A 115343-nucleotide genomic window follows, 5' to 3' on the forward strand; every position below is an offset into this window, starting at 1 on the left:
TGTATCGATCAATTACGTTAAAAGCAATTAGACTAGGATTGGATTTAAATGATGAGAAGACCCTTCTTGATCTTTTAAAAAAAACCACGATTACTTTTGAACCGGGTGATCCAGTTCAAAAGGTCTTTGTTGACGGTAAAGAAGTTACAAATGATATTCGTAATCCTCAGGTAACTAGCAATGTTTCAGCAGTTTCAGCACTTGGATCAATTCGTTTCGAATTAGTTAAAAGACAACAGGATTTGGCAAAAGATGGTGGAATCGTTATGGATGGTAGAGACATTGGCACGACGGTTCTACCAAAGGCAGATGTAAAGGTCTTTTTAATTGCCAGTGTTACGGAGCGAGCTGAGCGGAGATATAAAGAGGATCAAGCAAAGGGAATTTCGGTTAGTCTCAATAAACTTAAAAAAGATATTGAGGAACGGGATTATAAGGATTCCCATCGAAAGATATCCCCATTAAAGAAAGCATCTGATGCTTTTGAAATTGATACCACTTCAATGTCGATTGATGACGTGGTTGCGGCAATTTCGCAATTAATCGAAAATAAAATTCAACAACTTTCAAATAATAAAGCCGATTAACTGGTATTTTATTTCCAACTAAGATAAAATAGCAATTAGAGTTGTTGCAAGGAGGAAATGTTTGATGAGTGAAAACGATACTAATGCAAACAAAGATTTATTAGCCGCTCTCGATAATATTAAGCAGGTAAACGTTGGTGATGTTGTTAATGGTGAAATTTTGGCCATTGATGATGACCAGCAATTAGTCGTGGGAATCGAAGGCGCTGGTGTTGAAGGAGTTATTCCAAGGAAAGAAATTTCCGCACAAAGGGAAGATAACCCAACTTCAAACTACAAAGTTGGAGACAAAGTTAAGGTTGTTGTTGTATCTCGAATTGGTGATGATAAGGAAGGTGGAAGTTACCTTCTTTCAATCAGAAGACTTGAGGCTCTCAAGGTTTGGGATGACATCAAGGAAAAAGCTGATAAGGGTGACACCATCAAAGTTACTGTTACTCGTGCGGTAAAAGGTGGTTTAGTGGTAAATGCTGACGGAGTTCGTGGATTTATTCCAGCTTCCATGATTACTGATCACTTTGTTGATGATTTAAATCAATTTAAAGGTCAAGAACTCGAAGTTAAGATTATTGAAGTTGTCCCTGAAGAGAATCGTTTGATTTTATCACATAGAGCGATTGCTGAAGCAGAACGTAAAGAAGCTCGTGATAGAATTATGAGCACACTAAAACCCGGAGATGTTGTTGAAGGGAAAGTTGCTCGTTTGACTAACTTTGGTGCCTTTGTCGATCTTGGTGGGATTGATGGACTTGTTCACGTTTCAGAAATTTCTTATGAACATGTTAACAAACCAAGTGATGTTTTGAAGGTTGGCGAAGAGGTTAAGGTTAAAGTTCTTTCAGTTGATCCTGATCGTAATCGTATTTCATTATCAATTAAACAAACTCAACCAGGTCCTTGGAGTGACATTGAAGAAAAAGCTCCTAAGGGAAGTGTCCTTGATGGAAAAGTTAAGCGCTTAGTTGATTTTGGTGCTTTTGTTGAAGTTTTCCCTGGTGTTGAAGGATTAGTTCACATTTCACAAATTTCACATAAGCATATTGACAAGCCGAGTGATGTTTTGAAGTCTGGCGAAGACGTTAAAGTTAAAGTCCTTGACGTTCAACCTGAAGAACATCGATTAGCATTGTCAATGAAAGCTCTCGAAAAAGACCCCAGAGATGATCAAAAAACTCCAAAGAAAAATGTGAGTGATAATTCAACTAATAATGCTCCTGAAGAAGAGAATGGTTTTACGTTAGGTGACATTGTTGGAAATGAATTAAATGATGATGACAATGAGTAATTAGAAAATTATCCTTCATATTTATGAAGGATTTTTTTTATTCTCAAAAATAAGAGGTGATATAAAATGACAAAACCTACTGTAGCAATTGTTGGAAGACCAAACGTTGGTAAATCAACAATTTTTAATCGAATTGCTGGTGAACGAATTTCAATTGTTGAAGATACTCCTGGAGTGACCCGTGATCGTATTTATGCTCATGGGAGTTGGCTTGGTCACAATTTTAATTTGATCGACACTGGTGGAATTGAAGTTGCTGATGAACCATTTATTAAGCAAATTACTGATCAAGCAGAAATTGCGATTGATGAAGCTGATGTAATTATATTTATGGTAAATGGTAAGCAGGGGATGACTGACGCTGATGAACGAGTGGCCCAATTATTGTATCGATCTGATACACCAGTTGTATTGGCGGTTAATAAAATTGACAATCCCGAAAGTCGGGCCGACATTTATGATTTCTATGCTTTGGGGTTTGGTGACCCATATCCCATTTCGGGCTCTCACGGACTTGGTTTAGGGGATTTGTTAGATGCTGTTGTTAAGAATTTCCCAGAAAATGCTAACGAAGCTGACGATGATAGTATTAAATTTAGTGTGATTGGCCGACCAAATGTTGGCAAGTCATCACTTGTCAATGCTATTTTAGGAGAGAATCGGGTGATCGTATCAAATGTAGCTGGCACTACTCGCGATGCGATTGACACTAAGTTTGAAAATGATGGTCAAGAGTACACCATTGTTGATACCGCAGGAATTCGGAAACGTGGTAAGGTTTATGAAAAGACCGAGAAATACAGCGTAATGCGAGCTATGAGAGCAATTGATGGAAGTGATGTGACATTAATGGTTCTCAATGCAGAAGAAGGCATTAGAGAGCAAGACAAGCGGGTTGCTGGATATGCGCACGAGGCTGGCAAGGGTGTCATCATTGTCGTTAATAAATGGGACGCTTTAAAAAAAGATAATCACTCGCAACAACAATTTGAAGCTGATATTCGTGAGCAATTTCAGTATTTGGCTTACGCACCCATTATTTTTGTATCCGCAACGACCAAACAACATGTTAGTCAGTTACCATCTTTGATTAAACGAGTTAACGAAAACCATCAACGTCGAATCCAGTCGTCAACCTTAAATGATGTTATCATGGATTCAATCGCAATTACTCCAACACCAACCAGAAATGGGAAGCGACTTCGGATTTACTATGCTACCCAGGTTGCTGTTGGACCGCCAACGATTGTCTTGTTTGTAAATGATCCAGAACTACTTCATTTTTCGTACAAACGTTATTTGGAAAATCAAATTAGAAAAAATTTTGACTTTGCTGGGACACCAATTCACTTGATAGCAAGGCGTCGAAAGTAATGACTAATGGTAACAACCTTCTAATCATAATTATATTAAAATTTTTTTAGTAAATGTTAATTATACTTCCATTATTTGTTGCAATGACACCATTCTTATGCTAAATTAAGACTAGAAATGATGTAGTCGTACATCATTTCCCCTGGCTTAATCTTTAACTTATTGGGTGTTTTTTACATAAAAAACATCTATTCAGGAGGTGAATACACATGGCCAACAAAGCAGAATTAGTTAATGATGTCGCAAAGGCAACTGGTTTAACTAAGAAAGATGCCACCGCAGCTTTGGATGCAGTTTTTGACTCAATCCAAGACAAGTTGACTCACGGTGAAAAGGTACAATTGATCGGTTTTGGTAATTTCGAAGTACGTAATCGTGCCGCTCGTAAGGGACGTAACCCCCAAACTGGTGCAGAAATTCAAATCCCTGCAAGTAAAGTACCTGCCTTTAAACCTGGTAAGGCTTTAAAGGAAGCTGTTAAATAGTTTTATTTAATGGTTTAACCAGTGCGCTTATGCGTACTGGTTTTTTTATTAGTAGGAGGACATGTGTAATGACTTATTCAGAGCAAGCCTTAGACGCCCTAAAAAAGGGTGATATGAGTCAATTTAACGATGACATCAAAAAAGCCAAGGTAAATGATAGTGATGATATGATTTATTCGCTAGCAGAAGAACTTTATTCATTAGGTTTTTTAAACGAATCGATTGATATATATAAAGATCTTTTAAAAAAATATCCTGAGGAAGACGAGTTAAGAACAAGTATTGCGGATATTTTGATTTCTGAAGGCAAGATTGATAAAGCGCTTAATTATTTAAGTGAGATTAAACCTGATTCACCAAATTATGTTAATGCTTTGATGGTTGAAGCTGATCTTTATCAAACTCAGGAAATGTATAACGTTAGTGAACAAAAGTTACTTGAAGCTGAAAAAATTGATCCAGACGAAAACGTAATTAAATTTGCCCTGGCTGAATTGTATTTTTCTACCGGACAATTTGATAAAGCCATTCCTATATACTTGGGAATAATTAAACAAGGTGTTTTGAACATTTCTTCAGTTAATTTGGTTGAAAGGTTAGGGGTGGCATACGCTAATGCAGGTCATTTTGAACAGGCTATTGGATACCTTGAACAGATTAAGCCCACTGATATGACGCCAGACGTCAAATTTGAAACGGGTTTTACTTACTTACAGTTGAAGAACTACGCTAAAGCGATTGAGATGTTCAAGCAGTTGCGAGAAGAGGATCCTCAGTATGCCTCACTGTATCCTTACTTAGGGGAAGCATACATTCAAATGAATGAACCTGAAAATGCTTTAAAGGTTTATCAGGAGGGTATGAGCGTTGATCAGTATAATGTCAATATGTACATTAAAGCCGCAGACGTTGCTGCTAAACTTTCAAAAGAAGATCTAGCCCTGAAGTATCTTAATAAGGGACATCAGGTTGATCCGGATAACATGGAATTAGTTATTAAGTTATCTAATTTGTACGTTAAGCAGGGCGAATATCAAAAAAATGTTGATTTTTTGAGCCCATACGTAAAAGAAGAAGAAACCGATCCACAAATTTACTGGAATTTGGCGGTGTCTTATGCTCATCTTGAAAAGTATGATGATGCTCAAAAGTACTATGAGCGAGCTCTTCCGTACTTTGATGATAATCCTGATTTCTTACGTGAGGCGATTTTATTGTTCAGAGAGAATGGTCAAATTAAGGAAACCATTAAATTGTTAAAACATTATGTGAAACTTGTCCCGACTGATGATGAAATGGCATACATGCTTGAGGATTTAGAAGATTACGAGTAACAAAATAAGGATCAGAGTTGGATTTGATACTCTGATCCTTATTTTTGTGCTAATTTTTGATAATAGATTAGTGACGCTGGATCCATTCTTAAATCCTGTGCAAGAGTTTTGTCACTATCATTTGGATGTTGATTGAGGTAGTTAACGACGAATGCTTGGTATAGTGATTTGGGATTAAGATTCATTGCTAGGTATTCACTATCTGGCTTTAAGTATTTGTGAAGACCTGCAGATGTAATATGGCAGTTGGAAGCGATTCTTTGCTTTAAAAAGAGGTCCTTTGAATGATGACGAATTTGAAGCGGGGTAACAAATTTTTGAAAATTAGATAAAAAGGATTTTTCTTCAGGTGAAAAGTCAACGTGGTTTAATTCATGATAAAAGCCAGGTAAGAGAAACTCTGAAGATTGGTATCCCTTACTGATAAGTAACAGCGTCATTCTAGTGTAGTAGTGAACCTCAGGATCTTCGAGGATAGTTGGTAAAGAATAGATCCACTTGGTAATGTATGAATTATGTTCGTTTTTTTCCTTACTTTTAATGTTAATTGTAGGAAGATGGGTATTAAGGTGGTTGTTAAATAAGAATTTAAAATAGACGTTGATCTGAGATAAAACCTTGTTATAGGTATTGTTTCCGTTATTACGCTTAGAAATGATCATATCTAGATATTGCTCGATGTCTCGATCAAAGATTTGACTAACTCGGTGATCCGCTTGGTATCCCACGTTAAAATTAGATAAATAATTAAAAAGATCCGATAAGGTTTTGGAATACTCTCGAATGGTTACATTTGAGAGTTCTTTTTTTCTTAGATAACGTTCAAAATGATCTTGATATGGATAATTGTTACTCATGATTTGTCTCCTGTAATAAGTTACTTTAACTTAATCATAACACAAGAACCAGACACAAGCCTAACTTTTATATGATAATTTTGGTAGAATGAAATCAGTGAAGGTGTGTGGATCATGAAAATAGACAACTTACCAAGTGAATTTGATGATGCTAGAAGGGTTCTTCAGACAATTGAAGAAGCGGGATTTCAAGCTTATTTTGTTGGCGGATCAGTCCGTGACACTATTTTGCATGCACCAATTCATGACGTTGATATCGCAAGTAGTGCGTATCCTGAAGAAATTAAAACCATTTTCAAGAAGACAATTGATACTGGGATTGAACACGGAACCGTCACGGTGGTGCACGATGGTCGATCTTATGAAATCACGACGTTTCGGACTGAATCAGGATACCAAGATTATCGGCGTCCCGATCAAGTTACCTTTGTTCGATCACTTGAAGATGATTTAAAGCGTCGTGATTTTACTATCAATGCGCTTGCCATGAAAGAAAATGGTGAAATCATTGACTTGTTTGGTGGCTTAAATGATTTAAGAAATCATCTAATTAAGGCTGTTGGAGATCCAGAACAACGTTTTAATGAGGATGCTTTACGAATGATGCGTGCTGTTCGCTTTGCTAGTAAACTGAATTTTGCAATTGAAAAGAACACTTTTAATGCGATTAGTAAACATAGTTATCTATTAAAAAAGATTGCTGTGGAACGAATTAACGTGGAATTTGTAAAGATGATGCTAGGGATGGCTCCTGGCAGGGGGCTTAAACAGATGATCCAAACGAATTTAATTAAGTATGTTCCCGTCTTGGGTGATTATGTTTCTGAAATAGCTAGGTTAGGGTCACGTTCCATTTCAGAATACATTAATAATGAAGTTCAGGTTTGGTCCTTAATTGCATGTCAGTGCGAATTAAATAGTGAACAGATTGGACATCTGATGAAGAGTTGGAAGGGATCAAATAGGTTAACCGAGAACGTTAAACTAACGGTTAAAGCAACTTACAAGATTGTAAGTGATGTTTTAGATCCAGTAACGTCGTATAAAGTTGGTCGCATCAATCTTGATAACGCATGTCAAGTAGCCATGACCTTAGGTAAGGTAGTCAATATTGACCAAATAGAAAATGAATATGATCGCCTTCCGATTAAAAGTAAAAGTGAACTAAAAATTAACGGTAAAATGTTGATTGATAGAGGTTTTAAACCAGGTCCATTATTAGGAAATGTTCTTAATCAACTGGAACGTTCCGTTATAAGTGGCCAAATTAAAAATGATTCAGATTCACTACTTTCTGCATCGAAGCAAATAAATAATGATTAAAAATAATTGGAGCAGATATTGTGCAAACATTAAAAGCAGAAAACTTGACGAAGACGTATGGTGAAAAGACTTTATTTAAAAATCTTGACTTTATTATCAATGAACATGAGCGAATTGGATTAATTGGAACGAATGGAAGTGGTAAATCCTCCCTTTTAAATACTATTTCTGGAATTGATCATGATGTTAATGGGACAATTACCACTTCTAAGTCATACACAATTGGATACCTAAAGCAGGTTCCAGATTTAGATGAAAACCTAACCGTTATTGACGCTGTTTTTGCTGGTGATCAAAAGATTTTTAAAATCATCAGATCCTATGAACATGCACTTAAAAATTACTCTAAGCATCCGGAAAATTCAGATTTTGAAAAAAAGTTTGAGAATGCAGAAGCAAAAATGAATGAAGAGGATGCCTGGACGGCGGAAGTGGACGTTAAAAACATCCTTAATCAACTGAAAATTACCGATTTAGATCAAAAGGTGGGAAGCATGTCGGGTGGCCAGCAGAAACGAGTTGGATTAGCTCAGGTTTTAATTCAGTCACCTGATTTACTTTTATTAGATGAACCTACCAATCACTTGGATTTTGACTCGATTGACTGGTTGGAACGATTTTTGAGTAAATACAAGGGAGCTTTAGTATTTGTTACCCATGATCGTTATTTTTTGGATCAAATTGCTAATCAAATATGGGAATTATCATTTGGTAAACTTTATAAGTATCCCGGTAATTATCAAGATTATGTCCAGAGGAAAGCTGAACTTGATGAAGAGCAAGAGGCTGCCTCTCATAAGCAGCAACGGCTTTACAAACAAGAGTTAAAGTGGATGAAAAAAGGCGCTAAAGCTCGTTCCACTAAGCAACAAGCACGCATTAACCGATTTAACGATTTAAAAGCTGATGTTGATCAGGGCAATCCAATCGATGAAGATGTTGATATTACAATGGGGCAAAAACGGCTTGGTAAAAAAGTGATTGACATTAAACACGCTAATTTAACAATTGCTCACAAGCCAATTCTAAGAGATTTCAGCATGTTAATTCAGAACGGTGAACGAATCGGAATTAGTGGTGAAAATGGCGCTGGAAAGTCAAGCTTTTTAAATGCAATTGCTGGAAAGCTTCCACTTCAGTCCGGCACCATTGATATTGGTGAAACCGTCAAAATGGCATATTATACACAAAAAATGGAGAAAATCCCGGAAGACAAACGTGTTATTAGTTATTTAACTGATATCGGTGAAAATGTGGTTGATAAGGATGGAAATAAGGTCAGCGTTACCAATCTATTAGAACAGTTCCTTTTTCCTAAATTTATGCATGGAACTTTGATCCGCAAGCTTTCAGGCGGAGAAAAAAGACGCCTTTATTTACTGAAATTATTGATGGAGCAACCAAACGTGCTGCTTCTTGATGAGCCAACTAACAATCTCGATATTGGGACCTTAACGGTTTTAGAGGATTACATCAAGCACTTTAATGGAACAACGATTACAGTATCTCATGACCGTTACTTTCTTGATAAAGTGGCTGATCGATTATTGATTTTTGATGGGAATGCTAAGATTGAGCGTTATACTGGTCAATTTACTGATTATCTACAAAAAATGAAAATGCAAAGGAAACAGGTTCATCATGATAGTAAGAACCAAACCAATAGCCGATTAGATGAAGCTAAAGATAGCACTTCCGAGAAAAAAAGCACGAAATCGAAAACCAAGTTAACGTATGCTGAAAGAATTGAGTGGGATAAGATCGATGGCAAGATTAATTCTTTAGATCGACAGACTAAAGATGTAAAAAAACAGATGCAAGAAAATAGTTCGGATTACGATAAGTTAGCAGAGTTACAACGAAATCTTGATGAATTAAATCAGAAATCGGATCAATTAATGAACCGATGGGAATATTTGAGCCAGTACGTTGATGAGTAGTTGTTTTTATTAAAAAAGGAAGAGATTAAAATGTTAGAGGATGCATATTTAAATCTAGAACGTTACGTTTTAGAGAATGGTCATAAAAAGTCAGATCGAACTGGTACCGGAACCATTAGTACGTTTGGGTATCAAATGCGTTTTAACTTACAGGATGGCTTTCCGCTTTTAACCACTAAGGCAGTTCCTTTTCGGTTGATTAAGTCAGAATTACTCTGGTTTTTGCGGGGTGATACTAACATTCGTTATTTACTGAAACATAATAATCATATTTGGGACGAATGGGCGTTTGAAAAATGGATTAATTCTGACGAATATCATGGACCCGATATGACTAATTTTGGTTTGCGTTCACAAAGTGATCCCGAATTTAATGAAGAATACCAAAAGCAGAAAAAAATATTTTGTGAGCAGGTTTTAAATGACGATGATTTTGCCAAAAAATATGGCGATCTAGGCCTAGTTTATGGGAGTCAATGGCGTAACTGGAAAACGAGCAATGGTAAGGCGATTGACCAGATTAAAAATGTTATTAGTACCATTAAAACTAATCCTGATTCCAGAAGAATGATTGTGAGTGCTTGGAATCCAGAAGATATTCCTAGTATGGCTCTTCCACCTTGTCATGTAATGTTTCAGTTTTACGTAAACGATGGCAAGTTAAGTTGTCAACTGTATCAGCGTAGTGGTGATATTTTTTTAGGAGTTCCATTTAATATCGCAAGTTATGCTTTACTTACTAGTTTAATTGCCAAAGAGGTCGGATTAATTCCTGGTGACTTTGTCCATACGTTGGGTGATGCTCATATTTACAGTAATCACATTGATCAAGTCAAAGAGCAGTTAACGAGAAAGCCACACCCAGCTCCACGTCTATGGCTAAATCCCGATAAGGAAAGTATTTTTGATTATGATATGGATGATATTAAGGTGGTTGATTATCACCACGACAAGCCAATTAAAGCGTCAGTGGCAGTATAGGAGATTATTATGTTAGCTTATATTTGGGCAGAATCAAATGGACATGTCATTGGAAAAGATGGTAAATTACCCTGGCACTTGCCGGATGACATGCAATTTTTTAAACGTAATACGATCGATCATCAAATTCTAGCTGGTAGAACCACGTATGATAGTTTTAAAAGACCATTACCAAGACGCAAAAATTTGGTTTTGACTCACCGCCCGCAGAGTGATTTTCCGAGTGGGGTTGTGACCTTTAAAACGGTTGATGAATTTTTGAAGTATGCAAAAAGATACCCTAATGAAATGATTTTTGTGGTTGGTGGAACGTCTGTATTTGAAGATTTGTTGCCGTTTGTTGATTATCTGTATCGCACTAGTATCAATCATGATTTTGATGGGGATGTTAAAATGATTGATATTGATTATTCTCAATTTGAATTAGAAAAGAAGATTTCTGGAAAAGTTGATGAACATAATGTTTATTCGCATACTTTTGAGATATTTAAGCGTAAGAAATAAGAGGTAAGAAATTGAGAAAAAGTTTTTATGAATTTTTAATGACTAGAAGACATCCAGGGAGTTCCGATCCGATTGCGGAGTTTGCTAATAATGCGTTCTTTGATCAATTATTTCCAAAGCAAGAGGATAATTTTGAAAGGCTTTCTAAGTACTTGGAGGAAAATGCTGGTTATTTACCATCCATGACAATTTTTGATGATGCATGGAAAGAGTATCTTGCCTACCTCGATTAACGATAAAGGAGCAGTAAATGGGAAGTAATATACAATGGTTTCCTGGACACATGGCGAAAGCTATTCGTCAGTTTGAGGAAAATGTCCACGTTGTTGATATTATTTTTGAATTGGTTGATGCAAGGATTCCGTATTCATCGATTAATCCAGAGATTAAGCGAGTATCAGGTAGTAAACCACGCTTGTTTATTTTAACTAAATCTGATTTAGCTGATCCAAAGATGACTAAAGAATGGTTAGATTACTTTAATAGTACGGGATTATCGGCCATCTCAATCGATTCAAAATCACGTGGAGTAAGAAATAAGATTGAGACTGCTGCTCGGAAAGTTCTGAAGGATAAGTTAGAGCAATCGCAAGCAAAGGGATTAAAAAAAGACATCATTAAGGCTGTCTGTGTTGGGGTTCCGAACGTTGGTAAGTCAACTTTGTTGAACCAGTTAGTTAGTAAGAGATCAGCAGCGGTTGGCAATCGTCCGGGAGTAACTAAGGGTCAACAATGGTTAACCTCCAGTAAAACGATGGAATTATTGGATACTCCCGGAATATTGTGGCCAAAGTTTCAAAATCAAGAGATTGCTGATAAATTAGCGTTAACGGGAGCAATTAAGGAGAGTATTTATCATCCTGATGATATTGCTTTATTTGCGCTTCATTTTTTTCGTAGTCACCATAGCGACGAGATCTTGAAACGTTATCATTTGGGTCCGTTCGATTTAAACCTAAGTGATGTTGAGTTATTACTTAAAATTACTGAAAAGATTGGAATGAAAGACGATTACGACCGAGCCAGCGTCAGGATTATTAATGATGTTCAAAAGGGAAAATTAGGACGTTTTACGTTAGATTCCCTTGAACTGGTGGAAAGAAATGAGTATGGTAATGACGATTAGAGAAATTTCTGAGCGGTTTGCTAACGTTGATAATGTTAGTGATCCGCTTTTTGTCCGCTTTGGTGATGATCCACGAATTGGAGTTCAAAGAATTATTAAGAGAACGTTGAAGCGAATTAATACCCAGACCGAGAAAAAACGTGATTTTTTAACCAGATTTAAATATGAAAAAGAAATATGGCAACGCGGGGTGAAGTATATTGCTGGCGTTGATGAAGTGGGCAGAGGGCCGCTTGCTGGTCCAGTAGTCGCTGGTGCGGCAATTTTACCAGTTGACTTTGATCTTATTGACGTCAATGATTCCAAAAAATTAAGTGATGAAAAAAGACGAGAACTAGTTCCAAAAATCAAAAAGGAAGCGATTGCTTACAACTATTTTGCGGTTTCAAGTCAGATGATTGATCAAATCAATATTTATGAAGCAACTAGAATTGCCATGAAAAACGTAATTAGTAAGTTAGATCCACAGCCAGGTCATATTATTGTGGACGCCATGACAATTGATGACAGTATTCCGCAGACTAGGTTGATTAAGGGAGACTCAAAATCAGTTAGTGTTTCTGCTGCTAGTATCCTTGCTAAGGTTTTTCGAGACGATTTAATGAATGAATACGCTCGTAAGTATCCCGGATATGGATTCGAACGAAATGCGGGTTATGGAACCAAAGAACATTTACGGGCTTTAGATAAACTTGGTCCGACCCCAATTCATCGCAAGACTTTTTCACCAGTATTAAAAACAATCAATCATTAATTTACGTATTTATCCATAGACAAACCAGGAGGTAGAAAATGGATAAACGGAAATTATTGCTTAGAATCAAGTTATGTCGTGGGATTGGGATTAAAGGCGAAGCAATTCTTGCACGGTGGGTTAAGGGGACTTCAGTTGAAAACATGTCTTTATCTGAGGTTGAAGGTGAATTAATCAATCTATTAAAACGTCATCATTTGCAGACAACGAAGTTTAAGAATTCATTTTTAAGTAGTGAGTTAGAGCGATCTTTTCGTTTGAACCAAAAGTGTCATTGGATAACCATTCTTGATGATGGTTATCCTGAACAACTTGCTGATATTTATTGCGCGCCAATTGTGCTTTTTTATGTGGGTGACGTGTCGTTACTTACGACACGTTCGATTTCTGTGGTAGGAGCACGACAGTGTACGAGTTATTCATTCGCAGCAATTAAGGATATTATTACGCGTCCAGTACTTAAAAAGTTTACGATTGTATCTGGCTTAGCTAAGGGAGTTGATTGTTTGAGTCATCAGTGTGCTTTAGCACATGATGGCAGTACAATTGCGGTGATTGGAACAGGCCTCGACCGTTTTTATCCCGCTGAATGTACGCAGCTTCAGGATAATTTGATGAGAACCAACCTGGTTATCAGTGAGTATCCATTAGGAAGTAGGCCCTTAAAATATCATTTTGTGGAACGAAATCGCATTATTGCTGGTCTTTGCGAAAAATTAATTGTTGTTGAGGCAAAGCAAAGGTCAGGAAGTTTAATTACTGCTAGTTTGGCTTTGACCGAAAATCGGGATGTCCTTGCCATACCAGGTAATATTACTTCTCCACTTTCTAAGGGTTGTAATCAACTAATTGCTTCTGGAGCACGTCCTTGTTTGAGTGATAATGATGTTTTGGAGGATTCTTTAGTTTGACAGGTCTTTAAAACTGCAATATGATATGGAAGAAATTTAAACGGAAATTATCATGTATTAATGAAGAAAAAATAACGAGGATAATTTTAATGGCCACAACTTCTGTAGCAAAAACAAAGAAAACAACTAAAACAAAAAAACGTAAAGCAAGTTCAAGAAAGAAAAAGTTAGTGATTGTCGAATCGCCAGCTAAGGCAAAGACGATTCAAAAGTATCTGGGAAGTACCTATAAGGTCGTAGCAAGTAAAGGACACGTTCGTGATCTCCCTAAGAGTAGGATGGGCGTGGACATTGAAGACGATTTTAAACCTGACTACATTTCAATTAGGGGGAAAGGTGACGTAATTAAAATGCTAAAGTCAGAGGCTAAGAAGTCGAAGATGATTTACTTAGCATCTGACCCTGATCGTGAGGGTGAGGCAATTGCCTGGCATGTTTCCCACGTGTTGAATCTTGACGTTAATGATCAAAATCGGGTGGTCTTTAACGAAATTACCAAGGATACCGTTAAGGATGCTTTTAAACATCCAAGAACGATCGATATGAATCTCGTGGATGCTCAACAAGCACGTCGGGTTTTGGATCGATTAGTGGGATATTCGATTTCTCCACTGCTTTGGAAAAAAGTAAAAAAGGGCTTAAGTGCCGGACGGGTGCAGTCAGTGGCATTGTGGTTAGTGATTGATCGGGAACGTCAAATTAGAAAATTTGAGCCAGAAGAATACTGGACAATTGATTCTGAATTTAAGTCTGGGCGTTCAAAGTTTAAAGCTAGTTTCTACGGTCTTAATGGCAAGAAAGCGAAACTTGCGAATAATGATGATGTGCAAAAAGTTTTAAAACAAATTGATCCAAAAGCTGATTTTGATATTACAAAAGTCACTAAAAAAGAACGACGGAGACAACCAAACGCACCATTCACAACCAGTACTCTTCAACAAGACGCCAACCGGAAATTAAATTTTAAGACTGGACGAACAATGATGGCTGCCCAGCAACTTTATGAGGGAATTAATATTGGCAAAGAAGGAAGCCAGGGTCTCATTACTTATATGAGAACTGATTCAACAAGAATCTCATCAATTGCTAAGCATGAGGCAGCTACCTTTCTTCATGAAAAGTATGGGGCAGAATACTCTGCTAATAAACCAATTAAGGGGAAAATGCCAGAAGGCGCTCAGGATGCGCACGAAGCAGTCCGACCTACATCTGTTTATCGGACTCCTGCAAACATTAAACAATATCTTACTAAGGATCAATATAAACTTTACAATTTAATTTGGTCACGATTTGTAGCTAGTCAAATGACTCCAGCAATTATGGATACTGAAACAGTAACCATTGAACAAAATGGTGTAACGTATCGTGCTAACGGCTCAAAGATGAAATTTGAAGGTTTTTTGAAAGTCTATTCAAATGGGAAAGAGAAAGATAATATCTTGCCTGATTTAAATAGTGGTGACACCGTTAAATTATCTAAAAATAATCCAGACCAACACTTTACTCAACCACCAGCTCGATACACTGAAGCCAATCTGATTAAAACTTTAGAAGAGAATGGAGTGGGACGTCCATCTACCTATTCGCCAACATTAGGTACAATTCAAAAACGTTATTACGTTAAACTAGTTGGAAAACGATTTGAACCAACCGAACTCGGTGAGATTGTAAATAAAATTATTGAAGAGTACTTTCCTGACATTGTCAACGTTGATTTCACGGCTGATGTCGAAGGAAAATTGGATGAGATCGAAGAAGCTAAAGAAAAATGGGTTGAAGTTGTAGATCACTTCTATCAACCATTTTCAAAAGAAGTGGATCATGCGGAACAGCTTATGGAAGATGTTCAAATTAAGGATGAATTAGCCGGATTTAACTGTGAGATATGTGGTGCGCCTATGGTCGTAAAGATGGGTAAGTATGGCAAGTTTTACGCTTGTTCACGCTTTCCTGATTGCCGCAATACTCAAGCAATTGTCAAAGAAATTGGGGTAACTTGTCCGAAGTGTAAGAAAGGCCAAGTTATTGAACGTAAAACAAAAAAGAATCGTTTGTTTTATGGATGTTCACGTTATCCTGAATGTGACTTTGTTTCATGGGATAAGCCAATTGGACGAGATTGTCCAAAGTGTGGTCATTTCTTGGTTGAAAAAAAGGTTCGTGGTGGCATGCAAGTTATTTGTCCAAACGGCGATTATAAAGAAGATATTCAGAAATAATTAAAATAGCTGTTCCTCGGAACGGTTTTATTTATAAGGTAAAATGTAAAAAGTTACTTTAACTTAGGAAAAACAAATGCAAAACAAAAAACTAATCGAACTATTCGTAAAATATATTGTAAACGAACGTCAATATTCAAAAGACACGGCTAAAGCTTACGAAGATGATCTTGAGGAATTTAATGTATTTCTACAGACGTCAGGAAACACTAAAAGCTTTAAAAATATCGACAATTTTGACGTTGAAGTTTTCTTAGGTACTTTGCACGATAGAGGAGATGAGAATAGCACCATCGCTCGTAAAATTTCTTCATTAAGGTCTTTTTTTAATTTTTTGCTAAACAATGAACTAATTTTGGACAATCCGTTTGAATATGTTCACATAAAAAAGCATAATAAGCATTTACCAAGATTCTTTTATCAAAAAGAATTAGAAATTCTTTTTAAAACAGCCGCAAGTAATCAAGACAAACGAATTGCTACTCGTGACAGTGCCATTCTCGAGGTTCTATACGGGACGGGAATGAGAGTCAGTGAGTGCTCCAATCTTGATATTAACGACATTGATTTTGATAATCGAATCATGCTTGTTTTAGGTAAGGGAAACAAGGAACGTTATCTGCCATTTGGAAGGTATGCTAAAAGTGCTATTTTACGATATATGGAGAAATGCCGAACGCCAATTATGCGTAAATATCATAAAGACCATCTTTACTTATTTATCAATCAGCATGGTGATAAACTGTCAAGCCGCGGTATTGAATACATTTTAGATGGAATTATGAAAAGAAGTGGTCTTAATAGTTCAATTCATCCTCACATGCTTCGTCATACATTTGCCACTCAAATGTTGAATAATGGAGCTGATCTTAGAACTGTTCAGGAATTACTTGGTCATTCTGATTTATCTACAACCCAAATTTATACTCATGTTACTAAAGAAGGACTACTTAAGAACTACCAGAAGTTCTTTAAGCGTCCTGATGAAGATAATCCAAACTAACTTTTGAAGGGAATTTAATTATGACAGTAAAATTTGAAGCTACCACAATTTGCGCCATCAGACATAATGGTCACGTTGCACTAGCTGGTGACGGTCAAGTTACTATGGGAGAAAAAGTTATCATGAAGGGAACCGCACATAAAATCCGTCGGATCTTTGATGGGAAAGTTGGAGTCGGTTTTGCTGGAAGTGTTTCTGATGCATTTAACCTAGAAGAAAAGTTTGAAAAAAAGTTGAAAGAATATAGCGGCAACTTAAAAAGAGCTTCAGTAAAATTAGCTCAAGAATGGCGCGGCGATCAACAGTTACAAAAACTTGAGGCCATGCTAATTGTTGCCGATCATGATAATTTGCTTTTAGTATCTGGTTCAGGAGAAGTAATTGAGCCAGATGATGATATTTTAGCAATTGGATCTGGTGGTAATTTTGCATTAGCAGCAGCCACTGCAATGAAACATAAGGCGCCTGAAATGTCAGCTGAAGAAATTGCCAAAGCTGCTATTAACATCGCTGCTGACATTGATATTTTTACTAATCACAATGTAATTTCTGAAGAACTATAAACCGAGGTATTAATTAATGACAAAAGAAGAACAAATGACACCAAAAGAAATTGTTTCCCAATTAGATAATTATATTGTTGGACAGGACGATGCTAAGAAGTCTGTAGCAATCGCGTTGCGTAATCGTTACCGTCGTCTTCAATTAAGCCCACAGATGCAAGAGGACATTACTCCTAAAAACTTATTGATGATCGGTCCCACTGGAGTTGGTAAGACAGAAATTGCACGTCGTTTGGCTAAGATTGTAGACGCTCCATTTGTCAAAGTAGAAGCAACCAAATTCACTGAAGTTGGATACGTTGGTGGAGATGTTAATTCAATGGTTCGTGATTTAGTTGAGAGCTCAGTTCAAATGGAAAAGAAAATTGAGTTTAAAAACGTTAGACGTGAAGCTGAAAAGAAAGCGAATAAGGACTTGGCTGAGATCATTTCACGCGAAGAAAACCACGTAGATGATCCAGAAGCAATCGCAAATAACGATAAAAAATTAGAAGATACGGTCAAAGAGTTTAATAAGGCGTTTAAGAAGGGTAAGCCAATTGATCTATCTTGGTTAACTCAAAAAGATCCCTTCATGGATAATGACGAAAAGAATAAAATTAAAAATGATGCCGATCAAATTTTAAATCAAATTGAAAACGGCGAGTTAGAGGACCATGAAGTTAAAATCTCCATTGATGACCCAGCAACTGCACTAAACGCGGACAACAGCAAAATGGAACAAATGGGAATTAACTTGCAGGGATTAGAGAGTATGCTGCCAAAGAAGCAAGTTGAAAGAGTCCTTCCGTTAAAAGAAGCTCGTGAAGCATTAATCAATCAAGAATCAGAAACACTAATTGACGATGCCAAAGTGAATGGCTCAGCAATTAAACGTGCCGAAAATACCGGGATTATTTTTATAGATGAAATTGATAAATTGACTGGTGGAAACAAACAAACTCGTGGAGAAGTGTCAAGAGAAGGTGTTCAACGAGACATTTTACCAATCGTTGAAGGTGTAAATGTAAATACTAAGTATGGAGTCATAAATACCAATCACATCTTGTTTATCGGTTCCGGTGCTTTTGCTGATAGTAAGCCTTCAGATTTAATTCCTGAACTGCAAGGTCGATTTCCAATTCGAGTAGAATTAAATGATCTAAGTAAGAATGACTTTGTTAAAATTTTAACTGAACCGAGTGATGCATTAATTAAGCAATATGTAGCATTAATTGGGACGGATAATATTAAAGTAACTTTTACTAAGGAAGCAATTGAAAAAATTGCTGATATTGCATATTCTGTTAACCATGATACTGATAATATCGGGGCTAGACGGCTTCACACAATTCTAGAAAAATTACTTGAAGATATTTTGTATGAAGGACCAGATATGCATATGGGTGATATTACGATTAACCAACAATACGTTGAAGACAAAGTTGGTAATCTTGCGGCTGATGAAAATATAGCACGATATATTTTATAGTTTCTACATTTTGTGAAATAATATATAAAGAAAGGGAGGGATTAAATTGCCAGTTACACTAAAAAATGATTACTTAACGGTTCGAATTAATCAAAAAGGTGCTGAGATTGTTTCGGTTAAGGATCAAAGCGGTACTGAATATATTTGGGGTGCTAATAAAAAGTACTGGAAGCGTCATGCACCGATCTTGTTTCCAATCGTTGGTCGACTTCAAGATGATGATTATATTTACGATGGAAACAGTTATCATATGTATCAGCATGGTTTTGCTAGAGATAGTGAGTTTGAGATCGAATCTCACAACCAAACCGAAGTCAATTTTATGTTGCATTCGAGTGCGGCTACTAGAAAGATTTATCCCTTTAACTTTAATTTATCTATTCACTATGAGCTAGATGAACACACCATTGCGGTTGAAATGGTAGTAGAAAATATCAATCCAGATCCAATGTATTTCTCATTAGGAGCTCATCCAGGATTCAACGTCCCATTGTTTCCTAAGAAAGAAACATTTGATGATTATTCGGTCTCGATTGCTCCAAAGCATGACTATAAAACTGTTAGAATTGATCAGAATGGATACAGTAATATTAAACATCCAATTGAAAAAACGCTGAACAATCCACTACAGTTAAATCGTAACCTATTTATTCATGATGCAAAGGTGCTTGATGTATCTGATAATGAGCAAACTACCGTTATGCTCCAATCAGATGTCACCGAGCATGGAGTCGCTTTGACTGCTTACGACTGTAAGTACATTGGTATCTGGTCAACTTATCCTAAAAATGCTCCCTTTGTGTGTTTAGAACCATGGTGGGGAATTGCTGATGAGGAAGGCAGTACTGGATTTTTAAAAGATAAGGCCGATATAAGTAAACTTGACCCGAACGAAAGCTTAAATGCTGATTTTGATATTACTTTCTTCTAAATAAGATTAAATTAAATAAGGGACACTCGTTGAGTGCCCCTTATTTATGCTGTTTTTTTGAAGGAATGGATTTCTTTACGTATTTTAAGTACCAGTAATAAAGACCAAACGGAACGAGATTTTCATCTCCATGAATAATCTTAATGATGTTGTTACGGTGGCGATAGAAAGTAAATATTGTTAAACAAATTGCTAGAATTGTCAGTGCTGGATCGTTTTCAAATAATGATGCAATAACAATAATGGTAAAGCCTAGCATACTAGCAAGACTTACCATACTAGTAACAAAGATACAGATAATCCAAGTTCCGGCCGCAATGCAGAAAAAGACGAAGTTATATGCCCAAAGCATCCCGGCACTAGTTGCAACTGCCTTACCACCACGAAAATGATCAAAAATTGAATAAGTATGGCCTAAGATCGCTGCCAGTCCAAAAATGAGTGGGTACCATGAATGGATTCCAAACTGCATTGGTAACCAAGTAGCAATGGCGCCCTTAGCAATATCAAGAATCATCACAATGGTTCCTGCAAACCATCCTAGTACCCGATAAGTGTTGGTAGCTCCAATATTTTTGGAGCCATGTCGTCTAATGTCGATATGAAAAAATACTTTGCCAATCCAAATTCCGTTGGGAATTGATCCCAATAAATAAGCAAAGATTAGGAGAATAATAAATTTAACCATATCTTCCTCCGTATTATTAATGTAATATATAAGTCCCAAAAGTTTATTCTATCATTAAAAAGATGATTTTAAAATTTAGTTTGGAAAAATGAGCTAACTTTAAAACGTCTTTGCAATCAAGTTTAAATAGGTTATTATTAAAAACGATGACTAAAAGAAGGAGTCTTTCCTAATGACACAGGCAAAAAAGCAAGAGTATGATGACTCTTCAATTCAAGTTTTACATGGTTTAGAAGCAGTTCGAAAACGACCTGGTATGTACATAGGTTCTACTGATTCAAAGGGATTGCACCATTTAGTTTACGAAATTGTTGACAATGCAGTCGATGAAGCATTAGCTGGCTATGGTGATGAAATCAACGTTACCATTCACGAAGATGATAGTATCACAGTGGTTGATCATGGGCGTGGTATGCCAACTGGAATGCATTCTTCTGGAAAACCAACTCCTGAAGTAATTTTAACGGTTCTTCATGCTGGTGGGAAATTTGGCCAAGGAGGATATAAAACTTCTGGGGGATTGCACGGAGTTGGGTCAAGTGTTGTTAATGCACTTTCAACTCATTTAACGGTTCAAATTGTCCGTAATGGTACTCTTTATCAAGAAGATTTTAAAAATGGTGGGCATCCTGTTGGAACCCTAAAAAAAATTGGAAAAACCAATAAACATACCGGAACGACTGTCACATTTAAACCTGATCCGGACATCTTTACTACTACAACTTATAATTATGATATCTTGGCAGAACGGCTTCGTGAGTCTGCCTTTTTGCTGAAGGGCGTTAAAATAACGCTTAAAGATGAAAGACCCGGAAAGATTCGTGAAGATGAGTTCCAGTTCAAAGATGGCATCAAAGAATTTGTTGATTATTTAAACGAGGGTAAAAGTACCCTTGGGAAAGTTATGTATTTCGATGGTAAAAAAGATGGCATCGAAGTTGAAGTTGCTGCTCAATACAATGACGGCTATACCGAAAATATGCTTTCATTTGTTAACAATGTGAGAACTAAGGACGGTGGGAGTCATGAAGCCGGCTTTAGGAGTGCATGGACCAAGTCCTTCAATGAATACGCTAGAAAAGTTGATTTATTAAAAGATAAAGACAAGAACCTGGAGGGAAACGATGTTCGTGAGGGGTTAACTGCTGTCGTAGCGTTAAAAGTACCTGAAGAACTGCTCCAATTTGAGGGTCAAACTAAAGAAAAGTTGGGAACCCCGATTGCAAGGTCAGTTGTTGATAGTGTTGTTTCAGAACAATTACTTTATTACCTCATGGAAAATAGTGACTTTGCTAAAACTTTGATTAAAAAGGCCACCAATGCGCGCACAGCGCGTGAGGCTGCTAAAAAGGCTCGGGAAGAAAGTCGACACGGTAAAAAGAAAAAGAAACGAGAACGACTCCTTTCTGGGAAACTGACCCCAGCTCAGTCAAAAGATACGAGTGAAAACGAATTATTTCTAGTTGAAGGAGATTCGGCCGGAGGCTCCGCTAAGCAAGGACGAGATCGAAAGCATCAAGCAATTTTACCGTTACGTGGGAAGGTTCTAAACACTGAACGTGCTAAACTTCCCGATATTATGAAAAATGAGGAAATTAGTACGATTATCTACACAGTAGGAGCGGGTGTAGGAACTGATTTTAAGATCGAGGAATCAAATTATGACAAAATTATTATCATGACAGATGCGGACGATGATGGTGCCCACATTCAGATCCTCCTTTTAACTTTCTTCTATAAATACATGCGGCCAATGATTGAAGCAGGTAAGGTATATATTGCATTACCGCCACTTTATAAATTGCAACATGGTAAGGGGAAGAGATCCAAAGTAGAATATGCTTGGACCAATGAAGAACGTGATCAAGACATTAAAGATTTTAAATCAGGATATTCGTTACAGCGTTTCAAAGGTTTGGGCGAGATGAACGCGGATCAATTATGGGAAACTACGATGGATCCTGCCAAAAGGACTTTAATTCGAGTTCGAATCGATGATGCAGCTGATGCAGAACGACAAGTATCAACTTTAATGGGTAATAAAGTAGAACCACGTCGAAAATGGATTGAAAATAACGTTCAATTTAATCTCGAAGAAGACGGAAGTATTTTAGATAATACTGAGAAAAATTAGCTTGGAGGTGATGAAATGGCACATAGATCTAAAATTAAAGATTTAACTCTTTCAGAAGTTATGGACGAACGGTTTAGTCGTTATTCTAAATCAATTATTCAAGAGCGAGCATTGCCAGACGTCCGTGATGGACTTAAACCCGTTCAAAGACGGATTTTGTATGCCATGAATAAGGATGGCAATACTTCTTCTAAAGGATTTAGAAAAGCAGCTAAATCAGTTGGTAACGTCATGGGTAATTTTCATCCTCATGGCGATAGTTCAATCTATGAAGCTATGGTTCGTATGAGTCAAGACTGGAAACTACGGGAACCGTTGATTGAGATGCACGGAAACAATGGTTCAATGGATGGTGACCCTCCAGCAGCCATGCGTTACACAGAAGCTCGCTTAAGTAAAATATCAGATGAAATGTTGCGGGATATCGATAAGGATACCGTTGATTGGGTTTTAAACTTTGATGATACGGAGTATGAACCTGTCGTTCTTCCTTCTAGATTTCCTAACTTACTAGTAAATGGTGCTACTGGAATTTCAGCGGGATATGCCACCGAAATCCCACCACACAATCTCGGTGAAGTAATTGATGCATTAATTTATCTACAAAAGCATCCAAATGCCACACTTGATAGTCTGATGAAGTACGTTAAAGGACCAGACTTTCCAACTGGCGGAATCATTCAGGGACTTGACGGAATTAAACAGGCCTACGAAACTGGTAAGGGACGCATCATGATCCGTTCTAAAACTTCAATCGAAGCATTACGTGGAAATAAACAGATGATCAAGATAACCGAAATTCCTTATGAAGTTAATAAGGCTCAATTAGTCAAACAAATTGACGAAGTTAGGATCAACAAAAAAATCGATGGAATTGCCGAAGTAAGAGACGAATCAGATCGCGAAGGATTGACGATTGCAATTGAATTGAAACGGGACGTTGATAGTACTAGTATCTTAAATTACTTGTTCAAAAATACTGACCTGCAAATTTCGTATAATTTTAATGTCGTTGCTATTAGCAATATGGCACCAAAAAGGCTTTCTCTAAAAGAAATCTTAGTTGCTTACTTGGATTATCAACGCGATGTTATATCTAAAAGAACTAAATTTAATTTAGATAAAGCCAATGCACGACAACACATTGTCTTGGGTTTGATTAAGGCATTATCAATCCTAGACCAGGTGATTAAAACCATTCGTGCTAGTAAAGATAAACAAGATGCACGAAATAATTTAATTTCTGAATACGATTTTTCCGAAAAACAAGCGGATGCGATTGTTGCCTTACAATTGTATCGTTTAACTAATACAGATGTTACTGAATTAAAAAAAGAAAACGCTGATTTGGCAGCTAAAATTGCTGAATATGAGACTATTTTAGCAAGTCCAGATGAACTTGACTCTGTTTTAAGAAGCGAACTTAGAGATATTGCAAAACGTTACCGTAATCCACGTCGTACTAAAATTGAAGACAAAATTCAAAATCTGGAAGTTAGTGAGGAAGTTACGCTTCCGGACGAAAATGTAATGGTAATGGTAAGTAATGATGGTTATCTAAAACGCAGTAGTCTTCGCTCATTTAATGCGTCTGAGATCACTGATAACGGCTTAAAAGACGATGACCATGCCGTTTACCTAAATGAATTAAACACTCGTGATTCGCTGTTTATGTTCACTGACAAGGGTAATATGATTTATCGCCGTGTTTATGAAGTCGAAGACGTTAAGTGGAAAGACACGGGAGAACATATCTCAAGAATGAATGGGCTTGATGCCAATGAAAAAATCATTGCGGTTTATGACTTCTCTGATCTAAGTAAACAAGATGGTGAATTTGTAATTACAACTAGTGCTGGCCATATTAAGCGCACTGAATTTAGTAAATTACTTCCCAGTCGTACCTATAAAAGTCGCGCTGCAATGTATGAAAAATTGAAGGAACCGCTATCAAAAGTAGTCAATGTCTCATACAATCGGGTTGAAGATCCTGGTAGTGTCTTATTGATGACAGAAAAGGGAATGGCCCTTAGATACGACTTGCAGGAAGTTTCGTTGAATGGTCCGAGGACCACAGGAGTGAAGGCAATTAGTTTAGCTGATGATGATCACGTCGTTAACATGCAATTTGTAAATGATGAGTCTGAAATTGGAGTTGTTTTCCAAAATGGGAACTTTAAAAAGATGAGAGTAAGCGACATTCCAGTGACTAGCCGCGCACGAAAAGGAATTAAAGTCTTAAAGGAATTTAAAACCAAAAGTAATCTGTTAGCTGATTTTATCAAAATTGATTCTAGTGATGAAACGCTTAAAATTTATACTGATCACGCGACTTCACACGAAGTGGTCTTGGGTGACTATGGTACGTCAGGTCGTTTATCAAACGGGTCGTCCGTAATGAATACGAAGATGATTGGAACTCCAATTTTAATTGCCCATGACACTTTAAAACAATCTCAAGTTGATAATTTGCTATAGTAAATATAGTGATTTCGTGATAATATACACAATATAATAATAAATGTTAGTGCGAGGTATTAGTTTTGAGAGAATCTAAGAGGGAATCATTATTTTCATCCAAGGCTTTGGTATATTTCTTACAATTATCTGAATCGCTGAACTATACAAAAGCTGCGGGTATTTTAGGAATTACACAGCCTGCACTATCCCAACAAATTAAAAAATTAGAAAATAAGCTCCATGCTAACTTATTTTATTCTGTTGGTAAACAAATTCATTTAACTGATGCGGGTTATACTTTAAAAAATGCTACCGAGGAAGTATATGGAATCCTTGATAATGCTACTGATGAAATTGAATCATATTCAAGCTCAATCCGTGGAACAATTAAGGTTGGAATTCTTTCTGCAATTGAAGATGAAATATTTGAAAATTTTGCCCTATATTTCTATGAAAAGAATCCAGATTTGCGAATTGAAATGTACATGTTGACTCAACAAACATTAATCTCTGATCTTGAAAGTGGAAGAATTGATTTAGCCATTATGTACCTACCAAACGAGAAATTGCATAATTGGAAGGGAATGGCCATTAAACCGATTACTCACGATACTTTGTGCTATGTTCATCATGATAAAAGTAAAATTGGAAGTAAAATCAATCTTAAAAAAGTTGTTGGGCCAATGGTAGGCTTTCCCAATGGTTATTACTTTAATCAATTTTTAAAGAATATTTACAGCGCCAAGCGCTATGAAATGCCAAAAATGGAAGTATGTTTTACAAGACCAGTGCAAATCATAGAATTTGCTTTATCATCTGGGTTAAATACCATTCTACCGAAGACCTTTATGATGACACGTGATCGAACTAAAATGGCTCGAAAGAATACTTATTATACTGATATTATTCCTGATTTTTCTCTTCAAGCCGTTGCCGTCTATCGTGATACTAAAGATGGTATTCCGCGGTTAAATAAATTATTTGACGAATTTAGTGGTTTTGTAGGAGAATATGAGCAGGCTAAAGATGTATACTTAAGTAGTATTAATATAGAAGTTAGAGATCGTCAGAGACTCTTGGAAATATGGAAAAAGAGGAGAGAGAATCATGAGTAAAGAACTAGTTTTTGGACATAAAGTACCGGATACGGATGCAATTGTGGCTGCAATGGCACTCGCATATTTGAAGAAACAAGACGGGTATGATGTAGAAGCAGTCGCTTTAGGCAATCCCAATGCTGAAACTAAGTATGTGCTTGATTACTTTGATACTAAGGCACCACGTGTGATTGAACGTGCAAAACCTGAAGTTGATAAAGTAATGCTAGTCGACCACAACGAACCTCAACAAAGTGTAAGTGATATTGATCAATTAACCGTAACTGATGTTGTTGATCATCACCGAATTAATGGCTTTAACACTGCTGCACCTTTGTATTATCGTGCTGCACCTTATGGATGCTGCAGTACAATTATTACTAAGATGTTTTCAGAAGAGGGTATTAAAATTCCCAAGAAATTAGCCGGTTTAATGTTGTCAGCTATTATCTCTGACACTTTATTGTTAAAATCACCGACTACTACTGATTTTGATCGCGATGCACTCAAAGCTTTAGCTGACATTGCCGGAATCGATGATTACGAAGATTATGGCGTTAAAATGCTTAAGGCCGGGACTAACGTTGACGCAAAAACTGATCAACAGCTTATTGACGGAGATGCTAAGTCATTTACATTAGGTGGTAAGAATGTCAGGATCGACCAAATTAACGTTGTCGATTTAGATGATATTACCAAACGTGCTGATGATATTAAGAAAGCTATGAAGGCTGAATCTAAGGATAAGGGCTATGATTTATTCTTAGTGCTTGTAACCAACATTCTTGATAGTAATTCAGAACTAATTGTTGTTGGGGAACCAAAGAGTGTGGTCGAACAAGCTTTTGATAACAAATTCAATGATGATGACATTATGAATTTGCCTGGAGTCGTTTCTAGAAAAAAGCAAGTTGTTCCCCCATTAACTGATGCATTAGAAAAAGAATAGTTATAAAAAATCCACTTAATTGTGGATTTTTTGGTTTAAAACAAATTGTTTGCTATTTAATTGGATAAGATATAAATTAAATATAGAAACAAATAGGAGGTTTATATTATGGCTGAAAATAATAAAGATGATTTGAGAAACCGCTTAACACCTGAGCAATACAACGTAACTCAAAATGCTGGAACTGAACCTGCATTTACTGGCAAATATGATGATTTTTATAAAAAAGGAATCTATGTTGATGTTGTAAATGGTAAGCCATTATTTAGTTCTGCTGATAAGTATGACGCTGGTTGTGGCTGGCCATCATTTACTAAACCAATTAGTGAAGACGAATTAAAAAATGATACTGATACTTCTTTTGGTATGATTAGACAAGAAGTTCGTGGTGCAGACTCTAAGTCCCATCTAGGACACGTCTTTCCAGATGGACCGCAAGATAAGGGTGGTTTACGTTACTGTATTAACTCTGCCGCTCTTAAGTTCATCCCTTATGATAAGATGGACGAAGAAGGATATGGCAAATACAAAAAGTTTGTTGAATAATACAAATAACTGAAATAGAGGTCTTTATTAATGAGTGATAAAAAAGAAACAGCAATTTTTGCCGGTGGTTGTTTCTGGTGCATGGTCCAACCATTTGATCAGATGCCAGGAATTATTTCCGTTGTATCTGGATACACAGGTGGTCATGTCCCAAATCCAACTTATGAGCAAGTTGCTTCAGGTACTACCGGTCACACAGAAGCAGTTAAAATTACTTTTGATCCGAGCATCATTTCATATAAAAAATTAGTTGAAATCTATTGGCATCAAACTGACCCAACCGACGCAATGGGACAATTCCAAGATCGTGGTGATTCTTATCGTCCCGTAATTTACGTGAATAGTCCCGAACAACGTAAAATTGCTGAAGAATCTAAGAAAGAGTTAGAAAATAGTGGCGAGTTTGATGAACCAATTGTAACGAAAATTGAAGACGCTCAACCGTTTTATCCGGCTGAAGACTATCATCAAGACTTCTACAAGAAGAATCCACTTCGATACGCCATCGAAGAAAGTGGCGGACGGAAAAAATTCATTGATGATCATTGGAAGAAGTAAATAAGTTAACAAAAAGAATGCCAATTTGACATTCTTTTTTAATGACTAGTTATATGTAGTAAAATAAAAGTGGTATGAGATTAGTAATAAAGTGATTCTAATCTCATACTAATACTGAGTATATTCTGGGAGGTATTATAATGACTGAAGAAAAGATAAGACCAAATAAATCGCAAGACGTTTGGAAAGATACCGGTGAAAACGTTGAATTTGCCACTTTAGAGCTAACTAGAAAAGATCAAAAGGCGGCTCAAGAAGGAATCCAAGATTTTGCTGATCGTTCACAATCTATTATTAGATCAATGAGAATTAGAGAACCTAAAGCAAACCTTCGAGTTGCCATTGGCTTTAGTAGTAAAGCTTGGGACTACTTGTTTCCGAAGGCTAATAAACCTAAAGAATTAGAAGATTTTACTGGTGTTAAAGGTCCAAACTATTCGATGCCATCGTCTGAAGGAGACATCTTTCTTCATATTCGTGCTAATACTGAAGCCGTTGTATACGAAGTTACTACTCAATTCATGCTCTTTTTAAGAGATTTTACTAAAGTAGTGAACGAAACTCATGGTTTTAGATATTTAGAGGGAAGAGCTATCATCGGTTTCATTGATGGGACTGAAGTTCCACAAGTTGAAGATGTTGCTCCATACGCGCTTATTGGTGATGAAGATCCTGAATTTATCAATGGTTCATATGCTTTTGCACAAAAATGGCACCATAACATGGATTATTGGAATCACCTAGATACTACTACTCAAGATAAAGCCATTGGGAGAGAAAAATTTTCTGACTTAGAATTACCGGATGAAGAAAAATTTAAAAATGCCCATAATGTAACTTCAAACACATCCGTTGATGGAGTTGAACAAAAAATTGTCAGGATGAATGTTCCTTATTCTGATCCTGCTAACAATGATACAGGAACTTACTTTATTGCGTATTCACGATACTGGCACGTTATTAAGGGCATGCTTCAACAGATGGTTGATGAAGATGATTTCTTGTTAACGTTCTCAACCTTATTAACTGGTCAAACTTTTTTCATCCCTTCAAGACCAATGCTTGAAAAAATTGCTGATGGGGATTTAAATTAGTCATCAGTAAATTTTTAAAAATTATTGATTAATTATCATTGACAAAAACGTTGGTTAAGCATAATGTACTGTCTAAAGAAAATGCTAAGAAAAGATGAGTACTGAACCAACCATGATACAGAAAGCAAGCGACGCTGAGATGCTTGCATATTGGCATTTAGGAAAATGGTCTTGGAGCATATATAGACAAGTTATTTACAAGTCATATTTGGATGGCGTCCATTAGAGCGCTATACACTGCTTAATTTATTCTAGATATAATTAGCAATGTTACTGAGGATTGGCAGAAAACTGACAATCAAGGCTCGGTGGTACCGCGTTTATTCGTCCAAGCTCTTGAAACTTTTGTTTCAAGAGCTTTTTTGTATTTTCTTTTAATATAATAAAACAACGGAGGCATAATATGTCTGATAATATTTTTGATTTAGCAATCATTGGAACAGGATCAGTTGGTTCGGCGGCAGGATATTACGCCAGTCAAAATAATAGCAATATTTTAGAGCTAGATATTGCTAAACCCCCACATACACTAGGATCACATCACGGGCAGACTAGAATTATCCGGCATGCCTATGGTGAGGGAGAGAAGTATATCCCGCTACTACTAGAAGCTCAAAGATTATGGGATAAACTCCAGAAACAGACGGGCAAACGTCTTTTCCATAAAACTGGCGTTCTGACCGTTGGGCCAAAAGATTCAGCATTTTTAAATAATATCAAAGCATCTGCCAATGACTATGATATTGATATTGTTCCTTATACTTCAACTGAAATTCACGATCAATGGCATAACTGGAATTTTAACGACCAATACGAAGGGATTTTAGAGCCAGGTGCAGGGTATTTAGAATCAGAGGAAATTATTAAAACATATATCGAAGGTGCTAAAAATAATGGCGTTACCCAAAGCTTTGATAGTTTTGTTAGAAAGATTGATCAGCAAGACAACGGAATTGTTAAGATTAAAACACAAGATTATACTTTTTATGCCAAAAATGTCATTTTATCAGTAGGAACCTGGGTCAAACAACTATTGCCAAATTTACCAATCACGCCAACAAGAAAAGTATTTGCATGGTTTAACGTCGCCGATAACGGTTTAAATGAAAATGAAGGGTTCCCAGCTTTTACGGTAGAACTTGCAGATGCTATTCAGTATTACGGTTTCCCAGGAAGTAATGGCACCATTAAAATTGGACGTCACCAGGGTGGTCAAAAGATTAAAAATAGAAAAGAAAGGGGCAATTTTGGCGATTATTCTGAAGATTTAGATGAAATCGATCCATTACTAAAGCATCATTTGACAGGGACTGATGGTATTGACCATGGTGGTACATGTTCGTATGATCTTTCTCCTGACGGTGATTTTATTATTGATCGCATTCCATCCATGAATAAGATTCAAATTGTAACTGGATTAAGTGGACACGGATTCAAATTTTCCAGTGTACTTGGTAAACTATTAAGTGATCAAGCTCTTGGAAAATCAAATTCTTATAACTTAGAACCATTTAGATTAGACCGGTTTAACCACTGAAAATAATCAAAAGCTTAATCGATGAAATAACAACAAATGCTGTTGTTATTTTTTTGAAAGCAAGCCAATAATGAAGGTTATTTAAAAGCACTCATTATTAGCGTATCATTGAGTATAGAAACTATTTAAATAAGACTTTGATGTTGACCGAACGTTGAGCTTTAATGGTGTTGAAATAAATTCAGAAATTGTAAATGCAATTAAACAACTAGCAAAACGTAATGAAATTATCTTTGATTCAACCAGGCCAATCAGACATCTAATTTCAAGCGTACCAACATTTAAAAATAAGACATTAGTAGGTGCAAACGGGGCGCTTGTATCAAGAAATGGTCATACTTATTCAATAAAACCCATTAGTAATTGTGATATACAATTGACTAAAAATATCATTAAAAAATACGATTTAAATTACATAATTGATGATAATTGGAATTACAGTGATAAAGTAAGCGCTTTAAATCAAATATTTAAGCAACTAGACTCAAATCAATTAGCTGAAAATGTAGCTATCTCATCAATCAAAAAAGCCGTTAAAATCATTTTATTGGACATAAATAGTGACTTAATTGATAAAATACAGTATTCATTAAACAAAATACGTCATTTTGGCGAAAAGAATATTGATCTGACAGCTCAAAATATTAACAAATTCAGTACATTAAGAATTATAACCGATAGCAACTATTAGAAACTAGATTGCGTTTGGAAACGATAGTAACGATCAAGAATTACTCGCGAAAACTTTTAAAAGTAGATGAATCTACAGTCAGATCAAATTATTGTGAATCCAAATGATGAAGTTGCAAAATCAATTTAAAGTTATACAAATGATGATAATCTAAAATAAGTATGAATTGGTCTTTTATTAATATTAAGTCTACTTCGTATAATATATATTATGTAAACTAGAAAAAGAATAAATAATTAAGTGTTTCCCTCTATAAATATATATTAAAAAGAACACCATTTTTGGTGTTCTTTAATTTCAAACTTATTTTATCTATTAATATCTTTGATCCATCCTAATGCAAGAGCTCCGCTACCTAAATGGGTTCCAATTGCTGGTCCGAATGATCCGCGGGTAACTTTCATATTTGGATATTTTTCTTGAATGGATTTCTGCCAAACATCAGCTTCTTTAGGGTTATTGGCATCAATTACAGCAACTTCAATTGGATAATTGGCTTTTGATACTGCTTGAGAAAATAAATCTTCAACACGTTTAAGTGCCTTTTTCTTAGAACGAACCTTATCAAATGCTACGATCTCATCAGTTTGGTTATCAAAAGTTAAAATGGGCTTTATGTTTAATAGTCCACCTACAAACGCTGTTGCATTTGATAAACGCCCGCCCTTCACTAGGTTATCTAAATCATCGACAACAATTAACTCATCAATGGTTGACCGAAGAAGTTTAAGTTTTTGAATAATTTCTTCTGGAGGAACATTATTTTGTGCTAAATTAACTGCATATTTCACTAAAGCAGCCATTGGATCAACAGTAATTCCAGAATTAAAAGGATAAATTTTGATGTTATCCATCATTTTGGCTACATTACAAACTGCTTGATACATGCCAGAAATGGTTGAAGCTAAATGAATACTAATCACTGCATCATAACCATCGTCAGCTAATTTATTATATTCTTCAATTAGTGCTCCAATTGGCGGCTGTGAAGTCGTCGGTAATTTGGGTGACTCTTTAAGCTTTTGGTAGAATTCCTTATTTGTAATGTCAATTCCTTCGCGGTAACTTTTACCGTTGAAGATTACGGAGATTGGAATAATATGAACATTATATTTTTTGATATCTTCCTTAGATAAATACGATGTACTATCAGTAACAATCGCTGTCTTCATTTCTTTCACCTAACCTATTTACGGATTTTCTTCATACTTGTTTCTAATCGATTGAGGAGAATCTTTAAAAGATTCTTTTCTTCATCAGTCCACTGATTAAAAATTTGTGTGGAAAGATCTTCGTAGTCATTACTAATTTGATGACATGCCTTCTTACCCTTATCAGTAATACTGTATATTAACTGGCGTTTATCCTGCCCAATGGCTTTCTTTTGAATCATTTCTTTTACAACTAATCGTTTCAATTGTCGCGATAAAGTTGATGTATCTAATTTCATTGACTTAGAAAGCGATTCTTGGGTCGTATAGCCATCATCAATGGCAATTAACAATTGCCATTCTGAAATAGTAAGATTTGATTTTTTGGTAAGAGCTTGGAGCTGTTGTTGATGCATTTTTCCAACAACTCTAAGAGCAGTTAAACTATTTTTCATTGATATTCCTCCGTAAAATATTATACCATTAATTGCCTAATACAAGATTACGGATTTAATATTTATGTGCTACCACTCAACAATATAAGTTATACTGGACAATGAAGCCAAAAGGAGTGTTATATATGTCATTTGACGGATCATTTACACATGCAATGAGTCATGAATTAAATAACAAATTACTAAACGGACGTGTTTCAAAAATAAACGAGCCCTACCCTAATGAAATTATTTTAACTATTCGTTCTAATCATAATAATTATCAGTTATTATTATCAGCGAATCCCTCATACGCTCGAGTACAAATTACAAACGTCCCTTTTACAAATCCGAAAGTTCCAACTAACTTTGCAATGACGTTAAGAAAACATTTAAGTGGAAGTTTTATTAGCAAAATTCATCAAGTAAACAATGATCGGATTATTCACATTCATTTTAATACAAGGAATGAATTAGGTGATATTGAGGAATTAGTCCTTGTCATTGAAGTAATGGCACGTCATAGTAACATCATTTTAGTTCAGGCTAAAGATTCATCAATAATTGATTCAATTAGAAGAATTTCATCTGCTCAAAATCGATACCGAACCATTCTTCCAGGATCTAAATATATTCAACCCCCAAAACAAGATCTGGTTGATCCATTTCAAGTTAACGAAAAAGAATTTACACAAATTGAAAAAATCAATCGTGAGTTTCCAAATGTAGATGTATTTGCTACTCAATTACGTAAATATCTTCAAGGACTTGGGACTGATACGTCCTATGCGCTCGCAAGTGCCCTTCATGTATCTGGATCAACTTTAAAACAAAAATATTGGAAATTTTTTAATCATTTCGAAAATCCAGAACCTATTATTGGAGATGATATGAAGGGAAAATTACAATTTTCAGCATTTCAATATATCGGCATTCAGCCGGATAAAAGATTTAAAACTTTAAGCGAAATGTTAGATGAATATTACCAAACTAAGGTTCAACGTGAGCGAGTTCGAGAACAAGGATCACAATTAATTCGAATTACCAAAAATGAATTAAAAAAGAATCGAAAAAAGCTTAAAAAATTACAAAATACTTTAGAAGAATCTGAGCATGCAGATGACCTACGGGTTAAAGGTGAGATTTTAATGACTTATTTAAATCAAGTTAAAGTTGGAGCCAAAGAGATTAAACTACCCAATTTTTACAATAATAATGAAGAGATCATTATCTCACTAGATCCTTCCCTATCAGCTTCTGAAAATGCTCAAAAATACTTTAAAAAATACGATAAAAAGCGAAATGCAAAGGAATATGTAGTTAAGCAAATCCAGGAATGTCAGGATGAAATTGATTATTTTGAGAGTATTGAATCCCAAATTGAAATCGCGGATCCACGTGATTTAGATGACATTAAGACAGAATTAAAAAATGGTGGATACATTAGGAAGCCAAAAAAAGGTAACAGTAAACATCATAAAACTAAAGTTAGCAAACCTGAAAAGTTTGTCTCAGATGATGGTGAGATAATTTTGGTTGGTAAAAATAATTTACAAAATGATCAACTTACCCTTCGGACAGCAGATAAACGTGATACTTGGCTTCATGTCCAAAATATCCACGGATCTCATGTAATAATTAGATCTTTCAATCCAACTGAACAGACAATTCTTCAAGCTGCTGAACTGGCTGCTTATTTTTCCAAAGCACGAGCATCTGCCAACGTGCCAGTTGATTACGTTAAAGTAAAAGCTGTAAAAAAGCCCAATGGAGGGAAACCCGGTTTTGTTACCTATCGGGGGCAAAATACGATTTACGTAACGCCAACGGAAGCAATTGTTAAACATTTAAGAGAGAATAGTAAAAAACAAGATACTAATTAGTATCTTGTTTTTTTACTTCAATAACTTGTTGGTTGCTTCGTTAATAGTATGACCTATTGATAATTTAGCCCCTGACTCGAGTGATCGGTCTTTTTGATAATCGTACACTCCAAGTTGCTTAAATGGGAAAGAAGCCTGCATCACCGTAAAGTGTGTTGAAGAATCAATTTTGGGAACGGTATTTACAATTTTATCAATATTTAAATATCCGGTTGCCATCCTGACCAGCACCCCAATCCAGTTAATTCCAGTGGACATATTTAAAAGAACGGTCTCGGTAATTCGAAGTGGTCTCACACCAGTAATTTTAATCTTGTCTTGATCCCTGTAAAAAAGAACCTGAACTAGTCCATGAAGACTTTGATTTTTCACCGCTACCTTAGCTCGTTCAACTAGCCCTTCCACATTCAAAACATCTTTACCATAAGGAACATAATAATCTGTTTGAAGACTGATATCGTCATCGTTTCCATCACCGGATTTAAACCCCACGGTTGAAATTGGAACTATTTTGTTCTCCGTTACTAATAAATCAAACGCAAAATCAACATGAGATCCATACCAAACTGCATCTTTTTGATTTGGTGGTAAAACCACCAACTTGAAATCATGATACTTGCTAAGTTCACGAATTAGGAAGTGACGATTACCCGGCAGAAAGACGTACTGGGGTTTCTCAGTTTGAATGACGTCTAAAATTTCTCCCAGTTGAATTGGTTCAATGTACTGCTTGTCACTCATCATTGGCGCTAAGGAGGCAGAATTAGGATTATTATTTAAAATTACAGTGTCAAATCCAATCTTTTTAAGTTGAATTAATATTTCACTAGTATAGAAATCAGAAGCAATATTGGGGCCAATTTTATTTCTACCCTTTCCAATTACTAGTGCGGTGTTATTCCCGATTTGATTAGATTCGTTGTCAATTTCATAACTAGCATAAAAGGAATTAATTTTTTCGGGAAATTCTCCAGCAGTTGGTTCGATCATTTTATAGGTTTTATAAGAATCCTTTTGACGAAGTTGATTGATATCTGTATGCCAAATGGATGACAACATTCCATCACCAAATCCCATTTCATGAGCTAACCTGAAAGCTTTAGCGTCATTTTGGTGTTTAAAAATATACGATCGACTCTTATCAATATTTGCCATGATCACAAAGAAAAATTGATCAATTTTGGTCAATTCTTGTAAATCTTCAATACTATAATGACGTGAGAGGGCTTCAAATAGAATTGGGAGTTGGATATCGGTTGGGTGAATTAATTGTGAAATTAGTTCATCTTCGGAAAGTTCAGAATAACTTGGCAAAACATCTTTTGGACTCGATTGCGAACTTCTAATGGCCTTTAACAAAGCGGCTTCGCAACTACGACCTACCCCAATTACTGATCCAATGGATTTGGTTTTAGTTCCAAGTCGTGAATCAGCATCAGGTAATTGCTCAAACGGCCAGATGGGGATTTTTACCGTGATATGATCACTGATTGGTTGAAGCACCGTCGTAAATTTATGAAAACGTGCTGGTAACTTAATTTTAGTAATTGGATAATTTAATAATAATTGTGAGATAACTAAGGCAATTGGATATCCCGTTGATCTTGCTGCTAAGGTAGTACTCATGTTAAAACTAGGATTTACCTTTAGAACAAAACAATCATTTGTTTCAGTATTCAGAGCAAATTGTACATGACAAACGCCTTTGATTCCCAAAACGTCCATGACCTGAAATGAAATTGATCGCATCATTTGAATCTGGGTATCACTTAAAGTTTGTGCCGGGGTATAAACGACCGAATCATTTGAATTCACTCCGACTGGATTCATATCTTCTAAAGAAGATACCATCAATTTTGTCCCCATTGTATCACGCAGTGAAACCGTTCCAACTTCTTTGTAGCCGACAATTTCCCGTTCAATTAGGCATTTACTAGACTTTGACTCCTCAAAGATGGTATCAGCATCGTTAGTTATTTGTTCCATGTTTTGAAAAATCAACCGTTGTTGTCGAACTTTAGGATCTAACGGTCTAACAGAAATTGGAAATGAAATTTTATCAATTACATTCCTTAAATCATCAAAATTATCAACAATATAATAATCAGGGGTGGGAATCCCATATTCTTTTAATCTTTGATTCAATCGATTTTCATTGTTAAACAGATCAATGTTATCATCATTTAAACCAATAATCTTTACATTATTTTCTTTTAATATTCCATTTTTATTTAAGCGTTGAATAACCTTTAGTGCATTAACTCCGCCGAAAACTGAGGTAACTGCATCAATGTTCTCTGTTTCAATAACATGTTTAGCATTTTCAGTATTAACAGGTTTAATGGAAACATTATCAGGATTCATTTCCTGTAATATTACTGAATATGGATTATTATCCAAAAGAAAAGTAGTAATCCCAAGTTTCTTCCAAACCTTTAGTGCTTGAAATGCAGCGGAATCAAGCTCACATTCTTGACCAATTCCAGACGGTCCTGCTCCGATTATTAAGATTTTTTTGATATCGTCTTTCATTAGGCTATCTCCCATGAGCTGTGATACTTTCTAGAAATTCATCAAATAAGTCAATACTGTCAGTTGGACCACTAGACCCATCCGGAGAAAATTGAACTGAGAAACTTGGATAGTCACGGTGCCTAATTCCCTGAACTGTTCCATTGATTAAGTCTATGTATGTCACAATTAGTTTTGATGTGTCGATAGAATTTGGATCTACGGCATAATCCTGAGCTTGATTAGCATAAATAATTTGATTAGTAATAATTTTTTGAATGGGATGATTGCTTCCATGGTGTCCAAGTCTCATTCGATAAACACTGGCTCCATTAGCCATAGCTAACAATTCATGCCCTAATCCCATACCAAAAACTGGAAGTGCCTGTTCTAATTTAGCAATCGTCTTTAAAACACTTTCATCAATTTCGTGCGGAGATCCAGGCCCTGTTGATAAAATAATTCCTTCTGGGTCAAGATCAATGATTTCTTGGTATGAAGTGTCAAAGGGAAGCACAATTACATTGCAATTCCTTTGAGATAATTGACGAATAATCCCTTCTTTTAAGCCAAAATCAAGTACCGCAACGGTTTTGCCATTCCCAGGGACCAAATAAGGTTTGGGTGTGGCAACCTGTTGAATCTGCTGATTACTTAAAACGGCTGCATTTAACTGATCAAATGCATGTTCATCATTAACATCAACGAGACTCGCTTTTGAAATATCATGTGCCATAATGTATTTCAAAAGATAACGAGTATCAATTGCAGTTATCCCCGGAATATTACGTTGCTTAAGAAATGTATCTAAAGATATATTTTTTAAGTAACTAGTTGAAATGTCTTCACTATGATGAACAACCACACCCTTAGCTGATGTCAAAATAGACTCATAGTTTTTTCGATTGATTCCGATATTTCCAACTGAAGGCTGTGTGAATGCCACGATTTGATTGTGATAAATTGGATCTGTGATTGATTCCTGGTAGCCATTAAGATTCGTATTCATAACAATCTCGCCCGTTACGGTTGATTCAGCCCCCATCGATCTTCCCACAAATGAAGTGTCATCATTTAGGATTAAATATCTTTTAGTCATAATGAAGATCCCTTACTTGTTAGAAACGATTTCGACAGAATCACGATCATCAATTTCTGAAACCAAGACATTAACTTTTTCGTCCTTTGAACTAGGAATATTTTTCCCAACAAAATCAGCCCGAATTGGTAGTTCACGATGACCACGATCAACTAATACAGCTAAACCAATTCTCTTCGGTCTTCCCATTTCATTGATTGCTCCTAATGCTGCCCGGACAGTCCGACCAGTGTATAACACATCATCAACTAGGATTACATTTTTATTATTGATGTCTACCCCATCATTATTAGTTGGATTAGGCTTTGCCTTTCGGTTCTTTAAGTCATCACGATATTTGGTTACATCTAGTTCCACAACCGGAATTTTAGCATTTTCAAGTTTTTCCAAGCGTTTAGCAATTCTTCTTGCCAAATAAACTCCACGAGTCTTAATACCAACTAAAACTAAGTCGTTGATACCTTTATTTTTCTCAATAATTTCATAAGTGATTCGTGTCAAAGCACGTTGCATGGCCATGCCATCAACTACAACTTTCTCTTTTGCCATAAATGTCACTCCTTAACTGATATCAGAATACTGTTTTCTTAATTGATCGATTGTTTTTTGAAAAATTGGTGGTGCTGGAACTTTAAAATTGAGTTCTTCATGTGTAACTGGATGTTTAAATCCCAGTTCAGCAGCATGTAAAAACTGTCCTTTCCCTTTAATGGTATTTTTAGGTCCATAAAGTGGATCGCCAACGAGTGGATGACCAATATATTTCATATGGACTCTAATTTGATGAGTTCTTCCGGTTTCTAACTGACATTCCACTAAAGTATATTTCCCACCAAACCGTTCAAGAACGTGGAAATGAGTGATGGCATTCCTTCCGCCGGGAATTACTGCCTGTTTCTTGCGGTCTTTAAAAGATCTACCAATCGGAGCATCAATGGTACCGCGTTCTTCATTAATATTACCATGAACCAACGCTAAATACTTTCTGCGATTAGTTTTTTCCCTTAGTTGTTTGGACAATGATCTATGAGCAATATCGGTCTTAGCTACCATCAACAATCCAGAAGTATCCTTATCGATGCGATGAACAATTCCTGGTCTGACTGTTCCATTAATAGAAGATAATTTTGTATGATATAACAGCGCGTTAACTAACGTATGATCAGGATGACCGGGAGCTGGATGGACTACCATACCTTGGGGTTTGTTGACCACAATTACCTGATCATCTTCATAAATAATATCCAGCTTAATGTTTTCTGGTACTAAATTCATTTGTTTAGGCTCAGGGATAGAAATTTGAATGAGGTCATTATTTTGGGATTTGTATTTTGGCTTTTTAGTATCACCATTAACTAAAATTAAATGATCCTTGATCAATTCATTTGCACGACTACGACTTAAATCTTCATAGTGATCCGAAACCAATTTATCAAGTCGCTCGTTTTCATTATCAGCTCTAAATTCTCTATTTTGCATTTTTCTCACTCTCAGGTTTTGCTAATACGATAACTAAGAACAGGACGATCACACCAATCGTGACACAGGAGTCAGCTATATTAAAAATTGGAAAATTTATAAAATCTAATTGAATCATATCGGTAACTGCTCCTAGAAACAACCGATCTAGCAAATTACCAACCGTTCCAACCAACATCAATATTAAACCAAACAAGTATCCGATATGATATCTTTCGATGTAAATAAATATCATAAAAAGCAAAACGGCTCCCGTGGCGATGAATTCAAAGATGACAGATTTCCCAGCAAGAAAACTCCAAGCAGCACCTGTGTTATTAATATTAGTCAATGATATAACTCCAGGAACGAATGGAATTTCTTTTCCAAGTGGAATGTTAATCCGAATCCACCATTTCGAAATTTGATCAAAAATCAGGAGGATAAAAAACATTAGTGCAAAACATATCCATGCCAAGATTTGTTTTTTAGAATAATCCGGTGATTTTTTCATTTTTATCAATATCCATTTCTGCTGCAGCTGGATGCTTAGGCAATCCTGGCATAGTGATTACTTTTCCAGCCATCGCCACAATGTATCCTGCTCCTAGTTTCGGCAATAATTCAGTAATATGCAAAGTAAACCCACTTGGATCGCCTAATTTTTTGGGGTTATCTGATAAAGAATATTGAGTTTTAGAAATACAGATCGGTAGTTTATCCCATCCATTTTTTTCAATGCCCCTTAATTGCTTCATGGCTTTCCCAGAAAGGACAACGTCCTTTGCTCCATAAATCTTTTTAGCGACTTTATTAATTTTATCAATCAAGGAGTCCTCGTCATTGTAAATTCGCTTAATGGATGCATTATTCTCAACAAGTTTGATTAATTTCTGAGCAAGGTCAATTGAACCCTTACCACCCTCAAGAAATGACTTACTAATACCAAATTCAACGTCTTGTTTTCTTAAATGATCACTTAACCACTTAATTTCTTCAGGGGAATCATCAGTAAACTGATTAATGGCGACGATAATTGGTTTGTTAAAGGATTTCATTGCCTTAATATGATGATCAAGATTTTTTACTCCAGATTTTAATGCTTTAACGTTTGGTATAGCTAAGTTTTCTTTACTAATCCCACCATTGAACTTTAGAGCACGAATTGATGCAACCATAACGACTGCACTCGGATCTGCATTTAAGTGTGGTGATACCAAATCCATGAATTTCTCACCACCTAGATCAGAACCAAATCCTGCTTCAGTTAACGTATAATCAGCAACTTTAAGAGCCACATTAGTAGCTTGAACACTGTTACACCCCATAGCTAAATTAGCAAACGGCCCCCCATGAACAAACGCTGGGGTATGTTCTAATGTTTGAGCTAGATTAGGATTAATCGCATCTTTTAAAATAATTGTTAAAGCACTTTCAACCCCCAGATTTGAAACAAAAACTGGTTCATTATTATAAGTGTATCCAATTAAAATATTCTTAATACGTTCTTTTAAATCATTTAAATCAGTTGATAGACACAAAATGGCCATTAATTCACTTGCAGCTGTGATTTCGAAATGCTCTTCTCTAGGAACGCCGGACTTAGATCCACCTAGTCCAATCACCATATTTCTTAGTTCACGATCGTTAACATCCATCGCTCTGTGCCACTGAATTTTACGTGGATCTAAATGTAAAGGATTTCCCTGTTGAATCGAATTGTCGATCAGTGCCGCTAGAGTATTATTAGCAGAAGTTAAAGCATGAATATCTCCCGTAAAATTAAGGTTAATGTTAACCATTGGTTCAACTTGAGCAAATCCGCCTCCGGCTGCTCCACCTTTCATTCCCATCACAGGACCCATAGAAGGTTCCCGCAAAGCAATGGCAACTTTTTTATTTAGTTGATTTAACGCATCGCCAAGACCAATTAATACAGTGGATTTCCCTTCTCCAGCCGGAGTGGGATTAATAGCAGTTACTAAAATCAGTTTCTTTTTAGTATGTCGATCACGAGTATTACCTGATATTTTTGCCATGTACTTTCCATATGGATCAACTTCGTTTTTGGGAATCGAAAGTTTACTTGCGATATCTTGAATCGGATCCAATTGACTTTCCTGTGATATTTCAATGTCAGTTTTCATTCATACACCCTCTATTTTTTTACTTCAGTGCTAAAAGCTTCTTTTAATTCGATGATAGAATTGTTGGGAAGTATAAAATTATAGTTTTTATTCTTATAGTTGAAAGATAATTGAAATTTTTTGGAATGAATATCAATAATGTCCTTAATATTCATTTGAATCCCCTTGGGATGAAACACGCTCCGCACTGTTAACGTCTTATTTGATAAGATTAACTTTCTAAAGTGAATTTGAATCCATGATAGTAGGATAAAAACAATAAAAAAACCTAATGTAATTTCTTGAAAGTGAGTTATTTCTAACCAAATGATCACCCCAATTAGCAAAACAATAAACGTCCAACTCCAGCAGATAATACTAGTAGTGATATTTGGTTGATACAAAAATTTTCTCTTTTGAGTTATCATAGTCTAAACCTCTTTATTAAACGAATGGAGTAATTTATTAATGTATAAATTATATTCTGATGCAGCCATTAAACCTAAAAGTAATCAATGTGGAATTGGAATTTTAATTCTTCATCAAAAACAACAAATTCAAATTAAAAAGCAATGTAAAGCAAAGAATAATCATATTGGTGAATTCAAAGCATGCCTCACTGCCCTAAGAGAGCTTTGTGATCATTTAAATAGTATTAACAAGCATCCAAGTGATATTACTGTCCTGTACTATACTGACAGTTCCATTTTAAGCGACAGTCTTAATAAACAATACGCCAAACATTATCAAAAATACGTTGATGAAATCGTTAAATTACAAAATCATTTCGCAATGGTGTTAACTAAATGGATTCCAGACACTCAAAATCTAGGTGCTCACGAATTAGCTTTTCAAGCTCTTCATTCTAATTAATTAACGTAGTTAGAGATTGGTTTTTCGTACATATCCCAGTCTTTAGTAGTGCCAAAAACGATATAATCCGATAATAATTTTCCAATCATTGGTCCAGTAGTTAGACCCGACGATCCAAGACCACTACCGATCAACAATTTTTTGTAATTGGGGATTGAACCAAAGAAGGGAGCAAAGTCATCTGTATAAGCTCTCGTTCCCACTCTACTACCAATAATATCAGAATAATCCAAGGTAGGAATTAATTTTTTGGCTGAATTAAGCAATTCATCATTAACCTTTGGTTCCTCTTTTAAATCAAAGCCCTTTTCATCGTCGTGAGTAGCTCCAATAATCAATTTTCCGTGTCCAAGCGGAATAAAGTCATATTCTCCTTCTGGCATCATCACCGGCATGTTCTCATGGGCTGGAATATCAGATACTTTTAATTCTACCAGTTGTCCTTTTTGAGGTCTGACTTTTACTTTAATGTTAAGAGGAGCAAGTGTTTCTTTTACCCAAGCACCGGTAGCTATGACAATTTGATCGAAACTTAATGGTTGATCTTTAAAACTAATGGTATGGTCACTAGTAAGTATCACTCTGCCCTTATAAAGAGTCAAATTTCGTTTTTTGGCGATTGCAACTAAATGCTTGCAGAAGAGATTCCCATTAATCCGACTACCTCCGGAAACAAAAATTCCTGGGTGAGTAATCGTAAGAATGGGAATTTTATTTTGCATTTCTTTTTTATCTAACCTCATTATGTTTCCCATCTCAGGAGTTGTTTGAGCCCTTCTTTTAGCTAAAGCATAAAGGTCATCTAAATCGTTATTATCTTGTCTTGTAATGATGGTCCCACTACTATTAAAAGTTGCTGAATTCATTTGAGTTTGATCAGCAATTTTAGGAATCAACTTAGCTCCAGCCTTTGCTAAGTTATACCATTGTTTATTTCTACGTTTCGACAACCATGGTGATATGATTCCTGAAGCTGCTTTGGTTGCTTGCCCATAACTATCGTCAAACATCGTTACCTCTCGTTCATCAGCATTTGGAAGTTGACTTAGGTAATATGCAATGGTGGAACCAACTATTCCACCACCAATAATCGCAATTTTTCTTTTCAATTACTTGTCCTTCTTGTTAAAAGTTTGCTCAGCCCAGTATTGGAAATAATCCGTTCTGATTCGTCCATTGTACAATTTACGTCGTTTAGTGGCTTTTTTGCCATATTCTTTTTCAAAATTTAAATCACTGGTTAAGTAATACTTAGACCAAGTTTTCATAGGAATAAACACCTTTCCCATGTCATGATAAAGCTGAGCTGCTTCTTTAGTATTACCCATTCTTTGACCATATGGCGGATTAGTAACTAAAACCCCATCTTGTTTATCGGTATGAAAGTCTTGGACGGCCACTTGTTTAAACTGAATGTCATGAAGTAAACCAGCTTCCTCAGCGTTCACTTTGGCATAATTAATCATTTGTTCATTAACATCGGAGGCCATGATATCAAACTCAGTGTCATAATCAGCTTTTGAATCTGCATCGGCACGCACTTTCTTTACAAGTTCTGGATCCACCCAATCCCAGTGTTCAAATACGAACTCACGATTATAACCTGGTGCAATATTTCTAGCAATTAAAGCCGCTTCAATTGGGATGGTCCCCGACCCACACATTGGATCCAGAAATGGCATTTGTTTGGGATGCCAATTTGTTAAAAGAATTAGAGCAGCTGCCATGTTTTCTTTTAGGGGTGCTTCACCCTTTGCGACCCGATATCCACGTTTAAACAAACTGGGACCGGTAGTGTCTAATGTATCCATAACTTCGTCTTTATTAACCCGAACTTCAAGTGGATAGAGTGCACCTGATTCAGGTAATCTGGTGCGACGATGATAAAATTTACTTATCTTCTCAACGATTGCTTTTTTAGTAATGGCTTGAATGTCTGGAACACTATGAAGAACTGATTTTTGTGAACGTCCCTCAACTGGAAATTTTCCGTCCATCGGGATCAGGTCTTCCCAATCCAACCTCTTAGTATTTTCAAACAACTCGTCGAAAGTTGTCGCTTTAAAACGACCCACAATAATTTTAATTCGGTCTGCAGTTCTTAACCATAAATTAGCCTTAATAATGTCAGTAATCGTTCCATTAAAAAGAACCATTCCGTTCTTAACTTCTGGATCGTATCCCAATTCCCGCAACTCATCTCCTACTAAGCCTTCTAAACCAGCAGAACAAGTTGCCATTAAATTAAATTTTTTCATTTTATTTCATTCCCTTTTATATAAAAAAAGAGTGGAAAGATCCCACTCAACCTGAAAAATGGTGCAGGCCCCTATAAGCCATGTTTTGTGCTTAACCACAACTTCAGGAAAAAGTGGTTAAGTAGTAATCATCTATCTCAAGAACAAATTGTTCTTCCCCCACACTTGGTTCAATTTCCGTGTGTGAAGCTCCCCTACCAAAGTTTGGGTTTCCCGCTCGCGGGGTTTACTGCGTTCCAATAATTTGATTTCTCAAATTAGTCGTTTCTGTGGCACTTTATGAAATACTAGAGCATAGCAATTGCCTTAGTTCTTTCTTTCGCCGTAATCAAATCAATGATCCCTCGGCTTATTTTTTCACCGAGCACGAACACTACAAGCATCTCAGCTTGTGCGAGAGTGGACTTTCCTCAGCCAACAATTGCTGACCGCGATTACTCAGGACCTGCACCAAATCTTTAAAACCTATTAGATTTATCTGAATCCTCGCCGTATACACGACGCTCTAAGCTGGATAACCGTTTTAAGATATCCATGTCAGTAGGATTCTGACCTTGAGCTGGCTGACTTGGGGAAGTATTTTTTGGTGCTTCCTCAGGTTTAGTCTGCTCAGCAGTTGTCTCTTCTGGTGCCCGTTGAGGAGCACTTGAACGTTCGATAGGACGTTGAGTACTTTGTGTGCTCGATCCCATTGATACTTGACGAGATAATTCGTCAACTTTTAACTTGAGATCTTGATTCTCCTGATCTAACTGATCAATCTCACGTTGAAAAGTCTCATAGTCCTTAATGATACTATCCAAGAAAGTATCAACTTCAGCAGGATCGTAACCCCGCATTTTTTGCTTAAATTCCTTTTGTAGAATTTGTTTTGGAGTAAAATTAATATTTTCCATTAATGCACACCTCACCAATCATTTCCGCATAATTCTATTCTATCAGAAATAAAACTAAAAGTCATCATTTAACTGTCTTTGATAATCATCAGCAAGATCTTGTAACTGATCAAAATCGATCAATTGCATCGGATATGCATGATTTTTTTGAAACTGGTGAATAGCTTGATAGTCATACTTAGTTTTACCTTCATTTTCTGGATCATACACTAATAATGATTGGTCTGTATGCATGAGCATAAATCGTTGATAATTTTTTAGTTGTTTAGGTGAATCATATGGATGATCACTTACTGAACTTGAAAAATCAGCTTTAGAAACTGCTCGATTTAATTTTGCTTGATTATCTTCATTCCAGTTTGACCCAAATTTTTTAAATGGTAACATTACTGCTAATTGAAATTCATGTGGATACTTTTTTTGAAGTTCTTTAGAAACATCGGCCGTCCATTGTTCAATTCCGAGCTGTCCGCCGGTGATAATCCAGTCACATCCATTTTCAATTAACTGTGAAAGTTGATCAAACAAAGCTTGCTTAATAATTTTTAACTTAGGATCATCATTTTGAAAGATTCCTAATTCATAACTCCGGTACCCTGATACCCAAACGCGGCTCATTTCTATCCACCTTTCAATAATTATTTCTCCAAGTTACCTACAATTGCTATAATATACTACGTATATGATAACATGATCATTTTTAATAAATGGATTGAGGTTATACAATGAATTTCCATTATCCTAACGGTAATTCCTATCGAAGTACCAGTAAATCAAGTAAACTTATCATTAAAAAAAATAAATCTACCATTAAGTACGGTGATCGGGGGATGTCCCTTGAAGCTGAATTAAATGAAAGCAACCAATATTATTTGGAAAGGGATATTGCAGTGGTTCATAAAAAACCTACCCCAATTCAAATTGTAAATGTTGACTACCCCAAACGTAGTGCAGCCGTTATTAAGGAGGCATATTTCCAGCATGCTTCTACAACTGACTATAATGGTATTTATCGGGGCAAATATATTGATTTTGATGCTAAAGAAACTACTAGTACCACTTCTTTTCCTCTTAGTAACTTTCATAAACATCAAATTGAACACATGAAAAAATGCACCAAATTAGGTGGGATCACCTTTGCAATGATAAAATTTGTTAAAAGTAATGAACTTTTTGTGCTTGAAGGACCGAATCTATTCTATTATTGGGACCGACAAAATCAGGGCGGAAGAAAGTCAATTTCAAAAATAGAGCTTCAGGAGAATGCGTACCAAATTAAGTACCATCTTCAACCCTTGATTCCATACCTCAGAGCGGTTGATCAGATTATCGATAATAAGAACAATATGTAAAGGAGAAGTCTAATGGCTGATTCAGATGAAAATATTTCTAGGGTACAAAGGTTTAAGCACCATCAGCAACCACGAAAGAAAAAGATGAAGCTTTGGAAAAAAATCATTTTATGGATTTTGGCAGTAATCGTTGCCATACTTATTTGTGGAGCAGGGCTTTTTACTTACTATGCAGCTAGTGCTCCAAAGATATCTTATAATACCCTCTCTAGTGATAATTCAACGACGATATATGATTCAAGTGGTAAGATAATTTCACGTTTAGGTGCCCAAAATCGGGACTACGTGAAACAAGATCAGATTCCTGATAACCTAAAAAATGCGATTATTTCAATTGAAGATCGTCATTTTTATAAAGATCATGGGGTTGATCCTGCCAGAATTGTTGAAGCAGCCTTTTCAAATCTTCGTGGCCAAGGTGGTTTACAAGGTGGCAGTACCCTTACCCAACAATTAGTCAAATTATCAGTCTTTTCGACTAAGGCCTCGGACCAAACGCTAAAACGCAAGGCTCAAGAAGCCTGGTTAGCGGTCAAAGTCGACCATGATTATAGTAAACAACAAATTTTAGAGTTTTATATCAACAAGGTTTACATGGGTAATAATGCTTACGGAATGCAAACTGCTTCCGATTATTATTTCAATAAACCATTAAAGAAGATTAACCTCCCACAAACGGCTTTTTTGGCTGGTTTACCTCAAGCTCCTGTTCAATATAATCCTTATACAAATCCTAAGTTAGCAACTGAACGAAGAAATCAAGTTCTAGAAGCAATGGCTAACAATAAAGTGATTTCTAAGGAGCAAGCTAGTGAAGCTGAAAAGACCAGTATTCAAGATGGTCTGGTTAAACAACACAATTCAAATTCGTCTCCATACGCAAAAAATGAGAAGTATGCCGATGCCTATATCCAACAAGTTGTTCAAGAACTAGACAAAAAGGGATACAAATTAAATGCTGGAAATAAGGTTTATACAAATTTGAATATGGACACTCAAAAACAAATGTATAAACTGGCCAACGATCCCAACTCACCTATTCAATTTCCTAACAATAACTTCCAAATTGGTGCCACGATGGTAAATTCCAATAACGGTAAAGTGGTTTCGATGCTTGGATCAAGAAAACAAAAAATTGCCTTTGGATTAAATCGTGCAATTCAAACCGATCGTTCAAGTGGATCAACTATGAAACCACTAATGGACTATGGACCAGCAATTGAATACTTAAAATGGCCAACTTATCAAGCCGTTCAAGACACGCCCTTCACGTATCCCGGAACAAATAAAGAACTTCAAGACTTTGACAATAAGCACGAAGGTACCATCACGATGCGAAAAGCACTTGTTGAATCACGTAATATTCCTGCGATCAGAACCCTTCAACAGGTTGGAATCCAACGATCACAAGACTTTTTAGCTGGATTAGGAATGACATTTAATAAACCACTTGAACTACAAAACGGAATTGGTGCCTATATCTCATCAGAGCAGGAAGCGGCTGCGTATGCTGCATTTGCAAATGGTGGGACGTATTACAAACCATATTTAATCAATAAAGTAGTTAATGTCAACGGAGTTGAAAAGCAATACAGCCCTAAGGGGCATCGAGCCATGTCACCAGATACTGCTTTTATGATAAATGACATGCTCAAAGGCGTCATGACTTCCCCTAATGGTTCTGGAACTGCTGCTAAGATCCCTGGACTTTATCAAGCTGGTAAAACTGGTACTACTCAATATCCAGACGATTGGATTAAGAAAGTGCCTGGCCAATCATCAATGGATTCATGGTTTAGTGGGTACACGAAGAATTTCTCACTTTCTATTTGGACCGGATATGACCACCAGTTTAAACCTGGAAACTATATTTCCGAGCCACAAACACGAATTGCTCAAACCTACTACAAAGAAGTAATGTCACAGGCATCTGCTAATAAACCTAATATTGATTGGCAGAAGCCGGATAATGTGATTGAAACCAAACGAGATGGCGTAAACGAATACTATATCGAAGGCCACATGGGAACCGCGGTTTCAGCTAATAATGCTAGTCAATCTGGACAAGCATCCAAGAATCGTTCAGTTGTCTCAAATTCATCAAGTTCAAAAGACTCCAACAGTTCATCATCTGACGATAATTCTAGTTCAAGTCAGACGTCATCGGGGTCTAGTTCTAAGGTTGAAGAGCCATCTGAATCGAGCAAACCTAATGATCAATCATCTTCTGAATCATCAAATAATCAAGATAACAATAATCAGAGCACTCCTGCTTCTAATAATAGTCAATCATCAAGCACTTCTACTCCAAATCAATAAATTGAATATTCTCTTTAAGACTCATCTACTTTATGATTTATGTGGCTTGGGTCTTTTTTGTTGTTGTTTTGTTTTTTTAATTAAGTTAAAGTAACTTTTAACTTTTCACCTGAATTTTAATCATTTAACCACAAAAAAAATGCATAGATCTTTTACATCCATGCATCATTGATTAATTTTAAAAATCGGAATATTTTGTTTTGGTTTTCTTGGTTGATCACTGTTTAAATTTCTCTGTCGCTGTTCATTGGCTTCCTGAACTTGTGCAGCGGTTTTAATGTTGCGATGCTGCCAATTCAAAAGAATTCGATCCATATACTTCAAACTATAAACCTGACTTAGCACCGCCTCTTTGAGGGCTAATTCAATAATCTTTGGTGAGTAATGATCTTGTTCAAGCCATTGATTGATTGTTTCCAACTCGATTGAAGATAATGGCCGACCAAATTCCTCTTGAATTTTTTTAAATAATCCTTTTCGTTCCTTAATATCATTACTTTGTTTGTTACGCTCTTTTTGAGCATGATTATTAGTGTTTACTAACGATGTAGAATCAAGCAACTTGTCCATTTTATGATTTAAAAGATCAAACTTATATTCGTCCTTCCCAGACTTCGTACTAGAAATGTTGATAATCTTTTTAGTAACTAATTGATGTAATAAATTATAAATATCGTCTTCTTTTAAACCAGTCGCTTTCGACAACTCAGTAGCACTTGGAAACAAATCCCCTTTAGAACGAGCTAGTACTAACTCCAAGAAGACCACTAATTCAGTTGGGTTCATCCCCAACTCAGAGAAATGCTGCAATAAAAAACCAGAAACGCTAATTGAACCACTTTCTAAATAGCGCTCTAAATTTTCACTCATTTTATTCCTCCTTCAATAATTCATCATTACAAATTCTTAATGGTTTGCACAATCTTGCCCGTCTTATAATTTACCGTGACGTAGTTCATTCGATTGTTCTGATTTAAATAGGAAACCACCCAGGCTGGCTGATCTTGATAAATCCCAAGCCCGGTGTTAATAATCTTAGAAGCTTTCCCAATTTTTTGAGCCGTCTTTTCTGCTTCCTGTTGTGTAATCCCACTCTTTTGGGTAACGACCTGCATACTTTTCCCGTTCTTAGGTAAGATGGCATACGCATACTGATTCTGTTTATTATAACCACCAACTGAATAGTATGTCTTATTTAAATTAGACGAGTAGAAATGATTAATATCATGAAATCCAGCACTATTTTCTGCTACCGTAGTGACATGAGAACGAGCGCGTAATTGGGGTGCTTTAGCAACATGAAAGAAAATAATAACACCCAGAATGATTAGAACGATCACCGCAACAGTTATCCATCGAATCCGATGAGTCCTTTTTCGTTTTAATTGTTCTCTGTACATGAAAATTCCTCTTTTATTTAGCTTTTACATGCATCATTATAGCAAACTTTCCTTGTTTAATAATTAATTAATCCCTCTTATTAAAGAAATCTTGACCATCTTTAACAATCTTAGCGATCGACCCCGTTTTAATTGGTAAATCAGAGGGAAGCGCATCGATGATTTGCTTACCATACCGTTTGTCAATCAAACGACTGTCCAAAAAGTTAATGATACCATAATCAGTTGAGCTTCTAATCAATCTTCCCACACCTTGTTTAGTTTTGATAATAGCTTCTGGTAAGTCAAAATTATAAAATGGATTCTTGTTTTGTTCCTTTAAAAACTTAGCCCGACTTGAAACAACCGGATTATTGGGAGATTCAAACGGTATCCGGGTAATAATGAGTTGCTTGAGTAAATTATCCGGAAAATCAACACCCTCAAAATAACCATTAGCTCCAAGTATTACCGGAACTGCATCCTTGGTTGACTCAAACCTTTTGATCATTTTTTCTTGACTCCCAGAAGCACCGGCGGCTTGAATCATAAAATTACCGTTATTGTTCTGATCTAATTTTTCGTACACTTTTTTCAAAATATCCAATGAGTTAAACAGTACTAGCGTTGGTACTGCATTAGCGTTGATAAGCTTCCAAATTGAGTTAGCCAGATAAGAGATATATTCATCATTATCTACACTAGGCGGCATCGGTGTCGTTTCAGAAATCATCATTTCAGTTTGCTTGGAATAATCAAAAGAAGATTTTAGCCGTTTCATTCTCGTATCACTCCGACTTAAATCAAGCTGATCAAAAATATACTGTGACTTTTTTGATGTAAACAACGTCGAACCAGTAAAAATTGCTGGCTTAAAATAGTGATAGATATTTTCCTTTAACTTATTTTTGGAAGCAAAATCGCCAGTCATGAGGATGACATGATTAGGATCTAGATCCTCTGTATAATAGATCCAGTAAAAAGAGGATCGCTCACTAACCCTTTGCTTAACTTGGTCCACGTTAACACTATCAATGTAATCAGTAATTGTAAGTAAATGACGTTCAAACTTCTCAATCAAAGCTCGATCAGAAATCGTCCAACGATTCTTTTCCTTCTTAACTAACTTTTTGAAGGCATTTATAAATTCTTCTAATTTTACGTTGATATGAGTCAAATGGCTTATTTGACCCTGATGATCTTTCACAAATTGAAGTAGTTCTTTTGCACTAATCGAAGACTCAGAACGCCTAGTAGTAACGGGTTTCATGAATTTGACCCTAAAATCCTGTAAAATCAACTGATTCGTATCAAAAACAGCATCTAGCTGCGAATCTAACCCATTAAGTCGATTTAACTCATCAACGTCATCAGAAAAGATTTCATTTAAATTTAGCCCGTGGGTTTGAAATAAATCATTCTTAACCCTTCCAATATTTTTCTTTAAAGTATTGAATTTAATGACTTTTTCTTGCGATGAAAACGCAACGTCAGCAAGCTTATGAGCTTCGTCAACCACTAAGTATGGCTTTGAAGTCATGTAACTACTTAATTGACGACTATTCTCAAAAAGATAATTATGGTTAACGATAACAATATCAGCACGTTCCACCCGCTTCAATTGAGCTAGTAAAAAGTCAACATCCCGAAAAGAGTTCTTCTTATCCGTCTCCACATGAGAATTTTGATAATTAATTTGATCAATAAACGGAACTTCATTGGGAAGATTTAATTCGTCAAGATCACCCGTGCTTGTCTCAGTGAGCCAGACCAAGATTCGTGCTTTCATGAATTGTGACTGTTTAGATTTATCGTGAAATTGAAGTGTTTTGCTAAACCGTTCTAGATTAATATAATGATTGACACCCTTTAACATGGCAACATCAAAACTAGTATTAAGTAACGGTTCTAGTTGACTCTTAATTGTAGAATACAACTGTTCCTGAAGTCCATTGGTAGAAGTACTGACCACTAGCTGTTCACCTTCATTAACCAAATAAGCCATTGGAACCATATATCCCAGGGTTTTCCCACTCCCGGTTGGTGCTTCAATTAATAAATTATAGGTGGGTTTTTCTTTATCATGATAATTATTATAAATTAAGTTCATCATTTTACTTTGTGAACTTCGCCAATTTAACTTACCCATAAATTGGCGTTTCTTCTGCTTCTTAGTCCTAGGATACTTTATCAAATTGTGCTCTGAGATTGAATAGGATGGTACTTGGTTTTTTAACGCAATCCCATTTACAACCACATATTGCGAATTCAAATTCTTTAAATGTTCCCGCTTAATCTCTTCACGATCTTCAATAAATTGAACCGTATCTCTAGGGAGATCAGGATGAACCTTAAGAATAGACTGAATTGTCACTAAGGGTAATTTTTCAATCTCCTTCATGATTGTTAACAGTAAATGAGCAGTTGCGTCAGCATCACTTTTAGAGGAATGCGGATGGGTGTGTGAAATCCCAAAATGATGACTTAAGTCTTTTAATCGATATCCCGTTAATTCCGGAAAAAAGATTTGACTCAACGTGACCGTATCAATGGCTTTAATATCTAACTCAGGATAACCCACTCTTTCTAATTCCGCATTTAAAAACGGAAAGTCAAAATTAACGTTATGGGCAACGAAGACAGTACCACTCAGTATCTTATAAATATGGGGAGCAACCTGATCAAACGTTGGTGCTCCTTTAATTGTCTGGGCGTTAATGCCAGTTAAGTGGGTGATATCTTTAGGAATCTCTTCACCATTATTAACATATGTTGAGTAGGAATCGACCACTTGACCACCTTGAACAAAAGTACAACTAAATTGAATAATTTGGTCACCATTAGAGACATCCGTTCCAGTTGTCTCCATGTCAACGACTGCATATTTTGTATTCTTGGGCACCTGTCTCACCTACCTTTAAAACTAATTCCACTACAATATTACTACATTTATCTTAATATTTATATAAACCAACATTTAATCATTAGTAAAGTATTCTAAAATATATTGGTCATGTTCTAAATTATGATAAAATAGGTATGTTTGGAAAGTGAGCGATTGAAATATGAACACGACTGCAACCGGGTTGAGTCATGCAAAAATAATTTTTTTAGGTGAGCACAGTGCCGTCTACCAAAAGCCTGCGATTGTTTTTCCTGTGCCACAAATTAAAGTAAAAACCACCATTACTTCTGATGGTAACAATCAACTATTCAGTAAATACTACCATGGTCCAATTAGTGCTCTTCCTTCTTCAATGAATGGATTACAGACACTTATTAATCGTCTTAACCAATCATTAAATCCTAATAGCATCCCAATTAATATCAAAATTGATAGTGCAATTCCGTTGGGGAGAGGGATGGGTTCATCCGCTGCAACCGCTAGTGCAGTTACCAGAGCCTTTTTTCATTTCTTTAATCATCAACTAAACGCCGACCAGCTTAAGAAATTTACCGATGTAGAGGAAAAGATAACTCATGGTAATCCAAGTGGAATTGACGCTAAAACCGTCAGCGCACTTAATCCCATCTTATTTGAAAAGGGTCAGTTTTATGATTTCCCCGTTTCAAGCACAGGAACTCTCATCATTGCTGATACCGGCATTTCAAGTAATACTTCCACGGCGGTTTCAATGGTAAGAGATGAAATGGACCATAACTTTCAAAATACGAATGATTTAATTAACGACCTCGGGGATTTAGCTGAAGCAGCTAAACATTCTCTGACATACAATAAACTCAAACAAACCGGCAAATTAATGAATCTGGCCCAAAATGATCTTTCAAAATTGGGAGTTAGTTCAACAGAAATTAATACCCTGGTAAATGCTGCTAATCAGGCGGGTGCCCTCGGTGCTAAACTAACGGGAAGCGGACTCGGTGGATGCATTATTGCTCTGTCAGATTCTAAAACCACCACGCAAAAAATCAAGACAACCCTTAAACAAAGTGGAGCACAAGGAGTTTGGGTCCAATCATTAAATGAAATGAAGTAAGGAGATTTATTATGTCCGACAATACTAATATCTATAGAACCCAGAAGGCTCGTGCTCATACTAATATTGCACTAATCAAATATTGGGGGAAGGCCAATAGTCAACTCATTATTCCAGAAGACAGTAGCCTGTCTTTAACTTTAAATGACTTCTATACCGATACTGAAGTTCGCTTTGACCCATCTCTAAGTTCTGATCAAATCACTTTTAACAATCATCTAATTAATGATTCGGAAGGAAAAAAGATTGTCAGTTTTCTTGACATCGTTCGAAAAAAAGCCAATGTTGATATTCACGCCCACGTTAAGACAAATAACAATATCCCTACTGCTGCTGGGCTTGCTTCATCTGCTTCAGGTTTTGCTGCTCTCGCTGCCGCTTCTAGTAAAGCCATTGGAATGAATCTTTCTAAAAAAGATCTTTCTAGGCTCGCTAGACGAGGATCAGGTTCAGCAACGCGCTCTATTTTTGGCGGTTTCGTCAAATGGGAAAAGGGTCATAGTGACGAAACTTCCTTTGCCATTCCAATTGAAGAAGACATTGATTGGGACATTAACCTAGTAGCTGTTATTATTAATCGAAACGAAAAAAAGATTTCTAGTAGAGAGGGTATGAAAATTTCTAAGTCCACCTCCCCTTACTATCAAGCATGGAAAAAAGTTACTAGTCATGACATGACCACGATGAGAAAAGCAATTCGTACTCATAACTTCGACTTAATGGGCCACACTGCTGAGGAAAATGCCATGAAAATGCACGCCCTCACGTTCAGTTCCGATCCAGCTTTTACATATTTTAATGGAGATACACTTAAAGCAATTCAAATTGTTCACGAATTAAGAGACAATGGCATCAGTTGCTATTTTACAATTGACGCTGGTCCAAATGTAAAAGTGTTAGTCCAACATGATAATTTAAACCAAGTTGTAAATCGATTTAAAAGCACTTTTGGATCATCAAACGTGGTTGCTACCACTCCAGGTCCTGGAATCGAATATTTAAATTAAGGGAGTAATTAATTACATGATTTCCGCAAAAGCACCCGGTAAATTGTACGTAGCTGGTGAATATGCAGTAGTTGAGACCGGCTACCCTGCTATCATCGCTGCATGTGATCGCTTTGTTCGGGTTGGCATTAAAGCAAGTTCAGATTTTGGGAGCATCTATTCGAAACAGTACGATGAAAATATGCTTCATTGGAAGAGATTAGGCCATCGCATGGTCTTCGATAATCGTGATAATCCTTTTCAGTACATCATTTCAGCGATTAAAGTAACTGAAGAATACGTTGAAACTCTCGATAAAAGTTTAAAAACATACGATATCATCGTAAATAGTGAACTCGATAGTGCCGATGGACGTAAGTACGGATTAGGTTCTTCAGCTGCTGTCACGGTTGCAACCGTTAAAGCCTTATGCGAATTCTACGACATTAACCTTTCAACGATGCAACTCTTCAAGCTAGCCGCAATTGCTCATTTTGAAGTTCAAGGAAATGGTTCATTAGGCGATGTAGCTGCTAGCGTATTCGGTGGTTGGATTGCTTACCATTCATTTGACCGACAGTGGTTAGCCAATGCCCGTAAAGATGTGGATTTAGTGGAACTGTTAGATTTAAAGTGGCCTAGTTTAAAAATTATGCCGCTAACAGCACCAAAGAATTTACAATTATTAATTGGATGGTCAGGTTCACCCGCTTCAACTTCAAATCTAGTTGATCGAGTGGAGCTAAAAAAAGCCAGAAATTCTGAACTTTATCAAGACTTTCTTCACTTCAGTCAGGAGTGTGTCTTAAATATTGTCAATGGCTTTAAAAGTTCTAATCTGGAAATGATCCAAAAGAACATTGAAAACAACCGCAAGCTCCTTTTAAAACTCGGTGAATTTGCCAACGTTGAAATTGAAACCCCAAAGCTAAAAGAATTAATTGACATTGCCGATCATTTTGGTGGTGCAGCCAAAACTTCGGGAGCTGGTGGCGGTGATTGTGGGATCGTCATTATTAATAAGGATGATAATATCGATGATCTTGTTAGCGATTGGAACCGCCATGGAATTGAGCTACTAGACCTTAAGATTCATAATAATTAGGAGAAACAAATGACTAACCAACAGTCACATCGAAAAGATGAACACGTCTCGCTTGCTAAAAAATTTCACCATACGGAATCTGAAGCTGGATTCGATCAGGTTCATTTTATGCCAGTAACATTCCCTGAAATGACATATCAGGATGTAGATATCTCAACTCAATTAGGCTCGCTGCCTTTAAGGGTCCCCTTCTACATTGAGGCGATGACTGGTGGCAGTGAGTATACCAAAAAATTAAATTTTCACCTAGCTTCTATCTCAAGGCGCTGTGGAATCGCAATGGCATCCGGCTCAGAGAGTGTAGCAATCAAACATCCGGAACTAATCGATACCTTTTCGATCATTAGAAAGCAAAACCCAGATGGACTGATCTTTGCTAACATTGGTGCTGGGACAACCCCAAAAGCGGCTGAGCAAGCAATTGATATTCTTCAAGCTAATGCATTAGAGATCCACGTTAATTCAGTTCAAGAACTCATCATGCCCGAGGGATCAAATTCATTTAACTGGCTATCCAATATTTCAAACATTGTCCAAAATATTAAAGTACCAGTAATCGTCAAGGAAGTTGGATTCGGGATGAGTTCTAAATCAATTCAAACCCTTTTGGACCTTGGAGTTGAATATGTAAACATTGGTGGTCGTGGCGGAACTAACTTTGCTCAAATTGAGAACTTCCGTCGTCATCAAAAAGAAATGGACTATTTTAAAGACTGGGGGATTACCACGGTGGAATCTCTCTTTGAATCCCAAAAAGTTCCTAGCATGAACATCGTAGCAACTGGTGGCATCACTAATCCCATGGAAATCGTCAAATCATTGTATTTGGGTGCCGATGCTGTTGGCATTGCGAGTCAGATTTTGGTGAAACTAATTGATGACGGTGAAGACGAGACCGTGAAAATGATTAACGATTGGATTATTGGCATTAAGTCCATTTTCACCGCACTAGGCGCACACAACATTAATGAACTGCGTCAATGTGAATCAGTAACCAGTCCAGAATTACAAAGTTACTTAAATCAACGCAAATAAAAAGACCTTCGTTTAAAAAACGAAGGTCTTTTTATTTTCTCATGCTTTAAACCTTAATCCCTTAGGGAAAAAGTTTTTTAACGTCCCATTCACGACTTTACCAAATCCAACACTCATTCCGCGACATTGAATTAAGTACCACCCTTTCTTTAAGTTGGGATCCACGGCAACGGTGTCACCGTGGACATAACTCTGCCACTGATGATCAGTAATTTTAACGATGTTTTTTACGTCATTAGGATTAATTGCCAATGCCAATGCATACGAAGGATCAATCCGATTCTTTTTAATCGTTCCAAGTGGCGTTCCGGGTCGCATTACTTTTAAACCATCTAAATCGGGAATTGCCGGATTAAATGAATAAAGGGTACTCCCAAATTCTAGAAGATCCTCTGTCAAAAAATCGCGCTTAAAGTTAACGTTACAGAACTCTTTCCACTCTTTTTTTATACTACTTGAGACATTACTTCTTTGATGTTTAATCTTTTTGGATTTTCCAACATCTGTACTCTGCAACTTGGCAATAAAATGACCATCACCCTTAAATAAGTTAGGAAACAGACGAGCCGTTTTAGTTAACTCTTCGTTTCCATCCGCCCATTCCGGTTTTCCGTCGATCATCCCATCATACTTCTTAATCGGGAGAGCCTTAAAATCATAATTAGCTAAGATCCAAGCAATTATCTGTTCGTCTTCTTCTGGTGAAAAAGTACAAGTTGAATAAATCAATTGTCCACCTGGTTTTAACATCTTAACGGCTTCTCTTACAATGTCTTTTTGCCGCACAGCACACTCTTTCGGATAATCAATTGACCAGTATTTTGTTGCGTCATGATTTTTTCTAAACATCCCCTCACCCGAACATGGCGCATCAATCAAAATTTTATCAAAATACCTTGGAAAATGCTTTGACAGGTTATGTGGATCTTCATTCAAGATTAACGGATCCCACACCCCAAACCGTTCCAGATTTTCAACTAGAACCTTAGCTCGACTCCGGTCAATTTCATTTGACACAAGCAAGCCTTTGTTTTTCATCATGCCAGCCAAATGAGTCGACTTTCCTCCTGGGGCAGCACACAAATCTAATACCTGGTCTCCCACACTAGGATCAACCATCTCTGCTACGTACATGGCAGATGGTTCCTGACTGTAAACGTAACCACTCTGATGCTCGACGGTTTTCCCGCTCACTTTCCCATAATAACCATTTTGGGTATAGGAAATCGGGCTTGTCATATCCAAACGAACATCAGCTTTAGTTTTGAGCGGATTAGTTCGAAAGGCATTGTAAGAATCTTCATCAAAAGAATCAATAAAACTTTGATAATCATCTTTTAACAGATTATGATATTTACTTTTAAAATCTTCAGGTAATTTCATACTGATAAGTCCTTATTATTCAAATTGCTTGGCAGCTCTCACGGCCATCTTCCATCCCTTGTATAGTTTTTTTCTTTTATCGCCACTCATATATGATTCAAAAAAAGTACCAACACGCTTACTTCTTTTAATTTCATCAATATCCTTCCAAAATCCAACAGCCAAACCAGCCAGATAAGCTGCTCCCTGTGCCGTAGTCTCTGAAATTAATGACCGTTCAATTTGATCATTTAAAATATCGGCTTGAAACTGCATTAAGTAATCATTTTTAGCAGCTCCACCATCTACTACTAGTGATTTAACCGGAATCTTAGTCTCTTCTACCATCGTATCAAGAACATCCTTTGTTTGAAATCCTAACGATTCAATGGTCGCACGAACTAATTGATTACGCGTCGTTGATGATGTCAAGCCAAAAATCGATCCACGAATTTCCTGATCCCAATATGGTGCCCCTAGTCCAGTAAACGCTGGCACTACGTAAACTCCGTCACTCGTTTTGGCATCATAAGCCATTTGCTCAGAGGCCTTAGCCGATGAAATTAAACCCATCTCATCCTTTAACCATTGAATTGCCGATCCAGCCACAAAAATGCTACCTTCTAAAGCATATTTAACTTCTCCATTCAATCCATAGGCAATTGTGGTTAACAATCCATTACTAGAAAACCTTGGCGTTTTTCCTGTATTCATCATAATAAAGGCACCCGTTCCATAAGTATTCTTCGTCATTCCGGGTTGTAATGCTAATTGTCCAAATAATGATGCTTGTTGGTCACCAGCAATTCCGGCAATTGGAATCTGTACCCCTAAAAATGAATATCCCTTCGTATATCCAAAGAAGTGTGACGATGGTTTCACTTTAGGTAACATTTTCTTAGGAATATCGAAGAGCTCTAACAGATCATCATCCCATTTCAAATCGTTGATGTTATATAACATTGTCCTACTGGCATTAGTATAATCAGTGGCATGAACGGTTCCGCCGGTCAGATTCCATAGCAACCATGAATCAATGGTTCCAAATAATAAATCTCCATTCTCCGCCCGTCTCTGGGATCCCTTTACATGATCTAAAATCCATCTAATTTTCGTACCAGCAAAATAAGAATCAACAATCAGTCCCGTCTTTTGGTGAATTAAATCAGCGTAACCATCAGTTATTAACCGATCAGCAATTTCACTGGTCTGTTTTGATTGCCACACCACAGCATTATAGATGGGCTTTCCACTTCGTCTATCCCAAATTACAGTCGTTTCACGTTGATTAGTAATGCCGATACTTCGCACTTTATAGGGAGGAACTTCAGAGTTAATCAATACCTCAGAAATCACAGATTCAACGGCATTCCAAATTTCAATTGGATCTTGTTCCACCCACCCTGGATGAGGAAAAGATTGTTTAAACTCACGTTGTACTTTTCCCACAATCTGGCCATCATGATCAAATAACATTGCTCGAGCAGAGGTCGTTCCTTCATCAATTGCCATTATGTATTGCTTGCTACTCATATTTTCCCTCGTTTTTTCAAATAAATGTTATGTGTTAATTATACCCTAAGTAATTTAGCATACCAAACGCGAAATTATACCATAACAAAGGCAATATGGTAGAATACTTACATGTGATTTAATAGGAGGCAATCTAAATGACAAGTTTTAATGAATATTCCGCATGTACCAGCATTTTAGTTGGAAAAGATGCCACGGTTGATGGCAGCACTTTAATTGGCCGCAATGAAGATGCTAAAGCATCATGGCCAAAACGATTTGTTGTCCATGAACATAAGGAGTTTCAGGATGATCAGGAATTCAAATCAACTGATAACGGCTTCAAAATGCCACTACCAAAAACACGGGGAAAATACACTGCTACTCCCGAATGGACCGACCAAGATGGTTTATTTGAAGAGGATGGTATTAACGAATATGAGGTTGCTATGAGTGCAACTGAAAGTACGTACGCTAACGCACGTGTCCTAGGTTATGATCCCCTTGTAAAAGATGGAATCGGCGAAGAAGCCATGGTAACCGTAGTCTTGCCTTATGTCCATTCCGCAAAAGAAGCCGTCAAACGTCTTGGTAACATTGTTGAAAAATATGGGGCCAGTGAAAACAACGGAGTCCTTATGTCCGATAAAGAAGAAGTTTGGTACTTAGAGATCGGTTCCGGACACCAATGGATCGCTGAAAGAATTCCTGACGATGAATACGCCGTCGTTGCTAATCAAATGGCCATTGAAGAAGTTAACTTTAAAGATAATGATCACTTCATGTGGTCACCAGGGATTAGGGACTTTGTATCAAAACACAATTTAAATCCGGATCGTTCTGGTTTTAACTTTAGACACATTTTTGGAACCCATGACTTATCAGACACCTACTACAACACCCCTCGAGTTTGGTACGGGCAAAAAATGTTTAACCCAGAAATCAAGCAGGATCCTACTTCCCAAGACCTCCCCTTTACAAGGAAAAGTGAAGAATTAATATCGGCACTCGATGCCCAAAAGTTGCTCAGTTCACACTATCAGGGAACTCAGTTCGATCCAATTGGTGCAGGCGCAGAAGCTGATCGAACTCGATTTCGTCCCGTTAGTTTAGCCAAAACCCAAGAATCACACGTGCTCCAAATCAAACCTAATCTACCAATTGAAATTGGTGGAATTCACTGGCTTGCTATGGGTGTAGCAGCACAGAGTACTTACGTCCCATTTCTTGAGGGAATTTCCGATACTCCAAAAGCATATAAGTATCACGTCAAGATGGATTTTGATCCTAAATCGGCTTACTGGATCTTCAAGCTAGTTGGAATCTTAGTTGACCCACACTACCTTGAATTCGGTGACAAACTTAAAAACGTGCAACAAAATTTAATCGAACAATACGAACAAATTTTACAGCAGATAGAACAAGAGTCCCACGGCTTGGATTCAACAGAACTAACTCAGCTTGCTAATGAGGCCAGTTCTAAGACAAGTAAACTCGCTTTGCGTAGCTTTAAGAACCTTGGTCAATACTTGATTACAAACTCAACGGACTTCTCTCCTCTTAACTATCACCAAGATTTAAATCTATAAAAAAAGAGAGTATACTTTATTAGTATTTCCATTAAATTTAATCAAGGAGAGTGACTTTATGTCTAAAGGGAAAAAGCAAAGTAAATTAGGCTTAATGTCTTTAGTTTTAATGATACTCACTGCGATATTTGGCTTTGGTAATACGACCGTCGCCTATGATCAAATGGGCTACGCCAGTATTATCTGGTACATATTTGGAGCACTAGTATTTTTCTTACCGGTTTCATTAATGTTTGCCGAATATGGTTCGACTTTCAGTAGTGCTAAAGGTGGAATTTATTCCTGGCTTAAAGAGTCAATTGGTGAACGCTTAGCCTTCATCGGAACCTTTATCTGGCTATCATCATGGATCATTTGGATGATCTCGACTTCTTCTAAGGTTTGGATTCCATTTTCTAACATTATTTTTGGAACGGATAAAACCCAAACATGGCATTTGTTCGGAATTTTTACCCCAATGCAAACAATTGGAATCCTCGGGATTGCCTGGATTTTAATTATTACTTTGTGTGCGACTCATGGTTTTGATTCAATTGCTAAGATTGCTAACATCGGGGGAGTATTATCAATTGCTCTACCACTGATCTTTGCTATCTTATCAGTAATTGTCTGGGTCTTAAATAAGGGCCAACTTGCTGAACCAGTCAATGGCGCTAAAAGTTTCATTCAATCCCCTAATCCATTATTCGTCACTCCAATCGCCATCATGTCATTTGTTGTTTATGCGATTTTTGCGTATGGAGGAATGGAGTCAATTGGTGGAGTCGTTGATAAGGTCAAAAATCCTACGAAGACTTTTCCCCGTGGGGTCATCATTGCGGCAATCATCATGGCAGTCATCTATTCTGGATCCATTTTTTTGGTTGGTATTACAGCTAACTGGCATGAAGTTGTCGGAAAGGGTTCGGTCAACCTGGGTAACATCACTTACGTTTTAATGAATAACCTTGGTTATGTTTTCGCTAAAACCCTTGGCTTTTCAGCTGGATCAGCAATGGAATTTGGTCGCTTCATGGCCCGAGTAGCCGGTTTAGGGATGTTTATTCCATACTTAGGTTCTTTCTTTGTTCTGATATATTCCCCAATCAAATCATTTATTGAGGGATCCAATCCAGATTTATGGCCTAAAAAAGTGGTTAAATTAAATAAACATGGTATGCCAGGGTTTGCAATGTGGATTCAAGCATTCGTCGTTGTTGCCGTTATCTTTGTCATTTCTTTCAGTGGCAATAATGCTCAACAATTTTACTTAATTTTAACTGATATGGCTAATATTTCGACAACTTTCCCCTACTTATTCTTAGTTGGAGCTTTTCCATTCTTCAAGAAACTAAAGAATGTTCCTCGTCCCTTTGTCTTTTACAAGAACCGAATTGTCACTAACATCATGGTAACCATTATCTTGGTTGTACTAGTGTTAGGAATTGGTTTTACTGCTATTCAACCAATCTTGACTCATGATTACACCACCGCCTTCTGGACCATTGTGGGACCACTAGCTTTTGCATTGGTTGGTTGGTTAATGTATGAATACAACAGTCGAAGAGGTACTAAAACTGCTAAAGAAGTTGATGACCAATAAAAAAAGAGTTCGCAATGCGAACTCTTTTTTTTACATAAAATTAATGCTTACGACTTGCTTCTTTAATACGAGCAGCCTTACCAGAACGATCACGTAAGTAATACAACTTAGCACGACGAACTGAACCACGTCTAACAACATCAATCTTAGCAATTCGTGGTGAATGTAATGGGAAGATTCTCTCAACCCCAACCCCACTGGCAATTCTTCTTACTGTGTAAGTAGCTTGAATGCCTGAACCGTGACGTTTAATTACAACACCAGTAAACTTCTGAATACGTTCGTTACTACCTTCAACAACCTTTACGGAAACCGTAACGGTATCACCGACACGAAATTCAGGAATATCTGAACGAAGTTGATCACTATTGATCTTATCAATCAATTTATTTTGACGCATAATCATTTCTCCTAACTAGCATTCTTATCTTCTCGACAGCGGAATACCGTTTTATTTAGCCATAAAAGACCACTTAAAATTATAACATACAAACCAAAAAACTCAATACTTACCGATCTTCTTCCTCAATTTTAACGTCCGCCAATAATTCCTTTTGCCTTTTTGACAGTTTATTGTAATTAATCAGATCTGGTCGTCTTAAATATGTCTTTCTTAAAGATTCCTTCTGTCGCCAATCATCAATTTTTTGATGATCACCACTAGTTAAAATCGGTGGAACTTCTAATCCCCTAAAGTCTGCTGGTCGCGTGTATTGAGGATATTCAAGCAATCCACTTGAAAAAGAATCTCCTGGAGCTGACTCTTGATTACCAAGGACACCCTTAATGAGTCGAACGGTCGCATCAATCATTACTAGCGCAGGCAATTCACCACCCGTAAGGACAAAATCACCAATTGAATACTCGTCAGTTACTACGGATTTAATTCGTTCGTCAAAGCCCTCATAGTGACCACATAAAAAGGTCAAATGGTCCTCTTTGGCAAGATTTGCAGCATCGTTTTCATCAAATTTTTTCCCTGCCGGATCAGTTAAAATGACTCTACCAGATGAATAACCCTGTTTTTCTGAAACTTCTTGAGAATGCGCAAAAGCATCAAGCATTGGTTGAGGCTTAAGTAACATTCCAGCTCCCCCACCAAAGGGGGTATCATCCACGTTATGATGTTTATTAGTCGAAAAATCACGAAAATTAGTAATATCAATATTTATGATTTCTTTTTCAATGGCCTTACCGATAATGGATTCACTCAAAGGGCCCTTTAAAATATTAGGGAAAAGGCTCAATATATCGATCTTCATCGTTACTGCATTCCCTCCATTAACTCAACGACTACTTTATGATTAGGAATATCCACTTTTTTTACGACCGAATCAATCTTTGGAAGTAACAAATCATCTTTATTTTTACGCTCCACTACCCAGACATCATTGGCAGGCATATCCATAATATCACTTATTACACCAATTTTATTATCATCTTTATCGATAACATCCATGCCGATAATTTGTTGATAGAAATATTCGCCTGGTTGTAAGTCAGTATTTTTTCTTTGCTCCGACGTAATTTTTAGGATGGCAGGTTTAAGGTATTCAACATCATTTATGGAATTGCGACCAGAAAAATGCAACAGAATAAATCCCTTATGGCTTCTAACCCCGTCAATCTTCAATTCTTCCATTTTTCCGTCTTTGGGGAATACATAAACAAGATTACCAACTTTAAAGCGTTGATCAATAAAATCAGTAGTAGGTTTTATTCGTACTTCACCTTTAATTCCCTGAGTATTTACTAATTTCCCAATTTCTAAGTAATCCATAGTTCACCTATTTCTATAAAAAAACTCTTAAATAAAAACGAGTTTTATCTAAGAGCTAATCTTTGCCATCATCAATAACGAGTTTAATTCGCTTTCCATCATTAACGTGAACACTATAAATTATGGTTCGAATCGTCTGAGCAACTCGACCCTTTTTTCCAATAATACGTCCAACGTCATTAGGATTGGTAGACAATATATATTCGCTAAATTGATCAGTATCCTGATGATTAATACTAATATCATCAGGATATTTAACTAATGGCTTAACGATTGTTTTAATTAAATTATCAAAATTAACCATAATCAATCACTTATTTCTTAGCTGCTAATTTGGCATCATGTAATTGTTTCATAATACCTGCATCTGACAAAATATTACGAACAGTATCAGAAGGTTTAGCACCTTTTTCCAACCAGTCCATGATTGATTCTTCTTTTAAAGTTACTTGATCAGGTTCAGTTAATGGATTGTAAGTACCAACATTTTCGATAAAACGACCGTCACGAGGACTACGTGAGTCAGCAACCACGATACGGTAAAATGGACGCTTCTTTGAACCCATTCTTCTTAATCTAATTTTTAATGACATAAACACACCTCCTAATAGTTTTCTTAACAATTACTAATATTACCAATAAATATTAGTGATGTAAAGGTTTTTTTCTTTACAGTCTGAAATTAATGTCTTTTTTTATTTTTTCGTCGCTTCTTTTTATTCTTTTTGATCTTGCGACTCATCCGCTTCATGGCGAGGTTCGACAATTTACCAGTCATTCCGCCGCCCATCCCAGCAGAATCCATCATATTTGACAACCCTGACATATTTCCATTAGACACTTTGTTCATCATTTTCTTCATTTGATCAAATTGTTTAATGAGTCGGTTGACTTGTTGAATCGGTTGAGCCGATCCCCGAGCAATTCGACGCCTTCTAGAGGGATTTAAAACATCGGGGTTGGAACGTTCCTCATCAGTCATTGAATAGATAATCGCTTTAATGTGGTCTAAATCTTTTGGATTAACGTTTAAATTCTTTAATGCCGGATTATTGGCCATTCCTGGAATCATTTTAACCAAATCTTGAATTGGACCCATCTTTTGAATTTGTTCTAATTGATCAACAAAATCATCAAAATCAAAAGAATTTTCCTTGATTTTTTCGGTTAATTCCTTAGCTTGATTTTCATCATACTCTTTCTGAGTCTTTTCGATGAACGAGAGCATGTCTCCCATTCCCAAAATTCGAGAAGCCATTCGATCTGGGTGAAATACGTCCAAATCATCTAATTTTTCACCTTGACCAACAAACATAATTGGTTTGTCAGTCACCGCCCTGATTGACAAAGCAGCTCCACCACGAGTATCTCCGTCTAACTTTGTTAGAATAACACCGGTAATATCTAAAGCATCGTTAAATCCGACCGCCGTATCAACGGCATTTTGACCTGTCATAGCATCAACAACTAAAAGAATATCATTTGGATTGGCCACCTTTTTAATATTCTTTAATTCATCCATCAAGTTTTCGTCAATTTGAAGCCGACCGGCCGTATCAATTAACACATAATCGTTATTATTATTGCTAGCTTCCTTTAAACCATCTTGAACAATTTGTACTGGGTCAACATCCGTTCCCTCTTGAAATACTGGAACATCAACTTGTTCGCCCACCTTTTCTAACTGTTCAATTGCTGCGGGACGATAAACATCGGCAGCGATCATTAATGGACGCGCATTATCTTCAGATTTAAGCCTTTTAGCTAATTTACCTGCTGAAGTAGTTTTACCTGCTCCTTGAAGTCCTACCATCATAATGACTGTAGGAATCTTGTCTGATTTAACTAGCGGAGTGGCAGATTCACCCATCATGTTAGTCAGTTCATCGTTAACGATCTTAACAATTTGTTGGGCCGGATTTAATCCTTCAAGAACATCAGCGCCCTTAGCTTTTTCTTGAACCTTCTTTACAAACTGACGAACCACCTTAAAGTTAACGTCCGCTTCTAGTAATGCCAATCTAATTTCCCGCATTGTTTCACGCAAATCAGATTCGCTGACCTTGCCTTTTCCTCTTAAGTTTTTAAAAGCTTTTTGTAATCGATCGGTTAAACCTTCGAAAGCCATCTTTTCACCCCTAATTTTCTTCCGTAATTTCTAAGTGATTCACCAACGCATTTAAGTGTTCATCATTTGGATAGTGCTTTTTAATGTAATCTCTAATCTCATCGGTTTGCCGATTGCGTAACACAAACAATTGATATAGGTGCATTTTACTTTCATAGTCTTCAAGAATTTGCTCAGTTCTTTTAATGTTATCATAAACCGCTTGGCGACTAATATTGAAATTTTCTGAAATCTCACCTAACGAAAAATCATCTGCATAGTATTCTTGAATGTACTCTGCCTGTTTCTTAGTGAGTAATTCACCATAAAAATCATACAAAGCATTAATCCGATTATTCTTTTTAATGTCCATCTAAAGTCACCACTAATTGTCTTGAATTAATCCCTTAAATAAACCGTCAATAAAGCTCTTAGAATCAAATTTACGCAAATCATTAACCGTTTCTCCAAGTCCAACGAACTTTACCGGAATATTAAGCTTATTTTTGATTGCAATTACAATTCCACCCTTGGCAGTTCCATCAAGCTTTGTTAAAACAATTCCCGTAATGTTAGTGATTTCATTGAACATCTTGGCTTGATTCAAAGCATTTTGACCAGTAGTTGCATCAATCACCAGCAACACTTCTTGAGGTGCGTCTGGAATTTCACGCTTAATGACCTTATCAATTTTAGCAAGTTCATTCATCAAATTAACTTTATTTTGTAATCTTCCGGCAGTATCAACAAATAAAATATCATAATTTTCTTTTTTGGCTTTATCTACTGCTTCAAAAACAACCGAAGCTGGATCACTTCCAGCTGACTTTTTAACAATATCAACACCATCATGTTTGGCCCATTCATCTAATTGTTCAATGGCACCTGCTCTAAATGTATCAGCAGCCGCTAAAAGCACCTTTTTATTTTGCTTTTTAAAATTATTGGCCATCTTACCAATGGTTGTCGTTTTTCCAACTCCATTGACACCAACAAATAAAATCACGGTTGGGCCCGTTTGGGATAATTTGATTGAACTATCTTTATCACTTGGTGCATCATACAAATCGATCATCTTTTGGACGATTAGATTTTGAACTTCTTTTGGTTTCTTGGCATTTTTTAATTTAACCTCTTCTTTTAGTTCATCAGTTAGTTGGATTGCAGTTTCAAATCCAACATCGGATTCGACCAGCGTATCTTCTAAATCATCAAAGAAGTCATCATCAACTGAGCGAAAATTAGCAAATAGCGCATTTAATTTTTGTCCAAACGAAGACCGTGATTTTGCCAGACCATGTTCGTATGCTTTTTCAGCTGATTCAGGCTGCTTAGTTACATCATCAGTAGACTCTTTGACATCTTCATTTTTATTAGAAGAATGATCTGTATCAACCACAGACTGGCCTTTTTCATCTGACTTGTTATCGTCAGTGCTTCGAACACTATTTTTTGATGTTTGCGTTTGTTCTTCCGGTTCTTCAGAAACATCAGCTCCATCATTCTCACTCTCACTTGATCCATCATTTTTCTGACTAACTTCATTTTCTTCAGTTTGTTGAAAGTGGTCACCTCGATCAGAGGTGTCGTCACCAGTAGCCTTTGCTTTCTCATCTTCTCTTTTAGACTGCTTGGTTTCGTTCTCTTTGTCGTCAGATTCCTTCTTCTTACTTTTAAAAATATCAAATAAACCCATAATTATTCTCCTAGCTTTTTAGATTCATCCAAGTTGACCGAAACAACCTTAGATACACCCGAATCTTGCATTGTAACTCCATAAAGATGATCCGCATAGACCATCGTTTCCTTTCTGTGAGTAATTACAATAAATTGTGTATTATTCTTTAAACTCTGCATATACCGCGCAAAACGATCCACATTAGCAGGGTCAAGAGCAGATTCAGCTTCATCCAATATTACAAACGGAACTGGTTTTACCTCAAGAACTGAAAAAAGCAGTGCCAAAGCCGTTAGAGCTTTCTCACCACCAGAAAGTAAATTAAGATTACGATATTTTTTTCCGGGCGGTTTTACCAAGATATCAATCCCAGTTGTAAGTAAATGATGCGGGTCATCCATTTTTAGTTTGGCTTCCCCTCCACCAAAAATATTGCGAAAAATATGACTAAACGCAGTTGCAATTTTATCATAAGTTTCGCTAAATTTAACTTTTACCGTTTGATCCATTTCATTCATTATCCCAATCAATTGTCCCTTAGCTTCAATTAAATCATCAAGTTGATGATTCATAAATTCGTAACGATCCTTTACTTCTGCATAGGCATCAATTGAATTAACGTTAATCGGACCCAACTCGTCAATTTCAGATTGGATTGATTTAATCAATGAATCAATTTCGGGTAATTCAAGTTCCAACTTCTTCATTGAACTAGTTCCTTTAATCATGTTATCGCGTTGATAACGCTCAGAATCAAGGTTATCTACAGCTGTTTTTAAATTCGATTCTAGCTTTTGAACTATTTCTGTTTGAGAAATTAAACGATCCTGAAGATCGGAAACTTGCTGATCATATTTTTGATCATCTTGGTTAAACTTATCAATTTTTGAATTAAGATCGTTAACATCCCGCTTAGTACTTTGGATTTGTTGTTCTAGTTCGGGAATATTAGTTTTTACTGCCACCACTTCTTGATTAATTGATTGTTTAAGTCCGTTTATACTATTGACTAAGCTTTTTAATTGAGTTTCAAAATTCAACCTTTGTTTTAAAAGACTTTCCCTACTGGACTTGAGTTGACTATTTTGTTCCTTTAAGCGAATCAACTTTTCTTTGATTTCAGATGATTTGATATTATTTTCGTTAACATTCCGAGTAATCTTTTCAATCTGACTTTTGATTGAGGTATTCTTAGACTGATTTTGCTTAATTTGCATTTTTAAATCATTAATCTTATGAGAAAGATCAATCTCATTTACACCATCATCACTAGTTGTGTTTTTTAATTGTAATCGAATTGCATCAGCACTTCTTTGAGACTCCTTTAAACTACTTTGATTCATACTAATGCTTTTTTGCTTAGCTTGAATTTCTCCTTTTAATTCATTTAATTTTTGGCGAAGTTCATCGTGCTTATCCTGCTTTATTGTGTGCTGATCTTGGAATTTTTTGATAGTCTCCTCACCAGCATTCATCTTCTGGCTCATTTCTTCAACTTGCTGATTTAAGTGGACCAATTTTTCTTTTTGACTTAGTAAGCCAGTGGACTGGTTGCGATTCGATCCACCGGTGATTGCACCTCCAGCATTAACGACATCCCCATCTAAAGTTACCACTTTAGCCTTATGACCAATTGTCTTACTGATCTTTGTAGCACTTTTTAAATCAACCGCAATCATCGTACCACCCAGCAGGTGATTCTTAATCCGTGTCATATTCGATGGCATTTTGACCAGGTCCGAAGCAATTCCAACAAAGCCAGAAATCGATTTTACCTCATTTAACACATTAGAGGATAAATAACGTTCATTAACGGCATTCATAGGCAAGAACGTAACTCTTCCCAGTTTCTTCTCGCTTAAATAGTGAATTGCTTCTCTAGCGTCTTTAACGTTCTCGGTGATAACCTGCTGAATCTGACTTCCCAGTGCTGTTTCAATGGCTAGAACATAACGATCAGGAACTTCAATAAAATCACTTACTGTTCCTTTAATACCAATTAAATTCGTTTTGCTTTTTAATAAGTTTCGCGTCCCGCGATAAAGCGAATTATGATTTTCCAAGATTGACTTAATACTATCTCGTTCCGTTTTAGTTTCCTGAAAAACACGTAATGCAGCATACCAGCTTGCCTTTAATTCTTTTTCTTTGTCCCTTGAATCTGACAACTTATTATCAACTTGCTTTAATTCATCCACCATTTGCTTCTGGTTGTTTTGAAGTTTCGATAATTCGGTCTCTTCTGAAGTGATTTCTTGCTTTAAAAGGTTGCTTTGATCTTCAATCGCATTAATCCGCTGGTACTTCTCTTTTACTTCACTATCACTACGCTTGGATAATTTTTGCATTAACTTTAAATTATTCTTGGCACTGGCTAATGACTGCATCAAATCTATGTAATCATTTCTTATATTTTCAAGTTCTGTTTGTTTTTCTAATAAATTTTGCCGAATAGAAGCTGCTTCAAGCTGCTTCATCTTATGAGAATAGTCGGAAATGAGAGCTTGCTTTTTACTAATTTGGCTTTGATTATCAGTAATATTGTTTTTAACGTTTCCCAGTTGCTCTTTTAAATCACTTACTTTACTTTCTAAGTCGTTAATCTTTTGTTGATTAAATTCACGTCGTTGCTCAGACAACTGCTGACCACTATGAGCTGATTCGAGTGATTTAGTGTCGCTTAAAAGTTGATTTTGAAGTTGTTCACGCTTCCGAGCTAAACTTTTAATCTTGCTCGTTAACCCCTGTTTGCGTTCTTTAACTTCCTTAACTTGTATTTTTAAATTAGTAAAAGTAGTATTTTGCTTTTTGAGCTCCTTTTCCAGATTCATTTTCACGTTTTCATGATTTTTAATCTTAATCACTAATTTAGAATACTTCAATTGATCAAGATACTTTTTCTTATCTAAATAGAGCGAAGCAGCATCACTTTGCTCCTTTAGAGGCCCAATTTGTTTGTCCAACTCGTTAATAATATCTGAGATTCGATCCAAATTTCCTTGAGTATCAGCTAACTTTTGTTCAGTTTCCACCTTTTGTTTTTTATATCGATAAACTCCAGCAGCTGTCTCAATAATTGATCGCCTTTTTTCAGCATCATCATTGAGAATTTCATCAACATTCCCCTGAGAAATAATGGAAAGGGAACCTTCACCTAATCCAGTATCCATAAAAAGATTATTAATATCCTTCAAACGACAATCTTTATCATTGATTGAATAAGAACTATCACCATTTCGATAAACTTTACGTGTGATTTTAATTTCGGTATAATCAGAATCCAAAAAATGATCAGAATTATCAAAATAAATGCTAACTTCTGCACGACCAAGAGCTCTGCGCCCCTTGGACCCAGAGAAAATGACGTCTAACATTTTTTTACCACGTAAAGTTTTGGCCGACTGCTCACCTAAAACCCAACGAATTGCCTCGATGACATTACTTTTTCCGCTACCATTTGGACCAACAATTCCAGTAAGCCCATCCTGAAAGTCAATTGTGGTTTTATCTGCAAAAGATTTAAATCCTGCAATCTCAATTGATTTTAACTTCACCTTAATGCCTCATTTACTTAATACTTGTGCTTACTCCCAGTTCATTGAGTGCTTCCTTTGCCGCTTTCTGTTCTGCATCTTTCTTGGAATGTCCTAACCCGACTCCCATTTCTTTGCCGTTAATTTTTACCGCAACTTTAAATTTACGGTCATTATCAGGACCATCTTCACTAACTAGTTCATAGTCTAAATCAACTGGTCCATTTTCTTGAACAACTTCCTGTAATTCAGTTTTATGATCAAAGAATTCGTCAAACCAACCCTCATCAAGCTTAGGAAAAATCACAATCTGACAAAAATACCTCACCGTTTCTATTCCTTGATCGAGATACACCGCTCCAATAAATGATTCAAAAATATCACATAAAAGTGAGTCACGTTGTCTAGCATTCGCCTTTTCTTCACCTTTGCCGAGTCGAATATACTTGTCAAAATGACATTCACGGGCAAAACGACTAAAACTATGCTCATTAACCATAGCAGCTCTTAATCTAGTCAGTCGACCTTGTGGTAATTCAGGAAAACGTCTAAAGATGTAGTCTGAAACCACTAATTGATAGACAGCATCCCCTAAAAACTCCAGACGTTCATAAAATTTTAATCCTTGACCGGGATGCTCGTTCACGTATGATGCTTGGGTCATTGCTTCATCTAAAAGTGCTTCATCGTTAAACTTAATATTAAACTTGTCTTTTAACAAGTCATCAAACTGCTTTTGCAATTCTATTTCCTCCAAAGGTAACATTTTTTCTTTTAATTATATCATTAATGCCTAAATTACGATAATTGCATAATAAAAATGACCCGTCATAACAACGAATCATCTATTTCTTTGCAATGTGTTTTTTCGTTTTTGGATCAATATCTCGCATAATTACATTCACTAGATCGCCGACATCACTGATATTCTCAGTATTTTCACTGGTGAAAACATCGCCAAATTCATCCTCTAATTCAACGATAAATCCCGCCATATCAATAAAATCAGCGCCTAAATCATTAGTAAAGTTTAAGTCATTCGTTACCTTATCAACCGGAACCTTAAAACGACTTGAGGTGATTTCTGCTACTTTTTTAAATACTGTTTCTCTATCCATCAGTGATCCCTCCTACTGTTCACCATTTTTAATACTATCCATTTCATCAGTATGATTAGAAAAATATTCTTTCACTGAATCAACAAAATTAGAATTAATAATTTGCTGAATTTGAAGTATCGTATTTCTAATTGTCTTAGCCTTACTGCTACCGTGGCTCTTCACCACTGGGGCCTTCAATCCAAGTAGGACGGCACCCCCGTACTTAGTGTAATCCATCTTGTGGGCAATCTCTCTTAAAGTATCCTTGAGTAATAAAGCACCCACTTTGGACTTCACTCCACCATTTATAATGCCGTCTTTTAACATATTAATCATTGACAATGCAGTTCCTTCAATACTCTTTAAAACCGCATTACCGGTAAAGCCATCGGTTACCGCTACATCGGTAACTCCATCCAGCAACCCTCGTGATTCGATGTTACCAATAAAATTAATGTCATCATTTTTTCTTAAAGCATGATACATTTTTTGATGGATCTTATTTCCTTTGTCAGACTCAGTGCCATTATTAATCAGCCCAACCCGTGGATTTTTAATCTTTAAGACTCTTTCAGCATAATACTTACCTAGTAGTGCATACTGATAAACGTTAACAACCTTAGCATCAGCATTTGCTCCACAATCAATTAACGTGAAACCAGTATCGTTATCAATTACTGGTAAAGTAGTAACCAGTCCCGGACGATCAATTCCTTTGATTCTACCGATTATCAATAAACCAGCAACTAGAATGGCCCCAGTATTTCCACAGGAATAAAATGCATCAGCTGTTCCATCTTTAACAGCTCGAGCAGCCATTACCAGACTTGATCCCTTTTTTTCTTTTACTGCTTTAACGGGTTCATCTTCCATTTTAATAACTTCATCTGATTGAATCACTTTGATATTTTCTTTGTTATTTAACAACGAATTGATTTTATCAGAATCACCAAAGAGTTGAAACTCCACGTGATCCATTTCATCACGAGCAAGCTCAATCCCTCTGACAATTTCATCAGGTGCATTATCGCCACCCATTGCATCAACAGCAATTTTTATCATTATAGGCAAAGCTCCTTAATCAAACTTAACATCTTGATTTAAAGATTTAAGTCTTTTTACTAACTTTCGATTCTGCGGTTCATGTTCCCAGTTAACATCATCAACAATTTCTTTTGCAACGGTCTGCGCTGTGCTCAAAATATTAATGTCAGCAACTGGATCTCCAACTTTAAAGGTTGGCATTCCAGACTGATTTTTACCAAGAATGTCCCCAGGACCTCTTAATTCTAAATCTTTTTGTGAAATAAAGAAACCATCAGTTGATGAACACATCACATTCATTCGTTTTCTACCAGTTTCATTTTTAGGATCAGCAATTAAAATACAATAAGCTTGCTGGTCCCCTCGCCCCACACGACCCCGAAGTTGATGTAGTTGAGCCAACCCAAAATGGTCAGCATCATAAATCACAATGGTACTTGCGTTGGAAACGTCAACTCCGACTTCAATTACTGTAGTAGAAACTAGAACTTGTACCTTATTAGTCTTAAAAGCATCCATTACTTTATTTTTGTCTTCATCACTCATTTGACCATGGAGTAAGCCAACCGTGTATTTATCACCAAGTTCTTGCTGAAAGTTTTGGTATGTATCAGTCACGTTTCTCATATCCACTGCTTCAGATTCACCGATAAGAGGGACTACCACGTAAACTTGTTCTCCATGATTTAAGCGCTTTTTGACAAAATTAAGCATTGCATCAATCTGTTGATTCTTAATCCAAGCCGTTTTAATTGGTTTTCTACCACCTGGCAACTCATCAATTACCGAGACATCTATTTCACCATACGCTGTGATCGATAGAGTTCGTGGAATAGGCGTAGCGGTCATCGATAACACGTTCGTTGATTTACCCTTTTCTCGCATGGCCTTTCTTTGGTTAACTCCAAACCGATGCTGCTCATCAATGACAGCTAATCCTAAATTATGGTATTTAACCTCTTTTTGAAACAATGCATGAGTACCCACCACCAAGTTAATCTCGCCACTTTCAATACGGGGTAAAAGTTCATTTCGAGCCGCTCTAGAAGTATCACCAGTCAGTAGTCCAATGTTAACACTAGTATCCTTAAAAAGCTCAGCAAGTCCGTCAGCATGTTGTTCGGCTAAAATTTCAGTGGGAGCCATTATTACGGCTTGTTTCCCAGAAAGAACCGCAGCATAAATTGCGATAGCCGCTACAACCGTTTTTCCGCTCCCAACATCTCCCTGTAAAAGCCGATTCATCTGATATGGACGTTTTAGATCAGATAAAATTTCTGAAATAACCTTTTTTTGTGCCAGGGTCAATTCGTACGGAAGAGAACTCACAAACGTCTGTAATTTAGCACGATTAATGGTTATCGCAGAATTTGGGGCCTGATTTTTCTGATGTTTTAAAGTTTGCATTCGCATTTGAAACAAGAAAAATTCATCAAACTTTGCGGTTCTACGTGCGAGTGCTGCTGCTCTTTGATTTTTTGGAAAGTGCATGTTAAAAATGACATTTTTTAAATTTTCTAATTTATACTTTTTTAAAACCCAATTGGGGATGAAATCTTCAATTTGACCTTGGTACTGATCATAGGCTTCGGTTACCAATTGGCGAATGGTATTCTGGGTAATCTTATGGTTAGCGGGATAAATTGAACCAAATTTTTCGCCATCACCAGCTTTCAAAATTTTAATTCCGGCCATCGATTTTTTATTTGCATCAAACTTTCCGTAAATCAAAATTTCATCCCCGGCTTCAACCTGTTTCTTTAGCCACGGCTGATTAAAAAAGGACACCGGAATCACATCATTACCAACTAGTAACTTAATAGTTAAACGACTTCTACGTCTTCCAAAAAAATTAACCGTTGGATTGATAGCAACCTTACCCTTCAGAGTGACCACCTGCTGATCAGAAATTTCAGAAAGATCTTTAGTTCGAAAATCTTCATAACGAAATGGAAAGTATGTCAGTAAATCATAAATGGTCACAATCCCCAAATCATTTAGAGCTTCAACTTTTTTGGGACCGACTCCTCTAAGCGTTTCCACATGGTCATCTAACCCACTCATCAAATTCACCTCCTAAAAAGACTGTTAATCCACAAGGACTAGCAGTCTTATTAAGTATCTATCTATATAATATTACCTATTCAACGGAAATAATCAACGGATAAACTGGTTGATCCCCCTCATGAGTCTCAACTTCTAATTCATCGTCCACTGATAAGGCAGCATTCGAAACTTTATCAGCATCATCCTGATCAGCGTCTTTTCCAAAAATAATCGTAACGTTTTCGCTATCATCATCTAACATTTTTTTCAGCATCTTAATAGCTGCATCATCTAAAGAAGAACCAAGGACCTGAATGTCTCCATCAATAATTCCCATGTAACTACCCTTTTTAATGTCCATTCCATTAATCTTTGTATCACGAACAGCAGTCGTCACTTGGCCACTTTTAACGGTATCTAAAGAGTCGTCCATCTGGGTCTGGTTTTCTTTAAAAGTATTATCAGGATCAAATGAGAACATCGCGGTTAATCCTTGTGGGATTGTCTTGGTGTGGACAACTTCCATCGGAATGTCTGTGATTCCCTGGGCTTGCTCTGCCGATAGGAAAATATTCTTATTGTTAGGGAGAACGATCGCTTTTTTAGCATTACTGTTATTAACAGCGTCAACAATATCTTGCGTACTAGGGTTCATCGTTTGTCCACCACTAATGATGTTAGTTACTCCTAAGCTCTTAAAGAGCTTCTCTAAACCTGCTCCCGCAACCACCGCAATAATTGCTAAGTCACGCGGCTTTTTATGCTCTTTTTCTTCCTTTAAATCATCGGTCTTTTGAGCTTTTTCATCGCTTTCCATGATTGATTCTTGTTGCAGTCGCATGTTATCAACTTTAACGGTTGCTAAGTCACCAAATTGTTGTCCCCACGATAAGACCTTGCCAGGATGCTCCGTGTGAACGTGAACGCGAACCACTTCATCATCATTAATAACCAAAAGTGAGTCCCCTAATTTCGCCAGATAGTTATAAAAAGTATCGTAGTCGAATTTCTGGGTAACCTGCTTTCCCTTCCCAATTCGCACCATAATTTGGGTACAATACCCATAAACAATGTCTGCTGGGTTTAATTTACCTTGAGCACTCTTATGATGCTCAACATCAATCATTTCGTTCATTTCTTCAGAATTAGGTTGATGTTCGCCTTTATCTTCAATCTTTCGACCATTTAAAACATCATCAAAAGCTTGAAAAACAAATACCAATCCCTGTCCACCAGAATCCACCACTCCCACTTGCTTTAATACTGGGAGAAGATCTGGAGTTTTTTTAAGAGCTTTCTCAGAAGCATCAAGAATTGAGTCCATTACCTTTATAACATCATCAGTATCTGAAGCAGTATTTTCACCAGCCTTAGCAGCTAGTCTAACTACCGTCAAGATGGTCCCTTCAGTGGGCTTCATGACCGAACTATAAGCAGTCTTAGCTCCAGCGATAATAGCATCTGCAAATTCTTGAGCATCAAGATCCTTTTTACCTTCAACGTTTTTTGCAAAACCACGGAAAATCTGAGACATAATGACACCAGAGTTACCTCGAGCTCCCATTAATAGCCCCTTAGCAAGTGCAGAAGCTTTACCGCCAATCGTATCATCATTTGATTTATCGACGTAACTTTCCCCACTTGATAATGACAAACTCATGTTCGTTCCAGTGTCTCCGTCTGGAACTGGGAAAACATTTAACGAATTAATAAAATCCGTATTATTATTAAGAACGACCGCGGCGGCTTGAACCATTTGGTCGAACTCTTTAGTAGTAATCTTAGTTAATGACACTATTATCAAATCCTCCTTATACTCAAACCACTAGTCGTTAATAACCTTAACACCCTGAACAATTACGTTTACTGAATCCGCATTAATCCCTAACATCGATTCCAAATTATATTTAACTTTTGACTGAACATTACGAGAAACTTCAGAGATCTTGGTTCCATAACTCACAATGACGTTGACGTCAACTTGAACTTTCTTGTTAACTTCTCTGACAACTACTCCTTTTGAGTAACTATCCTTTCGAAGAATTTCATTCATATTATCTTTAAATTGGTTTTTGCTAGCCATGCCAACAACTCCATAATTATCAGTTGCGGCACCGCCGACTACTGTAGCAATTACATCATTATCAATATCAATTGATCCATATTGAGTGTTTAACTTTACAGCCATCGTTTGCATCCCCCTTATCCTTTCGAGCTCATAACGATATCTAATGTTACCACACCCCATTATAAAACAAAAACATGAATCATGGTGTCAAGGACATTTACTTGAAAGAAACTTTGCATTTATGACGGTATTATGGTAAGTTATTTAGGTGAACTATTGAATATAAAAGAATTCCAAAGTAAGGAGGGATATTATGGCTAAGGATCAAATTAATGGTAAGAGAACTCATTTCGGCAATCGTCGTTCTCACGCTTTAAACTCATCAAGAAGAAGTTGGAAGCCAAACCTACAAAAGGTACGCATCTTAGTTGATGGTAAACCCAAACGTGTTTGGGTTAGTGCCAGAACTTTAAAATCTGGTAAGATTACCAGATTATAATCATTATTATTTTAATTAATTAATTAAAAAACAGTACAACCATTCAATGGTTGTACTGTTTTTTAGTCTCGGCTTTGAATCACCATCAATACTCCTTCATCAAAAACAAACGAAGCACTATCTCCAACAAATTCATTACTTGAATAAGAAGTTGGATACCCCACCCAATGATGATTTAATTGATATCTTTCATCACTAAGCGTTAAATGCATTGGTAACAGAGGACAAAAGTCTAAATATTTCATTCCAGTGATTTTCTTAATATGATACGACCCACTTAGAAAGTATCGGATTACATTTTGACTATCAATGAGTCTCAGCTTTGAAAGATAGGGTTTAATATTTGGCTTTAAGACCATCAAAAAATTGGTCAGCAAGTGATCAAGACGGCCGCCTGAAAAGCCATAAATATCAATCTCATGCTTAGGAAAATACTTGCCAGCGGTCCTGATACCCAATTCAGTATCAGTCTCATCTTTTACCGGATCAACCCGAATAACGTGCTTGGCTTTTTGTAATATTATTTTAAATTCCGAATCTGAAACCGAATCGAAGTCACCAACAGCGTATTCAGGAATAATGCCCAATTTGATTAGTCGTAAGCTTCCTCGATCAACCCCAATGAAAGGACCCTTTATTTTTTTAGTCTTTAAGTTAGATGGCCATAACTCAATTGGTCCCCCAACAACGACATTTACCTTATTCATAACTAAAAATTAGTAGCATTCTTAAGAGCCTGAATACGAGCAGCAGGATCTTTTGCATCAAAAACATATGAACCAGCTACAGCGACGTTTGCGCCAGCTTTATAGGCGTCAACCACCGTCTTATTGTTAACTCCACCATCAATTTCAATGTCATAGGAATATGAATCATTTTCTTCACGTAATTTATTTAATTCTCTAACCTTACTAATCGTTTCAGGAATAAACTTTTGACCACCAAATCCGGGATTAACAGTCATCACAAGAACTTGATCAACCATGTACAAGATTGGCTTAATCATCTCCACTGGGGTTCCCGGATTAATTACGACTTCAGCTTTAACGTTTTTATCTTTAATCATTTGAAGAGCACGATGAATATGGGGAGTTGATTCAACATGAACCCCAATAATATCTGCGTTAGCATCAGCAAAAGTATCAATATATCTTTCAGGATTCTCAATCATTAAATGACAGTCAAGTGTTAATCCAGTAATGGGACGAATCTCTTTGACCCAGCCTGGACCATAGGCAATCGCTGGAACAAACATTCCATCCATAACATCGATATGTAGTAATTCCGCACCACCCTTATCGACCTTTTCAATGTCTTTTTGTAGGTTTACGTAATCCGCACTTAAAATTGAAGGAGCAACTTTAATCATGTTTAATTTCCTCTTTTCTTATTATAAATTGGCTTTTGTGCTTTTAATAAATGGTATTCTTGCAGATAATCATCATACCTGCTCGATAGAATTGTACCACTTTCAACCCCAGCTTTCACGGCACAACCAGGTTCATTAACATGCAGACATTCACGAAACTTACAGTTGGGTGAAGCACGTACAAATTCCGGAAAATAATTTTTTAATTCATTTGACTTAATTTCCAAAGTATCAAAAGAAGAAAAACCTGGTGTGTCAGCAATCAAGCCGCCATTTACCGTTAGTAAAGACACCTTCCTAGTGGTATGCTTCCCTCGACTTAAAGACTTAGATACGACTCCAGTTTTAAGTTTTAACTTAGGGTCAATTTCGTTAAGCAGCGTTGATTTACCGGACCCAGTTTGACCCATTACGATTGATTGTTTGTGAGGAAGTAACTTCGAAACATCGCTCACTGCATTTACATCATCTTTTTTATCAGGCAACACAACTTCATAACCAATTTTCCTATAATCAGCCGCAACCGTTTTAAAAAAATCAACCTGCGCTTTTGACGTTAACAAGTCAGTCTTACTAAGATAAATAATCGGGATAATCTTCTGCTTTTCAAGGGCCACAAGTTGCTTATCTAATAGTGAGAAAGAAAAAGCAGGTTCAATGGCTGAATTAACTACAATTGCTTGATCAGTATTAGCAACTAGTGGTCTAACCAATTGATTAAACCTTGGTAAAACCCTTAAAATGTATCCCTCGTTCACATTAGTTTCATCAAACTCAACCAGGTCGCCAACGATGGGTTTAATATTTCTTTTTCTAAAGTTCCCTCGTGCTCTCGTCCGGTACATTTTTTCATCGGACTCAACGTCATAGAACCCACTCAAAGATTGATAAATCTTGCCTTTTCTCACATTAATCTCCTATTGAATCCTCTGAAAGCCCACGATAAAGAAGCCATCAGAATCATAGTCGTCTGGATAAATTTTTAAAGCATCTGTATCACGATTTGGCTTTAGGTCTTTTCTTGTCTTGACCCAAACCGGTTTAAAGTTTTGGTGCTGATCTAAAAACCTGCTGACATTCTCACTATTTTCTTGATTCATGATGGTACATGTACTAAATACCAACTGTCCGCCCACTTTGAGTGTTGGTGCCACAGCATTCAAAATTTCAGTTTGAATCTTTACAAGATGTAAAACGTCATCAAGTGTCTTATCGTATCTAATCTCTGGTTTACGCCTCATCAATCCAAGTCCCGAACAGGGAGCATCAACCAGGATTTTATCAAAAGTACTTTCACCAAATAATTCAGAAACATTACGAGCGTCAATGGCATGAACTTCAATATTATCTTTCACACCCATTCGGGCTGCATTTTGCTCAATTTTGGTTAATTTTTTGAGGTGCAGATCTAAAGCTTCAACCTTACCAGTAGTCAAATATTCAGCAATTTGCGTGGTTTTACCACCAGGAGCCGCACAAGCATCTAGTACATAGTCATCATTTCTAATGTCCATGGATTGAACTGGCAACATGGCACTTTCGTCCTGAATCGTAAACAAACCCTCTTTAAACAGAGGACTACCACTAGCACTTTTACCAGATAAGATAAGCGCATGATCAGCTACTTCACTACTCTTAACCTCATATCCCTCTTGGACAAATTTCTTCTTTAAATCATCATCAGAAATCTTACGATGGTTTACCCGGACTGATTGCTTAGCTGGCTGATTAATACTCTTAAGTATATCAACCGTCTTATCCATACCAAGTTGCTCATTAAGTTGCTTTACAATCCACAGCGGAACACTATAAAAGATTGAGTCATAAGTGGCAGTGTCTTTAATTTTATCAATTGGCGGCAATCCATTTCGTTGGATGTGGTGAAGGACTCCGGTAACAAGTCGTCTAATACCATCATGCCCACGCTTTTTGGCAATCTTAATTGATTCATCAAAAATCGCACGATCTGGTATTTTGTCTAAATACTGCATTTGATAAATTGCTGTATACAGTAATTCTTTCACCCAACCATCAAGTTTGTCAGATCTTTTTACTAAGTGGTCAACATAATAAGCTAACGTCAACCGGTGCTGAATCACACCATAAACGATATTAGTATACAGGGAAATATCTTTGGGACTCATCGTGCTAGAATCGATCACATTGTTGATTTGAAGATTAGAATATGCACCGCCATGAACACGCTCTAGTGTTCTTACGGCTAAGTATCGTGGATTACTTGAGTTATTTTCTGTCAATAAATTGATCTCCAATTTCTAATTTCTGGTTGCCGTTCAAATATTCGGTAATTGATTTTTTTGGCTTCCCAGACGGTTGAATTTCTTCAATTCCCAAAACCGTTCCGTTCCCAGCAGCAATTTTTAAATGGTGTTTATCTTTACTAACCACCTGACCAGGATCTAAATCAGTCTGCTCATCAATAACCGTTGTTTTCCAAATCTTATTTGGTTTCCCATTTACCATTGCAAATGCGGTCGGATCGGGTCTTAACGCTCTGACTTTTGCATCAACCAAACTAGCAGGTTGAGAAAAATCTAACTCTTCTTGTTCTCGCTTAATGTTTGGCGAAAACACAACTTGCTCTTCATCCTGTTTTTGGAAATGTGCAGTTCCATTAATAACTTCTTTTAAAGTCTTTAAGAGAAGGTCACGTCCCACTAAACTCAACTTTTTAAACATACTATCAGTATCGTCGGTGTTTTCAATCTTAACAGGTTGTTGAGCTAAAACGTCACCAGCATCCATCTTTTTGACCATGTACATGATCGAAATTCCGGTTTCTTTATCTCCGTTCATAATGGCATATTGAACCGGAGCCCCACCACGATATTTCGGCAGTAAAGATCCATGAACATTGATATCCGCAATTTGCGCTGCTTCAAGCAATTTAGTCGGCAAAAATTGGCCAAATGCAGCAGTTATAATAAAATCTGGCTTCATTTGAATAATTTCTTCCATTTCGGGACTTCCACCTAATTTTTGCGGTTGTAGTACCGGTAACCCCAAATCTTGACTAGCTTTCTTAACCGGTGATTCTTCAATTTGATGTTTTCGTCCCACCGGTCGATCTGGCTGGGTTACCACTGCCAACACTTTGTAGTTCTGATTTAAAGCTTTTAGGATTGGAACACTAAATTCAGGCGTTCCCATAAATACAATTGATTTCATAATAATTCACCTACATAAAACTGACTGGTTCTGGATCAATCCCGATCCGTAAACCCTTTCTAACTTCTTTTTGTGATATTTGTAAAATATGCTTTAAGCTTTCATTAAGTTTTAAGTCACGTTTGTACTTAATAATGATTTGGAAATAATAACGTTTTTTCATTCGAGCAATCGGCCTAGGGGTTGGCCCCAAAATAATGGTAGTTTGATCAAGCGACTTTTTAAGATAATTAGCAACCTCATAAGATTCATTAGCCGCCTGCCTCTCATTTAGTGAACTAATTGAAACTTTAATGGTAAAGAAGTATGGAGAATAATCAGCTAAATGTCTTAATTGCATTTCTTTTTGATAAAATGCTTCATAATCCTGGTCTTTAGCCAATTGAATCACATAATTATCTGGATTATAGGTCTGAATAATGACCTCTCCATCCTTATCAGCTCGTCCAGCTCGTCCGGAAACTTGAGTTAACAAATCAAACGTTCGTTCGCTGGACCGAAAATCAGGTAAATCCAATCCGGTATCAGCATTTAATACCCCCACCAAAGTTACATTCGGAAAATCCAGTCCCTTAGCAATCATCTGCGTTCCTAGTAAAACATCAGCACGATGTTCACCAAATTCACGAAGCAACTTCTCATGAGAGCCCTTCTTCCGGGTTGTATCGACATCCATTCTGATTACTCGTGCTTTTGAAATGAGTTCATGTAATTGTCGCTCTACCTTTTCAGTTCCAGTACCAAAGTAACGAATATTTTTACTGTGACAGTTGGGACAATACTTAGGAATTGGTTCCTCAAATCCGCAGTAGTGACACTTCATCGTATGAGAATCCATGTGAAGCGTCAAAGAAATATCACAGTTGGGACACTTTAAAACATAGCCACAATCACGACACATCAGAAAAGATGAGAATCCTCGTCGATTAAGCATTAACACCACTTGTTCGTGCTTTTCAATTCTTTGCTTAATCGCACTAAGTAATTGGTGCGAAAAGATTCCATCATGAGTCTCTTCTTCTCTGGTCATGTCAACAACTGAAACTTCTGGTAAACGCCTTTGATTAATGCGATCGGGAAGGCGTAAAAATTTATAAACTCCCTTTCCAGCACGAGCCCTTGACTCAAGCGAAGGTGTTGCACTCCCAAGTACGACTGGGCAATGATGATAATTGCCACGCCAAATGGCAACATCCCGCGTGTGATAACGCGGATTATCATCCTGCTTGTAACTTGTATCGTGTTCCTCATCAAGAATAATAATCCCAATATCAGAAAGAGGAGCAAAAACTGCTGATCTTGCCCCTACTACTACCTTTGCCTTTCCATTATTAATTCTACGCCACTCATCATACTTTTCCCCAGTTGACAAACCACTATGAATTACAGCAACTTGATTACCAAACCGATTTTTAACTCGATTAACCATCTGGGGGGTTAAAGAAATCTCTGGAACTAACATCAACGCCGTCTCACCTAAATCCAGAGCCTTTTGGATGGATTGAAGATAAACCTCAGTCTTACCTGATCCAGTTACTCCTTCAAGTAGATAGGTTTCATTTTGATGGGCTTCAATGGAACGATCAATTTCACGAACGGCATGTGCTTGATCAACGGTTAACTTTTTTGGTTGATCAATTGTAATATCATGTTTGTACGGATCACGATACTTCTCAACCTGAACTTTTTTTATCCAATTCTTCTTTTCAAAACTGCTAATCGCTGAATTGGATATTTTAAGATCATTAACGAGGTGGGTCTGAATAATTGGTTGATCAGTATGGTGCTCTAAAACAGAAAGTAAGTTTAATTGAGAAGTGGCATTCTTACGAAGCTGTTTTTTTGCCTGACCAAAATCACTTAATTGATTTAAAATGGCCGTTTCCGTTTTCTTTTTGGCTTCATTTTGAACTTTGTAAATCACTTGGATTTTATTGTTCTTACGCAACTTAGCAAGTTTTCCCATCTCAGTACTATTAAAATGCTCCGTGTCAAACGGAACCATACTCTGGTCTTTAAACTTATCATTAAGCTCTTGATCGGCAAGATTTCCAGTTGCTTTTACATAGGTTGTATATCTTGCCTTCATCGCATTAGGAAGCATGGTCAAAAGACAACTAATTCGAAAAGAATAAGTTGTATCAGCCAACCACTTAGAAAGTTCAATCATTTCGTCGTTCAACACTGGGCTCAAATCCATGGTACTATCAATCTTTTTGAGTTGATTAAGCTGGTCCGGTTTCTCATCTGTAATATCAACGACAAAACCTTCAACTTTTCTGTTTCCATTCCCAAATGGAACAATGACCCTCATGCCTCGTTTCAGTTGATCTTCTAATCCAGTAGGAATTAAGTATGAATAGGGTACATTTGTTTGCATGGTCGGAACATCAACAATCACTTTTGCAATTTTCAAATTACCCCTTCTTTCCATTCTTGCATATTACAGATTAGCTATAAAAGGTCAACAACGACATTTAACACTTCACTAGCAACTTTTAATTTAGACTCAACTTCTGTCTTTTTGACCAAACCATCCTTTGAGATGATTGAAACCTGATTATCATCACTATTAAAACCAATTAATGAATTGGAAACATCATTTAATACCACTAGATCTAATTTCTTTTTCATCAACTTTTGCTTAGCATTTTTAAGAGGATCATTGGTCTCGGCCGCAAAACCGACCACCACCTGATTAGGGTTCTTCTGTTGTGCCACTTTTGCAACAATATCATCGTTCTTAATTAGATGGAGATCTAAAGAATCATGGTCTTGATTCTTCTTGATTTTTTGTTTTTCCGCATGAGCAGGTTTAAAATCACTAACTGCAGCAGCCATAATCAAAACCTGATTATCTGAAAATAAGCGTTGTACCTGGTGCTCCAGTTGATCAGCAGAACTAACTTTGATAACTTTCACACCATCTGGAATCTGGCACTGACTGTTGGCACTTACAAGTGTCACTTTAGCCCCCATTTCTTTAGCAACCTCAGCAATTGCATATCCCATCTTTCCTGATGAATTATTTGATAAGTACCTAACCGGATCAATTGGTTCTCTAGTACCACCAGCAGTTACTAGTATATTAACCCCAGAAAGAGGTTGGTCATCATGATCACTTAATTGACTAACCACAAACTGATAAATTTCTTCTGGTTCAGCAAGTCGACCTAGAGCTGAATATCCTTCGGCTAGTGGACCAACTTGTGGCTCAATAAATTCGATACCATCATCTTTTAATCTTTGAAGATTTCTTTGGGTAGCTGGATTTTTTAACATGACATCATTCATTGCTGGCGCAAAATACTTGGGGCACTCCATGGCTAACATAGTCGTACTTGCAAAATCATCCGCAATCCCATTTGCTGTTTTAGAAATAAAATCAGCGGTAGCTGGGGCAACAATTGCCAAATCGGCCCATTTAGCTAGCCCAATATGATTAATCGTTGTTGAGTCATCAAAATAACTTTGATCATCATAGACATCATTCTTCGATAAAACTTGAAAAGTTAATTTCGAGACAAATCGTTTGGCAAACGGTGTCATTACAACTTTGACACTAGCACCATTCTTTTTTAAAAGTCTCAATAAATAAAGTGCCTTATAAGCAGCAACGCTACCAGATACAAATAAGACAATTTGCTTCCCGTTTAACAAAATTATACCCTCCAAAGTATTTCTTATTAATTATACTACACATCCCTTATTATTCATTTAATAAAAAAAGACCCTGTGATGAGATTCATCACAAAAGTCCTTTCTTACTTACTTTTTGGAGCGATGGTTAACACGCCGGCAGCAATTTCTTCCAACGCCATTCCAACTGATTTTACTGACTTATAATGGGAAAGCAATGGCTTCGCACCTTGATCAAGTTCTTCAGCTCTTTTGCTGGCTAACATAACGAGCGAATATCTTGAATCAACGTGTTGCAATAAATCTTCAAGTGGTGGATAAATAAACATTAAACTTCATCTCCTAATTTATTAAGATAATTTGGCATAACGCGGTTTACCTTTAAACGTTCGCTTTTAACAATTGTTTTAATTCGGTCTACCGCATTTGAAACCTTATCATTCACAACTGCATAATCATAGTTTTGCATCATTCGGATTTCCTTAGAAGCTTTTTCAATTCGTTTGTTGATAACCTCAATATCATCAGTCCCACGGCCAACCAAACGATCCCTAAGTGAATCAATGTCAGGTGGAGTTAGGAAAATAAAAACTCCATCGGGGCAGTTGGCACGCACCTGTATGGCACCATTAACTTCAATTTCCAGAAAAACATCTCTTCCTGAATCTAATGTCTCGTTTACGTATTGTAACGGGGTGCCATAATAATTGTCAACATACTTAGCATACTCCAGCATCTTACCATTTTTAATATTCTGTTCAAATTGATCCTTTGAAACAAAGTAATAATCAACCCCGTTAACTTCTCCCTCACGGGGTTTTCTGGTAGTCATCGAGATTGAATACTTGAAATCGACATCAGGCTCATTAAAAAGGGCTTTTCTAACCGTTCCCTTCCCCACTCCACTTGGACCAGAAAGAACAATTAACATTCCTCTTTCACTCACTTAAACCGCTCCTTTTTCGTAACTTCTTTATATATATTATGCAATTTATAAATCAATTAATCAATAAGAGATAAAATGAATGCTATTTAATTTTTTGTCTTTTTTGTTGATTGGCCAAGTTTAAAAGTTCAGAAGCGTGTTCCATGGTTAACTTAGTAACTGTGGTTCCTGCTAACATTCTAGCAAGTTCCTTAACTCGTTGCTCACCTGATAAGGGTTGAACCGAAGTTTCCGTTCGATTATTAGAATCAACATGCTTCGAGATGAAATCATGATTATCAGCCATGGCGGCAACCTGTGGCAGATGGGTGATACACAAAACCTGGGATTTCTTACCAATTGCACTAATTTTATCAGCAATTGCTTGAGCCACTCTTCCCGAAACCCCCGTATCTACCTCGTCAAACACGATTGAAGTTACTCCTTGGACGCGGGAAAAAATCGTTTTAAGAGCTAACATAATTCGAGAAAGTTCACCACCTGAGGCAATTTTGGATAACGGTGCCATGTCCTCACCCGGATTCGTTCGGATGTAAAACTCAACTTCTTCAATTCCATTTCGATTAAAAGTATCTTTAGGTAAATTGGAAAAACGAACTTCGAACTGCGTTTTATCCATGTACAAATCAGCTAATTGTTGATGAATTTCATCCGTTAACTTTTCGGCTTGCTGATGTCTAATATCACTTAACTTTTTCCCAAGTTTATTTAATTCTTTGACGGAAGCATTGAAGCGTTCTTCTAAATTATTGCCACTCTTTTCATCCGTCTCCATATCAGTTAATTCACCAGAGATTTTATCGTAATACTTTAAAATCTGTTTAATCGAATCACCGTATTTTCGTTTTAACTCAAAAATAGTATTTAAGCGTTGCTCAACTTCGTTCAATCGGTCAGGGTCAAACTCCAAATTATCCATCTGATTACTAATCTCTCCAGAAGCATCTTGCAGCGTATAATAAGCATTTTTAACATTCTCAGAAATTGACTTAAACTCATCATCTAACCGTTCTAAATCTTCAAGAGCATTCATGGCATCCCCGATCATATCAATCGGACTAATACTTTCATCACCATTAATATCATTAAAACTTCTTCCTAGACTATCGCTAATGGCTTGAAAATTATTTAAACGATCCCTTTCGGCTATCAGATCTTCTTCTTCGCCATCCGTTAAATCAGCCGTTTCAATTTCATTTACCTGGTACTTAAGCATATCAATGCGTTGAGCCCATTCTTTTTCATTTTTATTTTTATTATTTAATTCTTTCTTTAATTTAAGGTATTTTTCATATTGTTCCTGATAAAGCTTAAGCGTAGGTTTGAGGCTGTCGCGAGCAAACTCATCAAGTAACCCAATGTGCTTATCAGGTTGCATCAGCGCTTGATGTTCATTTTGTCCATAAATATCAACCAAAGTTTCGCCAACTTTTTTTAGCGTATTTGTATTCACCAATATACCATTGATGCGACATACGTTGCGGCCATTACGATATAATTCACGCTGTAAAATTACCGTATCATCATCATGTTCGATCCCAAATTTATCCAACACATGAGCAGTAAGACCATCTTTAGGAATAGCAAACATTCCCTGTAAAATTGATTTGTTCGCACCCTTTCTAATAAAGTGAGACGATCCCCTACCACCAGCAAGTAGACCAACGGCATCAATAATAATCGACTTTCCTGCACCAGTTTCTCCTGACAGAACTGTCATCCCTGAGTAAAAATTAACTTCCAATTGATCAATAATCGCAAAGTCTTTGATTGAAATTTCCTGTAACAACTTCTCACCTTCTTAATTATTTAAACTTTTATAAGCCCGATCCATGACACCTTCAACTGCAACATCGTTTCCTACTTCAGGGTCATCAGATGACTTTAGATGAATCAAGAATTCGATATTCCCTTCACCACCCTTGATGGGAGAAAAATCAAGTCCTAAAACAGAAAAACCAGCCTCAGTCGCAAACTGAATGACGTTATTAATCACCTGTTTATGCACGTTTTTGTCCCTTACAATGCCATGCTTACCAACGTTTCCACGACCAGCCTCAAACTGGGGTTTTATTAATGCCACTACTTCCCCATTTTTAGCTAAAATTGATTTTAAGGGCTTTAAAATTAATTTAAGAGAAATAAAAGAAACGTCAATTGAGGCGAAACTAGGTTCTCCACAAGTAAAATCTTCTGGTTTACTGTACCGAAAATTAGTATTCTCCATTACAACAACACGAGGGTCGTTTCTAAGCTTCCAAACTAATTGGTTTGTCCCAACATCTAAGGCGTAACTCAATTTAGCTCCATTTTGTAACATTACATCCGTAAATCCACCGGTGGAGGATCCGATGTCCAAAACGATTCTATCACGAACACTAATATTAAAACTTTTGAGTGCTTTTGCTAATTTTAATCCACCCCGACTGACAAAGGGAAGTGCATTTCCCTTTAAATGCAGCTTGGTTTCAACTGGAATCTTCACCCCAGGCTTATCCATGCGTTGTTCATTTTTTCCAAGTACTTCACCAGCCATGACGGCTCTTTTTGCCCTTTCGCGTGTGTCAAACAATCCTTGCTTGACAAGTAAGACATCAACCCGCTCTTTATCCTTTGCCATTATAACCTCACTTTTTCACCACAAAATAAGATAAAAATGAATCTAACAAATCGGGTGAAAATTCATCCGGCAACTTACTTAATGCCTCTTGACTTTTACTAACAGTCTCATCTAATTTTTGAATTGCTCCATTAATTCCCAACAAATTTACATACGTATTTTTATCAACATCATCCTGATTTTCAAGGTTAGGAGCATCTTTAATATCATCAAATATTTGAAATGCTAGCCCAAAATTCCAAGCAAACGCAGATAAACATTTCCGACTTGCTTGATCAGCATCAGCAATGGTCGCTCCTGCTATAACACAATAATGAAACAGCTCACCTGTTTTGTTTCTATGTAAATGCATTAATTCATCCAGATTCAAATGTTGGTTATCTGAACTAACATCTACAGTTTGACCAGCTACCATTCCGTCTGGACCAGCAGCATGGGACAATAACTGAATCAATTGAACTTTTTTTACAGCTGACAAATCAGCTCTTGAAAGCCAGTTAAACGCTAACGTCAACAATCCGTCTCCAGCTAAAGTTGCAATATCAGCGCCAAATTTTTTGTGATTGGAGAGTTGACCACGACGATAATCATCATTGTCCATGGCTGGTAGATCATCATGAATTAAAGAATAGGTATGAACTAACTCAACCGCAGAACTGGTTTTAATGGTGGACTCGTCAACTTCGTAATTCAAAGTTTTTAGGGTGGCTAACGTCAATAATGGTCGTAATCGTTTTCCACCAGCCATCAAAGAATATTTCATGGCATCTACAATTAATTTTATCGAGCTCGACTTATCAATGTTTGTTTCTAAAGTTTGATCGATTTTCGGAATATATTTATCTTTAAATTCTGAAAGAGTTTGTTTATTGGGTGTCATCACTGTCTCCACCTTGTTGATCACGATCAAATGGGATTTCATTATCACTGTCATCCATCATTTTAGTAAGCGTTTTTTGTGCATTTGAAAGTGTCTTTTGCATTTCGTTACTTAACTCAACTCCATCTTTAAATTCTGAAAGGGCTTTTTCTAAAGGTACGTCTCCTTGTTCAAGTTGATTAACAATTTCTTCTAATTTATCCATATTTTCTTCAAAAGTTGGTTTTTTATCTGCCATTATTTACTGTCTCCTTTAAGTCCAACATGATCAACGGTTGCACTAGCACTTCCATCACTGAACTGAATACGAATGTGTTCATCCTTTTTTAAATCCTTAGCCGACTTAACTAATTTATCATGATCGTTTGTAACCATCCCATATCCAGAACTCATTAAACGTAGCGGGCTTAGATGGTCGAGTGCACTGACGTTTGAATTTAACTGAGTCCGTTTTGTTTTCAAAATCACTTGAACGGACTTTTTCATCGATTCAAGATAATAATTAACCTGTTTTTGGTTTGCATTGATGCTATGAACCGGTGAGTTTAATTTTAGTTGTTCTAAATAAGCTTGAAGTTGATTATGGTAATGATTTAGTAAATCTTTCATGTTAGTACCCAGTTTGGTATTTAAAGTATCTAATTGCTGGACATAGGATTCATAAAGACGTTCGGGCTGGTTAAAAACGTAAGAATTCATTACTTTATCGTATTGTGACCTCGAACGGGCCAAAATGTTATCCATGGCGTTATAAATCCTAGTCTGTTTAGTCTTTAAATCAAGAATTACATCACTAAGCACAGGAACTGCCAACTCAGCAGCTGCGGTCGGGGTTGCTGCCCGTTTGTCAGAAACTAAATCAGCAATCGTTGTATCAGTTTCATGTCCAACTGATGAAATCACTGGAATTTTACTATTATAAATAGCTCTTGCTACAATTTCTTCATTAAATGGCCATAAATCTTCAATAGAACCACCACCACGACCAATAATAAGAGTATCAAATCCGCCAATTTCGTTGACTCGGTTAATTTGATGAGCGATCTCACTTGCTGCATTCTCACCCTGAACAGCTGCTGGAAACAAAACAATTTGAGCAATCGGGAATCTCCGTCTAACGGTGGTGATGATGTCCTTAATAACTGCACCACTTTGAGACGTGACTACGGCAATTCTCTTAGGATACATTGGAAGAGGTTTTTTATGAATTTCCTCAAACAAGCCCTCTTTGGCAAGTTTATTTTTTAACTGTTCGTAGGCTTCATAAAGTTGACCCACTCCATCCGGTTCCATGTGATCAATATAAAACTGATACATTCCGGTTTTTTCATACACGGAAACATGTCCAGTAACAAGGACTTTCATTCCCTCCTCTGGCATGAATTTAATCTTAGAGAAGGCTGATTTAAACATGGTAACGTTAATTTTTGAGTTATCATCCTTTAAACTAAAATATTGATGAGTTGGTCGCAAGCGAAAATTGGAGATTTCACCGGTAAGATAAACTCGTCCTAGGTATGGATCAACGTCAAATTTCTTTTTGATATACTGTGTCAAAGCTGATACAGTTAAATATTTACTTGCCACTCTTTTTGCTCCATTCACACATATCAACCGTTTGTTGCATCAAGGTTGCGATTGTCATTGGTCCTACGCCACCCGGCACCGGAGTGATATATTCGATATTGTCACTTTTTGATTTGTATTCGACGTCGCCAGCCAATTTACCATTCTCATCCATATTTTGACCAACGTCAATAACAACGGCACCTGGTTTAAAATCATCATCATTTAATATGGCATACTTGCCGACCGCTGAAATAACTACATCAGCTTGCTTCGTGTACTTTGAAACATCATCAGTGTGACTATGAACGTCAATCACAGTTGCATCGGCGTTAATCATCAAAGCTAACATTGGCTTTCCAACAATTGAACTACGGCCAACAATCACAACGTTTTTACCATCTAAGTCAATATGGTACTCCGATAGTAAAGTCATAATGCCCTTCGGAGTACATGCAACCGGGTAATTCTCCTTAAGATTAAGAAATAACTTGCCGACATTAACGGGATGAAAACCATCCACATCTTTTGTAGGATCAATTGCCTCAATCACTTTGTCTTCGTTAATATGATCAGGAAGTGGCGATTGAACTAAGATTCCATTGATTTCAGGGTTCTCATTCAAACTTCTCACAATTTGGATCAATTCGTCTTGCGTGGTTGATTCAGGTAAAGCTTTCTTAACGGAATAGATGCCTAACTCTGTTGCCTTTTTTTCTTTGCTTCGAACATATCTTTGACTTGCCTGGTCATTTCCAACGATTACTACCGCTAATCCTGGAGTAATTCCAGCTTGTTTTAGTTGAAAAACTCGCTTTTTTGTTTTTAAGTTCAGGTCTCTTGCAACCTTTCTGCCATCAATTATGCTAACCACGAAAACATCTCCCGATACATTATTATTAGTACAATTTTAGCATATTATTTTTGTTCTAGCTAAATGTAAAAAAATAAGAACCCATCACGGGTTCTTATTTTTCAATCGCACTATCTAAAACGCCATTAATAAAGTTTCGTGACTTATCATCACAAAACTTTTTAGCTAATTCTAAAGCTTCATTAATGGCAACTTTATTTGGCGTTGCTTCTTCATACTTAATTTCATACAGCGCAATTCTTAAGATAATCAGGTCAGCTTTACTAATTCGATCAATCGACCATTTATTCGCTAAGTGATCCGTGATGATCTTATCAAGTTCACTTTTATGCTCTCTTACCCCATTAACAATTTCCAAGTAATATTCTGGTGCCTTTACATCTTCATTTGTAAGATAATCAAAAAATTCACTTGGTTCAACAGCATCATTACTTTCCATCGCAAATAGGGTTTGAAAAGCTAACTCTCTAATTTGATGTCGACTTATTTTCACTTTTTATCCTCATTATCGAATAATTTATCAGTATCAACTTTACCAGTACTCTTTGGAGGAATCATTCCTTCAACGTGAACATTTACGGAACCGATACGAAGGTCAGTCATAAACAACAACTGTTGTTTTACTTGGTTTTGAATCTCTAAAGCAACTTTAGGAACCGAAACCCCGTAATTTAGGTATACAAAAATATCAACATTCAATTTGCCATTTTCAATTGCTAATCTGATACCCTTACCGCGCTCTTTTCTTCCAAATAATTCGTTAACACTGGAAGAAAAACTGCCACGCATCCGGTTAACACCTTCAACTTGCACGGCCGCAATTCCAGCAATGACCTCAATCACACGAGGTGCAATTTTAATCGACCCTAGGTCTGATTTCTTATTGTCGAGTGTAATGAAACTTTCGTCTGCTGCCATAATATAACCCCCAATTGGCTACACAATCAGATCCTTCTGACCATTATGCCCGAGAAATGTAAGTACCGTCATCAGTATTGATCACTAACTTATCACCCTTATTTACAAAGAATGGAACTTGAAGCGTTAAACCAGTGGTCATAGTAGCAGGTTTTGATCCACCAGAAGCAGTATCACCCTTAATTCCAGGTTCAGTATCCGCTACTTCAAGTGTGACCGTCTTAGGCACTTCAACTCCCAGAGTTTCACCGCCATACTGAATAACTTGAACTTCCATATTCTCTTGTAAGTAGTTCATTTCTTCTTTAACTTGCTCTCTTGGAATCGTTAGTTGTTCATAATTATCCATGTCCATAAAGACAAGGCCACTACCATCATCGTAGAGGTATTGCATCTTTTTGGTTTCAATGTTAGCTTTTTCAACTTTAGCACTAGCTCTGAAAGTCTTTTCCTGAACGGCTCCCGTCCTTAAATTCTTTAACTTAGTACGAACAAATGCTCCACCCTTACCGGGCTTTACGTGTTGAAAACTAACAATCTTCCAGATGTTATTGTCAGCTTGAATGGTCATACCATTTTTTACTTTTACAATTGAAATTGACATTTTCATGCCTCCCACATATTTATGTTCCTATCATATCAATATCGATCACGTAAAAGCAAGTTACGATATTGATAAAAAAAGAGACCCCTGCATTAACGCTAGGCCTCTTTGGATTTACTTAGTTGCTACTTCTGCTTCAGGGTAAACAGAAACTTGACGTTTGTCACGACCTAAACGTTCGAAACGAACAATCCCATCAACTAAAGCAAATAATGTGTCATCTCCACCACGTTTAACGTTCTTACCTGGATAGATATGAGTTCCACGTTGACGGTATAAAATTGTACCAGTTGTTACTGATGAGCCATCAGCAGCTTTAGTCCCTAAACGACGTCCAGCTGAGTCACGACCGTTAGATGATGAACCACCGGTTTTATGGTGAGAGAAAAATTGTAGATTCATTTTTAACATGCGTTTACACCTCCAAATTAAAAGTGTTATTTTACTTCAACGTAATTCGAATACTGTTTTGAAATATCCATAAGTCCATTCATAAAGCTTTTAAGTAACGTTTGGACCTTAACATCATTCAAATGTTCAACCGGAATCTTAACTTGGAGATATCCTCCATTTTTTTCATCCTGTTCTACATATGGATCAATGTCACAAACGGTAATTAACCCGTTCACAGAAGAAATTGCTAACGCTGATACTGCTGCACAGACGATATCATGCCCATACTCACCAGAATCAGCGTGGCCAGTCACTTTAAATCCAGTTATTAAATTATGATTTAAATCAAATGTAGCTTTAATCATACGACTTAAGCGTTAATCTTGTTGATAGTAACCTTAGTATAAGGTTGTCTATGACCCTTCTTTGATTGAGCACCCTTTTTAGGTTTGTATCTAAAGATACGGATCTTCTTACCCTTACCTTGCTTATCAACTTTTCCTTCGACTGAAGCACCATTGACTAATGGTGAACCAACCTTAGGGGTTTTGCCACTAACAAAGACAACATCATCAAAAGTAACCTTGTCACCTTCGTTAGCATCAAGTTTTTCAACAAAGATGGCTTCACCTTCAGAAACTTTGTATTGCTTGCCACCTGTTTCAATAATTGCGTACATGTAGTGCACCTCCTTATAATTTGCTTAGACTCGCCAGTATTAAGTGCCCACTGGGCTTTAAAACTCAAACTGAGCGGTTGTAGCTGTGGAAGTCCACAATTACAACATCATAAGTATATAAAAATTAATGTTATAAGTCAAATAAAAAAAGGACACGCCAGATATTAAGCGTGTGCCCTTTTTTCGAGATGTCGCAGGAGCGATTCGAACGCTCGACCTACGGTTTAGAAGACCGTTGCTCTATCCAGCTGAGCTACTGCGACATAAACTCAAACAACAAGAATAATTATATTGAATATCGAACTATAAGTCAATGGTTTTTAGTACATTGCTTGATTTAATGATCATTTAAAACCAGCTTTAAATCATCTTGCAGTAGACTATTAAATCTATCGATGATTGTATCTGGGCTAAAGCCTAAATCAACAATGCCGAACTTTAAGAATAAAGTCCAAGCGTGCTTATATCCAATCTTGCTTTTCTCATAATAACTTTTTAGTAACATATTCAGCATCGACAAATACAAAGAATTAAGGTCGTCAGTCTTTTTCATTCCTGATAACTTATTTAACATCTCATCATCCACAGTAATCACATCCACCCAACTTTGTAGGTTAGCAATTAGCAAAAAATCCCTGAAAGTCCTAATGTAACTTTCGAGCTGGTTGTCACGATTATTCTCAGAACTAGTGATGTCCGTTTTAAGCATCCCAGAATTTTTAGCCAATTCAGAAAAGTGAATGTCTAAAGAAACATAAGAACTTGAAACATGAGTTCCAGGTTTCCAAATTGTTTGATTCTTAGCATCTAACTGCCGATATAAGTTGACTGTGTCCGAAACCATTTTGTTAATATCCATTATTGTTTTGCCACTCCTTAATTTGTTGTTTAATTTGAGTAATTTCTTCGGGATGTTGAACTAAATCATACCAAGTAACGTCCATCTTGTTTCTAAACCACGTTAGTTGTCTCTTAGCGTAGTGTCTTGAGTCTTGCTTAACATCTTCTACTACTCGATCCAAACTTTCGTTACCATTGAAATAAGGGATGAATTCTCGATACCCAATTCCCTTACTAGCAGGAATTTTACTCCCACCATTTTCAAAAAGCCATTTATTTTCTTTAATTAACCCGTTTTCCATCATCTGGTCTACTCGTTGATTAATCCGCTGGTATAGGACATCACGACGCGTATTAAGTCCCACAATCAACTCATCATACTGCTGTCCCTGATTATCCTGCTTGGAAATTGGCTTTCCACTAACAAGGTATACTTCGAGAGCCCGTAAAATGCGTCGTGTGTTTTGCATAGGTGTCTTTGATGCCGTTACAGGATCAACCAGATTTAATTTATCCCACATTTTCATTGGACCAAATTCGTTAAGTTCATTAATCAATGTTGCTCTAATTTCAGGATCATTCTTACTTCCTAAATTTAATCCCCTTAAGAGTGAATTAAGATAAAATCCAGTGCCACCAACAATAATTGGAAGATGCCCTCGATTCGTAATTTCCTTAATTAATTTTTCAGCAGCTTCAACAAAATCAACCACCGAATATTGTTCGTTAACATCAATGATGTTTATTAAATAATGAGGAATTCCCTGCTGCTCCGTTCGAGAAATCTTGGCAGTACCAATATCTAGATGACGGTAAACCTGCATTGAGTCGCCAGAAATAATTTCTCCATTAAACTGTTTTGCAATTTTAATTGACAAGTCCGTTTTTCCAACAGCCGTTGGACCAACAATCGCTAATAATTTGTTCATAAATTCACCTAATTAATGATGTTCTATACTGGATATATTAGCGCAAATAACGCATAATAGACAAGTAGATAATAAAAAAGGAGGCAATGACTATGAGTAAATTTACACAAGGATTTACTACGGGAGTTGCAGCATGTATTGGAATCGCTGCAGGAGTTTGGCTTTCATTCAAGAAAACGGTGGTTCAACCAATGGAGGAACAAGAGTCCAAAATTAATGAAAACCGTAAAAGAGCAAACAGAAAAAGTCATTCAGCTCATTTAAGTTAATTATTAATAATAAAAAGAGAACTCGATCGAGTTCTCTTTTTAGTTAACCCTTTTTAATTTTGCCATCCCATCGCTGGTAACCCTCGTTAAGAATTGAAATATTTTTAAAACCCTTTTTGTGAAGGAATTTGGCAGCTTTCATACTCAAAGTCTTATTCTGATCGTACAAATAAACTGGTAGATCTGGTCTCAGTTCTTGATAAAAACTTCGAAAAGTTGAATATGGCATGTTTCTTGAACCAAGAATATGACCATCATTAAAAGCTTTACTTTCACGTAAGTCAATAACTTGCGATTTGCGAATCCCACTTTGAAATTCATCTTCATTTAAAAACTTACAATAACGTTTGGCCATTAAAATAGTAAATTCGTGGTATAACCACCAAATTAACAGAACCACTCCTAGAGTGATCAGAAAATAAAGAACTGAAACTATCACACTACTCAATTAAAATCTCTCCAATACTTTTATCTAAATTGTAATGCTAACGAAGCTGCACCAATTACCCCAGCATCATTACCCAACTGAGCTAATTTAACTTTAGTTGAATCTCTAATTGATGGAAAGGCATTTTCCTGGAAATATCTAGTAGTTGGTTGAAGCAAAGTGTTTCCAGCATTCGAAACTCCACCACCGATAATGATACTTGCTGGGTTCAAAGTATTCCCAATATCAGATAAGGCTAATCCAAGGTAAAAACAAATCTTATCCACAACCTGATTAGCAAAAATGTCGCCATTATCTGCTAGGTAAAAAACCATTTTTGAAGTGATTTTTTCATCAGTATTTTCGAGATCCTTTAACCGTGAATGTCCCTTAAAATCTTTAGACATATCCTTAGCTACGTGAACAATTCCAGTTGCTGAAGCGTACTGTTCTAAGCAACCCCTTTTGCCACAGGTACAAAGATAACCATTTGGTTGAACAGCAATGTGTCCAACTTCACCTGCTCCACCATTAACACCATGAAGGAGTTTACCGTTAGCAATGACTCCACCACCAACTCCAGTTCCTAACGTAACAAAGACTACGTCGTCTTCAGTACTGCCTGCACCCTTCCAGTATTCACCTAAGGAAGCCACATTGGCATCATTGTCTAATTGAAATGGTAATCCAACCCCATTCTGAATCAATTCTCGAACTGGTTGTTCATCTTTCCAGTTAAGGTTAAAAGCTTCGGAAACTGTCCCCTTTTCACGGTTTACAGTTCCTGGTGTTCCCATTCCAATTCCAACAAAATCATTAATGGTTTTGTCAGAATCCTCGATATGTTTGTTGATTGACTTAACAATATTCTCAACGATGTGAGCGCCCTTATCACTAGTATCAGTGAGTACTCTCCATTTATCAAGAACCTCACCATTTTCGTCCAAAAAAGCCATTTTAGTAGTGGTACCACCTAAGTCAATTCCAATCAAATTCTTTGCCATTCTATAGACCTCCCGTCTCATTTTTAGATTTTAAGTTTTTTTCTTCAATCCTGTGTTCACGTGTTAATACTAGTTTTGCGGATGTAAACTCTCGATCACTAACTACATGAGCATCATGAAGATGGTCGAGTTCTAAGGCCATTACTTCAATATCCCAAAGTCGTTTACCGACATATACATATATTCCAAATTTTTTTAACAGTTGTTGAACATCATATAGAGTTGTCATTTTAATCATCATCCTAAATTAACTATGTACAACGTGTCAACGAACAGAACCTAAATAGTACATTATTATTATACCAATAATTAAAGCGGTTGCATAAAATAATCTCATAATTTTATTTAAATTGATATTGTGCTTTAATCCTACAACAAAACTAATCAGGTAACCACCAATGAATCCGCCAATATGACCAAAAATATCAATACCAGGCGTAAAGATATCAAATACAAGGTTAATTACCACAAAAAGAATAAACGTCTTTGCAGTACTTCTGACAAATGAATCACCACGATACTGAAAAGCAATCATCAAAAAGGCACCGAATAATCCAAAAATAGCGGTACTGGATCCTGCTGAAATTCCACTTCCAAACGCGAAGCTCATTAAATTTCCACAAAATCCTGCAACCATAAAAATGACAAAATATCTTAAATGACCAACGATTGGTTCAATTAATTTCCCCAAATAATATAAAGTGATTCCATTAATTAAAATATGTTGAAAACCAATATGAACAAAAATGGGAGTAATTAGGCGCCACCACTGACCACCTTTTACTAAGGGGTTATATTGCGCACCAAACTTTAGTAGATTAACGGTGTTCTCTGAGCCACCACTTAAAGTCATCATTAAATATACAACTACCATGATGAACAGTAATAAGTACGTTACCCAGGGATAATTATTGACTCTTTTAAGTTTTTGTTTGATCATCTTAAATCCTCTAAAAAATAATCCGATCCAATCTAACGTCAAATGGATCTGGCTTCCAATTTAACTCAGAAACGATTTGTGCTTTTTGGGCCAGTGAAACCTTATAGCCGTCAAATCGAGATAAATAACGATCATAAAATCCCGCACCATAACCAATTCTCTGATTACTATCAGGATTAAAAGCAACTCCTGGAACCACCATCAAATCAATCAAATTACTGATGATCGTCTTTCCATTAACGGGCTCCCAGATCCCAAACTTAGTCTTTTGAAACTTTAAAGTATGGCTAAGCTCAACAAACTCCATCTGATGCTTAGGAAGTGTATGAGGAACCACCACCTTTTTCCCATCATTTAAAGCCGCAAAAATTATGGGAGCTGTAGGAATCTCAATGGCTGTATTCATGGTTGTGGCAACCACCTTGGCGTTCTGCCATTCTTGAAGGTCAAAGAGCGCTTCATACAACCCATAAAAGAATTGATCCGATGGCTTAGCATTTTTCATTCTTTTTAAAACCAATTCTCTAACTTTATTTTTATTCATTTACATCACCCATTAATTTTATAATAAAAAAGATTTTGGGTAAAAACCCAAAATCTTATTTTGTTTCGCGATGTAAAGTAACTTTTCTATCACGTGGGCAATACTTTTCTAATTCTAAGCGATCGGGATTATTTCTACGACTCTTAGTTGATAAGTAATTGCGTTCGTGGCATTCAGTACATTCCAAAGTGATATGAACACGCATGTCAAATACCTCCAAACATATTCGTTTTTTATAACTAATTCAACAATCATAATATTAACATCTTTAGCACTATATATCCAGTCTCATTTAAAGAACGTTAAGTAATTTTACTTAACAGTATTTTATGGCTTATTCTGAACATCATCCCAGTATGCTTGATAAATTTGTTTAGCAAGATTCAAGTTATTACTTTCAGCGTCAACCGGAAGATTAGGAATGGCTAATGCGACCACTACCTGTGGATCCTTTGATGGTGCATAGGAGGCCAAACTCAGAGTAACAGTTGGTTTACCATTGTAAAATGTTTGGGCAGTACCCGTCTTAGCAGATACTTCGGGAGATAGACTTGACAAATCTCCACCGGTTTTATATTTATTGGTACCATGAACTACTTGATACAATCCCTGTGTAACAACGTTTCGTTCTTGTTGTGTCATTGGAATTTCATTTAACACCGTTGGCATCGTCGTATTCTGAACAGCTCCAAGTTGTCCGTTCTTGGTATTGGTTGATCTTACATTTTGAACCACATGTGGCTTCAAACGATATCCGCCATTAGCAATGGTGGACATGTATTGGGCTAATTGAATCGTAGTGTACGAATCATAGTTACCAAATGATTCATCCAAAGATTTCCCAATATTAGCAAACGTTGATGGTCCTTGAATGCCAGCAGTTTCACCCGGTAGATCAATCCCAGTCTTAACACCTAAACCAAATTGATTGAAGTAGTTTCGTTCGATGTTAAAAATGTTGGGACTCATGTTAAGTGATCCTCCCGCTTTATACCTGAAGCCCCCTTCTTTCATAGCAAGTTGCATCATGTAAGAGTTAGAGGAAACCTCTAGAGCACCCTGGGCGTTAACCGGCATATTGGCCTCACCATTTTTGTTAAACCAAGAACTCTTTTTAGCTCCACCAATATCAATTGGCATATCTTCCATTGTACTGTTATTCGGTGTAATAACCTTATCCATTAGGGCACCTGAAACCATCGCACCTTTAACAACCGATCCCATTACAATGGCACTGTTGATGGTTCCTAATTCGTTTGGTGTCACTTTACCAGTCTTAGGATCACGGTTAACACCAGCCATTCCAATTACCGCACCGGTCTTTGGGTTCATAACAACGGCATAAGCCCCCGTTGAATCACCAACGCCCCCAGACTCTGCACCTTTAACTAAATCTTGGAGTTTATTTTGAAACTTAGAGTTAATGGACAACTGAAGATTCTGGCCCCGTTGGCCTGGATACTTCTTAACTTCTTTAACAATCTTGTTATCCCCTCCAACTTTAACCTCGGTCTGAGACTTAGAGCCACGTAAAATTGGTTCATATTGTTGTTCCAAATTACTTTGTCCAACTGAATCATTTCTTGAATACCCTTCAGCTAAAAGTTCATTAACCCGATCAGAAGGTAACCCAGTTTTACTAGATGAAACATTTCCAACAATACTTTGAATCTCGTTTCCAGATGGATAATCACGAGACCAACTTGTTCCAACCTGAACTCCAGGCATTTCAGAAGCATGTTCACCAACTTCAGCAATTTCTTTGTTACTTACACCATCCGTTTTAATGTTGGTAGTTGATAATTGATAAGCCCCACTCATTTCCGTAAAAATAGCAGCTGCGTTCTTCATTCGAGGAGTAACCTTTACAATTTTCCCATTCTGGATCATATCTAAAGCTTTATTGTAGGCTGCTTGTGGCGCTAACTTTGTTCCATTAGGAACTTCCTTAGTAGCGTTTGTAAGGTTAGTCTTATCGGCCAAGTAGTATTCACCAATCTGCTTTTTAGTAAGCCCTTTAGTTGGGAGGGTGATGTAACTCCCAAGTTTATTGGCATCATTATAAATCTCCTGAGGCATTACGCTTAATCCTTTAGTATAGGTGATGGCCCGATGAGTTTTGTTACCAACTAAAACTTTCCCGGTTGAGTCATAGATCATCCCACGCGGAACATTACCATACTTAACTGAATTATCGCTCTGATTAACATCAGATTTATAAACTGATCCTTGAAAAATCTGCATGTATGCTAGTCGAAATACTAAAACCGCAAACAATATTCCAACAATTGCGAAGATAAAATTCAGTCGAAATGGAATTTTAGAATTACCGTTTCGTCGACTTGAGTCCCGACTCCTTCTTCTGAATAACCGATCAAAAAAGTTTCTCACGATGCTAACGCTCCTTAACTAATTAATAACTCGAATTCATCATTTATAGCGTTTTTCTTAATTTATATATGATACTCTATTTATTAGAAAAACGGCAAACCTAGTCTTATTATAATTCATTACTTTATAAATTAATGAGGTAATTAAATGTTTAACCAAAAAATAAAAAAGAGCCTATCTAAAAACTTCGCATTAATCCTAAGCTTTTTAATACCACTAGTTATTATGGCATTATACGCAGCATATCGCAATATGGCACCCTTCGGAAATAATACGATTCTAACGGTTGATTTAGGACAACAGTACATTGATTTTTTTGCATATTTTAGAAGAGCCATCTTGCACCATCCTTCATCAATTCTTTATTCGTTTTCTAATGGACTAGGGAATGAAATGATCGGGACTTGGGCTTACTATCTAATGAGTCCATTAAACCTTATCTTACTCTTTTTTAATAATACATCCCTCCCATCAGGGATTCTCATCCTATTACTTTTAAAGATTGGCTTATCTGGTTTGACCTTTACCATTCTAGTTCGCAAACTTCATCTTACTAATTCTTCACTCATACTGTCATCATTTGCAACTGCATATGCATTAAATGGTTGGATGATTGCAAATAACCTAAATATCATTTGGCTCGATGCCATGATTTTACTTCCTTTAATTTTGCTTGGTTTAGTTAAACTCTTAAAAAACAACCAAAAACTACTTTTCATTACATCATATACCGCTATGTTGATCATTAACTATTATATGGCATACATGATTACGATTTTTATCGTAGCACTAACTATCTACTATTTAGCCATCAATGTTTCAAATATCAAAGATATGTTTGTTGGATTTTTGCGACTAGTCGCAAATGGATTAATTTCGGTGGGATTAGCTGCTTTCATTCTTCTGCCAACCATTTATTCACTGATTAACTCCAAGGGCCAGGGATTTTCTGATAAATTGAACTTTAAATTTGAATATCCAATGCTTGACTTAGTAACTAAATTTGCTCCTGGGGCCTTTAATTTTGACCAAATGCCCAAGGGCTTACCAAACCTTTTTATTTCAGAAACGATTTTGGTACTATTTTTGTTCTTCTTTGTTAATAAAACCTTCTCCAAAAAAACTCGAATTTTCACTTTGGTAATGACCATCTTTTTACTGTTGTCAACGTGTTTTCAGCCACTCGACTTATTTTGGCATGCATTTCAGTTTCCAATCTGGTACCCCTACCGTTTTTCGTTTGTAATATGTTTTTGGTTCATCATGGTCGCGCTAGTTAGCTTATCTCACATTCAGGCAATTAGTTTTAAGCAAATTGGAACGTGGCTCATAATTTTATTGCTTGCACTAATGGTCGCTTATACCACCATTAGAATGCCTCAATATAACTACCTTAAATGGTTCACAATTGTGATTGAGGGACTTATGATTTTAGCCGCCATCATCGTTTTATTAACCCACTTCCGGAATGAAAAATGGTTTAATTTGGGTGTTTTTTCACTAATTGTCTTTGGGATTACCATTAATCTTATTCTCTCTTTAAATAACATCTCATACTTAAGTAACTCAGAATACCGTGGTTACGTAAATAAATTAGATCATGTCACAACTTACCTGAAACATCATTCTTTAGATGGCCCATATCGAATCAGCAAGGACTTTTCCCGAACTAAAAACGACCCCTTTAACTTTAATTTTTATGGTGCTTCCTTATTTTCATCCGTCATGAATCCTAAAATGTCTGATCTAGTTGGAAAAATTGGTCAGCCAAATGGCGATGGTGTAATTGAATATTCCAGTGGGACCATGGTTTCAGATGCACTGCTCTCAATGAAATACCATCTGGCTCGTCCCTACACAGCTTCAGTTGACGTTCCAGGTATTAGAGAATTCCCAGAACGATATGACCAAAACTCATACAAAAACATGGGATCATCTGAGGGATTCTCAATATACGAAGACCCGTATGCGTTACCAATGATGTTTAGAGCCAGTAACCAATCAATCCACAAAAATGCTGCCAGTCCAGATCCCATTCAATACCAAGCACAATTATGGTCAAATCTAACGGGGGACAACCAAGTCCAAAGTCACCTCTTTTCGAGCAGTAACTTCAATCACGTCAGATATAACAACGTAACCAAACACAATCAACTTACTGGCACCATCTTCAACAAAGTCAACGTCTTACAGCCGGCCTCGCTTGATCTCACGTTTAAGCCAAAAACTAATGACTCTTACTACTTAACGATGGGAACAGCGTTAAATAACGGTAACTGTGATTTATCAGTTGATGGTAACCAACTATCACTTAGTCCTGAATCTAATTCGACTAAGATCATTAACATTGCCAATAATGCAAAAAACAAAAAGATTAAAGTAAAAATCAGCTTGAAAAAGTCATCACTTTGGTTAGAAAACTTTACTTTATACCAGCTAAATAATTCTTTATTTAAGCAAACCGATCGAAAACTTCGATCGGGAACCAAAAAAATATCCAGCCCAAACGCACGAACGGTAAAGGCTGATATAAAGACAAACGGTTCTAATTCAGTAATTGCTTCAAGTATTCCGTATTCGAAGGGCTGGAGTGCCCAAATAAACGGAAAGAAACATTCAATCACGAAATGGGATCATTACTTCATTGCACTTAAAACTGGAAAGGGAATGAAGCACATTCAGCTTTCATATTGGCCACCATTCTTAAATATAGGAATAATCATTAGTGCTTTGACACTTCTCACCTTAATTTTAAGAAGTTGGTTTAAAAAAAGATATAATAAATAGGGCAATCGTCACTTGAGACGATTGCCCTATTTTAAATTAAAATTATTATTTAACTGATAATATCTTGACATGCATTACGCCAGCAGGAATATCAATATCAACGTTTTCCCCTACTTTATGGCCAAGCAAAGCCTGTGCAATTGGAGAATCATTCGAGATTTTTCCACTCATCGGGTCAGCTTCAGCAGCTCCGACAATTGTAAATGTCTCTGGCTCTTCATCAGGTAGTTCCTTAAACTGAATTTCTTTTCCAACGGTCACTTCGTCTTCGTCGGTCTCTTCTTTATCAACCACTTGAGCATATTGTAGCATGTGCTCTACCGTAGCAATTCTGCTCTCTAACATACTTTGTTCGTTTTTGGCAGATTCGTATTCAGAATTTTCAGATAAATCGCCGTAACTTCTAGCGACTTTGATTCGATCAACAATCTTTGGTCTTTGATTGACCTTTAAATCTTTTAATTCAGTTTCGAGCTTTTCTTTCCCCTCTTCAGTCATCGGGTACATTTCATCTTCAGCCATTCTTACACCTCACTATTTTATTCAAAATTAAAATACCATTTAAATTAAAGTTTGGCAACTTAATTATATTGTCGTATCAATTGCATTACTAATCGGATCGTCACCAACATCATTTAAAATTGACTGAATTTTAGTAACTAGTAAGTCAATTGCTACTTGATTTTTGCCACCCTCAGGAATAATTATATCAGCATATCGTTTCGTGGGTTCAACAAATTGGAGATGCATGGGGCGAACGGTTGCTAAATATTGTTGAATTACCGAATCAAGCGTTCGACCACGTTCTTTGGTATCCCGCTCAATCCGCCTAATGACGCGAATATCAGCATCAGTATCTACATAAACTTTAATATCCATTAGGTCCCGGAGCCTTTTATCATCAAGGATTAAAATCCCCTCAACAATAATTACATCACGTGGTTCTTGAGTAACAGTTTCACCACTCCGGGTGAATTTGGAATAATCATAAACCGGTTTCTCAATTGATTCATAGTTTAACAGCTGCTTCAATTGCTTAACCATTAAATCAGTGTCAAAAGCAAGCGGATGATCGTAGTTAACCTGTCTTCTTTCGTCCATCGTCATATTGGATTGATCCTTATAGTAAGAATCTTGCTGCAAGATTGCAATTGAATGTCCCAGCAAACGATTCAAGATTGACCTACTTACCGTAGTTTTGCCACTACTAGAACCTCCAGTAACTCCAATAATTACAGGTCTTTTTTTGCTTTTCACTATTTTAATCCTCCACTATCGATCCATATGAGTTTTAATGTTATTTTGCTGTTCTTTTAAGGTTTTAGCGTAATAAATCTTTTTAGTTTTCGGATCGGCCAAGAAATATAAATATCCTTTAGACATATCAGTTGGATATAGCACAGCTTGAACTGAGCTTATCGAGGGATTATCAAATGGTCCAGGACCAAACCCTTTATTAACATAAAGATTATATTTGGAATTAACCATTAAATCACGTTTTGAAAGTGTCTTTGAGTTTTTATGAAGTGCATACAAAACGGCCACATCCGATTGAAGTGGCATCTTTTTTTCAATGCGATTTCTTAACACACCAGCCATCTTATTACGATCATTTTGACCTACACCTTCACGTTCAATCAAAGATGCTAACGTTAAAGTTTGCTGAACCGTCAGCTTTTGCTCTTTCATTCTTTGATAATATGGACCATACATTTGATTGCTTTTAGCGAGCATTAAACTGACCATCATCTTTAACGACGAATGTTTAGGGACGGGATATGTCGCTGGATAAAGGTATCCTTCAAAAAGATAACGGGTCCCCTTGGCATCTTTAGCGGACCCCAGTAATTCTGGATAATCCTTGGTCATTTCATCAAAGAAATTACGATTCTTCATCAGGGAAATAAATTCTGCCCTAGAAAAATCGGTATTTTTAGCCACAATATCCGCAATTTGGTCGATGTTAGCTCCTTCTGGAACGGTAACTTTACTATCAGTGCTTTGAATGGGTTCGAAACTTCCACCCTTTTGTAAACTCTTGGCAATCGTATCTAGGGACATTGACGGCTTTAATTGATAATATCCTGACTTAAAACTAGTGATGTTGTGTGATTTTACATAGTAATTAAATACCATTCCACTTTTAACTACCTCTGACTTCTGTAAGATTGCCCCAATTTTTTTGGTGGAAGCACCTCTTGGAATGTCAACTTGAGTCACTTCATTATCATGAGGATCCAGTGGTTGAAGTGAAGTTTTAAAATAGTGATGTCCAAATAACGCAATTGCAATTACTAAAATTACAATAATTGCAATCACGGAATAAATAATTTTCTTCCCAAATGAACTAGTTTTAATTTTGGAAATAAAACCACCCAAATGCCTTTTTCTCTCACTCATTATGAATCCACCCTTATCTAATCTCAGCGCTTAATTCAGTGGTCAAACGTTTTTGAATTTTATCGACCGCTTTATCAACAGTCTCGTCTTTCAAAGTGGCGTTAGGATCTTCAAAAATCAATGAATAGGCAATTGATTTTTTGCCTTCAGGCACATTTTGCCCCTGATATACGTCAAATACGGCAGCATTCTGTAAGTAGGCGCCACCTCTCCTAATAATTACATTATATATGTCCTCATTAGTAATGGTACGATCCACTAACATAGCAATATCACGATGAATAGCAGGGTACTGACCAACCTTTTGGTATTGTTGTCCAGACTTAGGAGCCACATTTAAATAATCAAGGTCAAGTTCAAAAACATAGGTTTCTTTAATCTTAAATTGTTTAGCGACTTCTGGATGAACTTCTCCCACAAAACCGATGATGTGATCATCTAGTTTAACAAGCGCTGTTCTACCTGGATGCATTTCGAGAATTTTATCAGTCGCAACATAAGTAACGTCACCCTTTAAGGAAAGACTTTCTAAGTATTTTTCAAGAATTCCCTTAATTTGATAAAAATCAACTGACTTAGCTTTCTGGTCCCAGCTTGGAGCAACTAACGATCCAGAAATGACACCAGCAATATGTTCCACTTCGTCTGGTCTTATCTGATCAGGAGTTTGCTTATAAAAAACACGACCTTGCTCATAAAGTGGCACATTAAGCACGTTTCGAGCCTGGTTATATGCCACATCATCCAATAATCCTGAAATTAAATTCATACGTAAAACGGCATGATCTTCTGTCATTGGCCACTGCAAATTAGTCTCATGACTACCATTTACCATAAACATCTTTGCCTTGGCTTTTGTAGTTAACGAGTATGACATAGCATGCGTTAATCCAAGCCCCTCAAGTGTTTCTCTAGATTTTCGAATCATTAATTGCTTTGGTGTTAGTCCACCTTCAGTCGTTTGAGTGATTGGTAATGTTGACGGAATATTGTCATATCCATAGATTCTGGCAACCTCTTCAATTAAGTCAGCATCAATTTGAATGTCCCAGCATCTAGTAGGAACCGTGACCGTCAGATCGTCTCCAGATGCCTCAACTGAGAAACCTAGACGTTTAAAGATTGAAATGATTTCCTCGTTACTAAGATTAGTCCCAAGAACGTGATTAATGTGAGAAGTTGAAATTGAAATCACTCGTGGCTTAACCTCAACATCACTCCCACTAACAACCCCTTGTTGAGATTGACCAAGAGCTAAATCTTGGGTCATTCCCGAAGCATACTCAAGTGCTTGTTCAACGTTTCCATGGTCAATTCCCCGTTCAAAGCGTTGTGAGGCATCCGTGTGTAAGAGCTGTTTTTGTGCCATCTTCCTGGTTTTAACCGGATCAAAAACTCCTGCCTCCAATAAAATATTTTTAGTGTCAGAAGTAACTTCCGAATTTTTTCCACCCATTAGTCCTGCTAAAGCAATTGGCTGATCAGCCGCAACAACAACATCCGTGTCGGTTAATTTACGGTCATTGCCATCTAGAGTCGTAATTGACTCACCATCTTTAGCATTTCTAACCTCAACCTTATTAGTTTTTAGTTTGTCAAGATCATAGGCATGCATTGGCTGTCCAACCTTAGTCATAACAAAATTAGTAATATCAACGACATTATTGATTGGTTTAATGCCTGAATTCCATAATTTAATTTGAAGCCAAAGTGGACTAGGCTTCACGTTTACGCCCTTAACAACTTTAAGCTTATAAATTGGCGCTAAATTAGTATCAGCCTTTGCTGAAACAAATTCCTCGCTGTCGTGTGTTCCAGTTGGAGCACTAGCATGTTCGATGAAGTCAACCGACTCATTAAATACTGCCCCCAAATCATAAGCAGTTCCACGAACACTTAACATGTCTCCACGATTAGGAGTGACGTCCAAATCAATTAACGATTCATTCATTCCCAAATAGTTATAAACCTCGTCACCAATTCGGGCATTCTCTGGTAAGAAATAGATTCCGTCTTTCCATTCATCAGGTACCAATGACTTATCAAACCCGATCTCATCTAAGGCACAGAGCATACCATTTGATTCAACCCCACGCATCTTGGACTTTTTAATTTTAACGTTATCGGCAATTCGAGCGCCAGATAAGGCAACAATGACTTTTTTACCTACCTGAACGTTTGGCGCACCACAAACAATCTGAATCGGTTCCTGTTCGCCGACATCGACCTGCGTAATGTGAAGGTGATCTGCATCGGGGTGATCCTTAATGGACAAGATTTTTCCAACCACGATTTTCTTTAATCCATCACTCCGCTTAAAAACGGAGTCAACTTCAACTGACGTTTTTTCAATTTTATTAGCTAGTTCTTTTGGAGAAAGCTTAATTTGAACGTAGTCTTTCAACCATTCATAAGATATCAGCAAATTTATTTCCTCCCTTAATCAAATTGTGACAAGAAACGTAGATCATTAAGATAAAAGTCTCGAATATCGTCTACTCCGTATTTCAGCATGGCAAATCGGTCGGGACCCACCCCAAAGGCAAATCCACCATATACACTACTGTCTACTCCAGCCATTTTTAAAACGTTAGGATGAACCATTCCTGCCCCAAGGACCTCAATCCAACCAGTATTTTTACATACATCGCAACCCTTTCCATTACAATTAAAACAGGTAATGTCTGCTTCAACTGATGGCTCGGTAAACGGAAAGTAACTTGGTCTGAGACGGACTTTAAATTTATCCCCAAACAATTTGTGTGTCATTACCTCAAGAGTTCCCTTTAAATCGGCCATCGTAATGTGCTTATCAATCACAATTCCCTCTACCTGATGAAATTGGTGAGAATGAGTTGGATCATCAGTATCACGTCTATAAACTACGCCCGGGGAAACCATCTTTAAGGGGCCTTTAGAAAAATCATGTTTTTGAAGTGCTCGTGCCTGCATCGGTGAGGTATGAGTTCTCATTAAAATATCCTTGGTAATATAAAAAGTATCCTGCATGTCTCTTGCGGGATGGTTCTTCGGCAGATTCATCATTTCAAAATTATAAACTTCCTCTTCTACTTCAGGACCCGAAAGAACCTGGTAGCCCATTCCAATAAAAATATCATCAATTTCATCAATAATTTGTTGGATAACATGAGGATGCCCCTTTGGAACCGAGTCACCTGGCAGGGTGACATCAATCTTTTCATCCTTTAACTTTTGGTTTAGAGCGACTTGATCTAATTCCAATCTTTTGGAATCAATCTTTTTTAAAAGTTCGTCTCTAACTTTATTCGCCAAGCTACCAATCTTTGGTCTTTCTTCGACTGGAAGTGATGATATTCCATGAAGGGCTTTAGTAATTGAGCCCTTTTTTCCTAAAAGTTTCACCTTCAAATCATTTAAAGCTTTACTATCACTAGTAGCCTCAATATCCTGCAACCCACTGGATTTAATTTGTTCTAAATCTTCTTTTAAAGCCATACTAACCTCCAATTCCATAAAAAAAGCTCCATCCCAAAAAAGGGACGAAGCATCGCGTTACCACCCAAATTCACACCAAAGTGTGCACTTATAATGATGAATAACGACATCGACCGAACATTTTAATATTCAATGCTAACATCAAAAAGCGAATTCAACCGTAACGTCCAATTTCAGCTAACATGAACTCTCTGTGTTCGTCGGTCTACTACTTCTTTTATCATTGTATTTAAATAAATATTATAGCAATTTTTATCACTGGTCAAGCATGATCAGGATCACACCACTTGTCAGACCATCCATGAACCGCCTTCATAATCGGACGAAGTTCTTCACCCTTAGAAGTTAACTGATAATAAACCACTCCAGAGTTCTTATCAGCTTGTCTTTTTACGATTCCCACTTTAGCCAACTCTTTTAAGCGTTCGGTCAATACACGATCACTACATTCCTCAACTTTATTGGCTAATTCGCGAAATCGAAGTGGTCCGGCTAATAAAAATGATTCAATGATTAAACCGTTCCATTTTTTCCCTAGAATTTGAAACGCCACTTGAAATTTAGGACACAAATGAATGATTTCTTTATCAGTTAAATCCATTCTCATATCCTCCTAACTTATCTTTTTAATAATCCTTTAACTTTTTTCTTCATCGGTGAGAAAAATTCATCAACTGCCGAATAATCATCAACAAGTGAAACAATCACACTTTCCATGTACTTGGGTCTTGCAAGGGTTAACCCCCACATATGTTTTAGAATAATATCTTGTTCCTTCGGAGTGATATCAGTGATCTTTTTGGCGTTTCTTAGGGCAACACGTGGATGAATATATGCATGTGAACCTAAATCAAACTTAGTGGTTCGCCAATCATAATAGAATAGATCATGCAATAATCCGCCACGGGCAGCCGCTCGATAATCTAAATTCATCTTTTTAGCAATTTTATAACTCTCATAAGACACTGCAATTGAATGCTTCAATCTAGTCGAATGGTGATGTTGGGTGTAATCACCTAATTTTTGAATTTGCGGACTTTCTAACAAATCAGAAATGATTGAAACATATTCAGGGTCATCTTTCCACGATTCTGTTTCCATACTACATTACTCCAATCCGTCTCTAGGTTAATTCTACCCAATTAGATAAGTTCCATTCAATCATAAGGACTCACTTTAAGAAACAATTTAATTTTTGATTCGAAACATGATAACAGCAGCCGCAATTGCCACATTTAAAGATTCAGCCTTCCCCTCAATGGGAATATACAAATTATCATCAGTTAATTTTAGTAAGCCAGGGCTCATTCCATTCCCCTCATTACCCATAATTAAAGCGAAATCATTTTTAGAAGGGACATCTCGATAGTTAATGGCACTGGAATTAAGCTCTGTCCCATATACCTTAATTTTTAGCTTCTTAAACATCTCAACGGCATGTTCTAGATTCATTTTAATAATCGGAAGATGAAACTGACTTCCCTGCATGGCAC

The 115343-nt window shown here is 36.7% G+C and carries 112 protein-coding genes, 1 tRNA gene, 1 other RNA gene, 1 pseudogene and 2 other annotated features (2 of these 117 only partly in view); of the genes and pseudogenes, 40 read left to right on the top strand and 75 right to left on the bottom strand.

Annotation, left to right across the window (positions count from 1 at the left end; all coding sequences use genetic code 11):
* The 5 genes from cmk to AC6UD8_RS03105 form a co-directional block, all read left to right on the top strand.
* Positions 1–587, top strand: the 3' portion of a protein-coding gene (cmk, locus tag AC6UD8_RS03085; RefSeq protein ID WP_500699463.1) for a (d)CMP kinase. Its footprint begins 115 nt before the window's first position; the window shows 587 of its 702 coding nt (coding positions 116–702); its start codon lies off the left edge, out of view; the stop codon is at positions 585–587.
* Positions 588–651: 64 nt separating this feature from the next.
* On the top strand, positions 652–1872 hold the full coding sequence (gene rpsA / locus AC6UD8_RS03090) for a 30S ribosomal protein S1 (RefSeq protein WP_500699464.1): 1221 nt from the start codon (positions 652–654) through the stop codon (positions 1870–1872).
* Positions 1873–1938: 66 nt separating this feature from the next.
* Positions 1939–3246, top strand: coding sequence for a ribosome biogenesis GTPase Der (gene der, locus AC6UD8_RS03095; protein WP_500699465.1), 1308 nt, complete (start codon positions 1939–1941; stop codon positions 3244–3246).
* Between the two features lie 209 nt (positions 3247–3455).
* A complete protein-coding gene (hbs, locus tag AC6UD8_RS03100) occupies positions 3456–3731 on the top strand; it encodes a non-specific DNA-binding protein Hbs (protein ID WP_010021419.1) in 276 nt (91 codons plus the stop codon).
* A 68-nt stretch (positions 3732–3799) separates the two neighbouring features.
* The gene (locus AC6UD8_RS03105) at positions 3800–5065 is read left to right on the top strand and encodes a tetratricopeptide repeat protein (protein WP_500693778.1); all 1266 of its coding nucleotides are present in this window, start codon (positions 3800–3802) and stop codon (positions 5063–5065) included.
* A gap of 38 nt (positions 5066–5103) precedes the next feature.
* Here AC6UD8_RS03105 and AC6UD8_RS03110 read toward each other — a convergent pair whose 3' ends face one another.
* Positions 5104–5922: a site-specific integrase gene (locus AC6UD8_RS03110; RefSeq protein ID WP_500693777.1), complete on the bottom strand. Its 819-nt coding sequence runs from the start codon at positions 5920–5922 to the stop codon at positions 5104–5106.
* Positions 5923–6036: 114 nt separating this feature from the next.
* Between AC6UD8_RS03110 and AC6UD8_RS03115 the strand changes: the two genes are divergently transcribed.
* The 13 genes from AC6UD8_RS03115 to AC6UD8_RS03175 all read left to right on the top strand — a co-directional run bounded on the left by AC6UD8_RS03115 (position 6037) and on the right by AC6UD8_RS03175 (position 19648).
* The gene (locus AC6UD8_RS03115) at positions 6037–7245 is read left to right on the top strand and encodes a CCA tRNA nucleotidyltransferase (RefSeq protein WP_500693776.1); all 1209 of its coding nucleotides are present in this window, start codon (positions 6037–6039) and stop codon (positions 7243–7245) included.
* A gap of 20 nt (positions 7246–7265) precedes the next feature.
* Positions 7266–9185, top strand: coding sequence for an ABC-F family ATP-binding cassette domain-containing protein (locus AC6UD8_RS03120; protein ID WP_500693775.1), 1920 nt, complete (start codon positions 7266–7268; stop codon positions 9183–9185).
* Positions 9186–9215: 30 nt separating this feature from the next.
* Positions 9216–10166 (top strand): thymidylate synthase, encoded by a 951-nt coding sequence (locus AC6UD8_RS03125; RefSeq protein WP_500693774.1) that lies wholly within the window; start codon positions 9216–9218, stop codon positions 10164–10166.
* A gap of 9 nt (positions 10167–10175) precedes the next feature.
* Positions 10176–10670 (top strand): dihydrofolate reductase, encoded by a 495-nt coding sequence (locus AC6UD8_RS03130; protein ID WP_500695632.1) that lies wholly within the window; start codon positions 10176–10178, stop codon positions 10668–10670.
* An 11-nt stretch (positions 10671–10681) separates the two neighbouring features.
* Entirely contained in the window at positions 10682–10903 is a 222-nt protein-coding gene (locus AC6UD8_RS03135; protein WP_500693772.1) for a YozE family protein, read from the top strand.
* 17 nt (positions 10904–10920) lie between these two features.
* Positions 10921–11796 (top strand): ribosome biogenesis GTPase YlqF, encoded by an 876-nt coding sequence (gene ylqF / locus AC6UD8_RS03140; protein ID WP_500699466.1) that lies wholly within the window; start codon positions 10921–10923, stop codon positions 11794–11796.
* Entirely contained in the window at positions 11786–12550 is a 765-nt protein-coding gene (rnhB, locus tag AC6UD8_RS03145) for a ribonuclease HII (RefSeq protein ID WP_500699467.1), read from the top strand. Before ylqF ends, rnhB begins: the two co-directional genes overlap by 11 nt.
* A gap of 38 nt (positions 12551–12588) precedes the next feature.
* On the top strand, positions 12589–13461 hold the full coding sequence (dprA, locus tag AC6UD8_RS03150; protein WP_500699468.1) for a DNA-processing protein DprA: 873 nt from the start codon (positions 12589–12591) through the stop codon (positions 13459–13461).
* Between the two features lie 89 nt (positions 13462–13550).
* Positions 13551–15680, top strand: coding sequence for a type I DNA topoisomerase (gene topA, locus AC6UD8_RS03155; RefSeq protein ID WP_500695636.1), 2130 nt, complete (start codon positions 13551–13553; stop codon positions 15678–15680).
* Between the two features lie 76 nt (positions 15681–15756).
* Positions 15757–16683 (top strand): tyrosine recombinase XerC, encoded by a 927-nt coding sequence (gene xerC, locus AC6UD8_RS03160; RefSeq protein WP_500699469.1) that lies wholly within the window; start codon positions 15757–15759, stop codon positions 16681–16683.
* Between the two features lie 20 nt (positions 16684–16703).
* The gene (hslV, locus tag AC6UD8_RS03165) at positions 16704–17246 is read left to right on the top strand and encodes an HslVU peptidase proteolytic subunit (protein ID WP_500695638.1); all 543 of its coding nucleotides are present in this window, start codon (positions 16704–16706) and stop codon (positions 17244–17246) included.
* Positions 17247–17262: 16 nt separating this feature from the next.
* On the top strand, positions 17263–18717 hold the full coding sequence (gene hslU / locus AC6UD8_RS03170) for an ATP-dependent protease ATPase subunit HslU (protein ID WP_500695639.1): 1455 nt from the start codon (positions 17263–17265) through the stop codon (positions 18715–18717).
* Between the two features lie 46 nt (positions 18718–18763).
* A complete protein-coding gene (locus AC6UD8_RS03175) occupies positions 18764–19648 on the top strand; it encodes an aldose 1-epimerase family protein (protein ID WP_500695640.1) in 885 nt (294 codons plus the stop codon).
* Between the two features lie 40 nt (positions 19649–19688).
* On the opposite strand, the gene plsY is transcribed toward AC6UD8_RS03175, so the two are convergent.
* The gene (gene plsY / locus AC6UD8_RS03180) at positions 19689–20336 is read right to left on the bottom strand and encodes a glycerol-3-phosphate 1-O-acyltransferase PlsY (protein ID WP_500693763.1); all 648 of its coding nucleotides are present in this window, start codon (positions 20334–20336) and stop codon (positions 19689–19691) included.
* A 172-nt stretch (positions 20337–20508) separates the two neighbouring features.
* Between plsY and parE the strand changes: the two genes are divergently transcribed.
* From parE to AC6UD8_RS03225, 9 genes and pseudogenes are all read left to right on the top strand, one after another.
* Complete coding sequence (parE, locus tag AC6UD8_RS03185; RefSeq protein ID WP_500693762.1) at positions 20509–22470, top strand: DNA topoisomerase IV subunit B; 1962 nt, start codon at positions 20509–20511, stop codon at positions 22468–22470.
* Positions 22471–22485: 15 nt separating this feature from the next.
* Entirely contained in the window at positions 22486–24948 is a 2463-nt protein-coding gene (parC, locus tag AC6UD8_RS03190; RefSeq protein WP_500699470.1) for a DNA topoisomerase IV subunit A, read from the top strand.
* 65 nt (positions 24949–25013) lie between these two features.
* Positions 25014–26045, top strand: coding sequence for a LysR family transcriptional regulator (locus AC6UD8_RS03195; protein ID WP_500693760.1), 1032 nt, complete (start codon positions 25014–25016; stop codon positions 26043–26045).
* The gene (locus AC6UD8_RS03200; protein ID WP_500695643.1) at positions 26038–26976 is read left to right on the top strand and encodes a manganese-dependent inorganic pyrophosphatase; all 939 of its coding nucleotides are present in this window, start codon (positions 26038–26040) and stop codon (positions 26974–26976) included. The genes AC6UD8_RS03195 and AC6UD8_RS03200 overlap by 8 nt, the downstream gene beginning before the upstream one ends.
* A 108-nt stretch (positions 26977–27084) precedes the next feature.
* Positions 27085–27522, top strand: a complete 438-nt coding sequence (msrB, locus tag AC6UD8_RS03205) for a peptide-methionine (R)-S-oxide reductase MsrB (RefSeq protein ID WP_500693758.1) — start codon at positions 27085–27087, stop codon at positions 27520–27522.
* Positions 27523–27552: 30 nt separating this feature from the next.
* The gene (gene msrA, locus AC6UD8_RS03210) at positions 27553–28080 is read left to right on the top strand and encodes a peptide-methionine (S)-S-oxide reductase MsrA (RefSeq protein WP_500696684.1); all 528 of its coding nucleotides are present in this window, start codon (positions 27553–27555) and stop codon (positions 28078–28080) included.
* A 140-nt stretch (positions 28081–28220) separates the two neighbouring features.
* Positions 28221–29174: a Dyp-type peroxidase gene (locus tag AC6UD8_RS03215; protein ID WP_500699471.1), complete on the top strand. Its 954-nt coding sequence runs from the start codon at positions 28221–28223 to the stop codon at positions 29172–29174.
* Between the two features lie 403 nt (positions 29175–29577).
* Positions 29578–30711 (top strand): N-methyl-L-tryptophan oxidase, encoded by a 1134-nt coding sequence (solA, locus tag AC6UD8_RS03220; RefSeq protein ID WP_500695647.1) that lies wholly within the window; start codon positions 29578–29580, stop codon positions 30709–30711.
* 148 nt (positions 30712–30859) lie between these two features.
* Positions 30860–31402: pseudogene (locus tag AC6UD8_RS03225) on the top strand (HAD family hydrolase); the annotation flags it as partial.
* Between the two features lie 308 nt (positions 31403–31710).
* Here AC6UD8_RS03225 and AC6UD8_RS03230 read toward each other — a convergent pair.
* Together AC6UD8_RS03230 and AC6UD8_RS03235 are read right to left on the bottom strand one after the other, a co-directional pair.
* Positions 31711–32574: a DegV family protein gene (locus AC6UD8_RS03230; RefSeq protein ID WP_500699472.1), complete on the bottom strand. Its 864-nt coding sequence runs from the start codon at positions 32572–32574 to the stop codon at positions 31711–31713.
* A 14-nt stretch (positions 32575–32588) separates the two neighbouring features.
* Positions 32589–33008, bottom strand: coding sequence for a MarR family winged helix-turn-helix transcriptional regulator (locus AC6UD8_RS03235; protein ID WP_500693752.1), 420 nt, complete (start codon positions 33006–33008; stop codon positions 32589–32591).
* A gap of 125 nt (positions 33009–33133) precedes the next feature.
* Between AC6UD8_RS03235 and AC6UD8_RS03240 the strand changes: the two genes are divergently transcribed.
* Positions 33134–34870: an Rqc2 family fibronectin-binding protein gene (locus AC6UD8_RS03240; RefSeq protein ID WP_500699473.1), complete on the top strand. Its 1737-nt coding sequence runs from the start codon at positions 33134–33136 to the stop codon at positions 34868–34870.
* A 12-nt stretch (positions 34871–34882) separates the two neighbouring features.
* Here the strand turns inward: AC6UD8_RS03240 and AC6UD8_RS03245 are convergent, their stop codons facing one another.
* Genes AC6UD8_RS03245 through AC6UD8_RS03275 form a run of 7 tightly spaced genes read right to left on the bottom strand, consistent with a single transcriptional unit; the run spans position 34883 to position 42492 of the window.
* Positions 34883–37402, bottom strand: coding sequence for a carbamoyl phosphate synthase preATP-grasp domain-containing protein (locus AC6UD8_RS03245; protein ID WP_500699474.1), 2520 nt, complete (start codon positions 37400–37402; stop codon positions 34883–34885).
* A gap of 4 nt (positions 37403–37406) precedes the next feature.
* Positions 37407–38480, bottom strand: coding sequence for a carbamoyl phosphate synthase small subunit (locus tag AC6UD8_RS03250; RefSeq protein ID WP_500699475.1), 1074 nt, complete (start codon positions 38478–38480; stop codon positions 37407–37409).
* Between the two features lie 12 nt (positions 38481–38492).
* The gene (pyrR, locus tag AC6UD8_RS03255) at positions 38493–39029 is read right to left on the bottom strand and encodes a bifunctional pyr operon transcriptional regulator/uracil phosphoribosyltransferase PyrR (RefSeq protein ID WP_500699476.1); all 537 of its coding nucleotides are present in this window, start codon (positions 39027–39029) and stop codon (positions 38493–38495) included.
* Between the two features lie 12 nt (positions 39030–39041).
* Positions 39042–39959: an RluA family pseudouridine synthase gene (locus AC6UD8_RS03260; RefSeq protein WP_500693747.1), complete on the bottom strand. Its 918-nt coding sequence runs from the start codon at positions 39957–39959 to the stop codon at positions 39042–39044.
* The gene (gene lspA, locus AC6UD8_RS03265; protein WP_500699477.1) at positions 39949–40452 is read right to left on the bottom strand and encodes a signal peptidase II; all 504 of its coding nucleotides are present in this window, start codon (positions 40450–40452) and stop codon (positions 39949–39951) included. The genes AC6UD8_RS03260 and lspA overlap by 11 nt, the downstream gene beginning before the upstream one ends.
* Positions 40427–42085, bottom strand: coding sequence for a formate--tetrahydrofolate ligase (locus AC6UD8_RS03270; RefSeq protein WP_500699478.1), 1659 nt, complete (start codon positions 42083–42085; stop codon positions 40427–40429). The genes lspA and AC6UD8_RS03270 overlap by 26 nt, the downstream gene beginning before the upstream one ends.
* A gap of 11 nt (positions 42086–42096) precedes the next feature.
* A complete protein-coding gene (locus AC6UD8_RS03275; protein WP_500695656.1) occupies positions 42097–42492 on the bottom strand; it encodes an EbsA family protein in 396 nt (131 codons plus the stop codon).
* Between the two features lie 40 nt (positions 42493–42532).
* Here AC6UD8_RS03275 and AC6UD8_RS03280 point away from each other — a divergent pair, with 40 nt between their 5' ends.
* Entirely contained in the window at positions 42533–42937 is a 405-nt protein-coding gene (locus tag AC6UD8_RS03280; protein WP_500695657.1) for a reverse transcriptase-like protein, read from the top strand.
* On the opposite strand, the gene AC6UD8_RS03285 is transcribed toward AC6UD8_RS03280, so the two are convergent.
* The 5 genes from AC6UD8_RS03285 to AC6UD8_RS03305 form a co-directional block, all read right to left on the bottom strand.
* On the bottom strand, positions 42934–44046 hold the full coding sequence (locus AC6UD8_RS03285) for an NAD(P)/FAD-dependent oxidoreductase (RefSeq protein WP_500699479.1): 1113 nt from the start codon (positions 44044–44046) through the stop codon (positions 42934–42936). The two genes, AC6UD8_RS03280 and AC6UD8_RS03285, sit on opposite strands and share 4 nt — an antisense overlap.
* Entirely contained in the window at positions 44047–45195 is a 1149-nt protein-coding gene (locus AC6UD8_RS03290; protein WP_500699480.1) for a THUMP domain-containing class I SAM-dependent RNA methyltransferase, read from the bottom strand.
* A 69-nt stretch (positions 45196–45264) separates the two neighbouring features.
* Positions 45265–45641, bottom strand: an RNA gene (gene rnpB / locus AC6UD8_RS03295) — RNase P RNA component class B.
* A 12-nt stretch (positions 45642–45653) separates the two neighbouring features.
* Positions 45654–46091, bottom strand: coding sequence for a cell division regulator GpsB (gene gpsB / locus AC6UD8_RS03300; RefSeq protein ID WP_500696699.1), 438 nt, complete (start codon positions 46089–46091; stop codon positions 45654–45656).
* 54 nt (positions 46092–46145) lie between these two features.
* Positions 46146–46709 (bottom strand): SLOG family protein, encoded by a 564-nt coding sequence (locus AC6UD8_RS03305; RefSeq protein WP_500699481.1) that lies wholly within the window; start codon positions 46707–46709, stop codon positions 46146–46148.
* A gap of 107 nt (positions 46710–46816) precedes the next feature.
* On the opposite strand from AC6UD8_RS03305, the gene recU reads away from it, so the two are divergent.
* Both recU and AC6UD8_RS03315 read left to right on the top strand, forming a co-directional pair.
* Positions 46817–47443: a Holliday junction resolvase RecU gene (gene recU, locus AC6UD8_RS03310; RefSeq protein ID WP_500699482.1), complete on the top strand. Its 627-nt coding sequence runs from the start codon at positions 46817–46819 to the stop codon at positions 47441–47443.
* A 12-nt stretch (positions 47444–47455) separates the two neighbouring features.
* Positions 47456–49762 carry a PBP1A family penicillin-binding protein gene (locus AC6UD8_RS03315; RefSeq protein ID WP_500699483.1) on the top strand — a complete coding sequence of 769 codons (2307 nt, stop codon included), beginning with the start codon at positions 47456–47458 and terminating at the stop codon, positions 49760–49762.
* 165 nt (positions 49763–49927) lie between these two features.
* Here AC6UD8_RS03315 and AC6UD8_RS03320 read toward each other — a convergent pair whose 3' ends face one another.
* The 3 genes from AC6UD8_RS03320 to AC6UD8_RS03330 all read right to left on the bottom strand — a co-directional run bounded on the left by AC6UD8_RS03320 (position 49928) and on the right by AC6UD8_RS03330 (position 54043).
* Positions 49928–50632, bottom strand: coding sequence for a DnaD domain-containing protein (locus tag AC6UD8_RS03320; protein ID WP_500699484.1), 705 nt, complete (start codon positions 50630–50632; stop codon positions 49928–49930).
* A gap of 26 nt (positions 50633–50658) precedes the next feature.
* Entirely contained in the window at positions 50659–51162 is a 504-nt protein-coding gene (locus tag AC6UD8_RS03325) for a cell wall elongation regulator TseB-like domain-containing protein (protein WP_500693735.1), read from the bottom strand.
* A 67-nt stretch (positions 51163–51229) separates the two neighbouring features.
* The gene (locus AC6UD8_RS03330) at positions 51230–54043 is read right to left on the bottom strand and encodes a helicase C-terminal domain-containing protein (RefSeq protein ID WP_500699485.1); all 2814 of its coding nucleotides are present in this window, start codon (positions 54041–54043) and stop codon (positions 51230–51232) included.
* 163 nt (positions 54044–54206) lie between these two features.
* On the opposite strand from AC6UD8_RS03330, the gene mvk reads away from it, so the two are divergent.
* From mvk to fni, 4 genes are read left to right on the top strand one after another with little or no spacing between them, the layout of a single operon-like run.
* Positions 54207–55139 (top strand): mevalonate kinase, encoded by a 933-nt coding sequence (mvk, locus tag AC6UD8_RS03335; protein WP_500699486.1) that lies wholly within the window; start codon positions 54207–54209, stop codon positions 55137–55139.
* A gap of 11 nt (positions 55140–55150) precedes the next feature.
* The gene (mvaD, locus tag AC6UD8_RS03340; protein WP_500699487.1) at positions 55151–56146 is read left to right on the top strand and encodes a diphosphomevalonate decarboxylase; all 996 of its coding nucleotides are present in this window, start codon (positions 55151–55153) and stop codon (positions 56144–56146) included.
* 16 nt (positions 56147–56162) lie between these two features.
* Positions 56163–57230 (top strand): phosphomevalonate kinase, encoded by a 1068-nt coding sequence (locus AC6UD8_RS03345; protein ID WP_500696707.1) that lies wholly within the window; start codon positions 56163–56165, stop codon positions 57228–57230.
* Between the two features lie 9 nt (positions 57231–57239).
* Positions 57240–58265 (top strand): type 2 isopentenyl-diphosphate Delta-isomerase, encoded by a 1026-nt coding sequence (gene fni / locus AC6UD8_RS03350; RefSeq protein ID WP_500696708.1) that lies wholly within the window; start codon positions 57240–57242, stop codon positions 58263–58265.
* A gap of 39 nt (positions 58266–58304) precedes the next feature.
* On the opposite strand, the gene AC6UD8_RS03355 is transcribed toward fni, so the two are convergent.
* Complete coding sequence (locus AC6UD8_RS03355; protein ID WP_500699488.1) at positions 58305–59648, bottom strand: RsmF rRNA methyltransferase first C-terminal domain-containing protein; 1344 nt, start codon at positions 59646–59648, stop codon at positions 58305–58307.
* A 15-nt stretch (positions 59649–59663) separates the two neighbouring features.
* Positions 59664–61160, bottom strand: coding sequence for a glycerol kinase GlpK (glpK, locus tag AC6UD8_RS03360; protein ID WP_500699489.1), 1497 nt, complete (start codon positions 61158–61160; stop codon positions 59664–59666).
* Between the two features lie 137 nt (positions 61161–61297).
* Between glpK and AC6UD8_RS03365 the strand changes: the two genes are divergently transcribed.
* Together AC6UD8_RS03365 and yjeM are read left to right on the top strand one after the other, a co-directional pair.
* Positions 61298–62728, top strand: a complete 1431-nt coding sequence (locus tag AC6UD8_RS03365) for a C69 family dipeptidase (RefSeq protein WP_500699490.1) — start codon at positions 61298–61300, stop codon at positions 62726–62728.
* A 58-nt stretch (positions 62729–62786) separates the two neighbouring features.
* Entirely contained in the window at positions 62787–64310 is a 1524-nt protein-coding gene (gene yjeM / locus AC6UD8_RS03370; RefSeq protein WP_500695671.1) for a glutamate/gamma-aminobutyrate family transporter YjeM, read from the top strand.
* A gap of 40 nt (positions 64311–64350) precedes the next feature.
* On the opposite strand, the gene rplS is transcribed toward yjeM, so the two are convergent.
* The 15 genes from rplS to AC6UD8_RS03445 all read right to left on the bottom strand — a co-directional run bounded on the left by rplS (position 64351) and on the right by AC6UD8_RS03445 (position 79786).
* Positions 64351–64710: a 50S ribosomal protein L19 gene (rplS, locus tag AC6UD8_RS03375; protein ID WP_500695672.1), complete on the bottom strand. Its 360-nt coding sequence runs from the start codon at positions 64708–64710 to the stop codon at positions 64351–64353.
* 109 nt (positions 64711–64819) lie between these two features.
* The gene (gene trmD, locus AC6UD8_RS03380; protein WP_500693724.1) at positions 64820–65572 is read right to left on the bottom strand and encodes a tRNA (guanosine(37)-N1)-methyltransferase TrmD; all 753 of its coding nucleotides are present in this window, start codon (positions 65570–65572) and stop codon (positions 64820–64822) included.
* Between the two features lie 2 nt (positions 65573–65574).
* On the bottom strand, positions 65575–66090 hold the full coding sequence (gene rimM / locus AC6UD8_RS03385) for a ribosome maturation factor RimM (protein WP_500693723.1): 516 nt from the start codon (positions 66088–66090) through the stop codon (positions 65575–65577).
* 55 nt (positions 66091–66145) lie between these two features.
* A complete protein-coding gene (locus AC6UD8_RS03390) occupies positions 66146–66394 on the bottom strand; it encodes a KH domain-containing protein (protein ID WP_500696715.1) in 249 nt (82 codons plus the stop codon).
* Between the two features lie 10 nt (positions 66395–66404).
* The gene (gene rpsP / locus AC6UD8_RS03395) at positions 66405–66683 is read right to left on the bottom strand and encodes a 30S ribosomal protein S16 (protein ID WP_500693721.1); all 279 of its coding nucleotides are present in this window, start codon (positions 66681–66683) and stop codon (positions 66405–66407) included.
* Between the two features lie 89 nt (positions 66684–66772).
* The gene (gene ffh, locus AC6UD8_RS03400) at positions 66773–68218 is read right to left on the bottom strand and encodes a signal recognition particle protein (protein ID WP_500699491.1); all 1446 of its coding nucleotides are present in this window, start codon (positions 68216–68218) and stop codon (positions 66773–66775) included.
* Positions 68219–68228: 10 nt separating this feature from the next.
* Entirely contained in the window at positions 68229–68570 is a 342-nt protein-coding gene (locus AC6UD8_RS03405) for a putative DNA-binding protein (protein WP_500699492.1), read from the bottom strand.
* 12 nt (positions 68571–68582) lie between these two features.
* Entirely contained in the window at positions 68583–69893 is a 1311-nt protein-coding gene (gene ftsY, locus AC6UD8_RS03410; RefSeq protein WP_500699493.1) for a signal recognition particle-docking protein FtsY, read from the bottom strand.
* Positions 69894–69895: 2 nt separating this feature from the next.
* Positions 69896–73429 carry a chromosome segregation protein SMC gene (smc, locus tag AC6UD8_RS03415; protein WP_500699494.1) on the bottom strand — a complete coding sequence of 1178 codons (3534 nt, stop codon included), beginning with the start codon at positions 73427–73429 and terminating at the stop codon, positions 69896–69898.
* Positions 73430–73442: 13 nt separating this feature from the next.
* Positions 73443–74174 carry a ribonuclease III gene (gene rnc, locus AC6UD8_RS03420; RefSeq protein ID WP_500699495.1) on the bottom strand — a complete coding sequence of 244 codons (732 nt, stop codon included), beginning with the start codon at positions 74172–74174 and terminating at the stop codon, positions 73443–73445.
* A 79-nt stretch (positions 74175–74253) separates the two neighbouring features.
* Complete coding sequence (locus AC6UD8_RS03425; RefSeq protein WP_500693715.1) at positions 74254–74526, bottom strand: acyl carrier protein; 273 nt, start codon at positions 74524–74526, stop codon at positions 74254–74256.
* A 12-nt stretch (positions 74527–74538) separates the two neighbouring features.
* Entirely contained in the window at positions 74539–75570 is a 1032-nt protein-coding gene (plsX, locus tag AC6UD8_RS03430) for a phosphate acyltransferase PlsX (RefSeq protein WP_500699496.1), read from the bottom strand.
* Positions 75571–75585: 15 nt separating this feature from the next.
* Positions 75586–77616 carry an ATP-dependent DNA helicase RecG gene (gene recG / locus AC6UD8_RS03435; RefSeq protein WP_500699497.1) on the bottom strand — a complete coding sequence of 677 codons (2031 nt, stop codon included), beginning with the start codon at positions 77614–77616 and terminating at the stop codon, positions 75586–75588.
* 76 nt (positions 77617–77692) lie between these two features.
* Positions 77693–79393, bottom strand: a complete 1701-nt coding sequence (locus AC6UD8_RS03440; RefSeq protein ID WP_500693712.1) for a DAK2 domain-containing protein — start codon at positions 79391–79393, stop codon at positions 77693–77695.
* Positions 79394–79423: 30 nt separating this feature from the next.
* Entirely contained in the window at positions 79424–79786 is a 363-nt protein-coding gene (locus AC6UD8_RS03445) for an Asp23/Gls24 family envelope stress response protein (protein ID WP_010021513.1), read from the bottom strand.
* A 193-nt stretch (positions 79787–79979) separates the two neighbouring features.
* Between AC6UD8_RS03445 and rpmB the strand changes: the two genes are divergently transcribed.
* Positions 79980–80165 carry a 50S ribosomal protein L28 gene (rpmB, locus tag AC6UD8_RS03450; protein WP_500699498.1) on the top strand — a complete coding sequence of 62 codons (186 nt, stop codon included), beginning with the start codon at positions 79980–79982 and terminating at the stop codon, positions 80163–80165.
* Between the two features lie 62 nt (positions 80166–80227).
* Here the strand turns inward: rpmB and AC6UD8_RS03455 are convergent, their stop codons facing one another.
* The 24 genes from AC6UD8_RS03455 to miaA all read right to left on the bottom strand — a co-directional run bounded on the left by AC6UD8_RS03455 (position 80228) and on the right by miaA (position 99611).
* Positions 80228–80872, bottom strand: coding sequence for a thiamine diphosphokinase (locus tag AC6UD8_RS03455; RefSeq protein WP_500699499.1), 645 nt, complete (start codon positions 80870–80872; stop codon positions 80228–80230).
* Between the two features lie 2 nt (positions 80873–80874).
* Positions 80875–81534 carry a ribulose-phosphate 3-epimerase gene (rpe, locus tag AC6UD8_RS03460; RefSeq protein ID WP_500699500.1) on the bottom strand — a complete coding sequence of 220 codons (660 nt, stop codon included), beginning with the start codon at positions 81532–81534 and terminating at the stop codon, positions 80875–80877.
* 2 nt (positions 81535–81536) lie between these two features.
* Positions 81537–82442, bottom strand: a complete 906-nt coding sequence (rsgA, locus tag AC6UD8_RS03465; RefSeq protein WP_500699501.1) for a ribosome small subunit-dependent GTPase A — start codon at positions 82440–82442, stop codon at positions 81537–81539.
* Between the two features lie 9 nt (positions 82443–82451).
* Entirely contained in the window at positions 82452–83792 is a 1341-nt protein-coding gene (gene rsmB / locus AC6UD8_RS03470; protein ID WP_500699502.1) for a 16S rRNA (cytosine(967)-C(5))-methyltransferase RsmB, read from the bottom strand.
* Complete coding sequence (fmt, locus tag AC6UD8_RS03475) at positions 83779–84723, bottom strand: methionyl-tRNA formyltransferase (RefSeq protein ID WP_500699503.1); 945 nt, start codon at positions 84721–84723, stop codon at positions 83779–83781. Before fmt ends, rsmB begins: the two co-directional genes overlap by 14 nt.
* Before the next feature lie 10 nt (positions 84724–84733).
* The gene (gene priA, locus AC6UD8_RS03480; protein ID WP_500699504.1) at positions 84734–87157 is read right to left on the bottom strand and encodes a primosomal protein N'; all 2424 of its coding nucleotides are present in this window, start codon (positions 87155–87157) and stop codon (positions 84734–84736) included.
* A 20-nt stretch (positions 87158–87177) separates the two neighbouring features.
* Positions 87178–88383, bottom strand: coding sequence for a bifunctional phosphopantothenoylcysteine decarboxylase/phosphopantothenate--cysteine ligase CoaBC (coaBC, locus tag AC6UD8_RS03485; RefSeq protein WP_500699505.1), 1206 nt, complete (start codon positions 88381–88383; stop codon positions 87178–87180).
* Between the two features lie 104 nt (positions 88384–88487).
* Positions 88488–88691: a DNA-directed RNA polymerase subunit omega gene (gene rpoZ, locus AC6UD8_RS03490; protein WP_500693702.1), complete on the bottom strand. Its 204-nt coding sequence runs from the start codon at positions 88689–88691 to the stop codon at positions 88488–88490.
* Positions 88691–89308 carry a guanylate kinase gene (gene gmk / locus AC6UD8_RS03495; RefSeq protein WP_500699506.1) on the bottom strand — a complete coding sequence of 206 codons (618 nt, stop codon included), beginning with the start codon at positions 89306–89308 and terminating at the stop codon, positions 88691–88693. Before gmk ends, rpoZ begins: the two co-directional genes overlap by 1 nt.
* 82 nt (positions 89309–89390) lie before the next feature.
* Positions 89391–91097: a DNA repair protein RecN gene (gene recN / locus AC6UD8_RS03500; RefSeq protein ID WP_500699507.1), complete on the bottom strand. Its 1707-nt coding sequence runs from the start codon at positions 91095–91097 to the stop codon at positions 89391–89393.
* A gap of 12 nt (positions 91098–91109) precedes the next feature.
* On the bottom strand, positions 91110–91928 hold the full coding sequence (locus tag AC6UD8_RS03505; RefSeq protein WP_500699508.1) for a TlyA family RNA methyltransferase: 819 nt from the start codon (positions 91926–91928) through the stop codon (positions 91110–91112).
* Between the two features lie 7 nt (positions 91929–91935).
* Positions 91936–92808 (bottom strand): polyprenyl synthetase family protein, encoded by an 873-nt coding sequence (locus tag AC6UD8_RS03510; RefSeq protein WP_500696732.1) that lies wholly within the window; start codon positions 92806–92808, stop codon positions 91936–91938.
* Entirely contained in the window at positions 92795–93046 is a 252-nt protein-coding gene (locus tag AC6UD8_RS03515) for an exodeoxyribonuclease VII small subunit (protein WP_500693697.1), read from the bottom strand. Before AC6UD8_RS03515 ends, AC6UD8_RS03510 begins: the two co-directional genes overlap by 14 nt.
* Positions 93046–94395 (bottom strand): exodeoxyribonuclease VII large subunit, encoded by a 1350-nt coding sequence (xseA, locus tag AC6UD8_RS03520; protein WP_500699509.1) that lies wholly within the window; start codon positions 94393–94395, stop codon positions 93046–93048. Before xseA ends, AC6UD8_RS03515 begins: the two co-directional genes overlap by 1 nt.
* Positions 94385–95248 carry a bifunctional 5,10-methylenetetrahydrofolate dehydrogenase/5,10-methenyltetrahydrofolate cyclohydrolase gene (locus tag AC6UD8_RS03525; protein ID WP_500699510.1) on the bottom strand — a complete coding sequence of 288 codons (864 nt, stop codon included), beginning with the start codon at positions 95246–95248 and terminating at the stop codon, positions 94385–94387. The genes xseA and AC6UD8_RS03525 overlap by 11 nt, the downstream gene beginning before the upstream one ends.
* Positions 95249–95342: 94 nt before the next feature.
* On the bottom strand, positions 95343–95741 hold the full coding sequence (gene nusB / locus AC6UD8_RS03530) for a transcription antitermination factor NusB (RefSeq protein WP_500699511.1): 399 nt from the start codon (positions 95739–95741) through the stop codon (positions 95343–95345).
* Complete coding sequence (locus AC6UD8_RS03535) at positions 95738–96166, bottom strand: Asp23/Gls24 family envelope stress response protein (protein ID WP_500693693.1); 429 nt, start codon at positions 96164–96166, stop codon at positions 95738–95740. The genes nusB and AC6UD8_RS03535 overlap by 4 nt, the downstream gene beginning before the upstream one ends.
* Positions 96167–96209: 43 nt before the next feature.
* Positions 96210–96770, bottom strand: coding sequence for an elongation factor P (gene efp / locus AC6UD8_RS03540; protein WP_039143941.1), 561 nt, complete (start codon positions 96768–96770; stop codon positions 96210–96212).
* Between the two features lie 114 nt (positions 96771–96884).
* Positions 96885–97181 (bottom strand): 50S ribosomal protein L27, encoded by a 297-nt coding sequence (gene rpmA, locus AC6UD8_RS03545; RefSeq protein WP_010021538.1) that lies wholly within the window; start codon positions 97179–97181, stop codon positions 96885–96887.
* Between the two features lie 26 nt (positions 97182–97207).
* Positions 97208–97528 carry a ribosomal-processing cysteine protease Prp gene (locus AC6UD8_RS03550; protein WP_500693692.1) on the bottom strand — a complete coding sequence of 107 codons (321 nt, stop codon included), beginning with the start codon at positions 97526–97528 and terminating at the stop codon, positions 97208–97210.
* A gap of 5 nt (positions 97529–97533) precedes the next feature.
* Complete coding sequence (gene rplU / locus AC6UD8_RS03555) at positions 97534–97842, bottom strand: 50S ribosomal protein L21 (protein WP_500699512.1); 309 nt, start codon at positions 97840–97842, stop codon at positions 97534–97536.
* 16 nt (positions 97843–97858) lie between these two features.
* Positions 97859–97931 (bottom strand) — a sequence feature (ribosomal protein L21 leader region).
* Between the two features lie 100 nt (positions 97932–98031).
* Positions 98032–98105: transfer RNA gene (locus AC6UD8_RS03560), tRNA-Arg, on the bottom strand.
* A 74-nt stretch (positions 98106–98179) separates the two neighbouring features.
* Positions 98180–98701 carry a hypothetical protein gene (locus AC6UD8_RS03565; RefSeq protein WP_500693690.1) on the bottom strand — a complete coding sequence of 174 codons (522 nt, stop codon included), beginning with the start codon at positions 98699–98701 and terminating at the stop codon, positions 98180–98182.
* A complete protein-coding gene (gene miaA / locus AC6UD8_RS03570; RefSeq protein WP_500699513.1) occupies positions 98691–99611 on the bottom strand; it encodes a tRNA (adenosine(37)-N6)-dimethylallyltransferase MiaA in 921 nt (306 codons plus the stop codon). Before miaA ends, AC6UD8_RS03565 begins: the two co-directional genes overlap by 11 nt.
* Positions 99612–99703: 92 nt before the next feature.
* Here miaA and AC6UD8_RS03575 point away from each other — a divergent pair, with 92 nt between their 5' ends.
* Positions 99704–99880 carry a DUF3042 family protein gene (locus AC6UD8_RS03575; protein WP_500693688.1) on the top strand — a complete coding sequence of 59 codons (177 nt, stop codon included), beginning with the start codon at positions 99704–99706 and terminating at the stop codon, positions 99878–99880.
* Between the two features lie 43 nt (positions 99881–99923).
* Here AC6UD8_RS03575 and AC6UD8_RS03580 read toward each other — a convergent pair whose 3' ends face one another.
* From AC6UD8_RS03580 to AC6UD8_RS03610, 7 genes are all read right to left on the bottom strand, one after another.
* Positions 99924–100328 carry a rhodanese-like domain-containing protein gene (locus AC6UD8_RS03580; protein ID WP_500696736.1) on the bottom strand — a complete coding sequence of 135 codons (405 nt, stop codon included), beginning with the start codon at positions 100326–100328 and terminating at the stop codon, positions 99924–99926.
* A gap of 20 nt (positions 100329–100348) precedes the next feature.
* Positions 100349–101311, bottom strand: a complete 963-nt coding sequence (locus AC6UD8_RS03585; protein ID WP_500693686.1) for an ROK family glucokinase — start codon at positions 101309–101311, stop codon at positions 100349–100351.
* A 1-nt stretch (position 101312) separates the two neighbouring features.
* Entirely contained in the window at positions 101313–101540 is a 228-nt protein-coding gene (locus AC6UD8_RS03590; protein ID WP_010021549.1) for a YqgQ family protein, read from the bottom strand.
* A gap of 36 nt (positions 101541–101576) precedes the next feature.
* Positions 101577–102251, bottom strand: coding sequence for a rhomboid family intramembrane serine protease (locus AC6UD8_RS03595; protein ID WP_500699514.1), 675 nt, complete (start codon positions 102249–102251; stop codon positions 101577–101579).
* 10 nt (positions 102252–102261) lie between these two features.
* A complete protein-coding gene (locus tag AC6UD8_RS03600) occupies positions 102262–102795 on the bottom strand; it encodes a 5-formyltetrahydrofolate cyclo-ligase (RefSeq protein ID WP_500699515.1) in 534 nt (177 codons plus the stop codon).
* A 55-nt stretch (positions 102796–102850) separates the two neighbouring features.
* Entirely contained in the window at positions 102851–103000 is a 150-nt protein-coding gene (gene rpmG / locus AC6UD8_RS03605) for a 50S ribosomal protein L33 (protein WP_500693683.1), read from the bottom strand.
* Between the two features lie 122 nt (positions 103001–103122).
* Positions 103123–105186 (bottom strand): peptidoglycan D,D-transpeptidase FtsI family protein, encoded by a 2064-nt coding sequence (locus AC6UD8_RS03610; RefSeq protein WP_500693682.1) that lies wholly within the window; start codon positions 105184–105186, stop codon positions 103123–103125.
* A gap of 147 nt (positions 105187–105333) precedes the next feature.
* Between AC6UD8_RS03610 and AC6UD8_RS03615 the strand changes: the two genes are divergently transcribed.
* A complete protein-coding gene (locus AC6UD8_RS03615; RefSeq protein ID WP_500699516.1) occupies positions 105334–107973 on the top strand; it encodes a YfhO family protein in 2640 nt (879 codons plus the stop codon).
* Between the two features lie 45 nt (positions 107974–108018).
* On the opposite strand, the gene greA is transcribed toward AC6UD8_RS03615, so the two are convergent.
* The 8 genes from greA to AC6UD8_RS03655 all read right to left on the bottom strand — a co-directional run.
* Complete coding sequence (gene greA / locus AC6UD8_RS03620) at positions 108019–108495, bottom strand: transcription elongation factor GreA (protein WP_500693680.1); 477 nt, start codon at positions 108493–108495, stop codon at positions 108019–108021.
* A gap of 63 nt (positions 108496–108558) precedes the next feature.
* Positions 108559–109233, bottom strand: coding sequence for a uridine kinase (udk, locus tag AC6UD8_RS03625; RefSeq protein WP_500693960.1), 675 nt, complete (start codon positions 109231–109233; stop codon positions 108559–108561).
* A 12-nt stretch (positions 109234–109245) separates the two neighbouring features.
* Complete coding sequence (gene mltG, locus AC6UD8_RS03630) at positions 109246–110373, bottom strand: endolytic transglycosylase MltG (protein WP_500699517.1); 1128 nt, start codon at positions 110371–110373, stop codon at positions 109246–109248.
* A 13-nt stretch (positions 110374–110386) separates the two neighbouring features.
* On the bottom strand, positions 110387–112798 hold the full coding sequence (pheT, locus tag AC6UD8_RS03635) for a phenylalanine--tRNA ligase subunit beta (RefSeq protein WP_500699518.1): 2412 nt from the start codon (positions 112796–112798) through the stop codon (positions 110387–110389).
* Positions 112799–112812: 14 nt separating this feature from the next.
* Complete coding sequence (gene pheS, locus AC6UD8_RS03640; protein WP_500699519.1) at positions 112813–113850, bottom strand: phenylalanine--tRNA ligase subunit alpha; 1038 nt, start codon at positions 113848–113850, stop codon at positions 112813–112815.
* A 37-nt stretch (positions 113851–113887) separates the two neighbouring features.
* Positions 113888–114083 (bottom strand) — a binding site (T-box leader).
* 29 nt (positions 114084–114112) lie between these two features.
* On the bottom strand, positions 114113–114451 hold the full coding sequence (locus AC6UD8_RS03645) for a winged helix-turn-helix transcriptional regulator (RefSeq protein WP_500693676.1): 339 nt from the start codon (positions 114449–114451) through the stop codon (positions 114113–114115).
* 17 nt (positions 114452–114468) lie between these two features.
* On the bottom strand, positions 114469–114951 hold the full coding sequence (locus tag AC6UD8_RS03650; protein WP_500693675.1) for an HDIG domain-containing metalloprotein: 483 nt from the start codon (positions 114949–114951) through the stop codon (positions 114469–114471).
* Positions 114952–115038: 87 nt separating this feature from the next.
* A protein-coding gene (locus tag AC6UD8_RS03655) for a TrmH family RNA methyltransferase (RefSeq protein WP_500696742.1) crosses the window boundary here: on the bottom strand, positions 115039–115343 show its 3' end. The gene runs 463 nt beyond the window's last position; only the last 305 of its 768 coding nucleotides appear in the window; its start codon lies beyond the right edge, outside the window — the gene reads right to left on this strand; its stop codon occupies positions 115039–115041.

The sequence above is a fragment of the Fructilactobacillus sp. X1R3C1 genome (genome assembly GCF_059901545.1).

Coding starts and splice junctions, on each gene's coding strand:
- AC6UD8_RS03215 (WP_500699471.1), top strand. CDS start 28,221: ATGACTGAAGAAAAGATAAGACCAAATAAATCGCAAGACGTTTGGAAA.
- AC6UD8_RS03115 (WP_500693776.1), top strand. CDS start 6,037: ATGAAAATAGACAACTTACCAAGTGAATTTGATGATGCTAGAAGGGTT.
- hbs (WP_010021419.1), top strand. CDS start 3,456: ATGGCCAACAAAGCAGAATTAGTTAATGATGTCGCAAAGGCAACTGGT.
- rpmB (WP_500699498.1), top strand. CDS start 79,980: ATGGCTAAGGATCAAATTAATGGTAAGAGAACTCATTTCGGCAATCGT.
- AC6UD8_RS03365 (WP_500699490.1), top strand. CDS start 61,298: ATGACAAGTTTTAATGAATATTCCGCATGTACCAGCATTTTAGTTGGA.
- plsX (WP_500699496.1), bottom strand. CDS start 75,570: ATGATAAAAATTGCTGTTGATGCAATGGGTGGCGATAATGCACCTGAT.
- AC6UD8_RS03275 (WP_500695656.1), bottom strand. CDS start 42,492: ATGATAACTCAAAAGAGAAAATTTTTGTATCAACCAAATATCACTACT.
- hslU (WP_500695639.1), top strand. CDS start 17,263: ATGACAAAAGAAGAACAAATGACACCAAAAGAAATTGTTTCCCAATTA.
- fmt (WP_500699503.1), bottom strand. CDS start 84,723: ATGAAATCAATTGTATTTATGGGAACGCCTGAATTTAGTGTTCCAATC.
- fni (WP_500696708.1), top strand. CDS start 57,240: ATGACTAACCAACAGTCACATCGAAAAGATGAACACGTCTCGCTTGCT.
- recU (WP_500699482.1), top strand. CDS start 46,817: ATGAATTTCCATTATCCTAACGGTAATTCCTATCGAAGTACCAGTAAA.
- yjeM (WP_500695671.1), top strand. CDS start 62,787: ATGTCTAAAGGGAAAAAGCAAAGTAAATTAGGCTTAATGTCTTTAGTT.
- AC6UD8_RS03105 (WP_500693778.1), top strand. CDS start 3,800: ATGACTTATTCAGAGCAAGCCTTAGACGCCCTAAAAAAGGGTGATATG.
- AC6UD8_RS03575 (WP_500693688.1), top strand. CDS start 99,704: ATGAGTAAATTTACACAAGGATTTACTACGGGAGTTGCAGCATGTATT.
- glpK (WP_500699489.1), bottom strand. CDS start 61,160: ATGAGTAGCAAGCAATACATAATGGCAATTGATGAAGGAACGACCTCT.
- AC6UD8_RS03345 (WP_500696707.1), top strand. CDS start 56,163: ATGATTTCCGCAAAAGCACCCGGTAAATTGTACGTAGCTGGTGAATAT.
- rimM (WP_500693723.1), bottom strand. CDS start 66,090: ATGGATTACTTAGAAATTGGGAAATTAGTAAATACTCAGGGAATTAAA.
- mltG (WP_500699517.1), bottom strand. CDS start 110,373: ATGAGTGAGAGAAAAAGGCATTTGGGTGGTTTTATTTCCAAAATTAAA.
- AC6UD8_RS03235 (WP_500693752.1), bottom strand. CDS start 33,008: ATGAAAAATAGTTTAACTGCTCTTAGAGTTGTTGGAAAAATGCATCAA.
- AC6UD8_RS03615 (WP_500699516.1), top strand. CDS start 105,334: ATGTTTAACCAAAAAATAAAAAAGAGCCTATCTAAAAACTTCGCATTA.
- AC6UD8_RS03280 (WP_500695657.1), top strand. CDS start 42,533: ATGTATAAATTATATTCTGATGCAGCCATTAAACCTAAAAGTAATCAA.
- rnhB (WP_500699467.1), top strand. CDS start 11,786: ATGACGATTAGAGAAATTTCTGAGCGGTTTGCTAACGTTGATAATGTT.
- AC6UD8_RS03455 (WP_500699499.1), bottom strand. CDS start 80,872: ATGAATAAGGTAAATGTCGTTGTTGGGGGACCAATTGAGTTATGGCCA.
- priA (WP_500699504.1), bottom strand. CDS start 87,157: ATGGAAAGAAGGGGTAATTTGAAAATTGCAAAAGTGATTGTTGATGTT.
- gpsB (WP_500696699.1), bottom strand. CDS start 46,091: ATGGAAAATATTAATTTTACTCCAAAACAAATTCTACAAAAGGAATTT.
- rpmG (WP_500693683.1), bottom strand. CDS start 103,000: ATGCGTGTTCATATCACTTTGGAATGTACTGAATGCCACGAACGCAAT.
- AC6UD8_RS03125 (WP_500693774.1), top strand. CDS start 9,216: ATGTTAGAGGATGCATATTTAAATCTAGAACGTTACGTTTTAGAGAAT.
- rpoZ (WP_500693702.1), bottom strand. CDS start 88,691: ATGTTTATTTATCCACCACTTGAAGATTTATTGCAACACGTTGATTCA.
- lspA (WP_500699477.1), bottom strand. CDS start 40,452: ATGAAAAAATCACCGGATTATTCTAAAAAACAAATCTTGGCATGGATA.
- AC6UD8_RS03565 (WP_500693690.1), bottom strand. CDS start 98,701: ATGGATATTAACAAAATGGTTTCGGACACAGTCAACTTATATCGGCAG.
- AC6UD8_RS03260 (WP_500693747.1), bottom strand. CDS start 39,959: ATGCAAAATAGAGAATTTAGAGCTGATAATGAAAACGAGCGACTTGAT.
- ylqF (WP_500699466.1), top strand. CDS start 10,921: ATGGGAAGTAATATACAATGGTTTCCTGGACACATGGCGAAAGCTATT.
- AC6UD8_RS03445 (WP_010021513.1), bottom strand. CDS start 79,786: ATGGCTGTAAAGTTAAACACTCAATATGGATCAATTGATATTGATAAT.
- solA (WP_500695647.1), top strand. CDS start 29,578: ATGTCTGATAATATTTTTGATTTAGCAATCATTGGAACAGGATCAGTT.
- parE (WP_500693762.1), top strand. CDS start 20,509: ATGACACAGGCAAAAAAGCAAGAGTATGATGACTCTTCAATTCAAGTT.
- parC (WP_500699470.1), top strand. CDS start 22,486: ATGGCACATAGATCTAAAATTAAAGATTTAACTCTTTCAGAAGTTATG.
- ftsY (WP_500699493.1), bottom strand. CDS start 69,893: ATGGGTTTATTTGATATTTTTAAAAGTAAGAAGAAGGAATCTGACGAC.
- AC6UD8_RS03325 (WP_500693735.1), bottom strand. CDS start 51,162: ATGTACAGAGAACAATTAAAACGAAAAAGGACTCATCGGATTCGATGG.
- der (WP_500699465.1), top strand. CDS start 1,939: ATGACAAAACCTACTGTAGCAATTGTTGGAAGACCAAACGTTGGTAAA.
- AC6UD8_RS03595 (WP_500699514.1), bottom strand. CDS start 102,251: ATGATCAAACAAAAACTTAAAAGAGTCAATAATTATCCCTGGGTAACG.
- AC6UD8_RS03535 (WP_500693693.1), bottom strand. CDS start 96,166: ATGGCAGCAGACGAAAGTTTCATTACACTCGACAATAAGAAATCAGAC.
- mvaD (WP_500699487.1), top strand. CDS start 55,151: ATGTCCGACAATACTAATATCTATAGAACCCAGAAGGCTCGTGCTCAT.
- msrB (WP_500693758.1), top strand. CDS start 27,085: ATGGCTGAAAATAATAAAGATGATTTGAGAAACCGCTTAACACCTGAG.
- AC6UD8_RS03290 (WP_500699480.1), bottom strand. CDS start 45,195: ATGAAAAAATTTAATTTAATGGCAACTTGTTCTGCTGGTTTAGAAGGC.
- topA (WP_500695636.1), top strand. CDS start 13,551: ATGGCCACAACTTCTGTAGCAAAAACAAAGAAAACAACTAAAACAAAA.
- AC6UD8_RS03550 (WP_500693692.1), bottom strand. CDS start 97,528: ATGATTAAAGCTACATTTGATTTAAATCATAATTTAATAACTGGATTT.
- dprA (WP_500699468.1), top strand. CDS start 12,589: ATGGATAAACGGAAATTATTGCTTAGAATCAAGTTATGTCGTGGGATT.
- hslV (WP_500695638.1), top strand. CDS start 16,704: ATGACAGTAAAATTTGAAGCTACCACAATTTGCGCCATCAGACATAAT.
- efp (WP_039143941.1), bottom strand. CDS start 96,770: ATGTCAATTTCAATTGTAAAAGTAAAAAATGGTATGACCATTCAAGCT.
- AC6UD8_RS03240 (WP_500699473.1), top strand. CDS start 33,134: ATGTCATTTGACGGATCATTTACACATGCAATGAGTCATGAATTAAAT.
- rpsA (WP_500699464.1), top strand. CDS start 652: ATGAGTGAAAACGATACTAATGCAAACAAAGATTTATTAGCCGCTCTC.
- AC6UD8_RS03245 (WP_500699474.1), bottom strand. CDS start 37,402: ATGAAAGACGATATCAAAAAAATCTTAATAATCGGAGCAGGACCGTCT.
- AC6UD8_RS03515 (WP_500693697.1), bottom strand. CDS start 93,046: ATGGCAGATAAAAAACCAACTTTTGAAGAAAATATGGATAAATTAGAA.
- AC6UD8_RS03110 (WP_500693777.1), bottom strand. CDS start 5,922: ATGAGTAACAATTATCCATATCAAGATCATTTTGAACGTTATCTAAGA.
- AC6UD8_RS03650 (WP_500693675.1), bottom strand. CDS start 114,951: ATGGAAACAGAATCGTGGAAAGATGACCCTGAATATGTTTCAATCATT.
- xerC (WP_500699469.1), top strand. CDS start 15,757: ATGCAAAACAAAAAACTAATCGAACTATTCGTAAAATATATTGTAAAC.
- AC6UD8_RS03505 (WP_500699508.1), bottom strand. CDS start 91,928: ATGGCAAAGGATAAAGAGCGGGTTGATGTCTTACTTGTCAAGCAAGGA.
- rnc (WP_500699495.1), bottom strand. CDS start 74,174: ATGTTACCTTTGGAGGAAATAGAATTGCAAAAGCAGTTTGATGACTTG.
- AC6UD8_RS03600 (WP_500699515.1), bottom strand. CDS start 102,795: ATGAATAAAAATAAAGTTAGAGAATTGGTTTTAAAAAGAATGAAAAAT.
- recG (WP_500699497.1), bottom strand. CDS start 77,616: ATGAGTGGGTTAGATGACCATGTGGAAACGCTTAGAGGAGTCGGTCCC.
- rpe (WP_500699500.1), bottom strand. CDS start 81,534: ATGATTAAAGTTGCTCCTTCAATTTTAAGTGCGGATTACGTAAACCTA.
- AC6UD8_RS03270 (WP_500699478.1), bottom strand. CDS start 42,085: ATGAAAACTGACATTGAAATATCACAGGAAAGTCAATTGGATCCGATT.
- pheS (WP_500699519.1), bottom strand. CDS start 113,850: ATGGCTTTAAAAGAAGATTTAGAACAAATTAAATCCAGTGGGTTGCAG.
- rpsP (WP_500693721.1), bottom strand. CDS start 66,683: ATGTCATTAAAAATTAGATTAAGAAGAATGGGTTCAAAGAAGCGTCCA.
- greA (WP_500693680.1), bottom strand. CDS start 108,495: ATGGCTGAAGATGAAATGTACCCGATGACTGAAGAGGGGAAAGAAAAG.
- AC6UD8_RS03130 (WP_500695632.1), top strand. CDS start 10,176: ATGTTAGCTTATATTTGGGCAGAATCAAATGGACATGTCATTGGAAAA.
- AC6UD8_RS03315 (WP_500699483.1), top strand. CDS start 47,456: ATGGCTGATTCAGATGAAAATATTTCTAGGGTACAAAGGTTTAAGCAC.
- AC6UD8_RS03510 (WP_500696732.1), bottom strand. CDS start 92,808: ATGACACCCAATAAACAAACTCTTTCAGAATTTAAAGATAAATATATT.
- AC6UD8_RS03250 (WP_500699475.1), bottom strand. CDS start 38,480: ATGACTAAAAGATATTTAATCCTAAATGATGACACTTCATTTGTGGGA.
- trmD (WP_500693724.1), bottom strand. CDS start 65,572: ATGAAGATCGATATATTGAGCCTTTTCCCTAATATTTTAAAGGGCCCT.
- rplU (WP_500699512.1), bottom strand. CDS start 97,842: ATGTACGCAATTATTGAAACAGGTGGCAAGCAATACAAAGTTTCTGAA.
- plsY (WP_500693763.1), bottom strand. CDS start 20,336: ATGGTTAAATTTATTATTCTCCTAATCTTTGCTTATTTATTGGGATCA.
- AC6UD8_RS03355 (WP_500699488.1), bottom strand. CDS start 59,648: ATGAAATTACCTGAAGATTTTAAAAGTAAATATCATAATCTGTTAAAA.
- AC6UD8_RS03425 (WP_500693715.1), bottom strand. CDS start 74,526: ATGGATAGAGAAACAGTATTTAAAAAAGTAGCAGAAATCACCTCAAGT.
- AC6UD8_RS03390 (WP_500696715.1), bottom strand. CDS start 66,394: ATGGTTAATTTTGATAATTTAATTAAAACAATCGTTAAGCCATTAGTT.
- rplS (WP_500695672.1), bottom strand. CDS start 64,710: ATGCGTCAAAATAAATTGATTGATAAGATCAATAGTGATCAACTTCGT.
- AC6UD8_RS03200 (WP_500695643.1), top strand. CDS start 26,038: ATGAGTAAAGAACTAGTTTTTGGACATAAAGTACCGGATACGGATGCA.
- ffh (WP_500699491.1), bottom strand. CDS start 68,218: ATGGCTTTCGAAGGTTTAACCGATCGATTACAAAAAGCTTTTAAAAAC.
- AC6UD8_RS03405 (WP_500699492.1), bottom strand. CDS start 68,570: ATGGACATTAAAAAGAATAATCGGATTAATGCTTTGTATGATTTTTAT.
- rpmA (WP_010021538.1), bottom strand. CDS start 97,181: ATGTTAAAAATGAATCTACAATTTTTCTCTCACCATAAAACCGGTGGT.
- miaA (WP_500699513.1), bottom strand. CDS start 99,611: ATGAACAAATTATTAGCGATTGTTGGTCCAACGGCTGTTGGAAAAACG.
- AC6UD8_RS03320 (WP_500699484.1), bottom strand. CDS start 50,632: ATGAGTGAAAATTTAGAGCGCTATTTAGAAAGTGGTTCAATTAGCGTT.
- msrA (WP_500696684.1), top strand. CDS start 27,553: ATGAGTGATAAAAAAGAAACAGCAATTTTTGCCGGTGGTTGTTTCTGG.
- pyrR (WP_500699476.1), bottom strand. CDS start 39,029: ATGGCAAAAGAGAAAGTTGTAGTTGATGGCATGGCCATGCAACGTGCT.
- AC6UD8_RS03230 (WP_500699472.1), bottom strand. CDS start 32,574: ATGAAGACAGCGATTGTTACTGATAGTACATCGTATTTATCTAAGGAA.
- AC6UD8_RS03305 (WP_500699481.1), bottom strand. CDS start 46,709: ATGAGCCGCGTTTGGGTATCAGGGTACCGGAGTTATGAATTAGGAATC.
- AC6UD8_RS03590 (WP_010021549.1), bottom strand. CDS start 101,540: ATGACAACTCTATATGATGTTCAACAACTGTTAAAAAAATTTGGAATA.
- AC6UD8_RS03585 (WP_500693686.1), bottom strand. CDS start 101,311: ATGGCAAAGAATTTGATTGGAATTGACTTAGGTGGTACCACTACTAAA.
- mvk (WP_500699486.1), top strand. CDS start 54,207: ATGAACACGACTGCAACCGGGTTGAGTCATGCAAAAATAATTTTTTTA.
- AC6UD8_RS03645 (WP_500693676.1), bottom strand. CDS start 114,451: ATGGATTTAACTGATAAAGAAATCATTCATTTGTGTCCTAAATTTCAA.